Annotated in this window: 119 protein-coding genes, 3 tRNA genes and 4 pseudogenes (2 of these 126 cut by a window edge); 54 read left to right on the forward strand and 72 right to left on the reverse strand. The window is 55.3% G+C overall.

The window, feature by feature from the left end; genetic code table 11:
- On the forward strand, nt 1–439 hold the 3' portion of the coding sequence (locus PYW49_RS18240) for an anaerobic C4-dicarboxylate transporter (protein WP_134350712.1). Its footprint begins 905 nt before the window's first position; 439 of the gene's 1,344 nt are visible here — the last part of the coding sequence; the start codon falls outside the window, past its left edge; the stop codon is at nt 437–439.
- 42 nt (nt 440–481) lie between these two features.
- On the opposite strand, the gene PYW49_RS18245 is transcribed toward PYW49_RS18240, so the two are convergent.
- Both PYW49_RS18245 and azuC read right to left on the reverse strand, forming a co-directional pair.
- Nucleotides 482–733 (reverse strand): DUF2766 family protein, encoded by a 252-nt coding sequence (locus tag PYW49_RS18245; protein WP_320387146.1) that lies wholly within the window; start codon nt 731–733, stop codon nt 482–484.
- Between the two features lie 109 nt (nt 734–842).
- The gene (gene azuC / locus PYW49_RS18250) at nt 843–926 is read right to left on the reverse strand and encodes a stress response protein AzuC (RefSeq protein ID WP_014884364.1); all 84 of its coding nucleotides are present in this window, start codon (nt 924–926) and stop codon (nt 843–845) included.
- Nucleotides 927–1,160: 234 nt separating this feature from the next.
- Here azuC and yecR point away from each other — a divergent pair, with 234 nt between their 5' ends.
- The 3 genes from yecR (at nt 1,161) to tyrP (ending at nt 3,659) form a co-directional block, all read left to right on the forward strand.
- Entirely contained in the window at nt 1,161–1,499 is a 339-nt protein-coding gene (yecR, locus tag PYW49_RS18255) for a YecR family lipoprotein (protein WP_320387147.1), read from the forward strand.
- Nucleotides 1,500–1,700: 201 nt separating this feature from the next.
- Nucleotides 1,701–2,198 (forward strand): non-heme ferritin, encoded by a 498-nt coding sequence (gene ftnA, locus PYW49_RS18260; RefSeq protein ID WP_320387148.1) that lies wholly within the window; start codon nt 1,701–1,703, stop codon nt 2,196–2,198.
- 249 nt (nt 2,199–2,447) lie between these two features.
- Entirely contained in the window at nt 2,448–3,659 is a 1,212-nt protein-coding gene (gene tyrP, locus PYW49_RS18265; RefSeq protein WP_208527924.1) for a tyrosine transporter TyrP, read from the forward strand.
- 34 nt (nt 3,660–3,693) lie between these two features.
- On the opposite strand, the gene PYW49_RS18270 is transcribed toward tyrP, so the two are convergent.
- Nucleotides 3,694–4,362, reverse strand: coding sequence for a YecA/YgfB family protein (locus PYW49_RS18270; protein WP_320387149.1), 669 nt, complete (start codon nt 4,360–4,362; stop codon nt 3,694–3,696).
- Nucleotides 4,363–4,787: 425 nt separating this feature from the next.
- On the opposite strand from PYW49_RS18270, the gene PYW49_RS18275 reads away from it, so the two are divergent.
- The 8 genes and pseudogenes from PYW49_RS18275 to PYW49_RS18310 form a co-directional block, all read left to right on the forward strand.
- Nucleotides 4,788–5,909 carry a branched-chain amino acid ABC transporter substrate-binding protein gene (locus PYW49_RS18275; protein ID WP_320387150.1) on the forward strand — a complete coding sequence of 374 codons (1,122 nt, stop codon included), beginning with the start codon at nt 4,788–4,790 and terminating at the stop codon, nt 5,907–5,909.
- A gap of 99 nt (nt 5,910–6,008) precedes the next feature.
- The gene (locus PYW49_RS18280; protein ID WP_047345968.1) at nt 6,009–6,923 is read left to right on the forward strand and encodes an ABC transporter permease subunit; all 915 of its coding nucleotides are present in this window, start codon (nt 6,009–6,011) and stop codon (nt 6,921–6,923) included.
- Between the two features lie 11 nt (nt 6,924–6,934).
- Nucleotides 6,935–8,209: a high-affinity branched-chain amino acid ABC transporter permease LivM gene (gene livM, locus PYW49_RS18285; RefSeq protein WP_320387151.1), complete on the forward strand. Its 1,275-nt coding sequence runs from the start codon at nt 6,935–6,937 to the stop codon at nt 8,207–8,209.
- Nucleotides 8,206–9,081 (forward strand): ATP-binding cassette domain-containing protein, encoded by an 876-nt coding sequence (locus PYW49_RS18290; RefSeq protein ID WP_320387152.1) that lies wholly within the window; start codon nt 8,206–8,208, stop codon nt 9,079–9,081. The genes livM and PYW49_RS18290 overlap by 4 nt, the downstream gene beginning before the upstream one ends.
- Entirely contained in the window at nt 9,078–9,794 is a 717-nt protein-coding gene (locus PYW49_RS18295; protein ID WP_063431873.1) for an ABC transporter ATP-binding protein, read from the forward strand. The genes PYW49_RS18290 and PYW49_RS18295 overlap by 4 nt, the downstream gene beginning before the upstream one ends.
- Nucleotides 9,795–9,949: 155 nt before the next feature.
- Nucleotides 9,950–10,432 (forward strand): Hcp family type VI secretion system effector, encoded by a 483-nt coding sequence (locus PYW49_RS18300; RefSeq protein WP_063957584.1) that lies wholly within the window; start codon nt 9,950–9,952, stop codon nt 10,430–10,432.
- Nucleotides 10,429–10,908, forward strand: coding sequence for a DUF2778 domain-containing protein (locus PYW49_RS18305; protein WP_074170349.1), 480 nt, complete (start codon nt 10,429–10,431; stop codon nt 10,906–10,908). Before PYW49_RS18300 ends, PYW49_RS18305 begins: the two co-directional genes overlap by 4 nt.
- A 345-nt stretch (nt 10,909–11,253) precedes the next feature.
- Nucleotides 11,254–11,740: pseudogene (locus tag PYW49_RS18310) on the forward strand (phage portal protein); the annotation flags it as partial.
- A 120-nt stretch (nt 11,741–11,860) separates the two neighbouring features.
- Here the strand turns inward: PYW49_RS18310 and PYW49_RS18315 are convergent.
- The 7 genes and pseudogenes from PYW49_RS18315 to uvrY form a co-directional block, all read right to left on the reverse strand.
- A pseudogene (locus tag PYW49_RS18315) lies at nt 11,861–12,934 on the reverse strand (replication endonuclease); the annotation flags it as partial.
- Between the two features lie 649 nt (nt 12,935–13,583).
- Nucleotides 13,584–13,670, reverse strand: a tRNA-Leu gene (locus PYW49_RS18320).
- A gap of 11 nt (nt 13,671–13,681) precedes the next feature.
- A tRNA-Cys gene (locus PYW49_RS18325) sits at nt 13,682–13,755 on the reverse strand.
- Between the two features lie 46 nt (nt 13,756–13,801).
- Nucleotides 13,802–13,877 (reverse strand) — tRNA-Gly (locus PYW49_RS18330).
- A 152-nt stretch (nt 13,878–14,029) separates the two neighbouring features.
- Nucleotides 14,030–14,578 (reverse strand): CDP-diacylglycerol--glycerol-3-phosphate 3-phosphatidyltransferase, encoded by a 549-nt coding sequence (gene pgsA / locus PYW49_RS18335; RefSeq protein ID WP_041909393.1) that lies wholly within the window; start codon nt 14,576–14,578, stop codon nt 14,030–14,032.
- A 56-nt stretch (nt 14,579–14,634) separates the two neighbouring features.
- Nucleotides 14,635–16,467, reverse strand: a complete 1,833-nt coding sequence (uvrC, locus tag PYW49_RS18340; protein WP_320387153.1) for an excinuclease ABC subunit UvrC — start codon at nt 16,465–16,467, stop codon at nt 14,635–14,637.
- The gene (gene uvrY / locus PYW49_RS18345; RefSeq protein WP_013096026.1) at nt 16,464–17,120 is read right to left on the reverse strand and encodes a UvrY/SirA/GacA family response regulator transcription factor; all 657 of its coding nucleotides are present in this window, start codon (nt 17,118–17,120) and stop codon (nt 16,464–16,466) included. Before uvrY ends, uvrC begins: the two co-directional genes overlap by 4 nt.
- Before the next feature lie 372 nt (nt 17,121–17,492).
- On the opposite strand from uvrY, the pseudogene PYW49_RS23435 reads away from it, so the two are divergent.
- Nucleotides 17,493–17,561, forward strand: a pseudogene (locus PYW49_RS23435) (hypothetical protein); the annotation flags it as partial.
- Nucleotides 17,562–17,586: 25 nt separating this feature from the next.
- Entirely contained in the window at nt 17,587–17,811 is a 225-nt protein-coding gene (locus PYW49_RS18350) for a DUF2594 family protein (RefSeq protein ID WP_008500345.1), read from the forward strand.
- Between the two features lie 66 nt (nt 17,812–17,877).
- On the opposite strand, the gene sdiA is transcribed toward PYW49_RS18350, so the two are convergent.
- The 9 genes from sdiA to PYW49_RS18395 all read right to left on the reverse strand — a co-directional run bounded on the left by sdiA (nt 17,878) and on the right by PYW49_RS18395 (nt 25,794).
- A complete protein-coding gene (gene sdiA / locus PYW49_RS18355; protein WP_134350724.1) occupies nt 17,878–18,600 on the reverse strand; it encodes a transcriptional regulator SdiA in 723 nt (240 codons plus the stop codon).
- 221 nt (nt 18,601–18,821) lie between these two features.
- Nucleotides 18,822–19,574, reverse strand: coding sequence for an L-cystine ABC transporter ATP-binding protein TcyN (gene tcyN, locus PYW49_RS18360; protein WP_134350726.1), 753 nt, complete (start codon nt 19,572–19,574; stop codon nt 18,822–18,824).
- Entirely contained in the window at nt 19,571–20,239 is a 669-nt protein-coding gene (gene tcyL, locus PYW49_RS18365; RefSeq protein WP_028013677.1) for a cystine ABC transporter permease, read from the reverse strand. The genes tcyN and tcyL overlap by 4 nt, the downstream gene beginning before the upstream one ends.
- Before the next feature lie 21 nt (nt 20,240–20,260).
- Nucleotides 20,261–21,247: a D-cysteine desulfhydrase gene (gene dcyD, locus PYW49_RS18370; RefSeq protein ID WP_134350728.1), complete on the reverse strand. Its 987-nt coding sequence runs from the start codon at nt 21,245–21,247 to the stop codon at nt 20,261–20,263.
- Nucleotides 21,248–21,353: 106 nt separating this feature from the next.
- Nucleotides 21,354–22,154 (reverse strand): cystine ABC transporter substrate-binding protein, encoded by an 801-nt coding sequence (gene tcyJ, locus PYW49_RS18375; protein ID WP_047652374.1) that lies wholly within the window; start codon nt 22,152–22,154, stop codon nt 21,354–21,356.
- 86 nt (nt 22,155–22,240) lie between these two features.
- A complete protein-coding gene (gene fliZ / locus PYW49_RS18380) occupies nt 22,241–22,792 on the reverse strand; it encodes a flagella biosynthesis regulatory protein FliZ (protein WP_320387154.1) in 552 nt (183 codons plus the stop codon).
- Nucleotides 22,793–22,846: 54 nt separating this feature from the next.
- On the reverse strand, nt 22,847–23,566 hold the full coding sequence (locus PYW49_RS18385; protein WP_059310219.1) for an RNA polymerase sigma factor FliA: 720 nt from the start codon (nt 23,564–23,566) through the stop codon (nt 22,847–22,849).
- Nucleotides 23,567–23,695: 129 nt separating this feature from the next.
- Entirely contained in the window at nt 23,696–24,901 is a 1,206-nt protein-coding gene (fliB, locus tag PYW49_RS18390; RefSeq protein WP_320387155.1) for a flagellin lysine-N-methylase, read from the reverse strand.
- Nucleotides 24,902–24,963: 62 nt separating this feature from the next.
- Nucleotides 24,964–25,794, reverse strand: a complete 831-nt coding sequence (locus PYW49_RS18395; protein WP_320387156.1) for a flagellin N-terminal helical domain-containing protein — start codon at nt 25,792–25,794, stop codon at nt 24,964–24,966.
- A 401-nt stretch (nt 25,795–26,195) separates the two neighbouring features.
- Between PYW49_RS18395 and fliD (PYW49_RS18400) the strand changes: the two genes are divergently transcribed.
- The 4 genes from fliD (PYW49_RS18400) to amyA are packed head-to-tail and all read left to right on the forward strand — an operon-like array spanning nt 26,196 to nt 29,966.
- Entirely contained in the window at nt 26,196–27,620 is a 1,425-nt protein-coding gene (gene fliD / locus PYW49_RS18400) for a flagellar filament capping protein FliD (RefSeq protein ID WP_320387157.1), read from the forward strand.
- A 21-nt stretch (nt 27,621–27,641) separates the two neighbouring features.
- Entirely contained in the window at nt 27,642–28,046 is a 405-nt protein-coding gene (gene fliS / locus PYW49_RS18405; protein WP_023312296.1) for a flagellar export chaperone FliS, read from the forward strand.
- Nucleotides 28,047–28,051: 5 nt separating this feature from the next.
- Nucleotides 28,052–28,426, forward strand: coding sequence for a flagella biosynthesis regulatory protein FliT (gene fliT / locus PYW49_RS18410; protein ID WP_134350738.1), 375 nt, complete (start codon nt 28,052–28,054; stop codon nt 28,424–28,426).
- A 52-nt stretch (nt 28,427–28,478) separates the two neighbouring features.
- A complete protein-coding gene (gene amyA, locus PYW49_RS18415) occupies nt 28,479–29,966 on the forward strand; it encodes an alpha-amylase (RefSeq protein ID WP_320387229.1) in 1,488 nt (495 codons plus the stop codon).
- Between the two features lie 150 nt (nt 29,967–30,116).
- On the opposite strand, the gene yedD is transcribed toward amyA, so the two are convergent.
- Both yedD and fliE (PYW49_RS18425) read right to left on the reverse strand, forming a co-directional pair.
- On the reverse strand, nt 30,117–30,530 hold the full coding sequence (yedD, locus tag PYW49_RS18420; RefSeq protein WP_134348069.1) for a lipoprotein YedD: 414 nt from the start codon (nt 30,528–30,530) through the stop codon (nt 30,117–30,119).
- 74 nt (nt 30,531–30,604) lie between these two features.
- Nucleotides 30,605–30,919, reverse strand: a complete 315-nt coding sequence (gene fliE / locus PYW49_RS18425; RefSeq protein ID WP_008500329.1) for a flagellar hook-basal body complex protein FliE — start codon at nt 30,917–30,919, stop codon at nt 30,605–30,607.
- Nucleotides 30,920–31,147: 228 nt separating this feature from the next.
- Between fliE (PYW49_RS18425) and fliF (PYW49_RS18430) the strand changes: the two genes are divergently transcribed.
- The 14 genes and pseudogenes from fliF (PYW49_RS18430) to rcsA all read left to right on the forward strand — a co-directional run bounded on the left by fliF (PYW49_RS18430) (nt 31,148) and on the right by rcsA (nt 42,685).
- Complete coding sequence (gene fliF, locus PYW49_RS18430) at nt 31,148–32,824, forward strand: flagellar basal-body MS-ring/collar protein FliF (RefSeq protein WP_134348068.1); 1,677 nt, start codon at nt 31,148–31,150, stop codon at nt 32,822–32,824.
- Nucleotides 32,817–33,815, forward strand: coding sequence for a flagellar motor switch protein FliG (gene fliG / locus PYW49_RS18435; RefSeq protein WP_320387158.1), 999 nt, complete (start codon nt 32,817–32,819; stop codon nt 33,813–33,815). The genes fliF (PYW49_RS18430) and fliG (PYW49_RS18435) overlap by 8 nt, the downstream gene beginning before the upstream one ends.
- Nucleotides 33,808–34,515, forward strand: a complete 708-nt coding sequence (gene fliH / locus PYW49_RS18440; RefSeq protein ID WP_320387159.1) for a flagellar assembly protein FliH — start codon at nt 33,808–33,810, stop codon at nt 34,513–34,515. The genes fliG (PYW49_RS18435) and fliH overlap by 8 nt, the downstream gene beginning before the upstream one ends.
- On the forward strand, nt 34,515–35,885 hold the full coding sequence (gene fliI / locus PYW49_RS18445; RefSeq protein ID WP_134348065.1) for a flagellar protein export ATPase FliI: 1,371 nt from the start codon (nt 34,515–34,517) through the stop codon (nt 35,883–35,885). The genes fliH and fliI (PYW49_RS18445) overlap by 1 nt, the downstream gene beginning before the upstream one ends.
- Nucleotides 35,886–35,906: 21 nt before the next feature.
- Nucleotides 35,907–36,350, forward strand: coding sequence for a flagellar export protein FliJ (gene fliJ / locus PYW49_RS18450; protein WP_023312304.1), 444 nt, complete (start codon nt 35,907–35,909; stop codon nt 36,348–36,350).
- Nucleotides 36,347–37,585, forward strand: coding sequence for a flagellar hook length control protein FliK (gene fliK, locus PYW49_RS18455; RefSeq protein ID WP_320387160.1), 1,239 nt, complete (start codon nt 36,347–36,349; stop codon nt 37,583–37,585). Before fliJ (PYW49_RS18450) ends, fliK begins: the two co-directional genes overlap by 4 nt.
- Before the next feature lie 106 nt (nt 37,586–37,691).
- Nucleotides 37,692–38,162, forward strand: coding sequence for a flagellar basal body-associated protein FliL (fliL, locus tag PYW49_RS18460; RefSeq protein WP_134348063.1), 471 nt, complete (start codon nt 37,692–37,694; stop codon nt 38,160–38,162).
- A gap of 4 nt (nt 38,163–38,166) precedes the next feature.
- A complete protein-coding gene (gene fliM / locus PYW49_RS18465; RefSeq protein WP_134348062.1) occupies nt 38,167–39,171 on the forward strand; it encodes a flagellar motor switch protein FliM in 1,005 nt (334 codons plus the stop codon).
- Nucleotides 39,168–39,581 carry a flagellar motor switch protein FliN gene (gene fliN / locus PYW49_RS18470; protein WP_014170738.1) on the forward strand — a complete coding sequence of 138 codons (414 nt, stop codon included), beginning with the start codon at nt 39,168–39,170 and terminating at the stop codon, nt 39,579–39,581. Before fliM (PYW49_RS18465) ends, fliN (PYW49_RS18470) begins: the two co-directional genes overlap by 4 nt.
- Nucleotides 39,582–39,583: 2 nt before the next feature.
- On the forward strand, nt 39,584–39,958 hold the full coding sequence (gene fliO, locus PYW49_RS18475; RefSeq protein ID WP_134348061.1) for a flagellar biosynthetic protein FliO: 375 nt from the start codon (nt 39,584–39,586) through the stop codon (nt 39,956–39,958).
- Nucleotides 39,958–40,695 carry a flagellar type III secretion system pore protein FliP gene (fliP, locus tag PYW49_RS18480; protein WP_134348060.1) on the forward strand — a complete coding sequence of 246 codons (738 nt, stop codon included), beginning with the start codon at nt 39,958–39,960 and terminating at the stop codon, nt 40,693–40,695. The genes fliO (PYW49_RS18475) and fliP (PYW49_RS18480) overlap by 1 nt, the downstream gene beginning before the upstream one ends.
- 9 nt (nt 40,696–40,704) lie before the next feature.
- Nucleotides 40,705–40,974, forward strand: a complete 270-nt coding sequence (gene fliQ / locus PYW49_RS18485; protein WP_008500315.1) for a flagellar biosynthesis protein FliQ — start codon at nt 40,705–40,707, stop codon at nt 40,972–40,974.
- Nucleotides 40,975–40,981: 7 nt separating this feature from the next.
- Nucleotides 40,982–41,774 (forward strand): annotated as a pseudogene (gene fliR, locus PYW49_RS18490) (flagellar biosynthetic protein FliR); the annotation flags it as partial.
- Nucleotides 41,775–42,061: 287 nt separating this feature from the next.
- A complete protein-coding gene (gene rcsA / locus PYW49_RS18495; protein WP_008500313.1) occupies nt 42,062–42,685 on the forward strand; it encodes a transcriptional regulator RcsA in 624 nt (207 codons plus the stop codon).
- A gap of 107 nt (nt 42,686–42,792) precedes the next feature.
- Here the strand turns inward: rcsA and dsrB are convergent, their stop codons facing one another.
- Nucleotides 42,793–42,981, reverse strand: coding sequence for a protein DsrB (dsrB, locus tag PYW49_RS18500; RefSeq protein WP_208527899.1), 189 nt, complete (start codon nt 42,979–42,981; stop codon nt 42,793–42,795).
- A gap of 124 nt (nt 42,982–43,105) precedes the next feature.
- Here dsrB and yodD point away from each other — a divergent pair, with 124 nt between their 5' ends.
- Entirely contained in the window at nt 43,106–43,333 is a 228-nt protein-coding gene (yodD, locus tag PYW49_RS18505; RefSeq protein ID WP_013097742.1) for a YodD family peroxide/acid resistance protein, read from the forward strand.
- 302 nt (nt 43,334–43,635) lie between these two features.
- Nucleotides 43,636–44,436, forward strand: a complete 801-nt coding sequence (locus PYW49_RS18510) for a mannosyl-3-phosphoglycerate phosphatase-related protein (protein ID WP_320387161.1) — start codon at nt 43,636–43,638, stop codon at nt 44,434–44,436.
- Here PYW49_RS18510 and dgcQ read toward each other — a convergent pair.
- The 3 genes from dgcQ to PYW49_RS18525 all read right to left on the reverse strand — a co-directional run bounded on the left by dgcQ (nt 44,421) and on the right by PYW49_RS18525 (nt 47,376).
- Nucleotides 44,421–46,121 (reverse strand): cellulose biosynthesis regulator diguanylate cyclase DgcQ, encoded by a 1,701-nt coding sequence (dgcQ, locus tag PYW49_RS18515; RefSeq protein ID WP_320387162.1) that lies wholly within the window; start codon nt 46,119–46,121, stop codon nt 44,421–44,423. The genes PYW49_RS18510 and dgcQ overlap by 16 nt on opposite strands.
- A gap of 73 nt (nt 46,122–46,194) precedes the next feature.
- A complete protein-coding gene (locus tag PYW49_RS18520) occupies nt 46,195–46,377 on the reverse strand; it encodes a YodC family protein (RefSeq protein WP_008500307.1) in 183 nt (60 codons plus the stop codon).
- 78 nt (nt 46,378–46,455) lie between these two features.
- Nucleotides 46,456–47,376, reverse strand: coding sequence for a DUF808 domain-containing protein (locus PYW49_RS18525; protein WP_353620355.1), 921 nt, complete (start codon nt 47,374–47,376; stop codon nt 46,456–46,458).
- A gap of 169 nt (nt 47,377–47,545) precedes the next feature.
- Between PYW49_RS18525 and yedA the strand changes: the two genes are divergently transcribed.
- Nucleotides 47,546–48,460, forward strand: a complete 915-nt coding sequence (yedA, locus tag PYW49_RS18530; RefSeq protein WP_320387163.1) for a drug/metabolite exporter YedA — start codon at nt 47,546–47,548, stop codon at nt 48,458–48,460.
- Here the strand turns inward: yedA and PYW49_RS18535 are convergent.
- The 3 genes from PYW49_RS18535 to PYW49_RS18545 form a co-directional block, all read right to left on the reverse strand.
- A complete protein-coding gene (locus PYW49_RS18535; protein WP_320387164.1) occupies nt 48,432–48,923 on the reverse strand; it encodes a very short patch repair endonuclease in 492 nt (163 codons plus the stop codon). The two genes, yedA and PYW49_RS18535, sit on opposite strands and share 29 nt — an antisense overlap.
- Nucleotides 48,904–50,319, reverse strand: coding sequence for a DNA cytosine methyltransferase (locus tag PYW49_RS18540; RefSeq protein WP_320387165.1), 1,416 nt, complete (start codon nt 50,317–50,319; stop codon nt 48,904–48,906). Before PYW49_RS18540 ends, PYW49_RS18535 begins: the two co-directional genes overlap by 20 nt.
- Nucleotides 50,320–50,380: 61 nt before the next feature.
- Complete coding sequence (locus PYW49_RS18545) at nt 50,381–51,082, reverse strand: phosphohydrolase (RefSeq protein WP_134348051.1); 702 nt, start codon at nt 51,080–51,082, stop codon at nt 50,381–50,383.
- A gap of 284 nt (nt 51,083–51,366) precedes the next feature.
- On the opposite strand from PYW49_RS18545, the gene ompC reads away from it, so the two are divergent.
- Entirely contained in the window at nt 51,367–52,530 is a 1,164-nt protein-coding gene (ompC, locus tag PYW49_RS18550; RefSeq protein WP_320387166.1) for a porin OmpC, read from the forward strand.
- Between the two features lie 51 nt (nt 52,531–52,581).
- Here the strand turns inward: ompC and PYW49_RS18555 are convergent, their stop codons facing one another.
- Nucleotides 52,582–53,445, reverse strand: a complete 864-nt coding sequence (locus PYW49_RS18555; protein ID WP_320387167.1) for an N-acetylmuramic acid 6-phosphate etherase — start codon at nt 53,443–53,445, stop codon at nt 52,582–52,584.
- A 164-nt stretch (nt 53,446–53,609) separates the two neighbouring features.
- Here PYW49_RS18555 and PYW49_RS18560 point away from each other — a divergent pair, with 164 nt between their 5' ends.
- Entirely contained in the window at nt 53,610–55,226 is a 1,617-nt protein-coding gene (locus PYW49_RS18560; RefSeq protein ID WP_320387168.1) for a sensor histidine kinase, read from the forward strand.
- Complete coding sequence (gene dcuR / locus PYW49_RS18565; protein ID WP_320387169.1) at nt 55,223–55,942, forward strand: two-component system response regulator DcuR; 720 nt, start codon at nt 55,223–55,225, stop codon at nt 55,940–55,942. Before PYW49_RS18560 ends, dcuR begins: the two co-directional genes overlap by 4 nt.
- Here the strand turns inward: dcuR and PYW49_RS18570 are convergent.
- Entirely contained in the window at nt 55,923–56,885 is a 963-nt protein-coding gene (locus tag PYW49_RS18570) for an FAD:protein FMN transferase (RefSeq protein WP_320387170.1), read from the reverse strand. The two genes, dcuR and PYW49_RS18570, sit on opposite strands and share 20 nt — an antisense overlap.
- A gap of 94 nt (nt 56,886–56,979) precedes the next feature.
- On the reverse strand, nt 56,980–59,760 hold the full coding sequence (locus PYW49_RS18575) for a flavocytochrome c (RefSeq protein ID WP_320387171.1): 2,781 nt from the start codon (nt 59,758–59,760) through the stop codon (nt 56,980–56,982).
- A gap of 609 nt (nt 59,761–60,369) precedes the next feature.
- Here PYW49_RS18575 and PYW49_RS18580 point away from each other — a divergent pair.
- From PYW49_RS18580 to PYW49_RS18595, 4 genes are all read left to right on the forward strand, one after another.
- Entirely contained in the window at nt 60,370–61,878 is a 1,509-nt protein-coding gene (locus tag PYW49_RS18580; protein ID WP_134348045.1) for an anion permease, read from the forward strand.
- Between the two features lie 55 nt (nt 61,879–61,933).
- Nucleotides 61,934–63,583, forward strand: coding sequence for a class I fumarate hydratase FumA (gene fumA, locus PYW49_RS18585; protein ID WP_320387172.1), 1,650 nt, complete (start codon nt 61,934–61,936; stop codon nt 63,581–63,583).
- A gap of 273 nt (nt 63,584–63,856) precedes the next feature.
- Complete coding sequence (gene tcuC, locus PYW49_RS18590; RefSeq protein ID WP_134348043.1) at nt 63,857–65,155, forward strand: MFS transporter; 1,299 nt, start codon at nt 63,857–63,859, stop codon at nt 65,153–65,155.
- 1 nt (nt 65,156) lies between these two features.
- Nucleotides 65,157–65,948 (forward strand): substrate-binding domain-containing protein, encoded by a 792-nt coding sequence (locus tag PYW49_RS18595; RefSeq protein ID WP_407057618.1) that lies wholly within the window; start codon nt 65,157–65,159, stop codon nt 65,946–65,948.
- On the opposite strand, the gene PYW49_RS18600 is transcribed toward PYW49_RS18595, so the two are convergent.
- From PYW49_RS18600 to flgB, 20 genes are all read right to left on the reverse strand, one after another.
- Nucleotides 65,923–66,822, reverse strand: a complete 900-nt coding sequence (locus PYW49_RS18600; protein ID WP_134348041.1) for a LysR family transcriptional regulator — start codon at nt 66,820–66,822, stop codon at nt 65,923–65,925. The genes PYW49_RS18595 and PYW49_RS18600 overlap by 26 nt on opposite strands.
- Before the next feature lie 101 nt (nt 66,823–66,923).
- The gene (locus tag PYW49_RS18605) at nt 66,924–67,445 is read right to left on the reverse strand and encodes a chemotaxis protein CheW (protein WP_134348040.1); all 522 of its coding nucleotides are present in this window, start codon (nt 67,443–67,445) and stop codon (nt 66,924–66,926) included.
- Nucleotides 67,442–69,388: a chemotaxis protein CheA gene (gene cheA / locus PYW49_RS18610; protein ID WP_320387173.1), complete on the reverse strand. Its 1,947-nt coding sequence runs from the start codon at nt 69,386–69,388 to the stop codon at nt 67,442–67,444. Before cheA ends, PYW49_RS18605 begins: the two co-directional genes overlap by 4 nt.
- The gene (gene motB, locus PYW49_RS18615; protein ID WP_320387174.1) at nt 69,375–70,280 is read right to left on the reverse strand and encodes a flagellar motor protein MotB; all 906 of its coding nucleotides are present in this window, start codon (nt 70,278–70,280) and stop codon (nt 69,375–69,377) included. The genes cheA and motB overlap by 14 nt, the downstream gene beginning before the upstream one ends.
- Nucleotides 70,277–71,173 carry a flagellar motor stator protein MotA gene (gene motA, locus PYW49_RS18620; protein WP_320387175.1) on the reverse strand — a complete coding sequence of 299 codons (897 nt, stop codon included), beginning with the start codon at nt 71,171–71,173 and terminating at the stop codon, nt 70,277–70,279. Before motA ends, motB begins: the two co-directional genes overlap by 4 nt.
- A gap of 83 nt (nt 71,174–71,256) precedes the next feature.
- Nucleotides 71,257–71,832, reverse strand: coding sequence for a flagellar transcriptional regulator FlhC (gene flhC / locus PYW49_RS18625; protein ID WP_320387176.1), 576 nt, complete (start codon nt 71,830–71,832; stop codon nt 71,257–71,259).
- A 2-nt stretch (nt 71,833–71,834) separates the two neighbouring features.
- Entirely contained in the window at nt 71,835–72,185 is a 351-nt protein-coding gene (gene flhD, locus PYW49_RS18630; RefSeq protein ID WP_134348035.1) for a flagellar transcriptional regulator FlhD, read from the reverse strand.
- A gap of 363 nt (nt 72,186–72,548) precedes the next feature.
- A complete protein-coding gene (fliA, locus tag PYW49_RS18635; RefSeq protein WP_320387231.1) occupies nt 72,549–73,271 on the reverse strand; it encodes an RNA polymerase sigma factor FliA in 723 nt (240 codons plus the stop codon).
- Between the two features lie 158 nt (nt 73,272–73,429).
- Nucleotides 73,430–75,055 carry a methyl-accepting chemotaxis protein gene (locus PYW49_RS18640; RefSeq protein ID WP_320387177.1) on the reverse strand — a complete coding sequence of 542 codons (1,626 nt, stop codon included), beginning with the start codon at nt 75,053–75,055 and terminating at the stop codon, nt 73,430–73,432.
- A gap of 76 nt (nt 75,056–75,131) precedes the next feature.
- The gene (gene flgL / locus PYW49_RS18645; RefSeq protein ID WP_320387232.1) at nt 75,132–76,025 is read right to left on the reverse strand and encodes a flagellar hook-associated protein FlgL; all 894 of its coding nucleotides are present in this window, start codon (nt 76,023–76,025) and stop codon (nt 75,132–75,134) included.
- Nucleotides 76,026–76,035: 10 nt separating this feature from the next.
- On the reverse strand, nt 76,036–77,676 hold the full coding sequence (flgK, locus tag PYW49_RS18650; protein ID WP_320387178.1) for a flagellar hook-associated protein FlgK: 1,641 nt from the start codon (nt 77,674–77,676) through the stop codon (nt 76,036–76,038).
- A 108-nt stretch (nt 77,677–77,784) separates the two neighbouring features.
- The gene (gene flgJ, locus PYW49_RS18655) at nt 77,785–78,711 is read right to left on the reverse strand and encodes a flagellar assembly peptidoglycan hydrolase FlgJ (protein ID WP_320387179.1); all 927 of its coding nucleotides are present in this window, start codon (nt 78,709–78,711) and stop codon (nt 77,785–77,787) included.
- Nucleotides 78,711–79,838 (reverse strand): flagellar basal body P-ring protein FlgI, encoded by a 1,128-nt coding sequence (locus PYW49_RS18660; protein WP_320387180.1) that lies wholly within the window; start codon nt 79,836–79,838, stop codon nt 78,711–78,713. The genes flgJ and PYW49_RS18660 overlap by 1 nt, the downstream gene beginning before the upstream one ends.
- Before the next feature lies 1 nt (nt 79,839).
- Entirely contained in the window at nt 79,840–80,526 is a 687-nt protein-coding gene (locus tag PYW49_RS18665) for a flagellar basal body L-ring protein FlgH (protein WP_320387233.1), read from the reverse strand.
- 60 nt (nt 80,527–80,586) lie between these two features.
- Entirely contained in the window at nt 80,587–81,369 is a 783-nt protein-coding gene (gene flgG / locus PYW49_RS18670; RefSeq protein ID WP_222168798.1) for a flagellar basal-body rod protein FlgG, read from the reverse strand.
- A gap of 19 nt (nt 81,370–81,388) precedes the next feature.
- Nucleotides 81,389–82,126 carry a flagellar basal body rod protein FlgF gene (locus PYW49_RS18675; RefSeq protein WP_320387181.1) on the reverse strand — a complete coding sequence of 246 codons (738 nt, stop codon included), beginning with the start codon at nt 82,124–82,126 and terminating at the stop codon, nt 81,389–81,391.
- A 9-nt stretch (nt 82,127–82,135) separates the two neighbouring features.
- On the reverse strand, nt 82,136–83,338 hold the full coding sequence (gene flgE / locus PYW49_RS18680; protein WP_320387182.1) for a flagellar hook protein FlgE: 1,203 nt from the start codon (nt 83,336–83,338) through the stop codon (nt 82,136–82,138).
- Between the two features lie 26 nt (nt 83,339–83,364).
- Nucleotides 83,365–84,075 carry a flagellar hook assembly protein FlgD gene (locus tag PYW49_RS18685; RefSeq protein ID WP_320387183.1) on the reverse strand — a complete coding sequence of 237 codons (711 nt, stop codon included), beginning with the start codon at nt 84,073–84,075 and terminating at the stop codon, nt 83,365–83,367.
- Nucleotides 84,076–84,083: 8 nt separating this feature from the next.
- Entirely contained in the window at nt 84,084–84,488 is a 405-nt protein-coding gene (gene flgC, locus PYW49_RS18690) for a flagellar basal body rod protein FlgC (protein ID WP_252002138.1), read from the reverse strand.
- A gap of 6 nt (nt 84,489–84,494) precedes the next feature.
- A complete protein-coding gene (flgB, locus tag PYW49_RS18695) occupies nt 84,495–84,905 on the reverse strand; it encodes a flagellar basal body rod protein FlgB (protein WP_134348025.1) in 411 nt (136 codons plus the stop codon).
- 236 nt (nt 84,906–85,141) lie between these two features.
- Between flgB and flgA the strand changes: the two genes are divergently transcribed.
- The 3 genes from flgA (at nt 85,142) to PYW49_RS18710 (ending at nt 86,664) form a co-directional block, all read left to right on the forward strand.
- Nucleotides 85,142–85,840, forward strand: a complete 699-nt coding sequence (gene flgA / locus PYW49_RS18700; protein WP_320387184.1) for a flagellar basal body P-ring formation chaperone FlgA — start codon at nt 85,142–85,144, stop codon at nt 85,838–85,840.
- Nucleotides 85,841–85,909: 69 nt separating this feature from the next.
- Nucleotides 85,910–86,203 (forward strand): flagellar biosynthesis anti-sigma factor FlgM, encoded by a 294-nt coding sequence (gene flgM / locus PYW49_RS18705; RefSeq protein WP_320387185.1) that lies wholly within the window; start codon nt 85,910–85,912, stop codon nt 86,201–86,203.
- 17 nt (nt 86,204–86,220) lie between these two features.
- The gene (locus tag PYW49_RS18710) at nt 86,221–86,664 is read left to right on the forward strand and encodes a flagella synthesis protein FlgN (RefSeq protein WP_134348022.1); all 444 of its coding nucleotides are present in this window, start codon (nt 86,221–86,223) and stop codon (nt 86,662–86,664) included.
- Between the two features lie 142 nt (nt 86,665–86,806).
- Here the strand turns inward: PYW49_RS18710 and fliT (PYW49_RS18715) are convergent, their stop codons facing one another.
- From fliT (PYW49_RS18715) to fliD (PYW49_RS18725), 3 genes are all read right to left on the reverse strand, one after another.
- Entirely contained in the window at nt 86,807–87,127 is a 321-nt protein-coding gene (gene fliT, locus PYW49_RS18715) for a flagellar protein FliT (RefSeq protein WP_320387186.1), read from the reverse strand.
- Nucleotides 87,120–87,527 carry a flagellar export chaperone FliS gene (gene fliS / locus PYW49_RS18720; RefSeq protein ID WP_320387187.1) on the reverse strand — a complete coding sequence of 136 codons (408 nt, stop codon included), beginning with the start codon at nt 87,525–87,527 and terminating at the stop codon, nt 87,120–87,122. Before fliS (PYW49_RS18720) ends, fliT (PYW49_RS18715) begins: the two co-directional genes overlap by 8 nt.
- A gap of 66 nt (nt 87,528–87,593) precedes the next feature.
- The gene (gene fliD, locus PYW49_RS18725; protein ID WP_320387188.1) at nt 87,594–89,069 is read right to left on the reverse strand and encodes a flagellar filament capping protein FliD; all 1,476 of its coding nucleotides are present in this window, start codon (nt 89,067–89,069) and stop codon (nt 87,594–87,596) included.
- A gap of 300 nt (nt 89,070–89,369) precedes the next feature.
- On the opposite strand from fliD (PYW49_RS18725), the gene PYW49_RS18730 reads away from it, so the two are divergent.
- On the forward strand, nt 89,370–90,878 hold the full coding sequence (locus PYW49_RS18730) for a flagellin N-terminal helical domain-containing protein (protein ID WP_134348018.1): 1,509 nt from the start codon (nt 89,370–89,372) through the stop codon (nt 90,876–90,878).
- Between the two features lie 157 nt (nt 90,879–91,035).
- Here PYW49_RS18730 and PYW49_RS18735 read toward each other — a convergent pair whose 3' ends face one another.
- The 5 genes from PYW49_RS18735 to PYW49_RS18755 form a co-directional block, all read right to left on the reverse strand.
- Nucleotides 91,036–91,485: a hypothetical protein gene (locus PYW49_RS18735; RefSeq protein WP_320387189.1), complete on the reverse strand. Its 450-nt coding sequence runs from the start codon at nt 91,483–91,485 to the stop codon at nt 91,036–91,038.
- A gap of 487 nt (nt 91,486–91,972) precedes the next feature.
- Nucleotides 91,973–93,868, reverse strand: a complete 1,896-nt coding sequence (locus PYW49_RS18740) for a methyl-accepting chemotaxis protein (protein WP_320387190.1) — start codon at nt 93,866–93,868, stop codon at nt 91,973–91,975.
- Nucleotides 93,869–93,988: 120 nt separating this feature from the next.
- Nucleotides 93,989–94,405 (reverse strand): hypothetical protein, encoded by a 417-nt coding sequence (locus PYW49_RS18745; RefSeq protein ID WP_320387191.1) that lies wholly within the window; start codon nt 94,403–94,405, stop codon nt 93,989–93,991.
- A 96-nt stretch (nt 94,406–94,501) separates the two neighbouring features.
- Nucleotides 94,502–95,665, reverse strand: a complete 1,164-nt coding sequence (locus PYW49_RS18750; protein ID WP_320387192.1) for a PDC sensor domain-containing protein — start codon at nt 95,663–95,665, stop codon at nt 94,502–94,504.
- Nucleotides 95,666–95,778: 113 nt separating this feature from the next.
- Entirely contained in the window at nt 95,779–96,270 is a 492-nt protein-coding gene (locus PYW49_RS18755) for a DoxX family protein (RefSeq protein ID WP_134348013.1), read from the reverse strand.
- Between the two features lie 456 nt (nt 96,271–96,726).
- Between PYW49_RS18755 and PYW49_RS18760 the strand changes: the two genes are divergently transcribed.
- Both PYW49_RS18760 and PYW49_RS18765 read left to right on the forward strand, forming a co-directional pair.
- Nucleotides 96,727–97,533, forward strand: a complete 807-nt coding sequence (locus PYW49_RS18760; protein ID WP_320387193.1) for a winged helix-turn-helix domain-containing protein — start codon at nt 96,727–96,729, stop codon at nt 97,531–97,533.
- Complete coding sequence (locus PYW49_RS18765) at nt 97,499–98,023, forward strand: hypothetical protein (RefSeq protein ID WP_134348011.1); 525 nt, start codon at nt 97,499–97,501, stop codon at nt 98,021–98,023. Before PYW49_RS18760 ends, PYW49_RS18765 begins: the two co-directional genes overlap by 35 nt.
- A gap of 3 nt (nt 98,024–98,026) precedes the next feature.
- Here PYW49_RS18765 and fliR (PYW49_RS18770) read toward each other — a convergent pair whose 3' ends face one another.
- The 13 genes from fliR (PYW49_RS18770) to fliF (PYW49_RS18830) all read right to left on the reverse strand — a co-directional run bounded on the left by fliR (PYW49_RS18770) (nt 98,027) and on the right by fliF (PYW49_RS18830) (nt 108,455).
- Nucleotides 98,027–98,806, reverse strand: a complete 780-nt coding sequence (gene fliR, locus PYW49_RS18770) for a flagellar biosynthetic protein FliR (protein ID WP_320387194.1) — start codon at nt 98,804–98,806, stop codon at nt 98,027–98,029.
- Entirely contained in the window at nt 98,806–99,075 is a 270-nt protein-coding gene (gene fliQ / locus PYW49_RS18775; protein WP_134348009.1) for a flagellar biosynthesis protein FliQ, read from the reverse strand. The genes fliR (PYW49_RS18770) and fliQ (PYW49_RS18775) overlap by 1 nt, the downstream gene beginning before the upstream one ends.
- Before the next feature lie 9 nt (nt 99,076–99,084).
- Nucleotides 99,085–99,783, reverse strand: a complete 699-nt coding sequence (gene fliP, locus PYW49_RS18780; protein WP_320387234.1) for a flagellar type III secretion system pore protein FliP — start codon at nt 99,781–99,783, stop codon at nt 99,085–99,087.
- A gap of 29 nt (nt 99,784–99,812) precedes the next feature.
- Nucleotides 99,813–100,184 carry a flagellar biosynthetic protein FliO gene (gene fliO / locus PYW49_RS18785; protein ID WP_320387195.1) on the reverse strand — a complete coding sequence of 124 codons (372 nt, stop codon included), beginning with the start codon at nt 100,182–100,184 and terminating at the stop codon, nt 99,813–99,815.
- Entirely contained in the window at nt 100,184–100,567 is a 384-nt protein-coding gene (gene fliN / locus PYW49_RS18790) for a flagellar motor switch protein FliN (RefSeq protein ID WP_046888408.1), read from the reverse strand. Before fliN (PYW49_RS18790) ends, fliO (PYW49_RS18785) begins: the two co-directional genes overlap by 1 nt.
- A 7-nt stretch (nt 100,568–100,574) precedes the next feature.
- Entirely contained in the window at nt 100,575–101,567 is a 993-nt protein-coding gene (gene fliM, locus PYW49_RS18795; RefSeq protein ID WP_134348007.1) for a flagellar motor switch protein FliM, read from the reverse strand.
- 5 nt (nt 101,568–101,572) lie between these two features.
- Nucleotides 101,573–102,079: a flagellar basal body-associated FliL family protein gene (locus PYW49_RS18800; RefSeq protein WP_320387196.1), complete on the reverse strand. Its 507-nt coding sequence runs from the start codon at nt 102,077–102,079 to the stop codon at nt 101,573–101,575.
- A gap of 129 nt (nt 102,080–102,208) precedes the next feature.
- Complete coding sequence (locus PYW49_RS18805) at nt 102,209–103,279, reverse strand: flagellar hook-length control protein FliK (protein ID WP_320387197.1); 1,071 nt, start codon at nt 103,277–103,279, stop codon at nt 102,209–102,211.
- Nucleotides 103,276–103,725: a flagellar export protein FliJ gene (gene fliJ / locus PYW49_RS18810; protein WP_320387198.1), complete on the reverse strand. Its 450-nt coding sequence runs from the start codon at nt 103,723–103,725 to the stop codon at nt 103,276–103,278. The genes PYW49_RS18805 and fliJ (PYW49_RS18810) overlap by 4 nt, the downstream gene beginning before the upstream one ends.
- Before the next feature lie 12 nt (nt 103,726–103,737).
- A complete protein-coding gene (gene fliI, locus PYW49_RS18815) occupies nt 103,738–105,102 on the reverse strand; it encodes a flagellar protein export ATPase FliI (protein ID WP_320387199.1) in 1,365 nt (454 codons plus the stop codon).
- Complete coding sequence (locus PYW49_RS18820; RefSeq protein ID WP_320387200.1) at nt 105,099–105,803, reverse strand: flagellar assembly protein FliH; 705 nt, start codon at nt 105,801–105,803, stop codon at nt 105,099–105,101. The genes fliI (PYW49_RS18815) and PYW49_RS18820 overlap by 4 nt, the downstream gene beginning before the upstream one ends.
- Nucleotides 105,790–106,776 (reverse strand): flagellar motor switch protein FliG, encoded by a 987-nt coding sequence (gene fliG, locus PYW49_RS18825; protein ID WP_134348001.1) that lies wholly within the window; start codon nt 106,774–106,776, stop codon nt 105,790–105,792. The genes PYW49_RS18820 and fliG (PYW49_RS18825) overlap by 14 nt, the downstream gene beginning before the upstream one ends.
- Entirely contained in the window at nt 106,776–108,455 is a 1,680-nt protein-coding gene (gene fliF / locus PYW49_RS18830; protein ID WP_320387201.1) for a flagellar basal-body MS-ring/collar protein FliF, read from the reverse strand. Before fliF (PYW49_RS18830) ends, fliG (PYW49_RS18825) begins: the two co-directional genes overlap by 1 nt.
- Nucleotides 108,456–108,719: 264 nt before the next feature.
- Here fliF (PYW49_RS18830) and fliE (PYW49_RS18835) point away from each other — a divergent pair, with 264 nt between their 5' ends.
- The 6 genes in view from fliE (PYW49_RS18835) to flhB are tightly spaced (at most 18 nt apart) and all read left to right on the forward strand, a layout consistent with a single transcriptional unit that may run on beyond the window.
- Nucleotides 108,720–109,043 (forward strand): flagellar hook-basal body complex protein FliE, encoded by a 324-nt coding sequence (gene fliE / locus PYW49_RS18835; RefSeq protein ID WP_320387202.1) that lies wholly within the window; start codon nt 108,720–108,722, stop codon nt 109,041–109,043.
- A 15-nt stretch (nt 109,044–109,058) separates the two neighbouring features.
- Entirely contained in the window at nt 109,059–109,913 is an 855-nt protein-coding gene (locus tag PYW49_RS18840) for a CheR family methyltransferase (RefSeq protein WP_134347998.1), read from the forward strand.
- Nucleotides 109,910–110,989: a protein-glutamate methylesterase/protein-glutamine glutaminase gene (locus PYW49_RS18845; RefSeq protein WP_134347997.1), complete on the forward strand. Its 1,080-nt coding sequence runs from the start codon at nt 109,910–109,912 to the stop codon at nt 110,987–110,989. Before PYW49_RS18840 ends, PYW49_RS18845 begins: the two co-directional genes overlap by 4 nt.
- Complete coding sequence (gene cheY / locus PYW49_RS18850; protein ID WP_032679442.1) at nt 110,979–111,365, forward strand: chemotaxis response regulator CheY; 387 nt, start codon at nt 110,979–110,981, stop codon at nt 111,363–111,365. The genes PYW49_RS18845 and cheY overlap by 11 nt, the downstream gene beginning before the upstream one ends.
- Before the next feature lie 5 nt (nt 111,366–111,370).
- Entirely contained in the window at nt 111,371–112,009 is a 639-nt protein-coding gene (gene cheZ, locus PYW49_RS18855) for a protein phosphatase CheZ (protein WP_134347996.1), read from the forward strand.
- An 18-nt stretch (nt 112,010–112,027) separates the two neighbouring features.
- On the forward strand, nt 112,028–112,930 hold the 5' portion of the coding sequence (gene flhB, locus PYW49_RS18860; protein ID WP_320387203.1) for a flagellar biosynthesis protein FlhB. The gene runs 243 nt beyond the window's last position; the window shows 903 of its 1,146 coding nt (coding positions 1–903); the start codon lies at nt 112,028–112,030; its stop codon lies off the right edge, out of view.

Genomic DNA, 112,930 nt, shown 5'->3' on the forward strand with positions numbered 1-112,930 from the left:
GGTGTTCAAGGCAGGTATGGTCGCGATCTTCTCGGTGTTCGGCGTGGCGTGGATGAGCGATACCTTCTTCCAGGCGCATCTCGACGAGCTAAAACTGGCGCTGGAAGGCGTGGTGAAAAGCCACCCGTGGACCTATGCGATTGTGCTGTTTCTGGTGTCAAAACTGGTGAACAGCCAGGCGGCTGCGCTGACGGCCGTTGCGCCTATGGGCCTTATGTTAGGTATCGATCCGAAAATGCTGATCGCCTTTTTCCCGGCCTCATATGGCTATTTTGTCCTGCCAACCTACCCAAGCGATTTGGCCTGCATCGGCTTCGACCGTTCAGGCACCACCCGCATCGGCAAATTTATCATCAACCACAGCTTTATTCTGCCAGGGCTGATTGGGGTAAGCTGCGCGTGCGCGGCGAGCTACCTGCTGGTCCAGACATTCTTTTAGCGGCATCAACGGGCGACAGATACCGTCGCCCATTTCCCCGCTTTAGTGGGACTCACCCTGCGGCGTGAATCGCAGTTCAATCAGCGCAATGGCTTTCTGGATCGCACGAAGCGTAACCGGGTCAGCGGCAGCAGGATGGCTGGCGAAATCGATGTTTTTCAGCTGCGCAGACATCTTCTCGCGCACTTCAACCGGCGCAATCACGTCCAGAACATCAAGGATTTGTTTGATAACCAGCTGGCATGCGACAACGTCAGACACCAGCTCCTGATCGGCGCTCAGGTTTTGTGACATGGGGGCTTTCTCCTTATTTAAAGGCCGCCATAGTAGCAAAATGCAGCCCCTTTCATCTCTCCTTCGTCGTCTGCAGAGACAAAAAAACCTGCCGAAGCAGGTTTTTTTGTCAGAACATGGCGCCCGGCGGCACGTCTTTGAACGTGCGGCAGTAATTGGCCCACATGCTTTTCAGGATTTTGCGCAGTTTCACGATGAGGCTCCATTAACTTGTTATACAACTTTATTGTCAACGTGCCTATAATATGACCATCATCACAAAAATCAATATTTTTGTGATGCACATCACAATTTTCTCAGGGTGTGGCCTGATAGCGTTCATCTCTGACCCGTTGCAAAGAGTGAGGGCAGATTGCCCGGCTATTCCTGGCATTGCAGTGGGCATCTGCGGGTACGATAACGTATTTCCATCCACTCAGAGCGAACCATGAAAAGAGTCATTGTAGCCGGCACGCTCCTGCTGCTCGCAGGGTGTAGTATTAACCGCCAGGCTGAAGTCAGTAGCCTCGACGCGCCTAACGGCATCGTCCGCCTCGACTACGGCCAGGCAGTGCTGCAAAATGCGTATTCCGATGAGTATGTGAATAACGGCACGGCGGCAAAAGCGTGTCAGAGCATGGGGTATGCCACTGCTTCAGCGTATGGTCAGCCCATCAAAACCTGCACCCTGACCAGCGGCGCGTTATGTCTGAACGAGAGCGTAACTATCCAGTATAAATGTATGGGTTATGCCGTTACCCCTAAGTCAAATAATCCGTGGTATTGATCAAGGCTGCCAGCGTTTGCTGGCGGTTTATTTATTACGAACAAAAACAATTCTCAATAATAAATATAAACATCGCCAATGCGTTTTATTCCCATTCGTATTTTAAATAAAGAAATAAAAATTTTACGTTTTGCAAATAATTAAATAACAAATTATAGTGTCGCTCATTGTGAACCAGAAATAATAACCCGGAGCGCCACCATGCTGAAATCTGAAATGATCGACAAGCTCAACGCACAAATGAACCTTGAGCTTTTTTCGTCTCTCCTCTACCAGCAGATGAGCGCCTGGTGCAGCTACCACAGCTTCGAAGGCGCAGCCGCGTTTCTGCGTCGTCACGCTCAGGAAGAGATGACCCACATGCAACGTCTGTTTGATTATCTGACAGATACGGGCAGCCTGCCGCGCATTGAAACCGTGGCATCCCCTTTTGCTGAATATAATTCTCTCGACGAACTGTTCCGTGCCACCTACGAGCACGAGCAGCTGATCACACAGAAAATTAACGAACTGGTTCATGCCGCTATGACCAGCCAGGATTATCCAACCTTTAATTTCCTGCAGTGGTACGTTGCTGAACAGCACGAAGAAGAGAAGCTGTTTAAATCTGTTCTGGATAAATTAGCTCTGGTGGGTAAATCAGGCGAAGGTCTTTACTTTATTGATAAAGAACTTTCCACTCTTGATACGCAGAATTAATCTCAATGCGGTGCTGGTTTCCGGCACCGCGTTAATTTCCCTTTCCCTCCCCCACATCAAAACACGCATTTTATTCCCTGTTCGCCTTGTTTATGTCATACCTGAACGTCGTCCCACGTCGGATTGTCGGCAGCGCAATACGTAAACCTTTCATTACACCCCTTGTAACGGTGGTTTGACGAATTATCGCTTTTGCCTTACTCTGCGCCGCAGATTTTGCCGCGATTAAGAGCCGTTGTAGAGGAAAGCGTGAAAAACAGAACCCTGGGAAGTATTTTTATCGTCGCCGGAACGACAATTGGCGCAGGAATGCTGGCAATGCCCCTGGCCGCCGCAGGCGTGGGATTTGGCATGACCCTGCTGCTGCTGGGTACGCTTTGGGCATTGATGTGTTACACCGCCCTGCTGCTGCTTGAGGTTTACCAGCATGTGCCCGCCGACACCGGTCTGGGTTCACTTGCGTCGCGCTACCTGGGACGTTACGGCCAGTGGATAACCGGCTTTAGCATGATGTTCCTGATGTACGCCCTGACCGCCGCCTATATCAGCGGCGCCGGAGAATTGATCGCCTCCAGCGTTAATGACTGGTTCGGCTCAGACATTACCCCTGCAACGGGGGCTATCTTCTTTGCGCTCATCGGCGGCGGTGTGGTCTGCGTGGGGACGTCGCTGGTCGATCTGTTTAACCGTTTTCTGTTCAGCGCCAAAATTCTGTTCCTGATAGTCATGCTGGTCCTGCTGGCACCGCATGTTCACAAGGTCAATCTGCTGACCCTGCCGCTGGAAAAAGGTCTGGCGCTTTCCGCCATCCCGGTCATCTTCACCTCGTTTGGCTTCCACGGCAGCGTGCCGAGCATCGTTAGCTATATGAACGGCGATATTCGCAAGCTGCGCCGCGTCTTTGTCATCGGCAGCGCGATCCCGCTGATCGCCTATATTTTCTGGCAACTGGTGACCCTGGGCAGCATTGATTCCTCAACCTTTATTGGGCTGATGGCACAGCACGCTGGCCTGAACGGTTTTCTGCTGGCACTGCGCGAGGTCGTCACCTCCCCGCACGTTGAGCTGGCGGTACACCTGTTTGCCGACCTGGCGCTGGCGACCTCGTTCCTGGGTGTGGCCCTTGGCCTGTTCGATTACCTGGCCGACCTGTTCCAGCGTCGCAATACCGCCGCAGGGCGTTTACAGACCGGGGCAATCACCTTTCTGCCGCCGCTGGCATTTGCGCTGTTTTATCCACGCGGGTTTGTGATGGCGCTGGGATACGCAGGGGTGGCGCTGTCGGTCCTTGCCCTGCTCCTCCCTTCCCTGCTGGCATGGAAGAGCCGCCAGCAGCATCCGCAGCAGGGGTACCGCGTGGCAGGGGGAAAACCGCTGCTGTGTGTTGTGTTTGCCTGTGGGGTGGTGATTATTCTGGTGCAGGCGTTGATTGCAGCGGGAATGCTGCCGGAAGTGGGTTAAATAAAAAAGGGGCTATCATCAGCCCCTTTTTTTATCAGTGCAAACAGCAGCTCTTAAACTTCTTCCCGCTGCCGCAAGGACACGGATCGTTACGCCCAACTTTCGTGCCATTCACCGTCGGTTTCTTCACTTCCGGCTGTTGCGGGTTGTTAACCCAGTAGTTATACAAGCGCAGCGCCGCAGGCTGAATACGCTCAATGCTGGCTTTATAGTCTTCTTCGGTCAGCGCATCCAGCTGGTCGCTGTTCTCTTCCGTACCGTGCAGCGCAATCACATCAAGATCGGCCTTCAGCTCTTCCGGCAAGGCTGACCAGTCCGTCAGCGCCACGCCGCGCATGTAGCCGTAGCACCACTCTTCCACAACGGTATAGCTCTCACCGTCCACGTCGTTGTACCCAAACATCGGTTCAAACTGATCCGGATATTCGCTCAGGCGCTCGGCAATATCGTTCATATGCTTAAAGCAGAGATCGATAAAACGGTTCATCTCACGATCGTTTTTCCAGCGTGGAATGTATTTTTCACCACCCCACACCGCCACCAGCCAGGCATCTGGCTCAACGACAACAGGGCCGGAAAGCACTGCGGTGAACATGCCGTCCAGTTCGGACACGTCAATCACGGACGCATCATCATGACCGTAAGACATTAACGTCTCTTCAAGCCACGCCATTTCGCTTTCATTTAATGGGCCTTCAGTCATCGCTGACACTCCTGATAAAAAGGAAACGATCCTAACACATATCTCACGCCTCTCCGGGCTGAAGTTTAGGTCTTTATTGCTGCAAAAACGTGCAAATCGTGACCTTTGCACAACTTATGGGCTTTATTGTTAACGATATGTGATCTCCGCTGTAATTTCTTCTCCTCCCACAGGGCGGCATAACGCGGCGCTCTATACTCAAACAGGTCACAAGCCCGTCAATGGATTAACCATTCTGGCAACGTTTTTGCTTACTGTTCTTCGCGCGATGCTGCGCAGGGAAACCTCGCCGTAATATGCAGGATGCCGTCTGTATCTTGTTCGTTTAGTGCATTTTGTTCTTGTTCGTGTTTTGGATTGGCTGCGCCGTCGGGCGTTTGGGTTTACGCCGTGGTGCAAAAACCTCTTTGCTAAGGAACATAATAATGTCGCTGAAATTTATCAGAACTCCTCTTTCTCTCGTGTTGGCCGGCTGCCTGGTGACGGCGTTTTCCGCCAGGGCAGATATTGTGATTGGTGTGGCCGGGCCGTTCACGGGTCCTAATGCCACCTATGGCGATCAGTACTGGCACGGCGCAACTCAGGCCGCTGAAGACATTAACGCCGCGGGCGGCATTAACGGTGAGAAGATCAAACTGGTTCAGGGAGATGACGCCTGCGAACCTAAGCAGGCCGTAGCCGTCGCCAACCGTTTAGTTGACCAGGATAAAGTCAACGCCGTGGTCGGCCATTTCTGCTCCTCTTCCACAATGCCCGCCTCCGAGGTTTACAGCGATGCGGGGATCATCGCTATTACCCCCGGCTCGACCAACCCGCTGATTACCGAACGCGGCATGAGCGACATCTTCCGCATGTGCGGCCGCGATGACCAGCAGGGCCAGGTTGCCAGCGACTTCATCATCGACAAACTGAAAGCCAAACGCGTGGCGATCATTCACGATAAAGACACCTATGGTCAGGGTCTGGCTGACGCCACCAAAGCGGCGCTGGCAAAACGCGGGGTTCAGGATGTGATGTACGAGGGGCTATCGCGCGGTGAAAAAGACTTTAACGCGCTGGTCACCAAGATAGGCGCACAAAAACCGGACGTGGTGTTCTTCGGCGGGTGTCATCCGGAAGCTGGCCCGCTGGTTCGCCAGATGCGTGAACAGGGCGTACAGGCGAAATTCTTCTCCGGTGACTGTATCGTCAACGAAGAGATGGTAACCGCGGCGGGCGGCCCGCAGTACACCAATGGTATTTACATGACCTTCGGTAAAGATCCGCGCCTGATCCCGGACGGTAAAGCGGTTATCGAGAAATTCCGCGCCGGTAAATTCGAGCCGGAAGGTTACACCCTTTATTCTTATGCTTCCGTACAGGCGATTGCAGCGGCCTTCAAGGCCACCGGCGGCAAGGACTCAGCCAAAGCCAGCGAGTGGCTGAAAGCTAACTCCGTCGACACGGTGATGGGCAAAAAAGCCTGGGACAGCAAAGGCGACCTGAAAGTCTCTGACTATGTGGTTTACCAGTGGGACGACAAAGGAAAATATAAGGAAGTACAGTAACGGGACGGAGTCACGCTCAACGTCGGCGGGCCTGCCTGCCGGCGCGTAATAAACATCAGGCTGCGCGGCTCGCGCAGCCTATAAAACGAGCGCGCTAAAATGAGTACATTCTTCCTGCAACAGTTAATCAATGGCTTAACGCTGGGCTCCGTCTACGGCTTAATCGCCATCGGCTACACCATGGTGTACGGCATTATCGGCATGATTAATTTCGCCCACGGCGAAGTGTATATGATTTCCGCCTATCTCTGCGCCATTGGCCTGGCGCTGCTGTCATTCTTCGGCCTGCAGTCGTTCCCGCTGTTGATCCTTGGGACGCTGGTTTTCACCATTGTGGTGACTGGCGTATACGGCTGGACTATCGAGCGTATTGCCTACAAGCCGCTACGAAACTCCACGCGCCTCGCTCCACTTATCTCCGCCATCGGGATGTCGCTTATCCTGCAAAACTACGCGCAGCTGAGCCAGGGCCCCCGCCAGCAAGGGGTGCCAACCATGCTGGACGGCGTTATTCGTCTGCATCTGGGCGATGGGTTCGTTCAGATAACCTACACCAAAGTGTTTATTCTGCTCGCCTCGTTTGCCGGCATGCTGGTGCTCACCTGGATAATCAACCATACCCGTCTTGGGCGGATGTGCCGTGCGGTGCAGCAGGATCGAAAAATGGCCTCCATTCTGGGCATTAATACCGACCGGATCATTTCGCTGGTCTTTGTCATCGGCGCAGCGATGGCCGGCCTGGCGGGCGTGCTGATCACCATGAATTACGGCACCTTTGATTTCTACGTCGGGTTTGTGATCGGCATTAAAGCCTTTACGGCGGCGGTACTGGGCGGCATCGGTTCTCTGCCCGGCGCGATGCTCGGCGGCCTTATTTTGGGCGTGGCGGAAGCGCAGTTCTCGGGCATGGTGAACTCGGACTATAAAGATGTCTTCTCGTTTGGGCTGCTGGTCATGATCCTGATTTTCCGGCCCCAGGGGCTGCTTGGGCGCCCGATTGTGGCCAAAGTGTGAGGGAGAACGACATGGTATCGCACGCTTTTTCGCTTAAACGCTGCATTCTGGACGCGATTTTTTCGGGGCTGATTGCGCTAATTATCTTCGGCCCCATTGCGGGCGTGGTGCTGGACGGGTACAGCTTTAACTTCGCCGGACAGCGACTGGCCTGGATGGTCGGCATTGTGATGCTGGGGCGTTTTCTGCTGAGCGCGTTCTTAGGTACCCCTGCCGGTGCCCGTTTCCAGGCGCGCTTCGAAGCCGATAGCGCAGGCGTGTATGTCCGGCCACCGGAATACAAAAGCCGCATGCGCTGGATTATTCCCCTGGTGATTACCCTCGCGATTTGCTTCCCGTTTGTCGCCACCAAATATGTGCTGACCGTCGCCATCCTCGGGCTGATCTACGTGCTTCTTGGCCTGGGGCTGAACATCGTCGTGGGCCTGGCCGGTCTGCTGGACCTGGGATATGTCGCTTTCTACGCGATTGGCGCTTACGGTCTGGCGCTGGGGTATCAGTATCTCGGGTTAGGCTTCTGGAGCATGCTGCCGCTGGCGGCAATCATGGCGGCCGCCGCAGGTGCTCTGCTCGGTTTCCCGGTACTGCGCATGCACGGTGACTATCTGGCCATCGTCACCCTCGGCTTCGGGGAGATCATTCGCCTGATACTGAACAACTGGCTGACATTTACCGGCGGACCGAATGGCGTGTCGGCCCCTCCCCCCACCTTATTCGGTCTGGAATTTGGTCGGCGTGCGAAAGAAGGAGGCGTGCCATTCCACGAGTTCTTCCACCTGACCTACAACCCGAATATGAAATTTATTTTTATCTACGCGGTGCTGTTTCTGGTGGTGATGCTGGTGCTCTATATCAAGCACCGCCTGACGCGAATGCCGATTGGTCGGGCGTGGGAAGCCCTGCGTGAAGACGAAATTGCCTGTCGCTCAATGGGACTGAATCATGTTCTGGTCAAGCTGTCGGCCTTTACGCTGGGCGCGTCGACCGCGGGCATTGCCGGGGTTTTCTTCGCGACCTACCAGGGGTTCGTGAACCCGACCTCATTTACGTTCTTTGAATCCGCGCTGATCCTCGCCATCGTCGTGCTGGGCGGTATGGGCTCGACGCTGGGCGTGGTGCTGGCCGCCTTTGTGCTCACGGTCACGCCAGAACTGCTGCGCAGTTTTGCAGAGTACCGCGTCCTGCTGTTTGGCATGCTCATGGTAGTGATGATGATCTGGCGTCCACGCGGTTTGATCCGCATTAATCGCAGCGGGTTTGCCGTGCGTAAGGGCGTCGCACCATGAACGAAACGATATTAGGCGTTGAACACCTGATGATGCACTTCGGTGGAATTAAAGCGTTGAACGACGTCAACCTGGACGTTCAGCGCGGGTCAATCACTGCCCTTATTGGACCCAACGGGGCGGGGAAAACCACCGTGTTTAACTGCCTGACGGGCTTCTACAGAGCCTCCGGCGGCAACATTTTATTTAATACCCGCAATAAAACGACCAACGTCATTCAGGTACTCGGACAAAAATTCCAGCCAGGCGACTGGATCCATCCCGCGCAGCTCGGGCAGCGTCTTTTCTACAAAATGTTTGGCGGAACGCACCTGGTCAACCGCGCAGGACTGGCGCGCACGTTTCAAAATATCCGCCTTTTTCGCGAGATGTCAGTCGTGGAAAATCTGCTGGTCGCACAACATATGCGTGTAAACCGCAATCTGCTCGCCGGGATCTTAAATACGCCGGCATACCGTCGGGCGGAAAGCGACGCCCTGGACCGGGCCTTCTACTGGCTGGAAGTGGTGGATCTGGTGGAGTGCGCCAATCGCCTGGCGGGAGAGATGTCGTACGGCCAGCAGAGACGTCTGGAAATTGCGCGAGCAATGTGTACCGGGCCGGAAATGATCTGTCTGGATGAACCCGCCGCCGGGCTGAATCCGGTTGAAACGCATAAGTTGAGCAGCATTATTCGTTTTCTGCGGGATCGCCATGACATCACGGTATTACTGATTGAGCACGATATGGGGATGGTGATGGAGATTTCAGACGACATTATCGTGCTCGACCACGGCGATGTCATTGCCAGGGGAAAACCCGAGCAGATCCAGCATGATGAAAAGGTCATTGCCGCCTACCTGGGCACTGATGAAAGCGAGGTCACCCTATGAGCGAACCGCTGCTGGCATTTCGCGAAGTGGATGTGTTCTACGGCGTCATTCAGGCGCTGAAACAGGTTTCGCTGGAGGTCAATAAAGGTGAAACCGTGGCGCTGATTGGCGCAAACGGCGCCGGGAAATCGACTCTGCTGATGTCCATCTTTGGCCAGCCCCGTATCCGCAACGGGCAGATCCTTTTCAGTGGTGAAGATATCAGCCATAAATCCACCCACTACGTCGCTTCCGGCGGCATTGCGCAGGCACCCGAGGGGCGACGTATCTTTCCCGATATGACCGTTGAAGAGAACCTGCTGATGGGCACCATCCCCATCGGCAGCCAGTTTGCCGCTGACGATATGCAAACCATGTTTGACCTCTTCCCCCGTCTTAAAGAGCGGCGTAAACAGCGCGCAATGACCATGTCCGGCGGGGAACAGCAGATGCTGGCTATCGCACGGGCATTGATGAGCCGTCCGAAGCTGCTGCTGCTGGATGAACCGAGCCTCGGGCTGGCGCCGATAGTCGTGAAACAAATCTTCCAGACGCTGCGCGAGCTGGCCCGTAACGGGATGACCATTTTTCTGGTGGAGCAGAATGCGCATCACGCGTTGAAGCTGTCTGACCGCGGGTACGTGATGGTTAACGGACAGATCCGGCTGAGCGGCAGCGGTGAGGAACTGCTGGGCAACCAGGAGGTGAGGAAGGCTTATTTGGGTGGGGTGTGATTTGATACGAAAGGAACCATTAAAAATATTTTCATATAAATAACAATGAGATATTCACTAAAGGTATAGCACGCAATGCCTTGAGAAGGTCTGAGTTTGTTGATTTATTAGTCTCTGACAATCACGTCAAACTCACTGAAAAAGGAGCGTTCAGAATGGCTATACCCGCATACCTTTGGCTTAAAGATGACGGTGGCGCAAACATCAAAGGGTCTGTCGATGTTCAATACCGTGAAGGTAGTATTGAAGTTCTTGGATTTGGGCATGGTTTACATCTTCCGACTGATAGCGCAACCGGCAAAATTACAGGTACACGAGTTCACTCCGCATTACATTTTGAAAAAGAATTCGATTCATCAAGCCCCTATCTTTATAAAGCAGTGGCGCACGGACAAACGTTACAATCAGCGGAATTTAAGTGGTACAGGATTAACGACGCTGGGCAGGAAGTTGAATACTTCAATATGTATCTTGAAGGGGTAAAGGTGGTTTCTGTATGCCCCGTCATGCACGATGTGAAAGATCCTACGACTGAAAAGCACAACCATATTGAAAGCATATCTTTGCGTTATGAACGCATAACCTGGAAGCACTGCGACGGAAATATCATATTTACTGATTCGTGGGCAGACAGATGATTCGTTGCTATTTTCATATCAATAACGGGCAACTTTCTTCATTAAGTTGTCCTGGGGTGGGTTTCTTTGCTGCCTACTCAGGCAATAAAGGGAAGCACAGGAACAACCCAGACTCGATCGCAATATCCAAAAGGGGCCCCCTTCCTCCGGGAAAGTACTACATCGTCGCCCGTTCGCGCGGCGGATGGAAAACCAGACTGAATGATTTCTATAAATCCCTGGAAAGTGGTTCAGATCGCAAGTTGTGGTTTGCCCTGTTTCGTGAAGATGATCGGATTGATGATACTTCCTTTATTGGAGATGTTGAGCGCGGAGCATTTCGCCTACATCCCGCAGGCCATAATGGAAACAGCGATGGATGTATTTCAATTGTTTCGTTGTCAGACTACATGATCCTCTGGAGGGCGCTAGTTAAATCCCCACCAGTTATGATCACCGCCCAACTGAAGGCTTTCGGGACGATACAGGTATATTGATGAAACCTCTTTCACGGGTGCTTGTCTGGTTCGCAGAACTCGCAACCCTTTTCATATCTTATTCCGTGCTTTGTTTCTTTTTGCCGGACCTGGAAATATACGATTGGTATGTAAAAAGATATGGCTATGTTTTGGAGGAAGATTTTCTTGATTACTACACGCTGATTCTATTTACCGTTTCGATTATGTTAACGACCATATTGATATGGATAGCAGCGATAGTGCATCAAAACGTTCGGAAAAAACACGTTTAACACCAGACTCAAAAACCATGTTATAGCGATTGTGAGAGAAAAAGGTAAAAGGTCTTCTGGGCTTGCTCAGAAGACTTTTGTGTCAAAGAGAATACTGTCGGCTGATTTGGCCCATTCTGCGAAAGCTCTACTAAGACAACGGCTCACATGCTGGCTGCATCGTCTACGTTAACAGCGTGATGACCAACCAGGAGAGCCTTGATGAGCTCAAAAAGTCGCTGGCTGATACCCGGCGCGACGATGCGTTTAAGAACATTCTTCTGCACGCACCTAACGGCGGCAAAGACTCCGTGAAAATCCTATCATTCAGCCAGATATCGGCTAAGGATTAATTTGTAGGATGGGAGTCTTCCTCTTCCTCTCGCAATGACATGCTTGCAGCACACCGGGTGCCACCGAAATTGATGGGCGCCATTCCGGAAGGAAACGGTTCATTCAGTTATATTGAGAAAGTGACTCGCGTGTTCGCCGTCAATGAGCTGACACCCTGCATGGAAGCCATGAAGCATGTTAACGACTGGCTGGGTGAGGAGGTGATTCGCTTCAACCCTTACGCATTGCTTGAATCCACGAAGTGATCTCCTGGCCGCATCGTCATTTCTGGCGGTGTGGTACCACCCGCAGCACCATCATTTCCGGCCATATCGGCCACTCACGAAACACAAATAAATCCCCCCCTACCAGACGCAGCCAACGGGCAACTTCTTACGCCAGCGCTGCTCCGTCTCTTCAGGGGTCAGATTCATATCTGTCGCGGCGACTACTGTTGGCCCCCACGCCAACGCACTTTCATCCTCAACAGATGCGCGCATGGCTCGCACGGTACGTTCGAAGGTTTGATCTGAGCTTTCACGACCGTAATTTTTAAGTCGGCTAGTGATTTCTTGTCGTTGTTGACGTGAATATCGTCGCAACTCTTCGATATTCAGCGGAAGTTCTGTCACCGGACTTACTTGGGTAGAATTACTGGCATTCATCGCTGATTTTAACGTTGTAGCACCAGCTGGCACAGATACTTTTGACGGTTGTTTTTCGACCGCGCCTGAACGATTCGTACAGTTATTGACAGAACACCAAGGGGCCGCTGCGCGGCCTTCTAAGGTCAAAATCTCGACCGGCGACGGCTTACGCTTCGGCACAATCTTGTAATCGGTGGTGCGGGTGAAAATGACTGATTCGCTGCCCGTATAAGGGCAATAAACGCCAGTAATTTTGGCGACCGTATCACCATAATCATTGCCGTTTTCGGTGAATTCATAGTTTAGGCGAACGCGCAGGCAATCGCGCGCGACAAACGGTCCGCCCTGAGCGTTGGTATATCCCGGCCCGTCTGGTGCATCGGCTGCGGCGCTTGCCGCTTCCAGCTCCGGATGCAATACCAGCTCACGGTCACCTAACCGGCGCAGCTCCCGCCAGGTGGTCTCCGGCGCACCGCCAATCTGCTGAAACTGGCGGATATTCCAGCGTGAAGCCCAGGCACGCACGCGCTTTGCCATATCCCCGGCAGGCTGGTCTGACTCAAGATCAAGTTCACCATCCATGCCGTAGCCGTCGATATTTTTGGAAATGTATTTGGCGATGTAGCCCGTCGCCGAGCCAAATTTTTCGTCGATTGGCTTAACGGTAAAGCGGTGCTCCTGTGCCCCTGGCTCCTGCCCGTCTTCTCTCATGGCATGCTTACGGAAAATGGCTGTTGCATACTCCACTTCCTCATGACGGAGGAAAAGCAACAGGTGCCAGTGAGGGGTTCCATCGTGATGAGGCTCGGCAACGCTCAAAGCTTCGTCAGCGGCCAATTCTACATCGTAATAGCACCCCCCGGGAGCATAATATTGCGAATAGCTGCTTTGCTCGCTATAGCCCCGTATTTATAGAGCGATAAAACTTCAAACCTGATGTCTGTATCAAACTCATGCATAAACTCATTTTTCATAAGGTTAGCAAGCTTATACGCCAGTCTTTTCAGGCGTTTTTTTCCGTCCACGGCAACATGGGAAAGTAGTTACGCAGCTAGAGAAGGTGCTGGGGCGCATATCTTTGGGGAAGGCATTACACGCTAATCCATTCGACTCGAAGTAAAATGTTCGTGCTGCTGGCTATCTCAGTCAGCGATAATGAGAATTGAGTGGGTGCCATTGTGAACATACTTAACGCCTAAAAGTAAATGTCACTAAGGGCGAGGAAACAGGTGATTGTCGATCGCGTCTCCAGTAATTGTAACTGGCCGGGGAAATCAGCAGTAAGAAGAAAAAGGTCCTGATAAACAGATTTTGATTCAGCAAAGCAAAACTATAGAAAGCCAGATTACAGCATGGGCAGCATGCCAATCAAATTGTATGAAGGCAAACAATAGGCACAAAAAAACCACCTTTCGGTGGTTTCACGACACTGCTTATTGCTTTGATTATTCTTTGTTTCCCATGGTAGCCGGAGTGGGACTTGAACCCACACAGCGCGAACGCCGAGGGATTTTAAATCCCTTGTGTCTACCGATTCCACCATCCGGCCAGGGAAGAAAGTGGAGGCGCGTTCCGGAGTCGAACCGGACTAGACGGATTTGCAATCCGCTACATAACCGCTTTGCTAACGCGCCGCTAAATCTTTAAAACTGACACCCGCCATTGCGCATGTCTTTAATCTGGAGCGGGAAACGAGACTCGAACTCGCGACCCCGACCTTGGCAAGGTCGTGCTCTACCAACTGAGCTATTCCCGCATCTCATCAAGTTAACTTCTAACCACTTGATTTCATTATCGTCCGGCTTGCTGTGCCGCCGTTCGATGCGTTGCATTCTACTGATATGACGTTATGAGTCAACGTTATTTTTTACATCCCCGGATCGTTTGCTGAAAATTACGGCGAAACGATCACTGATCAAGCAAATCCCCGCGCGCGGCGTTCAGATATTGCAGCATTGACCATAACGTCAGCACTGCCGCCACCCACAGCAGACCAATTCCCGCCCATTCAACCCAGGCGTTTGGACGCCAGAGCATCCAGACCAGCGACGCCATCTGCGCGGTCGTTTTCACTTTACCAATCCAGGAGACTGCCACGCTGCTGCGCTTACCCAGTTCAGCCATCCACTCACGCAGCGCGGAGATGATGATCTCGCGGCCAATCATGGTTGCAGCCGGCAGCGTTACCCACCAGGTATGATAGTGCTCGGCCACCAGCACCATCGCGATAGCAACCATTACTTTATCTGCCACCGGATCGAGGAAGGCACCGAAACGGGTGCTTTGATTCCAGCGGCGAGCCAGATAGCCATCAAACCAGTCGGTGACCGCCGCGATCAGAAAGATCAATGCGCAGGCAAAAGGTGCCCAGACGACCGGCAGATAAAACGCCAGTACAAAGAACGGGATGAGTACAACACGAAAAAGAGTGAGCAACGTAGGGATATTATATTGCATAGTGACGGTAACTATTTGTTGTCAGTAAAATTTAGCTCTATGTTGCTACAGAGCCCTCAATGTTTCAACGAGTAGTAGATCTTTTCTGCCAGCCCTTGCGAAATACCCGGCACTTTTGCAATTTCCTCCATGCTGGCGTTGAGTAATCCTTGCAATCCGCCCATATATTTCAGCAGCATCTGGCGACGTTTTGGCCCCACGCCTTCAATCGTTTCCAGGGTACTGGTATTTTTCACCTTCGCCCGTTTTTTACGGTGACCGCTGATGGCATGGTCGTGTGACTCATCGCGAATATGCTGGATGACATGCAGCGCCGGGGAATCCGGCGGCAGGCTGAAGCCCTCACCTTCTGGCTCGAAGAACAATGTCTCCAGACCGGCTTTACGATCGGCACCTTTTGCGACACCCAGCAGCAGCGGATGGTTTTTATCCCAGCTGACGTCAAGCGATTCAAATACCGCTTTCGCCTGGCCGAGCTGCCCTTTCCCACCGTCAATCAGGATCACATCCGGGATCTTGCTCTCTTCAATGGCTTTACCATAGCGACGACGCAGCACCTGATTCATCGCCGCATAGTCATCGCCCGGCGTGATGCCGGTGATGTTATAGCGACGGTACTCGGCGCGCAGTGGACCATTGGCATCAAACACCACGCAGGAAGCCACCGTCTGTTCACCCATCGTATGGCTGATGTCGAAACACTCCATACGCTTCACTTCCGGCAGCTTCAGCAGCGTCGCAAGGGCCGTTAAGCGCTGGTGCACCGTCGAGTGCTGAGACAGTTTCGTCGTGAGCGCCGTCGCCGCGTTGGTCCGCGCCAGCTTCAGGTAACGCGCCCTGTCGCCGCGCGGTTTGGTTTGTACATTGACCCGACGACCGGCAAGTTCCGAAAGCGAATCAGCCAGCAGAGTTTTATCGTCGAGACTGAAATCAAGCAGGATCTCAGAAGGCAGCGTGCGCATCTGGCTCCCCTGCAGATAGAACTGGCCGACAAACGTTTCCACCACTTCACCCAGTTCAGTGCCGCCAGGCACTTTCGGGAAATAACTGCGGCTGCCGAGCACTTTGCCCTGGCGAATAAAGAGAACGTGCACGCAGGCCATCCCGGCGTCAAAGGCCACGCCGATGACGTCGAGATCGTCACCGGTATTTGAGACAAACTGTTTCTCAGTGACTCTGCGCACCGCCTGGATTTGGTCGCGGATGCGCGCGGCCTCCTCGAACTCAAGGGCGGCGCTGGCTTTTTCCATCCGTTCGATCAGTTGGGTTAACACCTGATCGTCTTTTCCGGCTAAAAACAGGCGCACATACTCAACCTGCTGCGCATACTCTTCTTCACTCACCAGCCCGGCAACGCAAGGCCCCAGGCAACGCCCAATCTGGTACTGCAGGCACGGGCGCGAGCGGTTACGGTAGACACTGTTTTCACACTGGCGGATCGGGAAGATTTTTTGCAGCAGCGCCAGCGTTTCGCGCACGGCATAGCCGTTAGGAAACGGCCCAAAATATTCACCCTTCGCGTGTTTTGCTCCGCGGTGCATGGCGAGGCGCGGATGGGTGTCGCCGCTCAGAAAGATAAACGGGTAGGATTTATCATCGCGCAACAGCACGTTATAGCGCGGCTGGTAGAGCTTAATATAGTTATGCTCAAGCAGCAGCGCTTCTGTCTCGGTGTGCGTGACGGTAACATCAATATTCTGAATAAGTGAGACCAGCGCTTCGGTCTTACGGGAGGCAAGGTTGCTGCGAAAATAGCTGGAGAGGCGTTTTTTAAGATCTTTTGCCTTCCCCACATAGATAACCGTACCGCCAGCGTCATACATGCGATAGACGCCAGGCTGGCTGGTTACGGTTTTCAGAAATGCTTTTGAATCGAACACATCACTCACTGACTTAACAACGTCTCCGCATTACACAAACCATGTCGGATGGCCAGATGCGTCAGTTCGACATCACCATGAATGTTCAGTTTACTGAACATGCGATAACGATAGCTGTTCACCGTTTTCGGGCTGAGATTCAGCTGTTCCGAGATCTCATTCACCTTCTGACCTTTGGTGATCATCAGCATAATCTGCAATTCACGCTCGGACAAACTGGCAAACGGTGATTCGGTTTTCTCGGGCTCGATCTGGCTCAGCGCCATCTGCTGAGCAATGTCGGAAGCGATATAGCGCTGTCCGGCAAACACGGAACGGATAGCATTGACGACTTCCTGCGGCGCAGCGCCTTTACTCAGGTAACCCGCGGCGCCCGCCTGCATCACTTTCGCAGGCAGTGGGTTTTCGGTATGCACCGTCAGCATGATGACTTTCGTATCAACAAAGGTACGCGCGATTTTGCGCGTTGCTTCAAGACCGCCGATACCGGGCATGTTCATATCCATCAGTACCACGTCGGCCGAGTTTGTGCGGCACCATTTTACGGCATCTTCGCCACAGCACGCCTCACCGGCAACTTTAATACCTTTAATATCTTCAAGAATGCGTCGTATCCCTGCGCGCACCAGTTCGTGGTCATCAACAAGAAGGACGTTGATCAAAGGAAATGTCTCCAGAATAGGGATAACGCTACTGAGTGATAATTTGGTTTATATTAACGGTTTTCCTCACAAGATTAAAACGTTAAAAAACCGGCTATTCGATTTCGCTCTCGTTTTTGGAAATTAGGCTGTACAGTCCCTGGAAAGAGAGCCCGTGCATTCAGTGCTATTGCGGCTTTTTTTAAGCATCTGTATTCAAAAAGTTACAAAAAGCCTGCAAGCTTTACCTGCAAAAAAACAGCTCTCAAATTTTTGTAACAATAATTAACGGCAAGCGAACCGGACTTAAACAATTAATAGCCATTAACAGCGGTGCAGTTTACCGGTTCGTTCTGTTTACGCAATTAAACATCCGCGTAAAAGTACGAAAAACAACCGCTGCATTTTTTGCAACAGCTTGTGGTATACTCCGCCGCCTTGACTTTCGTCGTCGCGTTTTAGCGCCGTTAAATAATGAGGAAAATAAATGAGCACACCTGAATTTGCCACTGCGGAGAATAACCAGGAACTGGCACAGGAAGTAAACTGCCTGAAAGCGCTGCTAACGTTGATGCTGCAGGCGATGGGCCAGGCTGACGCCGGTCGTGTGATCATTAAAATGGAAAAACAAATCGCGGAGATGGAAGACCAGGCTGAATCAGCGGTATTTGCGAACACCGTTAAGCAAATCAAACAAGCCTACCGCCAGTAACAAAAAACGGCTGAATGCAGGGCATTCAGCCGTTCGCTCGTCTGTCACGCAGAACGTATTATCTACTCAGATCAGCCCCGTAGCCGCCGCGTAGCACGCGATCTGCGTCTTGTTTGGCGCGTTGAATTTCTTCTGCATATTTTTCTGATGGAAGTTAACGGTATTCTCTGAGATGGAGAGAATGATCGCTATTTCCGCTGACGTCTTCCCTTCCGCAGTCCATTTCAGAATTTCACGCTCGCGTTTGCTGAATTTCATTTCTGGCGGCATGACCATCTCATCTTCAAAACGCATCAGAGAGGTTAAGGCCATTTGCACCAGCATTTGCAACCGCAATTCTATTTCTTCACTGGCAAACGGTCCTTCCACTACACTAGTACGAGAAACCGACAGGAAGCCAAGCGCATGATTAGGCAGCATCAGACACTGGGTAATTCCCGTGCGTAAACCATGCTCCTGTGCGCTGTGCCATAATTCCTGTGCATCAGCGAATAATGCATCCGTCCAGGGTAAATGACCCTGAATGAAATTCTCCGGTTTTAGAACCGGATCAATAGCAAAATAGTTCGCGGATTGATATTGCGCCATCCACTGCTTTGGGTAAGTGGTGTGCACAGAGATCTTAGGCCGCGTAAATGGCACGGGATGCCGCACGCAGAGTGCGTAATAATCAAATTCAAGCGCCTGCGTTTGTCTCTGTAGTTCCTGATATACCTCGTCGGCACAGGTCAATTCCTGAAACCGGAGGGAGCAATCCCGTCGCCAGGTGAAAAAGTCTGAATCCTTCATACTTACTAAATGAAGCCTCTGAAAAGATAATCATTATTATGGTGAATATAACCTAACACATAAAACTTATTTCTAACTACAAAATATCGGCAATAGCACAATTAACTTTACTATTGATAAGGTTTATCCAAGCCGGGTGGAATAAAAAAACATAGGACAGCGCGAAGAGGGAGAATAATTTGCTCCAGGGTAAATTTCTGGAGCAAATTAGTGCAAAAATGCTACTGCATGAGGAATTTTTCAAGGAACTGACGGGTTCGCGGCTGTTGAGGGTCAGCGAATAAGCGTTTCGCCGGCCCCTGCTCCACGATCCGTCCCTGGTCCATAAAGATGGCCCTGTCAGCTACATCGCGTGCAAAGCTCATTTCATGGGTCACGATCACCATCGTCCGCTTTTCCTGTGCCAGCTGGCGAATAGTGTTCAGCACCTCACCCACCAGTTCCGGATCGAGCGCAGAGGTGGGTTCATCAAAGAGGATCACATCCGGGCGCATCGCCAGCGCGCGCGCTATCGCCACGCGCTGCTGTTGGCCCCCCGACAGGCGGCGCGGATAGCTGGTCTCTTTACCCGCCAGCCCAACTTTAGCGAGCAGTTCGCGCGCGCGCGCCGTCGCGTCCTCTTTCGATTCACCTTTTACGATGACCGGCCCTTCAATAATATTCTCCAGCACCGTACGGTGTGGGAAAAGATTGAAGTTCTGAAAAACGAAGCCAACATGCTGGCGCAGGCGACGGATCAATCCTTTCTGCTGGCTGATGGATTTCGCGGTATCAATCGTTATCTCCCCGACCCGAATGGTGCCGCCCTCCGGCTGTTCAAGCAGGTTAATGCTGCGCAGAAGCGTTGTCTTTCCCGACCCGCTCGGTCCGATAATCGCTACCACTTCGCCCTGCTCAACTTCAAGATCGATCCCGTGGAGCACCGTTTGACCGTGGAATTTTTTCACCAGGTTTTTGACATCGATAGCACTCATTTTGGATCACGCTCCTGGCGGTTAAGCTGGTTTTCGAAATAGTTTTGCAGGGCAGACAACACCGTCGCCATCACCCAGTAAATCAGCGAGGCGGCCAGATACATGGTGAAGACTTCAAGCGTGCGGGAGGTAATCAGCTGCGCCTGACGGAATAGCTCCGGTACCTGAATCGTTGCCGCCAGGGAGGTATCTTTCACCAGGCTAATGAAGCTGTTGCTGAGCGGCGGAAGCGCTACTCGGGCCGCCTGCGGCAGGATAGCGCGGCGCAGCGTCTGCCAGGGGGTCATACCGATACTGGCCGCAGCTTCCCACTGCCCTTTATCGATAGACGAAATCGCCGCACGCAGAGTTTCTGACGTGTACGCCGCAGTATTGAGCGACAGACCAATCATCGCTGCAGGGATCGGATCCAGCTCGATACCAAACTGTGGCAGGCCGTAGTAGATCATAAAGAGCTGGGCGATGAGCGGCGTACCGCGAAACACGGAGATATAAAAACGCGCCAGCCAGCGTACCGGCAGAATGGGTGACATGCGCATTAAGGCCAGCACAAAGCCCAGCACCAGCCCGAAGAACATCCCGCCAATACTGAGCTGTAATGTAAATACCGCACCTTTCAGCAGAAACGGCAGCGAATCAATAACCAGTTGAATACTTTCTTGCATTATTATTTTTCGACCTGATTTTTAGACATGAGGATGGTAGGCAAACAGCGCAGGCGCCCCGCCGGTATGGACAAATAAAATCGGCCCTTCATCCTTAAAGCGTTTCTGCGCAATGCCATCAATCAGTCCGGCCATCGCTTTACCCGTATAGACCGGGTCGAGCAATATGCCCTCGAGGCGCGCCAGCAGCTTAACCGCTTCCATTCCCTCTTCGTTAGGCGTGCCGTAACCCGGCGCAAAATAGTCATCCCAGAGCAGAATATCGGCCTTTGCCTTCAGCTCCAGCTGCTCTGCTACCGCCTGCTGTAAGGTCACCACTTTTGGCTTCTGGTCCGCGATACTGCGGGACACCGTCACGCCAATCAGCTCGACATCCGGCAGCAGTTGCTCCAGCCCTACAGCCAGCCCGGCATGCGTACCTGCACTGCCAGACGCGACCACCACGGAGGAGAGGCTTACCGCACCTTCGCACTGCTGTGCGATTTCCAGCGCGCTTTCCACATACCCCAGCGCGCCCAGCGCATTCGAACCGCCAACGGGGATAACGTAGGGACGAAAACCCTGCGCTTCCAGACGCGTCGCCAGCTCATCGAGCTGGGCGGTCGGGTCGGTCAACGCGTCGACCATCTCAACCTGCACGTTAAACAGGTCCAGCAGCAGGCGGTTCCCGTTGGTCAGATAGTTTTCTGCCCGCGTGCCGATCGGGTTTTCCAGCAACGCTACGCAATGGAGCCCAAGTTTTGCCGCCACTGCCGCCGTCTGACGAACGTGGTTGGACTGAATGGCCCCGGCAGTAATGAGCGTATCCGCGCCTTCGCGCAGGGCATCCGCCGCCAGAAACTCCAGCTTGCGCAGCTTGTTGCCCCCCATCGCCATCGGCGTCACGTCATCACGCTTAATAAAAATGTCGCGGCCTAAATAATCAGAAAATCGCGGCAGGTACTCCAGCGGCGTTGGCGCGCCGATAAACTCCAGGCGAGGAAAGCGCGTTAAATTCTGTAGTGACATGGGTTCTCCGGTAACTCACTCTTATTTGATATTTTCATTATGCACGCAGACGCGCCAGAAATAAAAAAGGCGCTTTTAAAAGCGCCTTTTTTTATCAGTCAGAGACTTATTTGGTCACGTCTGCCCCGAACCACTTCTCGGAGAGCGCTTTCAGGCTACCGTCTTTTTGCATGTCAGCAATGGCAGAATCAATTGCTTTTACCAGGTCTTCGTTGCCTTTACGAACGGCCACGCCGGATTCCTGACGAGAGAACGCATCACCCGCTACCGCCAGGGTGTTGTTGGTTTTCTTCACCAGATCCAGTGCTGCCAGGCGGTCAACCAGAATGGCGTCGATACGGCCCACGCGCAGATCCTGGTATTTCGTCGGGTCATCATCATAGGTACGGATATCCACGCCCTGAACGTTCTGGCGCAGCCACTCTTCGTAGTTGGTTCCCAGACCCACACCGACTTTCTTACCTTTCAGGTCCGCAGCCGTTTTGATGGAGCCTTCGTTGCCTTTTTTCACCAGCGCCTGAATACCGGATACGGTGTACGGGGTGGAGAAATCATATTTCTTCTTACGTTCGTCAGAGATGGTCACCTGGTTAATGACCACATCAATACGTTTGGAATCCAGCGACGCCAGCATACCGTCCCATTTGGTCGGTTTCAGGGACGCTTTAACGCCGAGGTGCTTCGCCAGCTCTTCAGCAAATTCCACTTCAAAACCGGTCAGCTTACCGTCATCACCCTGGAAGCTGAACGGAGGATAAGTCCCTTCCAGCCCAACCAGCAGCGTACCGCGCTCTTTTACTTTATTCAGCAGGTTTTCTGCAGCGAACGTTTTCACGCTCATACCCGCAACCAGCGCAACGGCCATAACACCCATCAGCGCCTGACGACCCAGAAGTGCAAATTTCATAAATACCCCGATATAGTGGAATTTTTACGTAGTGTAGAGAAATCGCCTGCAACGTCAAAGGCGACTGCGCTACATCTTATTCTTTTTTAATATATATCAGAAGTTGTTCCGGCGTGGGCTTTCTGCTTCACGGCACCCGGCATTTGTACCTTGTATTGCGCATACTTACGCAGGGCAATACGGTAGTTGTTGGTGCTGGTCACAGGCAGCCACGGCTCCAGATTCTCATCCAGATAACCGCTCTTGAGCAGATCGCGGGAAATATTGTTCACGGTCAGATGTTGTCCGAGGCGACGCAGGCGAACCACATATTCGCGAACGGTTCCGTGGCTCATCTCCGTTTGTTCAAACAGGAATTGTTTGAAGCCAATAATATCGAAGAAGTCGCTTTGCTCTTTGCAGTGGAGATCGCCACAGAAACGGCAAAGCGCCACCCACTCTTTTTGTTCTTCGAGCCATGCTGCTTCGTCCATCAATGTGTCGAGGCGCGAAATCGCAATTTTATTGACGATTTCGCCACGGCGAACCAGCGTGATACGATCGAGTAACTTGTTACAGTGGGCGCAATGCGTCTGGCTGTGTTTAAAGTCTTTCAGGTAGCGGCTTAAAGGCCGTCTTTTAGATTGCTGCACCGTCATGATAACTCCTGGTTGTCAATACGTTGTGCGGCATTTTTCAGGTGAATCAATCACCTATAACTTACCCAGCTTGGTTCGTAAGCGTTTAATGGCCTGGCTGTGCAGCTGGCTCACCCGCGACTCTCCCACCTCCAGAACAGCGCCAATCTCTTTGAGGTTAAGCTCTTCCTGGTAATAAAGGGTCAACACCAGCTGTTCGCGTTCAGGCAGAGCTTCAATAGCCTCCATAACGCGATGGCGTAAATTCCCTTCCATTAAATGGTGTAACGGGTTTTCCTGCTGGTGCTCATCCGTCACCAGCTCGATGCTATCGCCATGCTCTTCGCGCCACTCGTCATAAGAGAAGAGTTGGCTATTATTGGTATCGAGCAACATCTGACGATACTCTTCAACAGCAATGCCAAGACGTTCCGCCACTTCGGTTTCCGTTGCGTTACGTCCCAGTTCCTGTTCCAGCTGCCCCATCGCATGCGCCACTTCGCGCGCGTTGCGGCGAACACTGCGCGGCACCCAGTCGCGGCTGCGCAGCTCGTCCAGCATCGCACCACGAATACGCTGAACTGCGTAAGTCGTAAATGCCGTTCCTTGCAGAGCGTCGTATCGGTCAACTGCATTCAATAACCCGATACCGCCCGCCTGTAGCAGATCGTCGAGTTCCACGCTCGCCGGCAAGCGCACCTGGAGGCGCAATGCTTCGTGACGCACCAGCGGGACATAACGCTGCCACAGCGAGTGTTTATCCATTACACCTTCAGCGGTATAGAGTGAATTCACGATAAACAGCCCTGCGTTAGTTGAGTTATCGGCATGATTATCCGATTCTGCAGGGCGTTCAATTGGATGAAAAAGGGGGATAAAGTGAGGTTATTCTGAGGTTGCCCACAACAGGGGCAACTTTTCTGCCTAAATTAACAGTTGTAACAATGAAAGATCGTCGCCGAGTTTGACGCTATCTATATGTTGATGAAAGAGCTTTCCCGCTTCCTGATTATGCTGGCTCAGGGAGTGGAAGCTGTAAATAACATCAATGATATTATCTTGCTCAATTTTTCCCGCCACGAGTGCCTGACCGGCAAGTAACGTTTTCAGGAAATAGAACTCCGCAACGATTAAATAAAGATTATTCAACATGCTGCGGCCATTGTTCTGCGGGAAGCCCTGCTCCCACAATTTGTATTTAAAAAAGTTCTTGAATAAATGGTCATTGGTCGCCAGGTAACTGCCCGCCACATCGCGCCAGACGGACTCGATGTTCTCCATGACCTTCTCTGCCGGCACGGTGTCCCTGACAGATTCAAACTGTTGATAAAGCTGGGTAAAATAACGATTCAACACGGCACCGCCGCGGGCTGTCACTTTCTTTGTAAAGTAACTCTGGATGAGGGAAATTAACGCGAATTTCAGGCTGTAGTTCTGATTAAAGCCGCCTAACTCCATCTTGATTTTACCGCTCACCAGCTCGTTCACCAGCGAGAAATAAACCGTTTCGAGCGTGCCGATATTCTCTTCGAGATTATCGAGCTTTTCAGCCACCATGAGGAATTTCACCACGGCGTAAACCTGTTCTTCAACGCAGACCGCCTCAACGCTGAAAATATTCTGGCAGAAGAGATTGATGACCTTGGCCTTCAAATCAATCATCGGCGCATTATTGACGTCCTGCTGGACGCTGATGGATTCCATCATCGACATCGACTCCCGATCGTTCAACAGAAGTCGGGTAACTTCCGGACACGAGAGGTTCAGCGATTTTTCGATTTCATTTTTATAGACCCGGTTTGTCCGTGGAAAGGACGAACAGGTTGGGCTTAAGGCCTGGGCGCCCATGGCGCTATGAATAGAACAGAGTTTTTCTGTATCCATAAACGGGCAGTTTTTACTTTCCGTATGGAAAATCACTTCGCCCCAGTTGCCATACTGTTTTTTAGTGACTTTTATCGCCGTTTTCGCCGTATGACGAATGGCGGCATTTTTACTGTTCAGATAGCGATTAACAGAGGATTTATCAAACGCGATGGTCCAGCCCTGACAACAATGTTCACGGCATTCCCCACCGACACATGAAAAATCTGCGACCAGCTTTGGTTGAGTGACACTGATTTGTTTCACAGGCGGATTCTCAAATAGCAGAGATAAAAAAACCCCGCCGAAGCGGGGTTTCACGCGTAAAATTAACGCAGCAGAGACAGAACAGTCTGTGGAACCTGGTTTGCCTGAGACAGAACAGAAGTACCAGCCTGCTGCAGGATCTGCGCGCGGGACATGTTGGAAACTTCAGTTGCGTAGTCAGCGTCCTGGATACGGGACTGAGCAGCAGACAGGTTGTTAGAGGTGTTGTTCAGGTTGTTGATTGCAGAAGTGAAACGGTTCTGCACAGCACCCAGGCCTGAACGAGCGGTATCAACTTTAGCGATAGCTTTGTCGATGGTGTCCAGATCGGTAGCGCCCATGTTTTTCAGGTCGATAGCGTTCACGCCCAGAGTAGTGGTGTCAGCTTTAGCACCGCTCAGGTCCAGAGTGATGGTGTCGCCGTCGTTTACGCCAACCTGAATGGCAACTTTACCGTCGGCAGCTTTACCCGCGGTACCTGTCAGCAGTTTGATGCCGTTGAAGTCAGTTTTGCCCGCAACACGGTCGATTTCAGCCAGACGTGCGGTAACTTCATCCTGCAGAGATGCCAGGTCAGACGTGCTGTTGGTGCCGGTGCTTGCCTGAACAGCCAGTTCACGAACGCGCTGCAAGTTGCTGTTGATTTCGTTCAGAGAGCCTTCAGCGGTCTGCGCCATGGAGATACCGTCGTTGGCGTTGCGTGCAGCCTGAGTCATACCTTTGATCTGGGAGGTCATGCGGTTTGCAATCGCCTGGCCAGCAGCATCGTCTTTCGCGCTGTTAATACGCAGACCTGAAGACAGACGCTCAATAGCAGTGCCCAGAGAAGACTGAGATTTGTTCAGGTTGTTCTGAGTAGTCAGGGACATCAGGTTAGTATTGATAACTGCCATAATTTTCTTTCCTTCAAAAATTGGGTTTTAGGTCCGGTGCCTAACACTCACAGCGTCTCTCACCGTCAACAAGGTTATCGACGGGTCCCCAAAAGACTTTAGAATCAATTTTGAAAAAATTATAACTTAATGATTATTAATGTTTTTATTTTTAAAAAATCAATTAAGGTTCACGAGAGGTTTATTATTTACGCTTTTTTAACGCACAAAGAGATGTCAAAAAAGGCACACACTTTCTCCTGTTTTTAATGCGCCGATAATGATCCTAAAGTGCAATCCTTTCATTTACCCCGCCAGGACGTGTCTATTCTTTGGATTATTTTTTTCTCTCCATCGTAAACTTTTACGTTAAGAGGCCGATAAGAGTCCTGAACTACTTTCGTATTTTAAGGAAAATATGCATGGCTACTATCAGTAACCTCGGGATAGGTTCTGCAGGACTCGGGGATTTATATAATCAGTTGGAAGCAGCAGAGAAAACCAAGCTGACGACGATTACTTCCCAGCAATCAACGTATAACGCACAGTTAAGTGCTTACGGCAAGCTGCAGAGCGCCATGACATCGCTGCAGACTGCGACCGCTGCACTTGGCAAAGCAACCACCTGGAACTCAACGTCCGTTAGCAGCACCAACACGGCCTTTACTGCCACAACTACGGCTGACGCCTCCGTGGGTTCCTTTGTTGTCAACGTCAACCAGGTTGCAAAGGCACAGGCGCTCACCACCGGCTCCTATGCAAACAACACGGATCTGCTGGGCGATACGACAGGTACGACGCGTAAAATCACCATCACCCAGCCGGGTACGAAGACACCTTTAGAGGTGAACCTGGCAGATGGCGATACGTCCCTGGCAGGGATTGCAAGCGCTATTAATAAAGCCAACGGCAACGTCACCGCCAGCGTGATTAAAGCGAAAGACGGTGATTACCGCCTGATGCTGTCATCGAAAACCACCGGTACGGATGGTGCGATGACGGTAAGCGTCACCGGCGACGCCAAACTGCAAAGCGCCATTGGCTATGATTCAACCACCAAAACGGGCGCGCTGACGGTGAACACCGACGCGCAGAACGCCATTGTGGTAGTGAACAACATCTCGATCGAGCGCCAGTCGAATACGATTACCGATGCGCTGCCTGGGGTTACCTTCTCGGTGAAGGCCGAAAGCAAAGCCGATGAAACCCTTGAGGTTTCGCGCGCAACGGATGCGAACCAGAAGGCGATCACGGACTGGGTCACGGCGTACAACTCGCTGCAGTCCACCATTAACAGCCTGACGAAGTATGTTCCTGTTGACGCGGGTGCGGGCAGCCAGTCCACCAGCAACGGCGCGCTGGTCGGTGATGCTAACGTTCGCGGGATTCAGTCTCAGCTGCGCGGTCTGTTGACCGAAGCTCAGACCGGTGCCGTTCAGATCATGGCGCAGCTGGGTGTTACTCAGGATCCGGTGAAAGCGTCCGACGGTACCATCGGTAACCTGAAAGTCGATACCGATAAGCTGAAAAAAGCGCTGACCGACAATCCGAACGCCGTACAGCAGTATTTTGTCGGTGACGGAAAGAAAACCGGTATGGCGACCCAGATGAACAACACGCTGACCAATATGCTCAGCACCAGTACCGGCAGCGCCGGTGTGATCCAGAACGCGAAAGACGGGATCAACAAAACGCTGAAAACGCTGGGTGAACGTTACGATGCCATGGATGCCCAAATTGAAGCCACCATGGCGCGTTACAAAACGCAGTTCACCAGCCTGGACGTATTAGTCACCAAAATGACCAGTACGGCCAACTACCTGACCCAACAGTTCTCACAAAAGTAGTCGTAGCCTTCAGGAGTGGATATGTATAAGACCTCTGGTGTTCAATCTTATCAGCAGATAGGAGTTGAAAGCGCAGTCATGAATGCCAGTCCACACCAGCTGATTGTCATGTTGTTCGACGGGGCGCATAGCGCCCTTGTTCGCGCGCGTTTGTTCATGGAAGCCGGACAAATTCGTGAGAAAGGCGAAGCGTTATCCAAAGCCATTAACATCATCGACAACGGTTTAAAAGCAGGACTGAACATGGAGGTTGAGAGCGAGTTGTCCGGTAATCTTGCCTCCTTGTACGAATATATGGTTCGACGTTTGTTGCTGGCGAATGTCAGTAACGACGTAGACGCAATTGTTGAAGTCGAGGGTTTATTAAACAACATTGCGGATGCGTGGAAGCAAATTGGCCCCAATGCGTCCTCTATTTCAGGATAATTTTGATGAACAATCCCAGCGCAGCGCTTAGCCACTGGCAGGCGTTACATGCTCAGAGCATTGCTATGCTAAATCTCGCACATTCTGGTCAATGGGATGCGCTTATCGAGCAGGAAATGCATTACGTACAACTGGTGGAAAGGATTTCTCAAACGCCCATCATGTCATGCCCTCCGGCTCAGGTTGAGCAAGCGCGTGCGCTGCTGGAAATGATCCTCGACAATGAGAATGCGCTAAAGGCACTGCTGAAGGTCCGCATGGACGAGCTGCGTAATCTGATTGATCAAACCGGCAAACAGCAATCCATCACGTCTACCTATGGAAAGCTGTCAGGGAATATTCTTTATCCAGAAAGTTTGACCCGCGACACACAATTATGATTTCTTCATCCATACTCCAGAAGTCAGCCACACGGCTTCTGGAGCAAGGATGATGAAAAACCCCACCCTGTTACAATGTTTTCACTGGTATTACCCTGCTGGCGGTGAATTGTGGCGTGAGGTCACGGCGTTAGCCCCCAATCTTAACGAAATCGGCATCAATATGATCTGGCTCCCCCCCGCCTATAAAGGTGCGTCCGGGGGTTATTCGGTTGGATATGATTCTTACGACCTGTTCGATCTCGGCGAGTTTGATCAGAAAGGCAGTATCGCCACCAAATACGGCGACAAAGCGCAGCTGCTGGAAGCTATCGACGCGCTCAAAAGCAACGACATTGCCGTGCTGCTGGATGTGGTGGTGAATCACAAAATGGGGGCAGACGAGAAAGAGTCTGTTCGCGTTCAGCGCGTCAACGAGCAGGATCGCACGCAAATCGATGATGATGTCATTGAGTGTGAAGCCTGGACCCGCTACACCTTCCCTGTCCGTGCCGGGCAATACTCGCAGTTTATCTGGGATTACAAATGCTTCAGCGGCGTCGACCATATTGAAAACCCCGATGAAGACGGCATCTTTAAAATCGTCAACGACTACACCGGCGAAGGCTGGAACGATCAGGTTGATGATGAGATGGGTAACTTCGATTATCTGATGGGCGAGAATATCGATTTTCGCAATCACGCCGTGACCGAAGAGATCAAATACTGGGCCCGCTGGGTGATGGAACAGACGCGCTGCGACGGTTTTCGTCTGGACGCTGTTAAGCATATTCCCGCCTGGTTTTACAAAGAGTGGATAGAACACGTTCAGGAAGTCGCTGATCAACCGCTGTTTATCGTGGCGGAATACTGGTCCCACGAGGTGGATAAACTTCAGGCCTATATTGATCAGGTTGAGAGCAAAACCATGCTGTTTGATGCCCCCCTGCAGATGAAATTCCACGAGGCGTCACGTCAGGGACGGGATTACGACATGAGCCAGATCTTCACCGGTACGCTGGTGGAAGCCGATCCGTTTCATGCGGTCACCCTCGTCGCGAACCACGACACTCAACCTCTGCAGGCGCTGGAAGCACCGGTCGAAGCCTGGTTTAAACCGCTCGCCTACGCGCTGATCCTGCTGCGGGAAAATGGCGTACCCAGCGTCTTTTATCCCGACCTCTTTGGCGCCAGCTATGACGACACGGGAGGCGACGGTGAAACGTACCATATTGATATGCCGGTGATTGAGCAGCTTCACGAGCTGATCCTCGCCCGGCAGCGTTTTGCCCACGGCGTACAGACGCTGTTTTTTGACCATCCTAACTGCATCGCCTTCAGCCGCAGCGGCACCGATGACGATCCCGGCTGCGTGGTGGTGATGTCGAACGGAGACGACGGCGAGAAGGTGATTTGTCTTGGGGAAAACTACGGCAACAAAACGTGGCGTGATTTTCTCGGCAATCGCGAAGAAACCATCACTACGGCGGCGGATGGCGAAGGGACTTTTACCTGCAAAGGCGGAAGCGTGAGCGTGTGGGTCATTGAGGATGCGCTGTAGTACGGGAAAAGTGCGGCCTGATGCCCTCACCCCGTTCCTCTCCCACAGGGAGAGGGCGCAAACACCAAAAACGGCAACAAGGTTGCCGTTTTGCGTTTTCCCTCAGTCCCGTAGGCCGGGTAAGCGTCAGCGCCACCCGGCAACAAACGGCTACGGCAACTTACTCTCAAGCGGATTCTTGCTCAGGTAATCAGCGCACTCAACCGTTGGGCGGTCAACTTTCTGCAGCTCCAGCCCGTCGTACTCAAGCGTCAAGCCATCGCGCTCCAGCGGATAGATATCCAGCTTGCGGGTCACGTTGTAATAACTGTCTGAACGCAGCATGATTTTACCCGGCACGGCAATCACGCGCTGCCACTGACGGCAGTCCAGAGTATCGCCCTCCTCCGTCACCACCAGCGTGGCAATCGCCTCCGGGCTGACCATTTTGCTCTGCGGCCCTTTCGACTGCCAGTATCCCGCCAGATGCGCCGGGACGGGATGCTTAATCACATCCTTGTAGTTATCCACCTGAACGCATCCGGTCAGTGCCAGCAGCGCGCCAGCAATTGCTATTTTTTTCATCATCTTTCCTGCATTCGAAGAAAAAAATATTGTGGCATTAAAGCGCTAAGGCTGCCAGCGAAGATCGACAGGTCTTAAACCTGCATCCCCATCACTTCCTGATAAGCCGACACCAGCTTGTTACGCACCTGGATCCCCATCTGCAGGGAAACGGACGCTTTTTGCAAATCGGTCATGACGTCATTCAGCGCCACGCCCGGCTCACCGAGGGTGAACTTCTCTGCCTGGGTGCGCGCTGCGGTCTGGGTATCACTGATACGGTCAAGCGCGGCATGCAGTTGCCCTGCAAAACTGATGCTCGGCTGTTGATCTGCCACATTCTGATTACGGGCCGTCATTGCCGTCGCCTGCAGCTGACTGATTACCCCTTCAATACCCTGAATAGCCATGACTCTCCCCTGGATGGTTTTTTACGCGGTCAAGACTAACAGCTTGTCAATAAGATAATGGCGGTAAATAGCGTGAAAAAACCAGGTTATTTGACGCATAGAAAATCACGAATCATCAAATAATGGCAGGGCCATCAATATGGAACTTTTGTCGTGTTTGCCGACCCGGGAGTCAGTTTTGTTTCTCTACACGAATAACGTAAACCACCAGGATTTAAGAGGTGCGCAATGAGTGCAACAGCATCGACAGCGCCGCAAAATAAATCACTCGAGTGGATGAACCGCCTTCGCGCGAATCCTAAAATCCCGTTGATCGTGGCAGGCGCTGCCGCAATTGCGATCCTTGTAGCGATGGTCCTGTGGGCGAAAAGCCCTGATTACCGGACGCTCTACAGTAACCTTTCCGATCAGGATGGCGGTGCCATCGTCACCCAGCTTACCCAGATGAACATCCCTTATCGCTTTGCCGATAACGGGGGTGCACTTGAGGTTCCTGCGGATAAGGTGCACGAACTCCGTCTGCGTCTGGCTCAGCAGGGGCTGCCAAAAGGCGGCGCGGTGGGCTTTGAACTGCTGGATCAGGAAAAATTCGGTATCAGCCAGTTCAGCGAGCAGGTGAACTACCAGCGTGCGCTGGAAGGTGAGCTGGCCCGCACCATTGAAACCTTAGGTCCGGTGAAGAGTGCCCGCGTGCACCTGGCAATGCCTAAACCTTCCTTATTTGTCCGCGAACAGAAATCGCCTTCGGCTTCCGTAACCGTGAACCTCGAGCCTGGCCGCGCGCTGGACGAAGGGCAAATCAGCGCGGTGACGCACCTCGTCTCCAGCGCCGTCGCCGGTCTGCCGCCGGGTAACGTAACGCTGGTCGACCAGAGTGGCCACCTGCTGACACAATCCAATACCGCCGGTCGCGACCTGAATGACGCGCAGCTGAAATATGCCGCCGATGTCGAAAGCCGTCTCCAGCGTCGTATCGAAGCCATCCTCGGCCCGGTAGTAGGCAACAGCAACGTGCATGCGCAGGTTACCGCGCAGATTGACTTCGCCAATAAAGAACAAACCGAAGAGCAGTACAGCCCGAACGGCGATGCGTCTCAGGCGGTCATGCGTTCGCGCCAGATAAACTCAAATGAGCAGGTCGGTGGAGCATACCCAGGCGGCGTGCCGGGTGCGCTGTCTAACCAGCCTGCCCCGGCTAACGCGGCACCGATCTCTACGCCGCCGGCCAATCAGCAGAACGGTCAGCAAAATCAGCAAACCACCTCGACGGCCAATAACGCCGGTCCGCGTACCAGCAGCCGTAACGAGACCACGAACTACGAAGTGGACCGGACAATTCGCCACACCAAACTGAACGTGGGTGATGTTCAGCGTCTGTCCGTCGCCGTGGTTGTGAACTACAAAACGCTGCCGAATGGCAAACCGCTGCCGCTGACTGCCGAGCAGATGAAGCAGATCGAAGATCTGACCCGTGAAGCGATGGGCTACTCCGAGAAGCGTGGCGATAGCCTCAACGTAGTGAACTCACCGTTCAACTCGGTTGAAGAGACAGGCGGTGAACTGCCGTTCTGGCAACAGCAGGCGTTTATCGATCAGCTGCTGTCCGCAGGACGCTGGCTGCTGGTGCTGATTGTCGCGTGGCTGCTGTGGCGTAAGGCTGTTCGTCCACAGCTCCAGCGTCGTGCTGAAGCCGAAAAAGCGGCTCGCGAGCAGATGAACACGCGTCAGGAAACGGAAGAAGCGGTTGAAGTTCGCCTCAGCAAAGATGAACAGATGCAGCAGCGTCGTGCTAACCAGCGCATGGGCGCTGAGGTCATGAGCCAGCGCATTCGCGAAATGTCAGATAACGATCCGCGCGTCGTGGCGCTGGTCATCCGCCAGTGGATGGGTAACGAACATGAGTAATACGCTTACGGGCACCGATAAAAGCGTCATCCTGTTGATGACCATTGGCGAAGATCGCGCGGCAGAGGTGTTTAAACACCTCTCCCAGCGGGAAGTGCAAATTCTGAGTGCGGCTATGGCTAACGTGCGTCAGATCTCCAACAAACAGCTGACCGAAGTGCTGTCGGAGTTTGAACAGGAAGCCGAACAGTTTGCCGCGCTCAACGTCAACGCCAACGACTATCTGCGTTCCGTGCTGGTCAAAGCATTGGGCGAAGAGCGTGCCGCCAGCCTGCTGGAAGACATTCTGGAAACGCGCGATACCGCCAGCGGGATCGAAACGCTTAACTTTATGGAACCGCAGAGTGCCGCCGACCTTATTCGCGACGAGCACCCGCAGATTATTGCCACCATCCTTGTCCACCTCAAACGTGGCCAGGCAGCCGATATTCTGGCGCTGTTCGAAGAGCGTCTGCGTCACGATGTAATGCTGCGTATCGCAACCTTCGGCGGCGTCCAGCCAGCCGCGCTGGCAGAGCTGACCGAAGTGCTGAACAGCCTGCTCGACGGCCAGAACCTCAAGCGCAGCAAAATGGGCGGCGTGAGAACGGCGGCGGAAATCATCAACCTGATGAAAACGCAGCAGGAAGAGGCAGTTATTACGGCGGTTCGCGAATTCGACGGCGAACTGGCACAGAAAATTATCGACGAGATGTTCCTGTTCGAAAACCTGGTCGAAGTGGACGACCGCAGCATCCAGCGCCTGCTCCAGGAAGTGGATTCCGAGTCTCTGCTTATCGCCCTCAAAGGTGCCGAGCAGCCGCTGCGCGAGAAGTTCCTGCGCAACATGTCGCAGCGTGCGGCGGATATCCTGCGCGACGACCTTGCCAACCGCGGCCCGGTTCGTCTGTCTCAGGTGGAAAACGAACAGAAAGCCATCCTGCTTATTGTTCGTCGTCTGGCAGAAACCGGCGAGATGGTGATTGGCAGCGGAGACGACACCTATGTCTAATGAGCTGCCGTGGAAGCGCTGGACACCGGACGATCTGGCTCCTCCCCTCTCTGAGTTCATGCCAGCCGTGATAGCGCCCGAGGCACTCGACCCTGACGTCGAGCAGCCCGAGCTTAGCGAGGAAGAGCAGCAGGCACAGATGCTGGCTCAGCTGCAAATGCAGGCGCACGAGCAGGGCTATAATGCCGGTCTGAACGAAGGCCGGCAGAAAGGCCACGAGCAGGGGTATCATGAAGGCCTGGCGAAAGGGTTAGAGCACGGTATCGATCAGGCGCGCCAGCAGCAGGCGCCGATCCATGCCCGCATGCAGCAGCTGGTCAGCGAGTTTCAGCATACGCTGGACGCGCTGGACAGCGTGATTGCCTCGCGACTGATGCAGATGGCGCTGGAAGCCGCGCGTCAGGTGATCGGCCAGACGCCCGTGGTGGATAACACGGCGCTTATTAAACAAATTCAGGGCCTGCTGCAGCAGGAGCCGCTGTTCAGCGGCAAGCCGCAGCTGCGCGTCCATCCGGACGACCTGCAGCGCGTCGAAGAGAGTCTGGGGGCAACGCTTAACCTGCACGGCTGGCGTCTGCGCGGTGACCCGTCGTTACATCACGGCGGCTGCAAAGTCTCTGCCGATGAAGGTGACCTGGATGCCAGCGTCGCAACCCGCTGGCAGGAACTGTGTCGCCTGGCGGCACCGGGAGTCGTCTGATGACCGCACGCCTCACCCGCTGGCTCACCACGCTCGACAACTTTGAGACGAAGATGGCGCAACTGCCTTCTGTTCGTCGTTATGGCCGGCTGACGCGCGCCACCGGTCTGGTTCTTGAAGCCACCGGCCTGCAGCTTCCGCTAGGTGCGACCTGCGTGATTGAACGTCAGGACGGTCTGGAAACGCGTGAAGTTGAAAGCGAAGTGGTCGGGTTTAACGGCCAGCGTTTGTTCCTGATGCCGCTTGAAGAGGTGGAAGGCATTCTGCCCGGCGCCCGCGTGTATGCCAAAAACATTTCTGGCGACGGGCTGCAAAGCGGGAAACAGTTACCCCTTGGTCCTGCCCTGCTGGGTCGCGTGCTGGACGGCAGCGGGAAACCGCTCGACGGGCTGCCCTCCCCGGACACCACCGAAACCGGTGCGCTGATCACCCAACCGTTCAACCCCCTGCAGCGTACCGCTATTGAGCATGTGCTGGACACCGGCGTGCGCCCGATTAACGCCCTGCTGACCGTGGGACGTGGACAACGTATGGGCCTGTTCGCCGGGTCAGGCGTGGGGAAATCCGTCCTGCTCGGCATGATGGCGCGCTACACGCAGGCCGATGTGATCGTCGTGGGGCTGATCGGCGAGCGTGGTCGTGAAGTCAAAGACTTTATTGAAAACATTCTGGGTGCAGAAGGCCGCGCCCGCTCGGTGGTTATCGCCGCGCCGGCGGATGTGTCGCCGCTGCTGCGTATGCAGGGTGCCGCGTATGCCACCCGTATCGCCGAAGATTTCCGTGACCGCGGCAAGCACGTACTGCTGATCATGGATTCCCTGACCCGTTACGCGATGGCGCAGCGTGAAATCGCGCTGGCCATCGGTGAACCGCCTGCGACCAAAGGCTACCCGCCTTCGGTCTTTGCCAAACTCCCTGCCCTGGTTGAACGTGCGGGGAACGGCATCAGCGGCGGCGGCTCCATCACCGCGTTCTACACGGTACTGACGGAAGGCGATGACCAGCAGGACCCGATTGCCGACTCCGCGCGCGCGATCCTTGACGGTCACATTGTGCTGTCGCGTCGTCTGGCTGAAGCCGGGCACTATCCGGCCATTGATATTGAAGCATCCATCAGCCGCGCAATGACGGCGCTGATAACCGAGAAGCACTACGCCCGCGTGCGTAACTTCAAACAACTCCTCTCCAGCTTCCAGCGCAACCGCGATCTGGTCAGCGTCGGGGCGTATGCCAAAGGCAGCGACCCGATGCTCGACAAAGCGATTACCCTGTGGCCGCAGCTGGAGGCATTTTTGCAACAAGGCATTTTTGAACGCGCCGACTGGGAAGATTCAATTCAGGCACTGGAGCTGATTTTCCCGCAGGTGTAACACAGGTGGAGGGCGAAGGTCATGGCGCAAAACAGCGCGTTATCAACGCTGAAAGATCTGGCTGAAAAAGAAGTTGATGATGCCGCATTGCAGCTTGGCGCAATGCGACGCGGGTGCCAGCAGGCTGAAGAACAGTTGAAGATGTTAATCGACTATCAGCATGAATATCGCACCAACCTCAATACCGATATGACACAGGGCATTGGCAGCCAGCGCTGGATTAACTATCAGCAGTTTATCCAGACGCTGGAAAAGGCGATAGATCAGCATCGCCAGCAGCTTAACCAGTGGACCCAAAAAGTCGATACCGCGCTGAATTTCTGGCGTGAGAAGAAGCAGCGACTGCAGGCCTGGCAGACCTTACAGGACCGACAGATCGCGGCTACGACCCTGGCGGAAAACCGTCTGGATCAGAAAAAAATGGATGAGTTTGCCCAGCGCGCATCAATGAGGAAACCGGAATGATCACACTGCAACAACTGCTGATGAGCGACAGCGACCTGTCAGGCGGCACGCAGACGGGGAAAGGCACCGACGGTGCACAAGACTTTCTCTCTCTGCTGGCGGGCGCCCTGTCGGATGCAACGGGCAAGGGCAAAGATGCGCCGCTGACCCTGGCCGATCTGAAAGCCGCCGGCAGTAAGCTGTCAAAAGTCGCGCAGGACGCCAAAGGCGATACCACCCTGCAGGCCAAAATTGCCGACCTGCTCTCGCGTCAAACTGCGCTGAATGGCGATGAAACGTTGCCCGTCACGTCGCTTGATACGCTGGTTTCCGGGCTGGTGCCGCTGTCAAAGGGCGATGCCCAGAAAACGCTCAATGCGGTCAACAGTAAAGATGACAGCAAAAGCGAACTGAGCGAAGAAGAGCTGGCCGGATTAAGCGCGCTGATGGCCATGCTGCCGCACCAGCAGACCAGCACCTCTCACGTAGCAGCCAGCAATGGTATTGCCGAACGGTCTGCGATCGGTTCCGCAACGCTTGCACAAACGGGCGCGGGCCAACCGTCCATGAACGCTTTGCCGGGAAGCCATGATAAAGGGCAGACTGCTGCGACTTATCAGAGCCACAGCCTGGCGAAAAACAGCGACCCGGCCCTGTCGGACAACGCGCCTGCAACGCCGGTCGTGGCCGCCGCAGCAGAGAAGCAGGAACTCGCCAGCGCGTCCTCCTCAACGTCGCCGACAGCCACCCTGGCACCGATTATGTCCAGCCATGCGACCAGCCAGCCAGCCGCCACCGTTGCCACCGCGCCGGTGCTAAGCCAGCCTCTGGGCACCCATGAATGGCAGCAATCCCTGAGCCAGCACATCACGCTGTTCACTAAGCAGGGCCAGCAGACAGCGGAGCTGCGTCTGCACCCGGAAGATCTGGGTCAGGTGCAAATTTCGCTTAAGCTGGATGATAACCAGGCGCAACTGCAGATGGTCTCTGCGCACAGCCATGTCCGTGCGGCTCTGGAAGCGGCGCTGCCGGTCCTGCGAACGTCGCTTGCGGAGAACGGCATTCAGCTTACGCAAAGTAGCGTCAGCAGCGAGAGCTTTGCCGGGCAGCAGCAGTCCTCCTCCCAGCAGCAGCACCAGGCTTCGCGTTCCGGCAATACCGGCGGTTTTAATGAAGAGAGCGATGAGTTACTGCCTGTTCCTGCCGCCCTGCAATCCGCGGCGCGCGGTAACAGTGCCGTAGACATCTTCGCCTAAACGCCAGAGGTAGCGTGATTATCCCCGTCTTTTCCACGCTTTGACGACAGCAGGACACGGGATAATCACCATATTAAGCTGTACCGAAACAGGAAGCTCGTATCAGATGACTGACTCCGCTATCACCAAAAAAAGTAAGCGTTCCATCTGGATCCCGCTGCTGGTGTTGATCACGCTCGCCGCCTGCGCTACTGCGGGCTATAGTTACTGGCGTATGCAGCAGGAACCTTCGACCGCTGCAGCCAAAGCCGAACCTGCACCACCGCCGGCGCCGGTATTTTTCCCTCTGGACACCTTCACCGTGAATCTCGGTGATGCGGATCGTGTGCTGTATGTCGGTATTACGCTGCGTCTGAAGGATGAAGCCACGCGCTCGCGTCTGAATGATTATCTCCCGGAGGTGCGTAGCCGCCTTCTGCTGCTGTTCTCCCGTCAGGACGCTTCGGCGCTGGCCACCGATGTCGGTAAGCAAAAGCTGGTCGACGCCATTAAACAAACGCTGGCGACACCGCTGGTAAACGGCCAACCAAAGCAGGAAGTCACTGACGTTCTGTATACAGCCTTCATTCTGCGGTAACGACATGGGCGACAGTATTCTTTCTCAGGCAGAAATCGATGCGCTGCTTAACGGCGACAGCGATAAAAATGATGATCCTAAACCGGGCGTTGGCGGCGATAACGATATTCGTCCCTATGACCCGAATACCCAGCGTCGCGTGGTCCGTGAACGTCTGCAGGCGCTGGAGATCATTAACGAACGTTTTGCACGTCAGTTCCGTATGGGGCTGTTTAACCTGCTGCGTCGTAGCCCGGATATTACGGTCGGTGCGATCCGCATTCAGCCGTACCACGAATTTGCCCGCAACCTGCCGGTGCCAACTAACCTTAACCTGATTCATCTGAAGCCGCTGCGCGGCACCGGTCTGGTGGTGTTTTCGCCAAGCCTGGTGTTCATTGCGGTGGATAACCTGTTCGGCGGCGACGGGCGCTTCCCGACCAAAGTAGAAGGTCGTGAATTCACCCACACCGAACAACGCGTCATTAACCGCATGCTGAAGCTGGCGCTGGAGTCTTACAGCGACGCGTGGAAAGCGATTAACCCGCTGGAAGTGGAGTACGTTCGTTCTGAGATGCAGGTGAAATTTACCAATATCACCACCTCCCCGAACGATATCGTCGTTAACACGCCGTTCCATGTGGAGATCGGTAACCTGACCGGCGAGTTCAACATCTGCCTGCCGTTCAGCATGATCGAACCGCTGCGCGAGCTGCTGGTGAACCCGCCGCTGGAGAACTCCCGCAACGAAGACCAGAACTGGCGTGAAAACCTGGTCCGCCAGGTCCAACATTCACAGCTTGAACTGGTGGCGAGCTTCGCCGATATCCCGCTGCGGTTATCCCAGATCCTGAAATTACAACCCGGTGATGTTTTGCCGATAGAAAAACCCGACCGCATTATTGCCCATGTGGATGGTGTCCCCGTGCTGACAAGCCAGTACGGCACGATTAACGGTCAGTATGCGTTACGCGTTGAGCACTTGATCAACCCGATTTTGAATTCGCTGAATGAGGAACAGCCCAAATGAGTGACATGAACAATCCGTCCGATGAAAACAGCGGAGCACTGGACGATCTGTGGGCTGACGCGTTAAACGAGCAAAAAACGACCCCAGCCAAAAGCGCAGCGGATGCCGTATTCCAGCAGCTCGGCGGCGGTGACGTCAGCGGCACGCTGCAGGACATCGACCTGATTATGGACATCCCGGTTAAGCTGACCGTGGAACTGGGGCGCACCCGCATGACCATTAAAGAGCTGCTGCGCCTGACGCAGGGTTCCGTGGTGGCGCTTGACGGTCTGGCCGGTGAGCCACTGGACATTTTGATCAACGGTTATCTGATTGCTCAGGGTGAGGTGGTGGTGGTTGCCGATAAATACGGCGTGCGTATCACCGACATCATTACTCCGTCTGAACGTATGCGTCGTCTGAGCCGTTAAGCATGAAAACCCAGGCAACAATATCACAACCTTCTGCCGTCCCCGGCTCACCTCTGCTCCAGGTGAGCGGGGCGTTGCTCGGTATTATTGCCTTTATTCTTATCGCCGCATGGCTGGCGAAGCGCTTTGGCCTGGCGGGTAAAACCGCCGGTACCCGCGGCCTGAAAGTTAGCGCCAGCACCACGCTGGGGCCACGCGAACGCGTGGTCATCGTCGAGGTGGACGACGCGCGTCTGGTCCTGGGCGTAACAGCTTCAAACATCAACGTATTACATAAACTGCCGCCCGCCCCTGTTGTGGTGGACGAGCGCGCAGACGCCCCTGCGGATTTTCAGTCCGTCATGAAGAGTTTGCTAAAGCGTTCCGGGAGATCCTGATGCGCCGTTTGTTATCCCTGACGCTTGCGGGCGTTGGCCTGTTTGCTCCCGCAGTCTATGCGCAACTGCCCGGTCTGGTTTCAACCCCTCTCGCGGGCGGCGGACAAAGCTGGTCGCTTCCGGTTCAGACGCTGGTGTTCATCACCTCGCTGACGTTTATTCCGGCCATTCTGCTGATGATGACCAGCTTCACCCGCATCATCATCGTTTTTGGTCTGCTGCGAAACGCGCTGGGAACCCCTTCCGCCCCGCCAAATCAGGTTCTGCTGGGGCTGTCACTGTTTTTGACCTTTTTCATTATGTCGCCGGTTATCGATAAGATTTATACCGACGCCTACCAGCCGTTTAGCGAAGATAAAATTTCCATGCAGGAGGCGCTGGATAAAGGCGCGCAGCCGCTGCGGGAATTTATGCTGCGCCAGACGCGCGAAGCGGACCTTGCGCTCTTTGCCCGCCTGTCCAACACCGGCGAACTGCAGGGGCCGGAAGCGGTGCCCATGCGTATTCTTCTGCCAGCCTACGTCACCAGCGAGCTGAAAACCGCGTTCCAGATTGGCTTCACCATTTTTATTCCGTTCCTGATTATCGACCTGGTGATCGCCAGCGTCCTGATGGCGCTCGGGATGATGATGGTTCCACCCGCCACCATTGCCCTGCCCTTTAAGATCATGCTCTTTGTGCTGGTCGACGGTTGGCAGCTGCTGGTCAGTTCGCTGGCGCAGAGTTTTTACAGTTAAGGAACGGCAATGACACCCGAATCGGTCATGATGATGGGCACGGAAGCGATGAAAATCGCCATTGCCGTTGCCGCTCCACTGCTGCTTGTCGCGCTGGTTACTGGTCTTATCATCAGTATTCTGCAGGCCGCCACGCAGATTAACGAAATGACCCTGTCATTTATCCCGAAAATCATTGCCGTGTTCGTGGCGATTATCGTGGCCGGGCCGTGGATGCTGAACCTGTTGCTGGACTATATGCGCAACCTGTTTACCAATCTGCCGTATATCATCGGCTGACCTGACGATGCTGCACTTCACCAGCGACCAGTGGGTTCAGTGGCTCGGCGTCTATTTCTGGCCGATGCTGCGGATCATGGCGCTGATATCCACCGCCCCGATTCTCAGTGAGAAATCGATCCCCAAGCGTGTCAAAGTGGGGCTGGGCATCATCATCTCCATTATCGTCGCCCCGTCCCTGCCCCCTGTGGATATTCCGATCTTCTCGGCGAATGCGGTGTGGGTGGCGCTACAGCAGGTCATGATTGGCGTCGCCGTCGGCTTTACCATGCAGCTCGCCTTTGCCGCGGTGCGTACCGCAGGGGAACTGATTGGCCTGCAGATGGGGTTATCGTTCGCCACGTTTGTTGATCCCGGCAGTCATCTCAACATGCCCGTGCTGGCCCGAATTATCGATCTGCTCGCCATGCTGCTGTTCCTGTCGTTCAACGGCCATCTCTGGCTTATCTCCATGCTGGTGGATACGTTCCATACGCTGCCGATTGGTGAAAATCCGGTGAACAGCAATGCCTTCCTGGCGCTCACCCGCGCGGCGGGGCTGATATTCCTGAACGGGCTGATGCTGGCGCTGCCGATCATCACCCTGCTGCTGACCGTCAACCTGGCATTAGGTTTACTTAACCGAATGGCACCGCAGCTTTCGGTGTTTGTCATTGGTTTTCCGCTGACGCTGACGGTCGGAATTTTATTAATGTCACTACTGATGCCACTTATCGCTCCCTTCTGTGAACATTTATTCGGCGAGATATTCAACCTGTTAGCGGATATTGTCAGCGAGCTGCCTCGTAAATAATAGCCCGCACTGTTGCCATTGTCTTTCTGAGGATATTCCTAAAATAAAACACGAAAAACATCTTCCAGGATATATCTGACGCGGTTTAATTGTTTCTAACCATCTCACAATACTTAATATTTACTTTACTTTAAGAAGATTCCTGGCAAATTATACGTAACTTTACGGGATAGTGAGTCCGCCTGAAAGTCTTTGTCATGCTCACAGGTTTATTATTTTTTTCCATCCCGTATGGCTGTTTTGAGCTCTCAGGCAGATGGTGAATTATCGTTACGCATTGAGTGAGGGTATGCCATGTCAACGATCATTATGGATTTATGCAGCTACACCCGGCTAGGGTTAACCGGGTACCTGGCAAGCAGAGGGGTAAGAAAGAGAGACATCAACGATGCACACACCGTTGACGAACTCGCGGCCGCTTGTGACGAACTAAAACCAGGCGTGGTGTTTATTAATGAGGACTGTTTCATTCACGATCCAGCCAACAGTCAGCACATTAAGCAAATCATTAATCAGCATCCAAAAACCCTGTTTATAGTTTTTATGGCGATCGCAAATATCCATTTCGATGAGTATTTGTTGGTCCGTAAAAATTTATTGATCAGTTCTAAATCGATTAAACCAGAGTCGCTGGATGACATTCTGGGTGATTATTTGAATAAAGAAGTTAAAAATGTAGGAGCGGTTAACTTACCCACCCTATCATTAAGCAGGACTGAATCAAGTATGCTGAGAATGTGGATGGCGGGCCAAGGAACTATTCAGATCTCAGACCAGATGAATATTAAAGCTAAAACCGTTTCGTCACACAAAGGAAATATTAAAAGGAAAATTAAAACGCATAATAAGCAAGTGATCTACCACGTGGTACGCCTGACCGATAATGTGACGAACGGGATTTTCGTCAACATGCGTTAGTCGCTTAAGAAAAGACCCTGTGCACCCTACCTTTGATCTCTGGCCTGGCCAGAGATTTTTGCTTTTGCGGACGTTGTCGGGCACGCGAAGCGCTACCCGACGCCGTGCTAGTCTGCTTTCTCGACAAAAATGCCGTCAGGATGCCCCAGTTCGTTAAAAAACCAAATGCCGAGCGGGTAGTCTTCCAGTGATACGAGGTACATTATACCTTCACTAAACTCTTCAATTGCCAGCACCACACCCGGGCGGCGCGGCCCACCGTCCGTTTTAACCGTTACCCGATCGTTGACCTTCATACATTCCTCCTCTTTTTGAGCCAGTGTAGAACAAAACGCAAAAACGCACATCGCCGCCCGGCGTGAATGGCGTTTTTATGCACAAGCTATACTTAGCCTTGTAGGTTGAAAGAGGAGTCCCGGAATGAAGACCGATAAAGAGTACAGCGACACCATCAAGCGCGAAGTCGAGGTGGATGTCGATGCCCTGCTTGCCGCCATCAATGAGATCAGTGAGTCAGAAGTCCGCCGGACGGACGACAATTCAGACCGCGTCATTGTCAACGGCAGGGATTACCACACCTATCGTGAACTGGCGGAGGCCTTCGAGCTTGATATTCACGACTTTAGCGTGTCGGAAGCCAATCGGTAGGGCGAAAAAAATCCCGGTCATGGGGATGACCGGGATCAAAACTTGCTTATGCAAGAAGCACTTGAAAATTCGTTACACCAGGAAATCTGATGTACGCACCACACTATCCCCAACGAATTTGTCTGACAAGCATATATTCTTATGATGAATATACTATTTTTAACATAATGCTTTTTGTTATCCGCAATAACATACGCCGAATGCGGGTTTGCCAGGGACCGTTCTCTTTTCCCCGGTTTCCACCTCGGTTATTTTTTTAGGAATTTTCTTAGAAACCGACACAGCCGTTACCAGGAGCGACTATGCCTTCACTGCGGGATTCATTGCTGATTTTTTCTGACCTGGACGGCTCGTTGCTGGATATTCATACCTATGAGTGGCAGCCCGCAATGCCCTGGCTGGACAGGCTGCTGGATAACCAGGTGCCGGTCATTCTTTGCAGCAGCAAGACCGCGGCTGAGATGCTGGATATCCAGCAGGACCTGGGCCTGGAAGGCTTGCCTTTTATTGCCGAGAACGGCGCGGTTATTCAGCCTGACGTGCGTTGGGAAAAGGTTCAGCGCCAGATAAGAGGGATGACGCACCGGGATATTCGCCCGCGGATCGAGCACATCCGTCTGCAGATGGGCTTTAAATTCACCACCTTTGACGACGTAGATGAGCACGTCATCAGCGAGTGGACGGGACTGACGCGTTATCGTTCGGCGCTTGCCCGCAGGCATGAAGCCTCCGTTACGCTCATCTGGCGTGACACCGACGAGAACCTGGTCCAGTTTGAAGAGGAACTGGCGCGCAGCGGCCTGCAATGCCTGCAGGGAGCGCGCTTCTGGCATATTCTGGACGTCCGCTGCGGTAAGGACGTGGCGGTTAACTGGCTGATTGAGCAATACCGTGAGCAGGAAGAGATCGACCCCACCACCCTGGGGCTCGGCGATGGTCCTAATGATGCGCCGCTGCTGGACAGCGTTGACTACGCGGTGGTGATTAAGGGCATTAACCGCCAGGGTATCACGCTACGGGACGATAACCCCAGGCGGGTTTATCACACCCAACAGCCCGGGCCAGCGGGCTGGCACGAGGGGCTGGATCACTTCCTGTCCTGATCCCGCCAGACGACCCGGTTACGCCCGGTCTGTTTAGCCTGATATAACCGGGCGTCCGCAATGGACTGCAGCTGTTCAAAATCGTAGTTCCCCGCTTCATCCGCACTGCTGACACCCAGTGACGCGCTGATGCGCAGCGTCGTGCTCTTCTTCACCAGGATCTCCTTACTGTTGATTCGGCAGCGAATACGGTCCGCGACGCCTCTCGCCTCTCCCAGACCAATCCCCGGCAGGACGACACAAAACTCTTCCCCGCCGACGCGCCCGGCCACATCATTCTTGCGTAACGCGCTGGCAATCAGTCCCGCCGTGTGGGATAGCACTTTATCCCCGGCCTGATGGCCAAAACGGTCGTTGATGTTTTTAAAGTGGTCGAGATCGATCTGAATCACTGAAAATGGCAGAGATTTCTGGCGACAGGTTTCCGCCAGTATTTTTGCCCGGTCGAACAGCGCGCCGCGATTGTTCAGCCGGGTAAGCGGGTCATGCCAGGCCTGCCACTGGAGCGAATGCTGAAGCGTATACATGTTACTCGCCATCCGGCGAATAACCAGCCACGAGATCAATAGCATGGCGGTAAAGAGCGCCCACAGCAGCGCCAGCACAATACTGATGCTGCCGAAGTCGTCTTGCACCCCTTCATGCAGAGTGTGGATCCGCAAGACAACGCCGTCGAAGTGATCGAGCCGCTCCCAGCTAACAAAACGGCTCCCGAGGCGGATGCCGCCGCCGGTATCGTTCTCAATCGCGTGGGCAATCTGCGCCGTTTCGCGTTCGTCGAAGTGGTTAACCGGGTTTCCCGCGTGGGCAGAAGTGGCAATCATATTGAGCCGGGTGTCGTACAGCTGATACTCCCCTTCCGTCCGGTCTTCCGTCGCGTCAGCCAGCAGACGCTGCATCGTGTTCAGCGCAAAATCCATCGCCACGACGCCATACCAGTAATGATCAAAATAGATGGGGACGCTGGCGGTAATCGTTCGTTCATCATTCGTCCAGGATGAAGGCGTGGAGATAAACCAGCGCACCGCGCGAGCGCGATTGTTACGTTCCGACTGCTGGGTAAACCAGGATTGCGTGACCAGATGGTAATAGCGGGAGGTGATATCGCCCGCCTGCTCCGGCGTGTCTGTGGAAATAAAAAATCCGGCGCGGGACACATAGATTACCCGCGCTTCCGTTCGCGCTCTCGACGATGCCAGCCTGAGCAGATACCCCACTTCGAGCGCGGCAGAAATTTCATGACTGATGCGCTCAGCGTCACGATTCAGAATCGTGGTTTTTTCGACGAAGGCATCCGACACGCCGTTAATGGGAAGGGTGCGTTGTTTGTCAACGGCAAGCTGCCAGGTGGGGAGCATGCGGACCGCGTTAAAGCGTGACACCGCATTCTCCAGGACATCAAATGCCAGCGGCGTCTGGATCGCATCACGCATGCCCTGACGGAACAGCAGCATCCTGTCCACGCTGTTCTGTAACTGCCGGTCCAGCGAACTGGCCACCGTATCCAGATGGTTACGCTGGCTGGAGATATACGCTTCTTCCAGCACCACCACCTCACGCCAGGTCAGGAGTGTGGAAAACACCAGAACGGTCAAAAAACAGAGATTAACAATCAACCCCGGATTGCTACGCTTATGCAGCCATTGTAGAAAAGATTGTTTTACAACAAAGGTATCGCGCTGCACACACACTCCCTGATTACTGCCTTACACTCGGTACTTGAAATAAAAACGCCCGGCAAAGCCGGGCGTTATGTGATTAAGCCTTGTCCCGCTTGTGCTGCCCGTCACCCGGCTGAAGCTCATCTTCACGAAATGCTTCCCGCTTGATGCTATAGCCATCGTGCCACCGACATTCCACCATTCCGCTGGAATACCCGGTGACAATCATACGTGGGCCGCCCTTCTTAGGCTTAACTTCATCACTGACCAAAAAGACCATACCTGCCTCCTGTATCAGGGTGAAACTGTTTCAATTTAGACGAGGAATGGTCTTTTTGCATCCCACAGCGGGTAACAATTAGTGCGACGTGCCGCGTATTTTCTCAACCAGTTTCACCGCCGCGACGACGATAGCGCCAACGATAAAGCCCAGCACCAGATTCAGCAGAGTAGGCAGAATCGCCGCGACAACAGCACCCTGCGCCGAGGAGAAATGTTCAATAGCATGATGCAGCGGCGCAATGCCGTGAACCACAATACCGCCGCCCACGAGGAACATCGCCAGCGTGCCCACCACGGACAAACTCTTCATCAGCCAGGGGGCCAGTACCAGCAGGCTCTTGCCGATGCCTTTTGCCACCGCGCTTGATTTCGTCTCCAGCCAGTAGCCAATATCATCCAGCTTAACGATCAATCCGACCAGGCCGTACACGCCTACCGTGACCAGAATGGCAATGCCGGAAAGGATCAGAACCTGATTCAGGAGCGGCGCGTCAGACACAATGCCAAGCGTAATGGCAACAATTTCCGCGGACAGAATAAAGTCGGTCCGAATGGCACCTTTGACTTTATCGCGCTCGAAGGTTTTCGGATCCTGAGCGGCCAGCGCTTCAAGACGCTGCTGGCGCATCTCCGGCGTATCGCTCTCCTTGCGCGCGCTAAAGGAGTGCAGGACTTTCTCCACCCCCTCGAAGCAGAGAAATGCCCCGCCAATCATCAGCAGCGGCGTGATAGCCCAGGGAATAAAGGCGCTGATCAACAGCGCCAGCGGTACCAGAATCACCTTATTCAGGAAGGAGCCTTTCGCCACGCCCCACACCACCGGCAATTCACGGTTAGCCCTCACGCCACTCACCTGTTGGGCGTTAAGCGATAAATCATCTCCCAGCACACCTGCGGTTTTCTTCGCCGCCAGTTTACCCATCACCGAAATATCATCCAGTAAGGTGGCAATATCATCCAGCAATGTTAATAAGCTACTTCCTGCCAAAATCTTCATCCTTCATTTTTTGGTAATTAAGTGAATAGTATGGAGCAAAAGCGCAAACCCGGAAACAGGCACCTCGCGTCAACAAAAAATTAACATCGACTGCACAATTAAAGGACTCGCCAGCACGATAGTTTTCGCGTTTACTATCAGCGACCTTTTTATTACGTCGTGAGGGATTATGCGTTTCCGGCAATTGCTACCGCTCATTGGGGCACTCTTTTCGCTGTACATCATCTGGGGTTCAACCTACTTTGTCATTCGCATCGGCGTGGAAAGCTGGCCGCCACTGATGATGGCGGGCATCCGCTTCCTCTCGGCTGGCGTCTTGCTGCTCGCGTTCCTGCTGCTGCGCGGACATAAACTTCCCCCTCTGCGCCCGATGCTGAATGCCGCCCTGATCGGCCTGCTGCTGCTGGCGGTGGGAAATGGGTTTGTGACGATTGCCGAGCACCAGAACGTACCGTCCGGGATCGCCGCCGTGGTCGTTGCTACCGTACCGCTCTTCACCCTCTGCTTCAGCCGCCTGTTTGGCATCCGCACCCGCAAGCTGGAATGGCTGGGAATTGGCATAGGACTGACCGGCATTATTCTGCTCAATAGCGGCGGTAACCTGAGCGGGAATCCGTGGGGCGCAGTGATTATCCTGATAGGCTCGATCAGCTGGGCGTTTGGTTCCGTATACGGTTCACGTATCGAGCTCCCCACCGGCATGATGGCCGGCGCGATTGAGATGCTCGCTGCTGGGATTGTACTGCTTCTCGCCTCCACGCTGACGGGAGAAAAGCTGACTACCATGCCGGACCTGTCGGGCTTTCTCGCGGTAGGGTATCTGGCGCTGTTTGGCTCTGTCATCGCCATTAATGCCTATATGTTCCTGATCCGCAACGTTTCCCCGGCGGTCGCCACCAGCTATGCCTACGTCAACCCGGTCGTGGCCGTGCTGCTCGGTACGGAATTAGGCGGAGAAACGCTCTCTTCCATTGAATGGGTTGCTTTAGGGGTGATTGTTTTTGCCGTCGTGCTGGTCACCTTAGGCAAATATTTGCTGCCTGCAAAACCGGTGGTCACCCCTTGCGAGGTGGAGAAACCGTAAGCAGGTGAATACCCTGCGTGTCGATCTGCGCGGTCTGGCCGCCGCCGCAGATCCACTCTTCCAGCCGTTCCGACAGTTCAACATCATTCAGTTTTAATCTGCCCCTCAGCGCACACTCCCAGACGATCAGCACCCGCCAGCCCTGCGCAATCAGCGCGGTGAGATCCCGCTTGTCGCGTTCGACATTCTTGCCAATCTTATCCAGCCAGAATTCGGTGCGCGTCGCGGGGACTTTAAAAAGGTAGCAGTCGTGGTGGTGCCAGAAACAGCCGTGGGTAAAGATGATGCATTGCCATGCGTCGATGACGAAATCGGGGCGACCCGCCAGAGCGGCATCCTGCGCGCGGAAATCAAATCCCGCCTGCGTCAGCAGCGCGGCCAGGCGCTTTTCAATGGCGGTGTCACGCGTGCCGATGGCACGCATGTTTTTACTGCGCGTCGCCTTATCGTGAACATCCGTCATTGACGGCCTCACCCTGACGGAGCGCTACCGCCTGTCTGATGCGCGAGGCCAGCAGTTTTGCCACGGCCGCGAACGCGGGAACCACTACCGAGTTACCAAACTGACGGTACGCCTGGGTGTCCGAAACCGGAATGCGGAAGCGGTAGCCCTGCGGGGATTCAAAGCCCATCAGCCGGGCGCATTCCCGCGGCGTTAAGCGTCGCGGACGGTGACGCTGGTTGTGCGGATCGTCGAAATCTTTTTCACCCAGCGCCTTGTCCCAGCCTCTGTCGATAAGGATTTCCGCTCCGTCTTTGTAGTAGCGAGCGGACAACGTGCGGGTCACGCTGTGCGGATCGTTCGGGTTGACCATCCCAAAACCGAAGCCGTTGCCTTTCGCCTGATGTTTCTTGGCATAGCGGTAGAGATATTTCCACAGCACCGGGGTGAGGATAAATTTCGCGTCAACGACAGGTTCCAGGAGGTCGGCCACGCTGGGACGGCGTTCGGGGTACAAAGACGGGATATCCCGCAGGGTGAAGTCACCCTTCAGATTGAGATCGCGGCGGAAACCCACCAGCACGATACGTTCGCGATGCTGGGGCAGAAAATGTTTCCCATCAATGATTTTTGGGTCATCCGCGCCCATGTCCTGGGAATCGGCCACGTCATAACCCAGCTCATCCAGGGTTTGCATGATAATGCGGAAAGTTTTCCCGCCGTCGTGGCTTTTTAAATTTTTAACGTTTTCCAGCACAAAAATGGCCGGACGACGGGCGTCAATGATACGGGCCACGTCAAAAAACAGCGTTCCCTGCGTATCGCAGGCAAAACCGTGGGCGCGTCCGAGGGCATTCTTTTTTGAAACGCCGGCCAGCGAGAAAGGCTGGCACGGGAAACCTGCCAGCAGCACGTCATGGGCCGGGATCGTCTGGCGAATGTGTTCGGCAGCTTGTTCATCGCTCACCCCGCTTTTATGGCTCAGGGTGACATCGCGGATATCCGCGTTGAAATGATGCTCGTGGGGATCGCAGTACCAGTTAGCCTTGTAGGTACGCACGGCGTGTTTGTTCCACTCGCTGGTAAACACGCACTGGCCACCGATAGCTTCAAAACCGTGTCGGATACCGCCGATACCGGCAAACAGATCGATAAAGCGGAAGGCATAGTTCGGGTGCGCGGCAGAAGGACGCGGAAGCAAGTTTTGCAGATAACGAAACTCGCCTTCACTCAGGCGACGCCCAGCTCGCTCGCTGGTCAGCAGACGTTTAAGAATGGCCGGGCTCCAGTGGCTCTCACCCTGTGCCACCAGCAGATTTGCCAGCGTTTTAGCATCATAGATATCCAACAGCTGGCCCAGTAACGCCTGCACCGTTGCCGTTGTTTTCTCAGCCTGCTCAGGCGCGGGCTCTGTCACTGATCGTTTTTCCTGCATTCTTTTAACCGGAGAATAAAGACTGGGAACAGATTACCACAGTTCATTCGCGCAAACTGCGACGGAAACGGCTCAGCACCTGGCTATCCATCCCGATGCAGTCGCCGTGTAATTCAGCACTGAGTTTCGCCATAAACTGGATCAGGAAATCGGCGTTGTGACGTGCCAGCTCGCGGCCCATTTCGGTTTGCATTGTATCAGGCAAGCGCAGCAGCTTGGTCTGAAAATGGTCGAGGGCAAACGCACGATCGTCCAGCGGACGCGCATCGGCAAACGGATCGTCTGCGTCAAAAAGCGGTACGCCCAGCGCACCCGAGACGGCAAAAACGCGCGCCAGACCAATAGCCCCTAACGCTTCCAGCCGGTCAGCGTCCTGCACAATTTTGGCTTCCATGCTCTGCGGCACAATCCCGGCGCTGAAGCTGTGCGCCTCAACAGCATGTTCCACGGCGGCATAGCATTCAGACGGGAAGTCCGGGAAGTCGCGGCGCAGAATGGCACTCGTCTTGCGGGCTGCCAGCTGGGATGACCGGCTGCGTTCAGGGTGGTTTTTCGGCAGGCTGACGATATCGTGGAAATAGCATGCGGTCAGGACCACCAGCGGATCGGCCGCCTGATGAGCCATGATTTTTTGCGCCGTCATCCAGACACGACGAAAGTGCGAAATATCATGTGCGGTATCGTCGGTCGTGTGGTTTTCCTCTAGCCATCGCTCAAAGCTATGCTGCCACCGGGCAAGTTCCATCGTTACATCCTGTTGTAAAAAAGGGAATGAATTATAACATAGCCGAATTAAATCAATTTAAAAATAGAACTACGAAATACTTAATAATAATTACACCATATAAATTCAATGAATTAATTCACAAGAAAAATAAAGAGATTAATAGAAATATTTTGCAATATTTGAACGAATTTAATTACATTTATTTTTGAAACTAAACAACAACTCCTGGAATAGTATCGACCCTGTAATTATGGAGAGTGATTACATATATTCATATAAATTATCTTTCAAGGGAATATATAATGAAAAGAAAAGTTCTGGCGATTCTTGTACCCGCGTTATTAATGGCTGGCGCAGCAAATGCGGCTGAGATGTACAACAAAAATGGCAACAAAGTTGACCTGTACGGTAAGGTTGATGCGCGTCATACCTTCTCTGACAACCCTGGCGACGATGGCGATGAAACCTATGTCCAGATTGGTTTCAAAGGCGAAACCCAGATCACCAACGATCTGATCGGTTACGGCCAGTGGGAATATAAAACCTACGCGAATAATACCGAGTCAGCCAGCGATAAATCCTTTAATCGTCTGGCGTATGCAGGCCTGAAATATGGCGAATACGGTTCATTTGATTACGGTCGTAATTACGGCGTCGTGTACGACGTTGAAGCCTGGACCGATATGCTGCCTGTATTTGGTGGCGATTCTTACACCTGGACCGATAACTTCATGAACGGCCGTGCTAACGGTCTGGCAACCTACCGTAATACGGATTTCTTCGGTCTGGTTGAAGGTCTGAATTTTGCGCTGCAATATCAGGGTGCAAATGAAGGTCAATATGCTCAAGAAGACCAGGAAGGCACCAAAAACGGTCATCCTGATGTTCGTTTCCAGAATGGTGACGGCTTCGGTATGTCTACCTCCTATGACTTCTCTGGCGATCTGTCTGGCCTGAGTCTGGGTGCAGCGTACTCTTCTTCTGATCGTACAAACAAACAAGAAGGTTTAGGCTATAACAGTGCCCTTATTGCTGGGGGCGAAAAAGCAGATGTATGGACTGTTGGCGCTAAATACGATGCAAACAGCATTTATCTGGCAATGATGTATGCACAAACTCGCAACATGACACCATATGGCGATAACGGCATTGCTGATGAAACGCAAAACTTTGAAGCCGTAGCTCAATATCAGTTCGATTTTGGCCTTCGTCCTTCCCTGGCATGGGTTTACTCTAAAGGTAAAGACATGACTTATCCAGGTAACCGCAGCAATCCTCAGGGTCAACACGGCGACATGGATCTCGTGAACTATATCGACCTTGGCATGACCTACACCTTCAATAAAAACTTCTCTACCTACGTTGATTACAAAATCAACCTGCTGGATGAAGATAAGTATTTCTATGAAGCAAACGGCATCGCAACGGACGATATCGTTGGCGTAGGCATGACCTACCAGTTCTAATTCCCAACATACTAAAGGCCGCAAATGCGGCCTTTTTTTACGCTTTAGAACCTACGGCGCTTCCTGCAGCGCCACGCGGATAAACCCGTTATTCTGCGCCAGCAGCTCATGGGCTTTCCACGCATCCAGCCCTGTCAGCACCATCAGTATCGCCGTTTTACAGTTATGGTTACTGCTCTCCAGCGCGGCTTTTGCCTCCGCCCGGGTGCATCCCCCCGCTTCCATCACAATGGCGATTTGCCGCTCAGCCCATTTGGTATTGCTTGCTTCAAGATCCACGCGCAGGTTGCTGTAAACGCGTCCGGTTCGGACGGCTAGCCCGGTTGCGATCATCGAGAGGATCATTTTTTGCGCAATCCCCGCTTTGGTGTTGAGGTAGCCAGCAACAACATCAGCACCCAATTCCGGAGCGATGACCATGCTCGCCAGCTGCGCGGCTTCGCTTTGCGCATCACCGGTGATGATGGCGACCGGCGAACCCAGCGACCACGCATGGCGCATTGCCCCCCAGACCCACGGCGTTTTTCCGCTGACGCTTACTGCCAGCATCATATCGTGTTCACCAAATTTGATGGCCTGCAGGTCGGCAACGCCGCGCTCGTAGCTCCCTTCCCCTTCTTGTGCCGTAACGGCCATCACAGGGGTTTTGCCCGGCGCATATTCATCGGCAACCTGTTGTGCGACGCAGCCTGACGGCCCCGCGCCGACAATGACCAGACGCCCCCCGTGGCTGAGGGTCGCGGCGGCGATATCCACCACGCGGGCGATAGTATGTAAACAAGGGGTGATAGCCGCAGAAATGAGTGCATCATCCTGGTGAATGACTTTCAGCATGTCCAGCGTGGACAATCGATCAATATTCATCGTGCTGGCGTGCCGTCTTTCCTTGACCGAACCGGTAAGCATAATGCTCATAAACAGCCTCCTTATTATGAGTACACACACACTATAAAGTGTTTTATATAGATGACCTGCGAGGGGGGTCACGAAAAGAGGACCAAATCCACGCCTTTACATGGCTTTAAGAAAAGCGCGTCATCAGCGATAATTACCCCTTTCTTAATCATCGCGGAGTGTTGATGAGCGATTTGCAGCCTTTCCTTCCGACGCGCAAGCGCCCCATGAAGCTGAACACGCTGGTCACGCTGATGGTGTGCGCGATTATTGCCTCTGTGCTACTGGTGGTCTTTGCGCTCTATTCCGTACAAATCACCCGGGCGACCCGCGATGATGTAAAAGATACGGCTCTGGGTATCGCCAGAACGCTGGCTAACAGCCCGGATATCCAGCGCGGCCTGATGCAGGCACCGCAGGAGAATATTATTCAGCCCATCGCCCAGGCGGTGACGAAACGAAACGATCTACTGTTCACCGTGGTGACCGATATGCGCGGGATCCGCTATTCTCACCCGAACGAGGCGCTGCTGGGGCTGCATTTTATCGGCGACGATTTAACTCCCGCGCTGGAAGGTAAAGAAAACGTATCGGTTAACCGGGGCGCGCTCGCCGAAGCGCTTCGCGTTTTCACCCCCGTTTACGACAGCCAGCACGATCAGATCGGCGTGGTGGTGGTCGGTATCTCCCTCAAAAAAGTCGAAGAACAGATTGCCCGCGGGCGGCTCAACGCCGTCTGGACCATTTTGTTCAGTATTTTTATGAGCTCTATGGGGATTTGGGGCCTGGTACGGGTACTGAAACGCATCCTGTTCGGGCTCGAACCCTACGAAATTTCCGCCTTGTTTGAACAGCGTCAGGCGATGCTGCAGTCGCTGCGAGAAGGAGTTCTGGCCGTCGATATTCACGGGCGCGTGACGATGATTAATCAGACCGCCAGAGAAATACTGCTTCTCCCCTCAGGCAAGCAGACCGAAAACGCCAGCGCTCCCCTGCTGGCCAGCCTGCGGGAAGTCTCAAAGACGGGCGTTGCGCGCCAGGATCAGGAGATCAGCTGCAACGGCCGGCTGCTGCTGTGCAACATGGTGCCCGTTAAAAGTCAGGATCGGGTGATCGGCGCCATCACCACCTTCCGCGATAAAACGGAAATCAGCCAGCTGATGCAGCGTATCGATGGCATGGTCAATTACGTCGACGCCCTGCGTGCCCATACGCACGAGTTTATGAACAAGCTGCACGTGATCCTGGGCCTGCTGCACATTAAGCGCTACGACAAGCTGGAAGAGTACATTATCCAGACGGCCCATCATTATCAGACGGATATCGGTACGATACAGAGCAAGGTAAAATCTCCGGTGATTGCCGGATTCCTGCTGGGTAAAATCAACCGGGCGAAAGAAGCGGGCGTCACCCTGACGCTTGCGGATGAATGCCAGATCCCGGATACCGCCAGCGAAGAGCAGGTCGCGGTGCTGATCACCGCGCTGGGTAATCTTATTGAAAACGCGCTCGACGCGATGCAAGGCCAGCCGGAAGGCGAAATCAGCCTGCTGCTGCATTACCAGAACGGCTGGCTCAGCTGTGAAGTCAGCGACGATGGCCCCGGCATTGATCCCACTCAGCTGGAGGCTATTTTTACAAAGGGCTTCTCAACAAAAGGTGAAAACCGTGGCGTTGGGCTGTTCCTTGCTCGCCAGCAAATCCAGAACCTCGGCGGCGATATCACCGTCGAGTCTGAGCCAGGCGTATTTACCCAATTTTTTGTTCACATCCCCTGGGATAGCGAGAGGAATATCGCGTGATAAATGTATTAATTGTCGATGATGACGCCATGGTAGCCGACCTCAACCGTCTGTATGTCAACCGTGTTGAAGGCTTTAGCTGCTGCGGCGTCGCCTCCACGCTAAATCAGGCTGAGGCCATCATTAATAACCCCAGCCAGCCTGTCGATCTGGTGCTGCTGGATGTCTACATGCAGCAGGATAACGGACTGGATCTGCTGCCCGTTATTCGCGCGTCCGGCCGCCCAATCGATGTGATTATGATCTCCTCGGCCGCCGACGCCGCCACGATCCAGACCTCCATCCATTACGGCGTGGTGGATTATCTGATAAAGCCGTTCCAGTTCCCGCGCTTTGAAGAGGCGCTGAACGGCTGGAAGGCAAAGCACAACCTGATGGGATCGCACCAGTATTATGAGCAGGCGGACGTCGACCGGCTGATCCACGGCGGGGCGCCGGAGCTGGCGGACAGTAAAAAGCTGCCGAAAGGGTTAACGCCGCAAACGCTGCGCACGATTTGCCAGTGGATCGACGCACACCCGGAGATGGAGTTTTCCACCGATGACCTGGCAAGCGCGGTCAATATCTCCCGCGTGTCCTGCCGCAAGTACCTGATCTGGCTGGCGCAAATCAATATTCTCTTCACCAGCATTCACTACGGTGCCACCGGGCGTCCGGTGTATCGCTACCGTCTCCAGCCGGAGCAGACGGGCCTGCTCAAGCAATACTGTCAGTAACGCGATAGCCGTTATCCAGCAGCGTGAAGCGGAAGTGGTGCATCGAGGAGATCACCACTTCTTTTGTTTTGGTTACAAAAATCGCTTCAATATCAGGACGAGCGCGCAGCGCAGCGCAGCCCTTTTCAACGCCCATGCCGTACATCAGCGTGGTCCAGATATCACCGTCGATGGAATTTTTAGAAATAATGGTCACGCTATCCAGTTCGTTATCCAGCGGATACCCGGTGCGCGGATCGAGAATGTGGTGGTAACGCTTGCCGTCTTGTTCAAAATAGCGCTCGTACGTTCCCGATGTAACGACGGACAGGTTCTCAACGGTCATGGTGCCGATCAGCGCCTCTCCGGCGAACGGTTTTTTAAGCCCCACGCTCCAGCCCCCTTCCGGCGAGCCCAGCGTCTGGATATTCCCCCCGAGGTTAATCAGCCCCAGCTTCGCGCCCTCTTTATGAAGGTAATCACGCACCCTGTCGGCAATATACCCTTTGGCGATGGCTCCCAGATCGATCTCCATCCCCGCTCTGGTCAGAAACACGCTGCTGCTGGCCTCATCAAGAATGACATCCTCAGGACGGGTAATTGCAAGCAGCGATGCAATTTCATCAGCAGGCGGAACGCGGTCTCCCTGAAAGCCAATTTTCCAGCGCTTCACCAGCGGACCAATGGTCAGGTTAAAGGCGCTGTCCTTGAGCAGGCTTGCCGCTTTTGCACAGCGGATCAGCTCAAACACCGGCCGACTGACGGCGACCGGATGCTGACCGGCCGCATGGTTGATGTCCATGACCTGCGAGTGCGCGCGGTTGACGGTGAGCAGATCTTCATACTGTTTGATCAGGCGAAACACGCGGGACGCGAGGGCTTCGTCATGGGAGAAGAGTTTCAGGAGGATGGGCGACCCCATCAGAACGGCGGAGTAACTGTAGACGCGGTTGTCATCAGACATGGCATGTTTCCTCAGATGTAGCCCCGGCAAGCACCGCGCCGCCGGGGAAATTGCCGGATAGCGCTGCGCGTATCCGGCCTACATAGCAGGTGCCTTACGTTCTTTTTGAGCGCATCGCCGCCTGATGTCCGGCAAGCGTACCAAAAATAATGATATCTGCCACTGCGTTACCGCCGATACGGTTACCGCCGTGGATCCCGCCGACCACTTCACCGGCAGCAAACGCGCCTGGCAGCACGTTGTGGTTGCTGTCCAGCACGCAGGTTTCGGTATTGATGGTCACGCCACCCATAGTGTGGTGCACGCCCGGCGCAATCTGAATGGCGTAGAACGGCCCTTCGTTGATCGGCGCACGCAGCGCGGTGGTACGACCAAAATCGTCATCGTGCTGTTTTTCAACGAAACCGTTGTAGCGTTCCAGAGTCGCCAGGAAAGCGTGGTAATCCATTCCCAGTTCCTCTGCCAGGGCTTTTGGCGAGCTGGCGCTGGTCACAAAGCCTTTGGCGATGTACTCATCCGCGGCTTTGTTTTTGGCACGTACGTGCTCGTCAAAGACGATGTAGGCGTATTTCTCAGGCAGGGCGATAATTGATGCCGAGACTTTATCGCGGGTCGACATTTCGTTAAAGAAGCGGTTCCCCTGCTGGTTGACAAGAATCGCCCCGCCGCCGCGGATGGATTCAGAAATCAGGTACGAGGTTTTCTGCTCCACGGTTGGGTGAATTTGGATTTCGCCCATATCCACGGTACCGGCTCCGATGCGCTCCAGCAGCGCGATGCCGCCGCCGGTCGCCCCTTTGTGGTTAGTGGTCACAAAACCTTCCAGGTCAGGGCGGTATTTCACCACCATCTGGCTGTTGGCGCTGAAGCCGCCCGTCGCCACAATCACGCTTTTGGTTGCCACGGTGAGGGTTTCGTTTTCTTCGGTCATCAGACGTACGCCGGTCACTTCGCCGTTTTCGAAGACGATGTCGCTGACGGAGGTATCCAGCATCACCTCAATGTTGCGTTTGTTGACGTTTCGCACCAGGCCACTGATCAGATAACCGCCTACCGCAGAACCGTCTTTTGGACGGTGAGTACGGTCGATGCTCATCCCGCCGGTGGTGGTGATGTCGTTAAGCATGATGCCGCGCGTTGCCAGCCACTCAATCGCCTGCGGCGCGTTCTCAACAAAGCGGCGCAGCAGTTCCGGGTTGTTCTTATTACCGCCGCCTTTCAGGCTTTCCTGGTAGAACAGCTCTTTGCTGTCCTGAATGCCTTTCACCCGCTGGAAGCGCGTCTCGGCGGCGTTCATCCCGGCAGAGGCTTTAATGGTATTACCGCCGATGGTTGGCATCTTCTCAACAATCAGCACGCTCGCACCTTCGTCGTGGGCCTGAATGGCCGCGGCCAGACCGGCACCGCCGCTGCCGACCACCACAACGTCTACGCTGCGGGTTTCGTTCGGGTCAACGCCCTCTTCCGCGGCCAGCGCTTTGCTGGATTTCAGCATCGCTTTAGAGACCGCTTTTTTCACCGCTTCGCTCTGGCTGGTTGCCCCCGTGATGGCATCCACGTGCGGGGTATTGGCGTCCAGAATGCGGGTGCGGATCTCTTCAAAGCTGGTCACAAACTCTACGTCTTCACTCGGACCAGAGGCCAGCTCGATGTCCGCTATGCGATCGGTCTCCAGGCTGACGTTAATCACCAGTTCGTTCGCGTCATCCTGCACTTTTTCCGCAAAGGTGCCCGGTTTGAATTTGGATTCGCCCATGCTCATGTCGCGGATCATCGCTTCCACCAGCGAGAAGCGCCACAGCGGTTCAGGAATGCTCAGCTCTTCGCGTTTGGTGCTGTCCATAAACAGCTCAAGACTTTCGCCAGCCGCGATGCGGTCGGTCCAGTCCGGGTAAGCGATAGTGGCGCGCCCCACGGCAATCAGGTCGTAACCGTGTTCCAGCGCTTCATTGGCATCCGCGGCATTCACCACGCCGCCCACGCCCATGACCGGAACTTGTGCCAGCGTATCAGAACGCATGGCGCAGTATTTTTCGATAAGCGGCGTCGGGTCCTGGGTATCGACAATGGAAGGACGCAGGGTAGCGCCGACGGAGAAGTGCAGATAATCCACGCCGCGCGCCGCCAGTTTTTCCAGCAGGTACATGGTGTCGTCAAAGCGGATGCCCGGGACTTCCATCTCTTCAGGGGAGAAGCGATAGCCAACGATGAACGCATCGTCCGCGTACTGGCGCACCATCTTATGGGTAATGTCCAGCACCGCCAGCGGGAATTTCGCGCGGTTATCGCGGCTGCCGCCCCACTCGTCATCGCGCTGGTTTGAGTTCGGCGAATAGAACTGCTGAATCAGATAGGTGTTTGCGCCGTGGATCTCGACACCGTCGAAGCCGGCCTGAATAGCGCGACGCACGGCTTCACCAAACTTGCCGATCATGCCTTCGACTTCTTCGCCAGTCAGGGCAGCCGGCGTCGCGGCGCCCTCGCGCGGCGCGGCAACAGCACTCGGACCAACCGGGGTACGGCCACCAATCAGTTTTGGGTCGACCATGCGGCCGCCGTGGTAGATCTGCAGCAGCGCCTTAGAGCCTTTGGATTTAATCGCCTCCGCGATTTTCGCCAGCCCGGCGATTTTCTCGTCATTATCAATACCGATCGCACCCGGGAAGGCGAGACCGAGATCGTCGACGAAGCAACACTCAACAATGATGGTGCCAATGCTGCCGGAACGGGCCCGATAGTACTCCACCAGCTCGCTGGTGACGGTACCGTCATAATAGCCGGTACAGGTTGTCATAGGGGCCATTAACAAACGGTTTTTCAGTTCAGTACCATTCGGTAATGTGAAGGGGCTAAGAATACGTTCGTTAGTGCTCATATTAGAAACTCCAAACTTTTAAAAATTAAGAATTCGTTATCGGATTGGTTTTTTATTTCGTCGTTATTTGCCGATGTCATGATATTAATATAATGATTTTTTTAGTTTCTAAAGTTATTACGTTAGTTAAAAAACTATTTAATCCCTGCGATAACATAAATAACACATTGGTGTTAGCGATTGTAATTCAGCCATTCACAATAATTTAAAACTCGTTAAATGATTAATGGTAAAACCATTTCACCACAAACCATAAAATACATTATAAATCAATGATATGAAAATTCACAAAAAGTTGAATTGTTACAAAAATGATAAAACATATTCGTAAAATACGTAATACCCACATACGCCAGAGTGGTTATTAATAAAAGCATAAAAATAACGCTGCAATTCTGTTTTTTTGATCGCGATCAATAGTTATGGCATCCAAAAGCGCAATATAAAAACATCATCATTTTTTAATTTAGCGCAAACCAAAAAGCGTTAAATCGCTATTACTGAAAATACAAAACAGCATCTTTAATAACTAAAAAAAGCAAAGAAACTTAAGAAAGCGATTTTGTTTTTCAGTGCGACCGAATTCTTGACAACTTAAGACGTGAAACTATGAACACAAAAACTGCTGTAACGCCCCCTGTGGCGAACCAGGCATCAAATGGAAACGCAAAACGATTGCTGATGATGGCGTTACCCATCATCGTCGCCGTACTGCTGCTGTTTGTTCCCGTTCCTGAAGGCTTGCCGCCTTACGCATGGCACTACTTCGCCATCTTTGTCGGCGTGATCGTCGGCTTGATCTTCGAACCGCTGCCGGGTGCGGTGATTGGCTTGACCGGCGTGGTCGCCATTGCCCTGTGCAGTCAGTGGGTGCTGTTCAGCCCTGACCAGCTGGCTGACCCGAAATTCAAGCTGGCGGGCGCCTCCTTTAAATGGGCGGTGAGCGGTTTTGGTAACTCTACCGTCTGGCTGATTTTCGGTGCCTTTATGTTCGCCGCAGGCTATGACAAAACCCGCTTCGGCCGCCGTCTGGCGCTGATTCTGGTGAAGTATCTCGGCCGTCGCAGCCTGACGCTCGGTTACGCCATTACCTTCGCAGACCTGCTGCTGGCGCCGTTTACGCCGTCCAACACCGCGCGCAGCGGCGGGACCATCTACCCGATCATCGCTAACCTGCCGCCGCTGTATGGTTCAAAACCGAACGACCCAAGCGCGCGTAAAATTGGTTCGTATCTGATGTGGGTGGCTATCACCGCGGCCTGTATCACCAGTTCAATGTTCCTCTCCGCCCTCGCGCCGAACCTGCTGGCGCTGGCGCTGGTGAAAAGTACGGTTGGGATTGATATCTCCTGGGGGACCTGGTTCCTCGCCTTCCTGCCGCTCGGCGTGCTGTTGATTCTGGTTATGCCGCTGCTGGCCTACTGGTTCTACCCACCCGAAGTGAAAGTGAATAACGAAGTACCGCTGTGGGCGACCCGTGAGCTGGAAAAACTGGGCAAACTGTCCCGCAATGAAATTCTGCTGCTGGTGTTCGTGTGCTGTGCGCTGTTGATGTGGATCTTCGCTGCCGCGTGGATTGAGCCTGCCATGGCGGCCCTGCTCATCGTGGGTCTGATGCTGTGGACCGGCGTGCTGGAGTGGAACGATATCACCGGTAACAAAGCCGCGTGGAACACCTTCGTCTGGTTCGCCACCCTGGTGGCGCTGGCAGATGGCCTCTCCTCTACCGGCTTTATCAGCTGGTTAGGTAAAGAAGGCGGTCTGTTGATGAGCGGTATCTCTCCGGGCGTGGCGACCATCGTTCTGCTGCTGGCGTTCTACCTGCTGCACTACCTGTTTGCCAGCACCACCGCGCACACCACCGCGCTGCTGCCAGCGATGCTGACCATCGCCTCCACCATTCCGGGCATGAATATGGAAGTATTCGTCCTGCTGATGGTGACCTCGCTGGGCGTAATGGGGATCATCACCCCGTACGGCACTGGTCCAAGCCCGATTTACTACGGTAGCGGCTACCTGCCAACCAAAGACTACTGGCGCCTCGGCACCATCTTCGGTGCCATCTTCCTGGCGGCCCTGCTGCTGATTGGTTATCCGTGGATGTCCATGATGTTCTGATTCCTGACCGCCGGACTTCTCCTCCGGCGGTTTTATTTTTGTGGAGCAATACGCTATGTCAAACAAACCGTTTATCTACCAGAACCCCTTCCCTCTTTCCCATGACGACACCGAATACTATCTGCTGACCAAAGAGCACGTCTCCGTTGCCGAATTCGACGGTCAGGAAGTCCTGAAAGTCGAGCCAGAGGCGCTGACGCTGCTGGCGCAGCAGGCTTTCCACGATGCCGCGTTTATGCTGCGTCCTTCCCACCAGAAGCAGGTTGCCGCCATTCTCAACGACCCGGAAGCCAGCCAGAACGACAAATACGTTGCCCTGCAGTTCCTGCGTAACTCTGAAATCGCCGCCAAGGGCGTGCTGCCAACCTGTCAGGATACCGGCACGGCGATCGTCATGGGTAAAAAAGGCCAGCGCGTCTGGACCGGCGGCGGCGATGAAGCCGCGCTAAGCCAGGGCGTGTACAACACCTACATTGAAGACAACCTGCGCTACTCCCAGAATGCGGCGTTGGATATGTATAAAGAGGTGAACACCGGCACCAACCTGCCTGCGCAGATTGACCTCTACAGCGTCGACGGCGACGAGTACAAATTCCTGTGCATGGCGAAGGGCGGCGGTTCAGCCAACAAAACCTATCTCTATCAGGAAACCAAAGCGCTGATCACCCCGGCGAAGCTGAAAAACTACCTGGTTGAGAAGATGCGCACCCTGGGCACCGCGGCCTGCCCGCCGTACCATATCGCATTTGTGATTGGCGGTACCTCAGCGGAAGCGACGCTGAAAACCGTGAAGCTGGCTTCCACCCGCTACTATGACGCGCTGCCAACTGAAGGTAACGAACACGGCCAGGCGTTCCGCGATGTTCAACTCGAACAGGAACTGCTCCAGGAAGCGCAGAACCTCGGCCTCGGCGCGCAGTTTGGCGGTAAATACTTTGCCCACGATATCCGCGTGATCCGCCTGCCGCGCCACGGCGCCTCCTGCCCAATCGGCATGGGCGTCTCCTGCTCCGCAGACCGCAATATCAAAGCGAAAATCAACCGCGATGGGATTTGGATTGAAAAACTGGAACACAACCCGGGCCAGTATATTCCTGAATCACTGCGCCAGCAGGGCGAAGGCGACGTGGTGAGCATCAATCTCGACAAGCCGATGAATGAGATCCTGGCGCAGCTTTCCGCGCATCCGGTCTCCACCCGCCTGTCCTTGAACGGGACCATCATCGTGGCGCGCGATATCGCCCACGCGAAGCTGAAAGAGCTGCTCGACAACGGGGAAGAACTGCCGCAGTACGTTAAAGATCACCCGATTTACTACGCAGGCCCGGCGAAAACGCCAGAAGGCTACGCGTCTGGCTCACTCGGCCCGACCACGGCAGGACGTATGGACTCGTATGTGGATTTACTGCAGTCCCACGGCGCGAGCATGATCATGCTGGCGAAAGGCAACCGCAGCCAGCAGGTGACCGATGCCTGCCATAAACACGGTGGCTTCTACCTGGGCAGCATTGGCGGCCCGGCGGCGGTGCTGGCGCAAAACAGCATCAAGAGCCTGGAATGCGTCGCGTATCCGGAGCTGGGAATGGAAGCCATCTGGAAAATTGAAGTGGAGAACTTCCCGGCGTTTATCCTGGTGGATGACAAAGGCAACGATTTCTTCCAGCAGATCCAGAACAAACAGTGCGCGGGTTGTTCGCAGCGCTAAGTGCCATCAGCCCGGCAGGCTCAACGCCGCCGGGCTTTTTCGCTGGCTGCGTCTGTTCACAAAATAGCAAACACGATACGCTAGCGTCGTCAGGTGAATAAATCATCAACACAATGTTAACTCATTGTTAAACAAATAACTCTCAACGCCCCCATCCCGATTGATGCAGCACACGCATCAGATGATGTGTTTATTGCGCTTATAAAATCCTCCTCACTGATCCAGTTTTCAGAAACAGACGGACAACACGTCAATAATAAACTGGAGACGACCATGATTTCCTCAACCCCACCTGCAACCGTTCGCGCACGAGCGGGCGCGATACTTCGCGTCACCTCGGGCAATTTCCTTGAGCAATTCGACTTCTTCCTGTTCGGGTTTTACGCCACCTACATCGCGCATACCTTCTTCCCGGCGAGCAGTGAATTTGCGTCACTGATGATGACCTTCGCCGTCTTCGGCGCAGGCTTCTTAATGCGCCCCATCGGCGCGATTGTCCTTGGGGCTTACATCGACAAGGTCGGTCGTCGCAAAGGGCTGATCGTCACCCTGTCGATTATGGCGGCCGGCACCTTCCTGATTGTGCTGATCCCCTCTTATGAAAGTATCGGCCTGTGGGCGCCGCTGCTGGTGCTGGCTGGACGCCTGCTGCAAGGCTTTTCCGCCGGGGCGGAGCTTGGCGGCGTCTCCGTCTATCTGGCGGAAATTGCCACGCCGGGCCGCAAAGGCTTTTACACCAGCTGGCAGTCTGGTAGCCAGCAGGTGGCGATTATGGTGGCCGCCGCAATGGGCTTTGCGCTGAACGCGATGCTGGAAGAGAGCGCCATTCGTGAATGGGGCTGGCGGATCCCGTTCCTGTTCGGCTGCCTGATTGTGCCGTTTATCTTCTTCCTGCGCCGCAAGCTGGAAGAGACCGAAGAGTTCCGCGCGCGCCGTCACACGCTGGCGATGCGTCAGGTCTTTACCACCCTGCTGGCGAACTGGCCGGTTGTGGTCGCGGGTATGCTGATGGTGGCCATGACCACAACGGCCTTTTATCTGATCACCGTTTACGCGCCCACCTTTGGCAAAAAAGTGTTAATGCTGAGCGCCTCCGACAGCCTGCTGGTGACGCTGCTGGTGGCGATCTCTAACTTTATCTGGCTGCCGGTGGGCGGTGCCCTGTCGGACCGCTTCGGCCGTAAACCGGTGCTGATTGCCATGACCCTGCTGGCGCTGGCGACCAGCTATCCGGCCCTGACGCTGCTGGCTAACGCGCCCAGCTTCTCCATGATGCTGAGCGTGCTGCTGTGGCTCTCATTCCTCTATGGCCTCTACAACGGCGCGATGATCCCGGCCCTGACGGAGATCATGCCGGTTGAAGTGCGTGTGGCCGGTTTCTCACTGGCGTACAGCCTCGCTACCGCCGTCTTCGGCGGGTTTACGCCGGTCATTTCAACGGCCCTGATTGAGTACACCGGTGACAAAGCCTCCCCGGGCTACTGGATGAGCTTCGCGGCGATTTGCGCACTGCTGGCAACGCTTTATCTCTATCGCCGCAGCGCGATGAGTCTGCAAGTACAGAGAGGATAATATGCACACATTTTTACGTTCAGGACTGACCGGGCTGGTGTTGATGGCAACCAGCGCAGGCGCGCTGGCTCAGGAGGTGACGGTCATGATTTCAGGCGGCTTCAAGGCTGCGCTGGAGAAGCTCGCCCCTCAGTATGAAGCCCAGACGGGCGATCGCATCGTGCTGATCCCGGGGCCGTCGATGGGAAAGACGCCGCAGGCGATCCCCAACCGGCTGGCTCGCGGTGAAAAAGCGGACGTGGTGATTATGGTCGGTGATGCGCTGACGCATCTGGCGAAGGACCAGATGGTCAAAGCGGGCTCGCGCGTTGAACTGGCGGATTCCCCCATCGGCGTGGTGGTGAAAGCCGGCTCGCCGGTACCGGATATCGCCACCGATAGCGCGCTAAAACAGACCCTGCTTCAGGCCAGCGCCATCGCCTACTCCGACAGCGCCAGCGGCCGGTATGTGCAAACAGAGCTGTTCAAAAAGCTGGGAATTGAAGCACAGGTAGAGGGAAAAGCGCACAAGGTGGAGCGGATCCCAGTCGCCTCTGAGGTGGCGAAAGGGAAATACGCCGTGGGTTTCCAGCAGGTTAGCGAGCTGTTACCCGTGCCCGGCGTGACCTTTGTCGGCAAACTGCCGGATAATCTGCAATACATCACCCGTTTTGCCGGGGCGGTCACCGCCCACGCGGAGCACCCTTCCGAGGGGAAAGCCCTGCTGGATTACCTCGCTTCAGCGAAAGCACAGGAAACCATCACCGCCACCGGGATGATCCCCGTCGCTACGCCGCGCGATAACGCGCAGTAATGAGGGTTTCCAGCTCGGCGGCAATCCACGACTGAATACGCCCGCTGCGCCGGATCAGCCCGACAGTGCGTTTCACTTCGGGCTCGGTCAGCGGGATATGCGTCAGAATGGAATGCTCAGCGTGCGGCATTGACATGGCGGGGACGGCAGCAATGCCTATCCCCGCTTCTACCATTCCCAGCATCGTGGTGACGTGGCGCGTCTCGCAAATCCCCGGACGCTCCGGCTTAATGTGGCCGAGCATCTGATCGAGCAGATTCCGGTTCCCCGACGTAATATCCAGGCTAATGTAATCCTGCTGATAAAACGCCTCCCAGGTCAGACTCTTGCGCCCCGCCAGCGGACTATCGCGACGACACGCGGCGACATACACATCCTCCACCAGCGGAATAAAGGTGATATCCGGCTGAAGGGTTCTCGCAAAACAGATGCCAAAATCCGCCTGCCCGCTGGCCACCGCCTCAATCACGTTGCCCGCGCTGCTGTCGATAAGCTTGATGCGCACGCGCGGATAGCGGCTGTGGAACTGGCGGATCACCTCCGGCATAAAATGACAGGCCGCCGAAGGCACGGTGGCGACGGTGATAAGCCCGGTGCGCTCCTCGCTTACCTTGTCGATATCCGCCAGCATCGACTCCACGTTTTCCAGAAGCTGCCCGCAGCGGTCGGCAAAAGTTTGCCCGAAAAGCGTCAGCGTCACGCGCCGGGTGGTTCTGTCGAACAGTTTCGCGCCGACTGCCGTCTCCAGCTTTTCAATGCGGCGGCTTAAGGCGGACTGGGAGATACAGATAGATTCCGCGGCGATACGGAAGTTACCGTACTCCACCAGGGCTCTGAAGGCGTAAAGATCGTTGAGGTCGAAATTGACGGGCATATTTTCTGGCAATCCTTAGCGCTTTCTGGAAACTCGGACATTCATAATAGCGACTTATGAATCAGCGGCAACCTCTGCCGCTGATGTGTGTCCGGAAAGCGCTACACTGCGCCCTGGGCATCGCTATGAGAGGCAGCCACCGCATCCACCAGCGCCAGCTCCTCGCGGCTCAGCAGCATTTCAATATTCACCAGAATAATCATTCGGCTGTCGAGCACCCCCAGCCCAAGCAGATAACGGCCAGAGAGTACCGAGGCCACGTCCGGGGTCGGCTTGATGTTATCCACATCAATCGACAGCACGTCCGCCACGCCGTCAACCACGATACCCACCACGCGGTCATTCAGATTGAGCACAATCACCACCGTTTTGTCGTCCTGCGACGGGTCGGGCAGTTCAAAGCGCACGCGCAGATCGACAATCGGCACAATCACGCCGCGCAGGTTGGTCACGCCGGTAATAAAATTCGGCGCGTTCGGAATACGCGTCAGGCGATCGCAGCCGCGGATCTCCTGCACTTTGAGAATATCAATGCCGTACTCTTCGTCGCCCAGGCGGAATACCAGGTACTCCTGCGCGATGGCGTCGGTTGCGGCGGGTTTACTGGCAGTTGCTACAGTCATGCGTTTACCCCCTCCCTCTGGGGTTGTGGTGCGTTGAGCGTTGAGAGCTCAACCACGTCAAGGATCAGCGCCACGCTGCCATCACCGAGGATGGTTGCAGCGGAGACGCCAGGAACTTTGCGGTAGTTATGTTCAAGGTTCTTCACCACCACCTGCTGCTGGCCGATAAGCTGATCGACCCACAGCGCATAGCGGCAGCCCGCGCTTTGCACGATAACCACGATGCCGTCATCGGCAGGGGCTTCACCCGCCACCGAGAGACGCTGGCGCAGCAGCACCAGCGGCAGATATTCGCCGCGCACCTGCAGCAGACGCTCTTCACCGACAAAGCGGCACAGCATTTCGTCGGTCGGCCGCAGCGACTCCATCACCGCGCCCAGCGGCAGGACGTAAATCTCCTCCCCCACCTTCACCAGCATGCCGTCGAGGATCGCCAGCGTCAGAGGCAGAATAATGCGGATGGTCGTCCCTGCCCCTGGCGTCGAGAGCACGTCCACGTGGCCGCCCATCGCCAGAATGTTACGTCGCACCACGTCCATCCCAACGCCACGTCCGGAGACGTCCGTTACGCTTTCGGCGGTGGAGAAACCGGCGGCGAAGATCAGCATCCACACATCGTCGTCACTCATGGTGTCGCTGATGGTCATGCCCTGAGAACGTGCTTTGGCGAGGATCTTCTCCCGGTTCAGCCCCGCCCCATCGTCACTGACCTCAATCACGATATTGCCGCCGTGGTGTTCGGCCGAGAGCGTCAGGTTCCCGGTCACCGGTTTGCCTTTGGCGACGCGCACCTCTTTCTCTTCAATGCCGTGGTCAAGGCTGTTACGCACCAGGTGGGTCAGCGGGTCAATAATGCGCTCGATCAGGCTCTTATCCAGCTCCGCAGAGCCGCCTTTAAGGGTCAGTTCGACCACTTTATTCAGGCGAGAGCCCAGGTCATGCACCAGCCGCGGGAAGCGGCTAAAGACGTAATCCATCGGCATCATACGAATGGACATCACCGACTCCTGCAGCTCGCGGGTGTTGCGCTCCATCTGCGCCACGCAGCCGGAGAGCAGATCGTAACTGGCAGGATCGAGGGTACGCGACAGCTGGGAGAGCATCGCCTGGGTGATGATAAGCTCACCGACCTGGTTGATGATCTGGTCGACTTTACTCACCGCCACGCGAATGCTGCCCGACTCCTGATTTGCCGCACGCGGCGCGGGCGGCGCTTTTTTGACAACGGTCTCAGGCGCAGCAGCAGGCGTTTGTACCGGCGCGGGCGGCGGTGTGGCTTGTGCAGAGCAGACCTCGATCTGCTTACTGTCGAGCACAAAGCAGAGCACGGCGGTGATATCGTCCGCCGTGACGGTCGTGCGCAGCGTGACGGTCATGCTGTCTGACGTCGCCTCAACGTCTGTTATCTCGCCCATGTTGGTCAGCTCGTCGCGCAGCATCGTCTGCTCGCGCGCCTCGACGTTCCGCAGGGTCACCACCAGCGTGGTTTCCGTTGCCTTCGCCGTGCTGGCCGGCGTTGGCGCGGGGGCCGGTGTCTCCGCTGACGTCGTGGGCTGCTGACCTTCAAGAGCAATCTCCCTCAGGGCTTCACAGATATAGCGAAAACTTGCTTCATCAGGCTCCTGCGAAGACTGATAGGCTTCCAGCTGCGCTTGCATAATGTCCTTACATTCCAGAAAAAGGTTGATGATTGAGCGACTGAGCGTTCTCTCCCCTGCCCGCGCCTGGTCGAGGAGGTTCTCCAGCAGGTGGGTCGTCTCCTGTAATGCGGTAAATCCAAAGGTGGCCGCGCCGCCTTTCAGCGAGTGTGCGGCGCGAAAGATGGCGTTTAGCTGTTCCTGGTCCGGCGCCACCACGTCAAGCTGCAGCAGTTCCTGCTCCATTTCGGCCAGCAGTTCTTCCGCCTCGGTAAAAAAGATCTGCGAAAAATCATTCATGTCCATCGGTATAACCCTGCACGTTTTGCAGATTGATATCGCTCAGCACGCTGTCTGCACGTTGAGCCTGCGTATCTTCCAGACGGATCTCCTGCTCTTTCGAACGACTGAGTACCAGAATGCTGATGCGGCGGTTTACCGCGCTTTCCGGCGGCGTGTTCTCCAGCGGCATCCGGCTGGCGGTGCCGATCACGCGCAAGAAGCGCTCATCGTTAAGCCCGCCACGGACTAGCACCCGGCGGGCGGCATTCGCGCGTCCGGCAGAGAGTTCCCAGTTGCTATAGCCGCCATCGCCACCGGCATACGGCAGCGAATCGGTGTGTCCCGTCAGGCTCAGCGCGTTTGGCAGTTCCTGCAGCAGCGGCACCAGCGCCTGCAGAATGCCGTTCATATAGGATTCCGGCAGTTCACTGCCCACGCGGAACATCGGTCTGTCCTGCGAGTCGGTGATCTGGATCAGCAGGCCGTCATTGGTGAGGTTCAGCAGGATGTTGGATTTAAAGTTGTTCAGCCGCGGATCGGTCTCGATCATCTTCTGCAGCTTCTCTTTTGCCTGCTTCAGGCTTTCGATGCGCTTGTGCTTATCGATTTGGCTAAGCTGCCCTTTGAACACTTCACCCTGCCGCTTGAGGATGTCATCCCCGCCGCCGGGAATGACGCTGTCGCTCAGGCTGGTTTTATCGCCGTTCGCCATCGATGGCTTCAGCGGCATGCGGAAGTAGTCGGCAATCAGCTCCCTTTCCATGTCCGTGGACTGCGCCAGCAGCCACATCACCAGAAAGAACGCCATCATCGCGGTCATAAAGTCGGCATAGGCAATCTTCCAGGTTCCGCCGTGGTGCGCGTGTTTCTTCTTTTTGCGCTTGCGTGAAATGATGACGGGCGTGACGTTCTTCATGCTGCATTGTCCGCCGATTTGGTTTTCAGCGTGGCGTTGGATTTCACATCGCGCACGTGCTCTTCCAGCTCTTCAAACGACGGACGTTCACTGGTAAAGATGGTTTTACGGCCAAACTCAACCGCAATCTGCGGCGCATAGCCGTTGAGGCTGGAGAGCAGCGTCACTTTGATGCACTGCAAAATTTTGACCTGGTCAGAACTCTTCTGGCGCAGCAACGTCGCCAGCGGTAACACGAAACCATACGCGATCAGGATCCCGAGGAAAGTGCCTACCAGCGCGTGGCCAATCAGCATCCCCAGCTCCGCCGCCGGGCGATCCGCCGACCCCAGGGCATTCACGACGCCCATCACCGCGGCCACAATACCGAACGCCGGAAACGCGTCGCCCACCGTGTTCAGGCTGTGAGCAGGCACTTCCAGCTCCTCTTCGCAGGTTTCGATCTCTTCGTCCATCAGGGCTTCGATTTCATGGGAATTCATGCTGCCGCCGATCATCAGGCGGAAGTAATCGAGGATAAAGTTGGCGAGCATCGGGTCGCTCATCAGGCGGGGATAGGCGCTGAAAATATCGCTGTTCTGCGGGTCTTCAATGTCCTTTTCCAGCGACATCAGCCCGTGCACGCGGCTCTGGGAGAGCAGCAGGAACATCAGGGCCATCAAATCCATATACACCGCTTTGTTGTAGCGCTTACCGATAAAAACTTTGACCAACGCCTTCCCCGTGGCTTTCAGGGATTTGACGTTGTTGCCGACGATAAACGCCCCGACGCCAGCACCGCCAATAATCAGCAGCTCCAGCGGCTGAAACAGCGCCATCAGGTTACCGCCGGACAGAATAAAACCACCAAAAACGGTCAGTATGACAACAAGATAGCCAACAATAACTAACACAATTTCTCCTTTTACATACGTCGACCGATGCCGGGAGACCCGGCATCAGGTAAATGCCATCTTGCGCACAGCTGTCGCAGGGATCAGGCCGTCAGGATTTCCGGCGCGGCGAACGAGCCCAGAAGCCCGGTATTGCTCACCTGGGATTTTTTAAGCGCACGCGACGGTGGACTGCACAAGCTGCAGGTAAATGGGTTTTTAATGAATTCCGTGGTGACGATAAAACCGCCGCCGCAGACGCTGCAGGCTTTACGCGAAATAATGCCGCAGTCGATAAAACGTAATAATGTCCAGGCACGCGTCAGCCCAAGAACCGGCTTATCATCCGCACAAGAACTGCACTGCTCCAGATAAAGGCGATAGGTCTTCATCAGCATTTCAATGGAACGCCCCTGCTCGGTCTTTTTCAAATACAGGAAAATGTTGTAGAACATGGAAGAGTGAATATTCTGCTCCCACGACATAAACCAGTCTTCTGAAAACGGCAGCATGCCTTTTGGCGGCGGACAGCCGCGTAATTCTTTATATAACCGAAGCAGACGACGGCGGCTTAGCGACGTTTCCGATTCCAGTACCTGCATTCGCGCGCCCAGAGTAATTAATCCCATGGCGATATTCACTTCATCAATTTCCTGCAGCAAACTTTTTTCACCACACATTATTATGCCTCCTCTGCGGTCATGGCTTCTTCTTCGCTTAAGGCGTTAAGAAGATTGGTCGACAAAATAATGCCGGTGTGGATCTGCTGCAGCGCTTCAATGCGCGAATCTTTAGTCAGATTTTCAATTACCACTTCATCATCAACACGCAGGCGACAAATAAGCTGATTGGTGGTGGACAACTTCATTAATTGTGGTAACGAAAGTTCTTTAAGATTGTCAATTGTTCCTTCAGACAATCCAAGGCGAAAACCCGCCGCAAATTTATCCTGACGGATCAGCTGCTGTGCCAGCAGAAGATAGGACAGGTTAATATCGTGAATATTTTGCAGGTACTCGTCGAAATTGGACACAGGCGAAAACTCCCAATGTTATTCAGCCAACAACTGGCTTGTCAGTTTAGATAGATAACGTTTCCGAACTGATGCAGAGAGTCTTTTGGTATTGATATTCACTAAGGTAAGTCAATCTTCCTCAGTAAATGCCAAATTATCATATCAATGCCAAAGGAGGCTGCATCACAAAACTGGCAAAATCATAAACACTAAGCATTTTCCGAACAAGCGACAGAAATTTCCCTAAATCATCAAATTGATGTTAACTCGTTGATTTAAAAAGTTAATAAAGCATTGTTAAACGTTATTAAACCTTGATTTTAATGATTAATCCTGCTCTACCACCCGTATTACTCTTTAAATGTTAATACGCTGTAATTATTAATATGACGACTCCATACGACTTCTTAACCTCTTAACCGCCAGGCTGTGTAACTGACTCACGCGCGTTTCCGTAATCCCCAATATCAGCCCAATCTCTTTCATATTCAAATCCTGAAGGTAATAGAGCTGTAACAGCACCTGCTCTCGTTCGGGTATGAACTGAATATGCTCGGCGATCCGTTCCATCAAATTCTTCCTGATGGAATCATTCAGCGGATTAAGCTGTTCATTCTCGTCATCACTCATTTCCCAGCTGTCGGCATAATTTTCCTGCAGCTCATCAACCGAGTACATCTGGCTGGAGTTATTATCCGTCAGCATCTGCTGAAATTCCTGCAGCGAGACGCCCATGCGCTCCGCAACTTCAGCTTCGGTGGCTTCCCCGCCTTTTTCCTGCTCAATTTGCTGAATAAGTGCGACAATTTCCCGCGTATGGGTTCGTACCCGACGCGGAACCCAGTCACTTTCTCTCAGCTCATCTAATAACGCCCATTTCACCCGCTGGGTGATCCACGCGGTGAGCGTCACCCCTTTTTTCGGGTCAAAACTTTCGACTGCGCTTAAAAAACCTATTGAGCCTGCCTGAATTAAATCATCCAGCTCTACGCTGGCAGGAAGTCGCTTATGTAAACGCAATGCTTCCTGCCGCACCAGATAATGATACTTAGACCAGACTACCGATTTATCTTCCAGCCCTTCGGCCGTATAAATACCATCCACGATTGCATTCCACCCGCTATTCTCTTCGAGAATTATCCGGTGAAATGGCGCATTCAAATAGTGCGATAAGCCTTTATAAAAATGCGCATTCTGTTACTTCGCTTTAATTAATTCGCTAAGTTGCAAAACAGCGTGCTTAATGACGGCAATTAATATGATTAAAAGGTTTCCCACTGGGCCAGGTCTGGTTCTTTTTGACGCTGCGGCTTATTCGACTCCACGGCCACATTCGTCACGCGGCTCTCGTGACTCAGCCTGAATTGCGCCACCAGTTTTTCCAGCGCATCGGACTGGGCTTCCAGATCCCCCGCTGCCATGGCCGCCTCTTCCACCATCGCCGCATTCTGCTGGGTCACCAGATCCATTTCATTTACTGCCTGCGAAATCTGGTTGATGCCCGCGCTCTGCTCGTCCGATGCCGAGGTGATTTCGCCCATGATCTGCGTCACCTGCGAAACCGAGGTCACAATCTCCTGCATTACGGTGCTGGCCTGTCCGACCTGACGCGAACCGATGTCAATATTGCTCACGCTGGTATTGATCAGCTGGTTGATCTCTTTGGCTGCATCAGCGCTGCGTTTTGCCAGGTTCCGCACTTCTTCGGCAACGACCGCAAAGCCACGTCCCTGCTCACCCGCACGTGCCGCTTCCACCGCCGCGTTCAGGGCCAGGATGTTGGTCTGATTGGCAATGCTGTCGATCACGCCGTTGATGTCGGCAATCTGGCGCGAGCTGGTGGTGATCTGGGCCATAATCTGCTCCAGGCTCTGCATCACTTCCCCGCCGTTATGGGCATTGGTGCTGGCGCTTTCCGCCAGTTCACGCGCCGCATGGGCGTTGTCAGCATTCTGACGCACGGTGGTTTTAATCTGCTCCATGCTGGCCGCCGTCTCCTGCAACGCCGCCGCCTGCTCTTCGGTACGGGAAGAGAGATCGTTATTGCCGTGAGCAATTTCCTGCGCGTTGGTGTGAATGCGCTGCACGCTGTCGCGGATCCCCAGAATGGTGCCGGTCAGGGAGGTACGCATGGTCTCCAGTTCGGTCAGCATATGGCCGATTTCATTCTGGCTACCGCTCTCAATTGCCTGGCTGAGATCGCCCGCCGCCACGCGACGCAGGGTTTCTACCGTCGTTTCCATACGGCGTACCAGGGTATTACGCAGCCAGAAGCGAATAACAAACAGCATCACAATCGCCAGCAACACCACGAATACGCCAACGCCCATCATCATCTTGTAGTCACGTTCGGACTCGCTGATATAGGTTTCACTGAGACGGGTACTGGCGTCGCTGTACTGCTCCACTTTATTACGCAGCGTGGTGCGCAGTTCCATATCCTGTTCCAGTGAACCGGAATAGCCTGCAGGGTTGTGCAAATAGCCCAGCTTCACTTCGGCCACTTTATAGACCGCGTTAAATGCCGCGTTCACTTCAGCAGCCAGACGACGTTCTTCCGGCGTGTTAAACGGCGACGCCATAAACGCATCCATATTACGACGGGCAATACGCACGACGTTCTGCGTATGTTTGGCCACATTCTCCGACACCGGGTTACCCAGCGCCGACTGCAGCATCAAACCGTTGGTATTGGCCATCACCGCACTGATGTTATAAGCCGCATCGCGCATCTGATCGTTATTTTCAGAGGCGACAACAATACGTTTAAAATTACTGTTATTACCCATGGCGTTATAGACGGAATACGCCGTAACGCCGAATACCATAATGGCAAACAGGCCAATAATAAGGCTGACTGCACTGTAAATTTTGAGTTTCGTTAACATAGTTTCTCACCTGCCGCGCACGGCTTAACCGTACGCGGTAGCGCCTGAAGAAAGGTTAATTAAGCGGTTTATCGCTTCACATATTAAACAGAGTCATTTTCTGCATGTTTTTGTAGACGTACATCGAGGCGTTAAACGCCAGCTCTGACATCTGCGATTCCGACACCAGCGTCACCAGCATGCTGGTATCTGCGCCAATAGCATCCTGCACTTTGACAATGGTGTCGTTAATCATCACATCACCGGTGAGATCCAGGGCATCAAGCTGCTGCATGTTGGTCCCCAGTTCGGCCTGGGTTTCACCCAGCCGGTTGATCCCGGCATCGATCCCCTGGCTGGCCGCGCTGAGCGCGGCTTTCAAAGCGTCTTCATCAATGGGGTCACGGCTTAATTCCGTAACGGCATTATCGAGAAGCACAAAAATATCACCAAAAACAGCATCACCGAGGTGGCTGGTTTGCATCTCAGTGCCGTCGGCCACGGTTTGTTTACGCGCGTCCCCTCTCCCCTGATACCTCCCGTCTTCATCAAACGCAGGCGTATCGGTATTAAACCCGCTGAAGATATAGCGACCGGATGCGTCACGGCTGTTAGCTAAATCCAGCATGTTCTCGCGAATACCTTCTATCTCTTTCCCCAGTGCCTTACGGTCTTCATCGGAGTAAGCGCCAGACCCTGCGGCAACGATTTTTTCCTTCAGAGTGGTCGTCATCAGGTTACCGACGCCGTTCAGAATGTGGTCCTGAAACTCCAGCGAGCTGCGAGCCCGGGAGCGTACGCTGCTGTACATCTCCAGCTTCGCCAGCGCGTCCTGGTGTTTGACCGCGTCGGTCGCGGCGGTTGGGTCATCAGAGGCTTTGAGTAGCGTTTTGCCCGCTGACATCCGCAGATAAGCGTCGTTACTTTGACTCATGCGCTTTGTCATCGACTCCGAGCTTTGCTTGTACATATAAAGCGTACTTAATCGCATCATCTTTTCCTTATCGGATGGCCAGCAGGGCATCAAACATCGCGGTCGCGGTTTTCAACAGCTGCGCGTTGCCGTTGTAATACTGTCGGAACATATCGAGGTTGATATATTCCTCGTCCATATTCACCCCGGAGAGCGCCTGCTTGGTGTCATATTTGGTGCGCAAATCATTTTCAGCGCTGGTGGCGTAGGATCTGACCTCGCGGGCGCTTTCACCAATTTTCCCCGCCAGGCTGGCATAGGCCGCGCTGAGCGTATCGTTGCCAATCAGCGCCTCATCCTGAATTTTCAGCATCTCTTCGAGGTTTTTGTTATTTCCCGGGCCGTCCGCAGCGTTGTCAGATGCGGCAAAGTCCTGCGCACTGGCCATCTTGCACTTAATACCTTCGGCTGCGCCCGCCATTGGGTTCAGGGTGAAAGTGTCCCCCGGCTTGACGGCTCCAGCTAAGGGAACTTTTATTTCTATGCCATCAAACTTCAGCGTATCTCGCGGACCAGGCTCAAGCGGTATCGTCCGTCCGTCGGCCCCTTTGACGGCCCAGTCTGGGTCATTAAACGTTATCTCGTAATTCTCAGATTTTACTTTTTCGAAATTGGTAACCCTGACCTGATCCAGTTTGCCTGTACCCTGGTTTTTCGCATTCGCAATGGCTTTGATATCCGGTAAAGAGAAGAGATCGTCACCCGGCGTCCCGTCCGGCGTAAAACCTGCGCGGTTCTGCTCGTTCATCCGGTGCGCCATCATAAAGGCAATCTGATCCAGATCCTGACGGGCGACGATGAGGTCTTCGTTGCGGAATTTGAACAGCCCGCCCAGACGTCCCTTGGTGATGGCGTTTTCATCCAGCGGTGACGCTTTGCCGTTCGCATCCACGTAGGAGACAATCACCTTGCCCGGGTCGGCATCCGACGGCGAGGTTTGCAGCTTGTACGCCGTGCCTTCAGAGACCAGCGGGCGTCCATCTGACAGCGTAACGCTCACGCGACCTGACGTATGGTCTTCGGTCACGGTAATCCCCAGATGCTCGCTCAGCCTTTCCAGCAATTCATCACGCTGGTCGAGCAGATCGGCAGGCGGCGCGCCATTTCCCTGCAGACGCTCCAGCTGCTTATTCACCTGCGCCAGCTGTTCGGTGAAGCTGTTGATCTCTTTGGTACTGCGCTCAATCTGACTGTTGGTGCTCTTTTCGAGCCCGGACAAGCGTTTAGCGCTGGCGTTATAACGGCCTGCCAGCACGTCAAGAGAAGTAAATACCGCCGCACGCGCCGGGCCATCGGCCGGGTCGCCGCTCAGCGTCGCCATATCCTTAAACAGTTTGCCCAGCGAAACGGAGACGTTGTCCGCCTCGTCAGCCAGCATGTTATCGATATCCGCCAGCTGTTCCATTCGACCGGTGAAGGAGGCGTAGCTGGACAGTGAATCGCGCAGCTGGGTGTTGGCAAACGCATCGTAGGCACGTTCCACGCCCCCGGCGCGCGCACCGTAGCCAAAAAAGCCCTGCCCGGTCGACATACCGCCGAGCTCACCGATAATCAGGCTACGACGGCTGTAGTTGGCGGACATCCCATTCGTCAGGTTATCACCCGTCACCCGGATCGCGGCCTGCGCCACGCTGAGGCCGTTTCTGGCCAAATTAAAAAGGTTATTCATACGTTCTGGATATTCCCTGATTGCGGGCCCGGCGTTCGCCTCCGGGCCTGAAAGTTCATGGCTCTGTTTATTTCATCGGTGATTTAAAAATTCTCTAAAACTTCTTTGTCAGAAAAGTTTGTCGATATCGTTTTTATAGGCGTTCACACCCTGCTGAATATCGCCTTTCACCTTCTGAATAATGGTGATGAGCTTTTTGGCGTAGGCCGGGTCGGTCGCGTAGCCGCCCGCCTGCAGCGCCTTCGCCCCCTGCTCTGGCGAATCAGATTGCACGACCCCGCGATAGCGCGGATTTTTGGTCAGCAGCTTCGCGTAATCCGCGAGCGCGTGTTCATACGAGTCGTAAACGCGGAAGGCGGCTTTCACCTTCTGCTTCACGCCGTTGATGTATTCCGTGGTGGTGATCTCGGTAGTTTTGCCGCGCCAGTCGCCCGTCGCTTTGATGCCGAACAGGTTGTGGCTCGGGCTGCCGTCCGCCGCCGGGATTTCGCGCTTGCCCCAGCCGGACTCCAGCGCCGCCTGCGCCAGAATTAAATGCGGATGCAGCCCGCTCTGCTGCGCGGCCGCCTGGGCCGGGCGCAGCAGTCGGGAAATAAACGGATGCGCCCCTTCCGTCGGTTTAGCGAACGACACCGGCGCGGGCAGACGCAGCGGGCCGGTGGCGGGAGCCGAAGAGAGATCCGGTCGCATAAAGTCGCGTCCCGGCGCGCTCACGGTTGCGGCAGACTGCTCACTCTCACCGCCCAGCTGGCGGACGATAAGATCGGCAAAGCCGAGCTGACCACTCCCGGCAATATTTTGTGCGACCTGCTGATCGTGCATCGCTGTGTACATCTCAGACGACTGGCTGTTCATCAGATCGTCTTTAAAGGTGGCATCGCGCATGCTCTTCATCATCATCTGCACGAAGATGCCCTCCATCTGCTTCGCCGCCGCTTTCAGTGCGCCGGGCGTTTGCCGCCCGGCCTCCCGTTTCAGCGTGTCCAGCGAACGGACGTCAAAGGCGGGCCGATCGAGCTTGTCGAAGGCGTTCATCAGTTCACCTCCAGCTTCGCCCGCAGACAGCCGGCGTTTTTCATCGCCTGCAGGACCGACATCAGCTCGTTTGGCGTAGCGCCCAGGCTGTTGAGGGCGCGGATCACCGCGTTCAGATCGGTACTGCTGCGCACGTGCTGCAGCGAGCCGCCGCTGTCGCGCACCGAAATATCGGTCTGCGGCACCACCACCGTCTCCCCGCCGCCAAACGGCGTATCGGGCTGGCTGATGATGTTGTTCTGCATCACCTCCACCGTCAGCGAGCCGTGCGCCACGGCGCAGGAATCGAGCGAGACGTGGCGGTTCATCACCACCGAGCCGGTACGCGAGTTCACAATCACCTTCGCGTCCTGGACGTTAACCTTCAACGGGATATCCTGAATGTTGGCGAGGAAGCGTACGCGGGACGGACCGTCAGGCGGCGCGAACAGGCGCACGGTGCGGGCATCTTCCGGCATCGCCGCCCCGCCGCTGTAGCGCTGGTTAATGGCGTCGCTGACCTGCTGCGCCAGCGAGAAATCGCTCTCGTTCAATTGCAGGCGCACGATGTTCTGGGTGGCGAAATCGTTCGGCACTTCCCGCTCGACGGTCGCACCATTGCTGATGCGCCCGCCGTTAAGCTGGTTGACCTGTACGCGGCTACCGCCCGCCTGCGCCCCTGCGCCGGAAATCAAAATGTTGCCCTGGGCGATGGCGTAGATCTGGTTATCCGCCCCCTTGAGAGGGGTCATCAGCAGCGTGCCGCCGCGCAGGCTTTTGGCGTTGCCCACCGAGGAGACCACGATGTCCAGCTTGTCGCCCGGACGGGCAAACGGCGGCAGCTCGGCGGTGACCATCACCGCCGCGATGTTTTTCAGCTGCATATTGGTGCCCGCCGGAACGGTGATCCCCAGCTGCGAGAGCATGTTGTTCAGGCTCTGACCGGTGAACGGCGCCTGCATGGTCTGGTCGCCGGTACCGTCAAGACCGACAATCAGGCCATAGCCCATCAGGGAGTTGGAACGCACGCCCTGAACCGTCGCCAGATCGCGGATACGTTCCGCGTGTACCACTTTAGGTACCGCCAGCGTCATGCCGTAGAGCAGGATGCTGAGAAAAAACAGGATAGATTCTTTTTTCATGGTCATATCAGAAAGGAGAGAGGTTCAGGAACAGGCGTTGCAGCCAGCCCATGTTCTGCGCTTCGTTGATGTAGCCGTTGCCGACGTACTCAATGCGCGCATCCGCCACCTGGGTGGACGGCACGGTATTGCTGCCGCTGATGGTGCGCGGGTTCACCACCCCGGAGAAGCGGATGAATTCGGTGCCCTGGTTGATGGCAATTTGCTTCTCACCCACCACGCCGAGGTTGCCGTTGGGCAGCAGTTCTTTCACGGTCACGGTGATGGTGCCGGTAAAGGTATTACGCGCCGCCGCGCCGCCCTTGCCTGCGAAATCGTTTTTGCCTTCGGCTTCGAAATCCGCTTTGCCATCGCCCAGCCAGCTGTTGAGTTTGGTCGGTACTGCAATCAGCCCCATACCGGCCGATCCATTACGGTTGGCACTGGCGGAGGAACTTTTGCTGGCGCTCACGTTCTCCTGCAGCAGGATCGTCAGCGTGTCGCCCACGTTACGCGGGCGGCGGTCTTCAAACATCGGCTGATAGCCGTAGTTCATCCCCTGCCCTGCCTGAAACAGTGAGCCGCCGGTCGCTGCCGGTGCCATCGGTAATGGTGTTGCCGTTGTCGGACCTTCAACAAGAGGCTTTTGCATAATGTGCGCGCAGCCACTAAGCAGCAGCGTGCTTGCCAGCAGCGCGGCCGCCGGAATGTGCATAGAAAGTATTTTCATGTCAGTGTCGATAAAATGTCTGGCCGCACGCGCGGCCAGAGAGGATTACAGCTGGGAAAGACGCTGCAGCATCTGGTCAGATGCCGAAACCGCCTTACTGTTGATTTCGTAGGCGCGCTGCACCTGAATCATAGTCACCAGCTCTTCCGCCACGTTGACGTTGGAGATTTCCACGTAGCTCTGCTTCAGCGTGCCCGCACTCTCCATGCCCGGGTTCAGCTCGTTCGGCGCGCCGGAGGACTGCGTCTCTTTGTAGAGGTTGCCGCCGATGCTTTCGAGACCCGCGTTGTTGACGAAGGTGGTCAGCGTCAGCTGGCCAATCTGCTGCTCTTCCGCCTGACCCGGCACCTTCACGCTCACAATGCCGTCGCTGCCGATGTTCAGTTTGGTGGCATCCTGCGGAATAACGATCCCCGGCTGGATCGGGTAACCTTCGGCATTCACCAGTTGCCCGTCCGGGCTTTTCGAGAAGTGACCGTCGCGGGTGTAGGCGGTGCTGCCGTCCGGCATCTGCACCTGGAAGAAACCTTCCCCTTCGATAGCCACGTCGTATTCATCACCGGTCGGGTTCATTCCGCCCTGGGTGTGAACGCGCTGCGTTGCCACCGGACGTACGCCGGTACCCAGCTGCAGGCCGCTCGGCAGGGTATTCTGCTCGGTCGACTGCGCGCCAGGCTGGCGCATGTTCTGATAGAGCAGATCCTGAAACACGGCGCGCTGACGCTTAAAGCCGTTGGTGTTGACGTTCGCCAGGTTGTTGGAGATGACGTCCATATTGAGCTGCTGTGCTTCCAGCCCGGTTTTTGCGATCCATAAAGAACGAATCATAGTGACTCCTTGCGCGGCCTTAGCTCACGCTCAATAGCTGGTTGGCCTTCTGGGCATTTTCGTCGGCGGTGCGGATCACCTTCATGTTCATGTCGAAGCCGCGGGAGTTGGCGATCATCTGCGTCATCGCCTGCACCGGGCTGACGTTACTGCCCTCGATGGCCTCCGGCGTCAGGCGCAGGGTTTCGTCCTGCGCCAGTATCTCGCCGCCCGCGGTGCGAAACAGACCGTCGTCGCCGTGAACCATGCCGTTCATCTCTGCGTTGACCAGCTTCAGGCGGCCAACCGGCACCAGCGCCGTCGGGTCATCGCCCATGCCGAGCGCTGAGACGGTGCCGTCGCTGCCGATGGTGACGTGCGACTGCGGCGGCACTTCCAGCGGTCCGCCGTCGCCCATCAGCGGACGGCCGTTGACGCTTAGCGCCCCCTCCTGATCCACTTCAATGGCGCCGTTGCGGGTGTAGCCTTCGCTGCCGTCGTCTATCGCTACCGCCAGCCAGCCGTTCTGCGGCAATGCCACATCCAGGCTGCGGCCGGTATGGGTAATCGGCCCCATGGTGGTGTCGTGAAACGGAGTAGTCTCCGCCACCAGCGCACGGGTGCGCAGGCTTTCCCCTTCAATGGGTACCGAGCGGAACGCCGCCAGCTGGGCGCGAAAGCCCGCGGTGGAGCTGTTCGCCAGATTGTTTGAGGTGACCGCCTGGCGATTGAGCGCCGCGTTGGCGGCACTCATGGCGGTATAGATTGCGCGATCCATCACTCAGCCTTAACGCAGGTTAACCAGCGTCTGCAGCACTTCAGACTGGGTTTTGATGGTTTGTGAGTTGGACTGGTAGTTGCGCTGATAGACGATCATATTGACCATCTCGTCGCCCAGGTTCACGTTGGAAGATTCCAGCATGCCGCCTTCGATGTTGCCGAAGCTGCCCATGCCGGAAGTGCCGAGGAATGGCTGACCTGACTGCACGGTCTCTGCCCACAGGTTGTTACCCTGCTGCTCCAGACCGCCCGCGTTGGCAAAGTCTGCCAGCACTACCTGCGCCACGGTCTGACGCTTGCCGTTGCTGTAGATGGCGATCACTTCGCCGGTATCGCTCACCTGATAGTTGTTAAATTTACCCGGTGCCTGACCGTCGATCTCGCCCAGCATCACCTGGGTATCGCTGGCGTTTTGGGTAATATTCAGATCCAGATTTAGATTCAGTGCTGCTGAACCGTTATAGGGTGAACCTACAATAGCGAGCGACTTCGGGTCTTTGAGCTTACCGTCAGGGCCGAACTCAAGATCGGTTCTGACAAAACCGTCATTAACAGCTCCTGGTGAGGTCGAATCCTGCGCATGCACCGTCCATTTCCCTTCCCCGGTATGCACATAATAAACCTTGATCGCGTGCTTATTCCCCAGGCTGTCGGTGGCGGTGACTTCACTGACGTAGTTGTAGGTGTCTGCATCTTCAGGATCAAAGACCGGTGTCGCCGGGATAATTTTGTCATCCGACTTCAGGTTACCGGTCACCGACCCCTTAGTTGACGCCGCTGGCGGCATATCATCTTTCGGAATACGAATCGGCCCCACCTGGGCGCCAGGGTTAATCACCCCATCCGTCGCCTGATAACCGGTTAAAAACATGCCGTTTGTTTTGTTGACGATAAAGCCGTTTTCGTTCTGCTCAAACTGGCCGTTACGACCATAGAACACGCTACCCGCCTCGTCGACCATACGGAAAAAGCCATTGCCTGAGATCATCATATCCAGGGCTGAACCGCCCGTCGCTGGGCCACCCTGGCCAAAATTCTGGCTAACGCCAGCAACCTGCACCCCCATCCCCATTGAACCGGCAAAGATATCGGCAAACGAAACGGAGCCGGCTTTAAACCCGACCGTCTGGGAGTTGGCGATGTTGTTACCCACCACGTCCAGCGCTTTTGCTGCGGCACTGAGGCCGCTAAGACCTTGTGAAAAACCCATAATTATGTTCCAGAAGTAAGTAGTGACTATTTTTGAATGACAAACACTTTGTTCATGCCGATCGGATCGTTATTGAGCAGATGCAGAATCGGCCCGCTCGGATCCATCGTGACGCCCTGCACCTGATCCTGAACCAGGCCAATCACTTCCGGGTTTTCCCCCTCAGGATTGCTGGCCTCAAAGGAGAGCGTGTACTCGCGATCGCGAGATGGCCCCGGCTCTGGCTTGAAGTTTTCCAGGTCGTCGAGGTTGTATTTGTTCATACCCGACTTCACGTTTTTCAGCTCGGCGGTGTACGCATTGCCGTCAGAATCCGTTAACGTTACGGTGACAGTTGCGGCATCCCCCACCAGCACGAACTGGAAGTCATCCGAGGCAACCGGTTCAGGTTCCACACCTTCCTGATGAATACCCATGCCAGGCCTACCGAAGGAGACTTTTGCCTCCCCTTCAATCAGCACGCTGCGTCCCACCCAGGAGGAGGCGCTCATGCTGCCTAGCTGAATCATCATTGCCTGAACGCCCGCCACGGAGCTGTTGAGCTTCTCAACGCCCGCCGCCATGTTGAACTGCGCCAGCTGGGAGGTGAGCTGGTTGTTGTCCATTGGGTTGGTGGGATCCTGATTTTTCATCTGCGCCACCAGCAGCGTCATAAACTGGTTCGACAGATCCGCCGCGCTGCTGCCGGTGCCCGTGCCGCCCGTTCCGCTGTTGTTGTTAATCGAAGAGACCGCCATATGCGTCCTTACTGACCAAGAGTTAATGTTTTCAGCATCAGACTTTTGGCGGAGTTCATCACTTCCACGTTGGCCTGGTAGCTGCGCGAGGCTGAAATGGTGTTCACCATCTCGTTCATCACGTTGACGTTGGGCATGCGCACATAGCCCTGTTCATCGGCCATGGGGTTACCCGGCTCATAGACCAGGCGATCCGGCGCGCTGCTCTCCACCACGTCGCTGACCTGCACGCCGCCAATCTCCTGACCTGCAGACGCATCAACGGAAAACACCACCTGACGGGCGCGGTACGGCTGGCCGTCCGGCCCCGCCACGCTATCGGCGTTGGCCATATTGCTGGCGCTGACGTTAAGGCGGCGGGACTGGGCCGCCATCGCCGAGCCCGAAATATCAAATACGCTAAAGAGCGACATCGCTTATTACCCCTGACTGAGCACTGTCATCATTTTCTTAATATCCGCGCCCAGGAACGTCAGTCCTGACTGATATTTCACGGCGTTGTCCGCAAAATTGACGCGCTCACGATCCATATCCACGGTATTGCCATCAGCACTTGGTTGATCCGGTATGCGATAGAGCAACTGACTGTCGTCAAACGGCATCGCTTTACCTTCAATATGCTTATTTGACGTTAATGACAGTGATACGGGCGATTTCGCCATGCTGTTATTTTCCATGGCATTTTTTAACTGCTGAGTAAAATCTATATCTCGCGCCTGGTAGCCAGGTGTGTCGGCATTCGCAATATTCGACGCCAGAATATCCTGACGGCGCGACAGCAAACCTAGCGCTTGCTGTTGAAAGCGAAAGGCGTCATCGAGTTTATTCATGACAACAGGACTCCTGTCTCGCATTATTTAAACTGCGATAGTGTAGTCAGCGCTGGTGAAATATCACACTGCGAAGACCCGACAGAAATAAGCCTATTTAGGGAAATAGAAATAATGAGGGGAGCGTTAAAAAAATGAAGAATTTAAATGGCGTCACAAGTGTCATTATTTAAGGCAATAAAACACCTGTCTCTGCGTATATAATTTAGCCACGTTTTATATATTAAGGCAATAAGATGAAGCTCCGATTATTCAGCACGGCGGTGGCCGTCTTGCTCTGCTCTGCCTCCGCCGCAGCCAGCGTACCGTCTGCCCAGACGGCGAAGCAGCGCCTGATGCTCAAGCTGGACGCCCTGATTAAACAGCCGCAGGACGGCAGCGAAGTTGTGCGCACCGCAACCCTGCTTGCCACGCCTGCACAGCTGGCCGCCGTGTGCGATAACCCGGAGCTGAGCCTGGTAGGGCGCGACAGCCGTCTGACCGGCAAACGCACCGTGCTGGCGCAGTGCGGCGCGCGTCGTCATTTCCTGCCGGTACGCATCAGCGCCGAAGGCACCTGGTGGGTTGCCAGCCAGAGCCTGCCCGGCGGCGCCATTGTCCAGCGCAGCGACATCGAGCCGGTGACCGGTAACCTCGACCACCAGCCTGGCGGCTTAATTTTTAACGCCGACGAGATTATCGGCCAGCGTCTGACGCGCGCCGTCGACGCCGGTAAACCGCTTCTGGAAAATCAGCTGCGCCAGCAGTGGCGGCTGCGTGCCGGGCAGACGGTTGACCTCGTCACCGCCGGTTCCGGCTTTCGTATTCGCAGCCAGGGCAAGGCGCTGAACAACGCGGCAGTGGACGACGTGCTGAAGGTGAAAACCGCGGGCGGGCGCACCGTGAGCGGAAAAGTGGGGGCGGACGGACAGGTGATGATTATTTCCCAACAATAAATTTTAGGTTTTTTGTGAATCACCGATGAAAGAAGTATTGAGTACATAAATTGATTTGCGAGGACACCCATGAGCATCAACAGCAGCCAGAATACCGCGCCGATTGCGAAAATCGCCCCGACTCAGGATCTGCGTGCCCGCACGCAGCCTCAGGAACAGGACGCTACGGCAAAACGTTCACCAAAGAGCGACAAAACCAACGTCACCCTGAGCGAGCTGACGAAAAAGATCCAGACCGACGACAGCCGCGACGTGGACCACGCGCGCGTCGCCGAACTTCGCGCCGCGCTGTCGGCCGGTACCCTGCGCATCGAGCCTGAGAAAATCGCTCAGGCCATGGTGCAGGACATGTTTCAGTTTTAACCAAGAGCAGGACCGTTATGGACAAGCTTTACCCGATACTCGCGCAGATGAAAACGTCGCTGGATGAGCTGGAGGCGATCATGATTGAAGAGGTCAACCAGCTCAACCGCACGCAAATCAACCCGGTGTCGCTGCAGGTGCTGGCGGATAACAAAAACCAGCTGCTGTCGACCCTTCAGTATTACGACGACATGCGCCGCCAGCAGGAGCAGACCTCCGGCACCGAAGCTCCCTACCCGGGGCTCGGTAAGCTGTTCGCCAGCTGGCAGCAGGTGCATGAGAAAGTGCGCAGCACCAAAGCGCTGAACCAAAAAGTGGAATCGCTGCTGCAAAGCCATATGAAGAAAAATCAGCACATCCAGAAGGCGATTGACCACGTTGGCCACGCCAACGCGCTGTACGGCCCGGCCGGGGAATCCAGCCAGCTGCCCTCGGGGCGCAAATACAACATCAGCATCTGACTTTTCCTGTCTGCGTTGTCCTCTTTGCTCGCTTCGGCGGGCTTTTTTTTTGCCCGACGGCGCTGCGCTTGCACGGGCCTACGGGTTTCGTCGTTTCGTAGGCCGGGTAAGCGCAGCGCCACCCGGCAATCAGGGAGGGGAATTAAACCGCCGTATAGGCTTTTGCCACGCTGCTGGTTTTGCGCATGGCGGAGAGTTCAGTGCTGATGGTGGTCAAACGCCCCTGAATGGCGCGGGTCAGAATGGCATCGTGCTTCAGCAGCTGCGCCAGCTGGTCGCTTACCTGCGTTTTGTTGTGCTGCGCCAGCTGGGTTAAATCGATGTCGCACAGCGTTCTCATCCCCATGGTATAGGCCACGGACTCGTCAAGAAACACATCCCATTCGCCGTCATCGGCCTGCTGGCGCAGTTTAGCGTTGCTGATCAGCAGTTCTTCAATCAGCGCCATCACCTCGTTATCCATGTTTCACCTGCTTGTTCTGCGGGGCAATCGCCTGCCAGGTTTCCGACATCTCGGTCATCAGCGCGATCAGATGCGGCAGCTTTTCGCCGGATTTGGTCACATTCGCTTCCAGCAGCGTGCGAGAAATATACTCGTACAGGCTTTCCAGCTCTTCCGCGATCTGCCCGCCCTTCTCGTGATCCAGCCCGGCGCGCAGGCCGTTATCGATAATATTGATGGCACGAGAAATCATCTCGCCGCGACGGGGAATATTGCCCGACTGGAAGTAGATCTCCGCGCGCTTCATGGCGTTAATAGCCCCGTCATACAGCAGCACAATCAGCTGGTGCGGCGTGGCGCCGTTTATCTGGCTGTCCAGAGAGACAGCGGTGTAGGCACTGTTGCCCGTTTTGGTGTACATCGTTAAATCCTGCCGGGCGGTTTGCCGCCCGGGTGTCTGTGAGTTTTAAAAATGAAGTGATACGGGTTACATGCTTTTTGACAGTTCCAGCAGCGATTGCTGCAGTCGGTTACTGATGCTGCTCATATCGCTCATCGCCTTGTCCACGCGCTGATACTCTTTTTCCCTGCGCAGCATGGCCTCTTCAATGCGTTTTTCCATCGCGGTGATCTGCTTCGCGACGCGTTTTTCCTGGTCACGCAGGGACTCCAGCGTGTTTTCAATGGTTCCCTCTTTGTTATCGATCGAGTCTTTATCGCCGAGATAGGTGTTAAAGATCCCTTCCATGCGGTCTTTAATTCCCTCCTTGCCCCCTTTCCCAAGGAACAGCGCCTCAACCTCTTTTACGTTGTCCTTCAGGGCGGCATCGAGCTTTTTATTGTCGATGGTGAGCGTTCCCAGCGTACCGGTACGATCGTCTCCGGTCTTGCCGTCAAACGTTACGGTGATACCGAGGCTGCCGAGAGACTGCAGCACCTCGTTCACCTCCGGGTAGCTGCCGGTGACGGTGGCTTTAAGCTGGCTGGTCAGACGGCGCAGCGAGCCGTCGGTAAACAGTGCGCCGTTAGACGAGTCTGGCTGAGGCAACTTGTCCGAATTGCTGTCGCGATCGGGAGGGGTATATTTAGTCGCCCCGGCCACGGTGGTGAGGTAGCTGTTGTAGTTCTTCACGAACTCTTCAATCAGCGTTTTCACCTTTGAGGTATCTTCGGTGATGGTGAGGGATTCTTCTTTGTATACAGGCCCCCCCGGGTCAGCGCTGTCGCTTTCGGAGACTTCCCGCAGCTCCAGCGTCACGCCGGTGATTAAATCGCTGATGGTGTTAGAGCTACGAGTTACCGATTTCCCGTTGAGCAGAATTTCTGCATTTTGAGACTCCGTTTCAACATCCGCTTTTTCGAGTTTGACCTGTAAATCCGTATTGCCTGTGACTTTGATAGTCATTTCCCCGGCATCACCGGTTTTTTTGGAGGTTAGCACCAGCTTGTGCTTATCCTCCCCTACGGTCATTACTTCCGCGACCACATCACCTTTCTGCGCGTTGATCTTCTTGGCAATCTGCTCAAGCGAGGTTTCATCTTTTGCTAAGTCCACCTCCAGCGGTTTTTCACCCTCTTTCAGGGTGATGGTCACTTTCGCAGCGCTGTTACCAATGGGCTTATCGCGCGTGCCGTTCTCAATCGCAAGCTGATGCGCTTTCGCCAGCTGTGTGACCGCAATAGAGTAGCTGTTCGGGATCGCGCCTTTCCCCGCCGTCGCCTTGAACGTTTTGTTATCGCTGACGCTAACGCCGTTAAACCCTTCGTCTTCCAGCTTGCCAAGATTGTCTTTCAGGGTGCTCAGCGCACTTGAAATAGACCCCCACGCGGAGATTTGTCCGTTATAGCTCGACTGCTTTTGCAGATACGGATTCAGCTTTTGGGTAATGCCCTTGCGTTCGTCCGCCAGCCATTGGTCAAACGGCAGCCCGGAGCCAACGCCTAAAAAGTTTGTTGCAGCCATAGTAATGTTCCTCCAGAAATGAAATAGCTCACACTCTTTCCATCGGGTAATAGAGAAGGAAGTTTAATTTTTCACAATCGGCGCAACAATGTGACCAGACGATAAAAACAGTTTTGCCCGCTTATTATGCCATTAGCATTATCCATTTAAATAATTAGCGCCAGGTATGAAGCCATTTCTCAGCATTAATAAAAAACCTGAAAAAATAATTCAGTCTTTTTTATTTCCCCCGATGAAAGAAGTATGCGCAACAACGAACGCATATTTCATATTATCGTTATTACTTAGAAGGAAATAACAATGGCACAGGTCATTAATACCAACGCGCTGAGCCTGATGGCGCAGAACAACCTGAACAAATCTCAGACTCAGCTGGGCACCGCTATTCAGCGTCTCTCTTCCGGTATGCGTATTAACAGCGCCAAGGACGATGCGGCAGGTCTGGCAATTTCCAACCGCTTCACCTCCTCTATCCGCGGTATGACGCAGGCGGCGCGTAACGCCAACGACGGTATCTCCCTGGCGCAGACCACCGAAGGCGCGCTGGAAGAAGTGACCGAAAACATGCAGCGTATCCGCGAGCTGACCGTTCAGGCGAAAAACGGCACCAACTCCGATAGCGACCTGTCGTCCATCAAAAAAGAAATCGCTACCCGTCTGCAGGAGATTGAGCGCGTCGCGGAAGTCACTAACTTCAACGGCGTGAAAGTATTCGACGGTTCTAAAGATAAAATCACCATTCAGATTGGCGATAAAGACGGTGATACCATTGATATCAACCTGAACAAGCTGGACATGAAAACCCTGGGGCTGGATGAGTTCCTGGATGACTTTGCGGGTATTGGCATCACGGTTAATGGTGCGGGTATTACGGCTGGTAGCCAGTTTGAAGGGAAAGGGGTTGAAGCAAAAAATAATGATGAGATTGATGCAGTAAAACTGGGGCTAGGTGCTACAGATCCAAAATTTAAGTTCACGACCACTAATATTAAAACAGTTACTGATGCAGCGAATAAGATCACTGGCCCTGATACTGAGAAGAAGTTAATTACTTACGAGGACAACGGTTCACTTCGTTTCTTCGTAAGCAATAAAGCAGGGGATGTACAGGAAGTTAACGTTCAATTCGAAGTAACAGGTACTCCAGTTGAAACTAAAATTCAAGGCACCCCAACACCTGAAGCAGACCTTCTCAGCAAGGCAGATGCAGATATGCTATTGAACGGTCCTAATACACTGAGCGATACCAAACGCTTGAAAGAGGGAGATAGCGTGAATGCAGCTGGTACTCCGATGCCACTTACTGCAGAAATGTTGGATAACATTTCCACGGATCTATACGGTGTAAATGCCGCTGATTCTAAAATGCGCGTATTCTCCGTTAAAGACGGGGCTACAGAAAAGCTCTATGCAATTAATAACGACGGCGAAGTTAAGACCTTCACTCTGGACGCTGCAGGTGGTGTGGCAACGCAGGCAGACGCTCGTGCTATGGAAGCTGAGTTCATTGCTAAAGAATCCGGCCGCCTTGCCGCTGAAGACCTGATCGATCGACTGGATAAATCTCTCACCAAAGTCGCCGATTTCCGTGCCGACCTCGGTGCCGTTCAGAACCGCTTCAGCTCCATCATTGCGAACCTGAACACCAACATCATCAACACCACCGAAGCGCGCTCCCGTATTCAGGACGCTGACTTCTCCGTGGAAGTGTCTGCCATGAGCCGCGCGAACATCCTGCAGCAGGCAGGTGTCTCCGTACTGGCCCAGGCCAACCAGGTTCCGCAGAACGTGCTGTCCCTGCTGCGTTAATCTGGACAAAACCACCTTACATTGTGATTACGCGCGTGTGTCACGCGCGGTTGCCCTCCTCCCCGGAGGGCTTTTTTGTTTTGTGCACAATAAACATTGCCCGGCAGCGCAGCGAAACGTAGGCCGGGTCAGGCGCAGCCGCCACCCGGCAAGGGTTTTAAGACGGCAGGTAAGGCTCCTTCACAAACTCCCCCAGCAGAAACACCATATCGTGCAGCAACCCCGCCAGCGCGCGGTTCACGCTCTGCGGCAGGGTATTTCCCAGAATTGCCTGCGCCAGAGCTTGCGCATAGGTAATCGGCGTAATCGTCTCCTGCCAGCAGTCCGGCATGCACGACGGCGCGGCGTCACCGGCGATGAGTTGCTCAATAAGATGCGCGGGCAGATCGTCTTCACAGCGGCGTTCCAGTTCACCCAGGGCATGCAGCAAGCGCCCGCAGAATGCGTTACGCTCGCTCACCTCATCGGTTTCCACCAGCGTGCTGGCAAATGCGCCACAGAGTTCGGCCACGTCAAAAAGATCGGCAGAGGCCGGAAGGGGTAAGGCAATAAGCTGTTCGGTAAAACTCGCGTGGGATGCGTCAGAGAGAGTGGACAGAATAGTCATATGAAAGTCTCCTTGTATATTCATACAACCACCACCAGAGTTCTCACGCTCATAGGTGGTGGCGCTGACGGAGGTGAGAATCGACATACAAGGGAGCCGACCAACCAATGGTTGCTCCGCCAGCGCCGCCATGATTGTAGCGACGTGTGCGCATATACGACACAAAAATGTATCGCCTTGTATTTTCAGGTTCTCACGCCCGGTTGCGGATATTGCCGCAACGCGGGCACTTTACGGTGGGATAAAAACAAACAACAGGGTACACCCTGAATTACATCGGGTTACTTGTGTGATTGCGAGGCGTCTTCCAGATTTGCGCCGGGATGGTGGAGCCGCTCTGCCACGCTCACGGCCGTCTGTTCCCCCTCACCCCAGCCCTCTCCCTCAAGGGAGAGGGAGAACACCCAGCCCGTAGGCCCGGTAAGCGAAGCGCCACCGGGCAATTAGGCTGCACGGCGGCCTGATGCCCTCACCCCAGGTGACATGCTCACACTTTAAACCGGCTCACGACACTTTCCAGCTCTTGCGCCTGCTCTTCCATCGCTTTGGCCGCCGACGACACTTCCGCCACCAGCGACGCATTTTGCTGGGTTGCCCCTTCAAGCTGGCACACCGCCACGTTCACCTGCGTGATACCGACGCTCTGTTCCCGGCTGGCGGTTTTAACCTGCTCCATCAGGCCAGAGACTTTACTGACGGAATCCACCAGCGTGTTCATGGTCTTCCCGGCATCCTGCACCAGACGGCTGCCGTCCTGCACGCCGACCACCGCGTCGTTGATCAGCCCACGGATCTCTTTCGCCGAGCTGGACGCCCGCAGCGCCAGGTTGCGCACTTCCGTCGCCACCACGGCAAACCCGCGCCCCTGCTCACCCGCTCGCGCCGCTTCCACCGCCGCGTTCAGCGCCAGAATGTTGGTCTGGTAGGCAATCCCGTCGATCACCCCGACGATCTCAGCAACGCGCAGGGAGGAGGACTCGATATGGCGCATTTTATCCACCGCTGAATTCATTAGCCCTGCCCCGCGCTGCGCCACCGCCGCGGCTTCGGTCGCCAGACGGTCGGCGTTTTCCGCGTTGTCCGCGTTGTTCGCCACAATGCCCGCAATCTCTTCCATTGATGCCGCGGTCTGGGTCAGCGAGGCGGATTGCTCTTCAGTGCGTGACGAAAGCGACACGTTGCCCTCGGCAATCTGATGAGAGGCCGACGCAATGGTGCGGGTGCTCGCCCCAACCTGCTGCAACAGCCCCTGCAGATAGCTCATAAAGGCGTTCACATTTCGGGCGATGGCGTTCAGCTCCTGACTGCTGTTCTCAGGCAGGCGACGGGTCAAATCGGCTCCGCCCGCAGAGAGCGTAGCAAGACGTTGGCTGACGATATCGAGATTGCGCATTACGGCGCGGATGGTCAGAACAAGCACCACCCCCAGAAGCAGCAACAGCGGGATCTGAACCAGACCCAGACGGGTGAGGATATCGCGGGTCTGTTTGCTCAGCAGGCTGCTTTTGGTATCGGTTGCCACAAACCACGGGCTGCCTTTAATGGGATAGAGGAAGATGGTGTGTTCACCGTCTTCTGCACGATAGGTCCGCTCAAGTGGCGTATCTTTCGCCTCGGTCAGCATCTCCTGCAGCAACGCGATTTCGTGTCCGGGTAGCGCACTGATGTTTTTAAGCGGGGGAGTCTCTTCTGAGGCACGGCTGTAGCCGATGATTTTACCGTTGGCCTCAACAATCAGTACCCCGCCCTCAATGGGTTTCGCCATTTTGCGGGCCAGCTGATTAAAGAAGCCCAGGGTTACATCAAGCGTCGCCACGCCCCATAGCTGGCCGTTGCGGTAAATCGGCATGGCACAGTTGGTCCTCGGCTGCGCACTGGCGGCATCGATATAGGCTTCAGCCCAGACGCATTGCCCTTTTTGCGCGCGCAGCCCGGCCTTGAACCATGATTCCTGCCAGTACGCTGGCGCATCCGGGGCATTCCAGGTAGTGTTCGGGCGCAGCATGCCCTTGCGGTCCCGGGCATAAAAGGTGCTGTGTTTATCCACCCCAGGCTCACGCATGCCCGGCAATGGCCATACGCCGCCGCCAAACAGGTTTAGATCGCCGTTCTGGTTGATGAACGCCGGAAGCAGGCTGTCAATGTCGGGGCTGTTAAGCAGAGGCACGGTTTCCGTCAGGCTGCGCTGCTGAGCCTGTACCCGCGACATTTGCTGCGTAATGGCTGCCGCCTCCTCGCCAATCTGATAATGCACGCGCTGATACTCTGCTTTTAGCAACTGCGGTGCAACGAAACGCGTGACCACCCAAAGGGTGGTTAAAATAAGCAATAAAAAGAAAGCAGAAACCAGCAATACTACTCTACTTTGTGTGGATTTAAACATAAGGGTACACTCTGAAATTAAACGTTGTCAGAGTATTCATCGGTGATTTGAGTTGAAAATGAAATTTAATACAGGTTCGAAAAGGGGACGCTTTTGTCCCCTGTTCAGGGTAACCGACGCTTAATAAGGCGTTGACTTATCGTGCAGCACCGCTTTTAACGCCTCTTCCGTAATATCGCATTTCTCCCTGCTCACTTCCGTGCTGTCGAGATAACGCAGCAGCGTAACGCCTTCAGGTGCGGCCGTCAGCGCCGCGATGTTGTAAGGCTTCGCCTCTACTGAAGGCGTATCCGAGCCGTATAAATAGGTGTGAAAGGGCATATATTCATTGCGTGGAATTTCCCGGCGCTCTTCACTGACAAACTGTTTGTCATTCACCCAGATTTGGGCCTGCCGGTTGGGGGCGCTGGCTGGCAGCAGGGTAACGGTGTAATCATTGCACTGCGTAAGCGTAACGCGATCCGTTTTCTGCGGGGTGGACGGTGACTGGCAGGCGGCGAGTGTCGATACAGCTAAAAGCATTAACCCATATTTCATATCAGAGTCCTTTTTGTAACGTCCTGATCCAGTTAAGCAAACAATGCCTGTCGTCGCTATCAGACTTTCCTTAGGTCTCCAGGCATCGTCACCCGGTTACCCCTTCACCCGCTGAAGTAACGTATTCGCCACCGTATACACCTCTTCAATCAGCACGCTGTTATTCTGCGTCACCGACGGTGCGCCGCTTTGCGCCTGCATCATTGCGTCGTCAATCAGCGCGCGAAGCTCTTTTGAGGAGCGAGCACAGCGGCTCGCCAGATTGCGCGACTCCACGGCAAAAATCCCCTCTTCGTTATGCAGCGAATAGCTGTAGGCGCGGCTGGCCAGCTGCACCAGCGTGCCGCTGCTGTCGGCAATCTGCAGCGCGGCATCGTGCAGGGCGTTCATCGCCTGAACCACGCCCGTGGTGCTTTCGCTCAGCATGGCGAGGAGATTACCGTTCGCTTCTGGTACCCGCAGCAGACGCTCATTTTCCTCAGCAATGGTGCTGGCAGCCCACGCGATCACGCTCACCTGCTCGCCAATCTCCTGCATCAGCGGCGGCAAAGGTGCGCCCAACTCGGTTTTCAGCTGCGACGGCAGCTCTTCATTGAGGCGTGAAAGGTGCAGGTTCAGGCTGCGCAGCAGCGTCAGGGTGGAGACCAGCAGCAAGGCCGCCAGCGGCCACGGCTTATGCAGGAGGATGCCGGGGCGTTCGCCCATCCGGCGGGTGGGCACATCAATGGCCAGCAGCCACGGCGTCTCAGCGATCGGCGTCACCACCAGCGAGTGCTCGCCGCTGGCGCTGCGAAAGCGGGTATGGCGCATCCCTTCCCCGGACTCTGCCAGCAGCGCGCGCAGCGGTACCGCCATCGGCAGGCTGGCGTCGTTGAGAGATTGCACCGTCGGCGCACCGGCGGCATCGCCGATGATGCGCCCGGTGTCATCCACCATCCAGGCGCGCCCGCCAAGGCGCTCGCCGATCTCTTTGACCAGTGAATTGAAAAATTGACGGCTGGTGCCCGTCTCTTCGGCGATATCGGTATCACCGGGGGCACTTTTATCCAGCGCAAAGCTTTTCAGGGTGACCACACTTTCGGTCATTGAGCGCTGCTGCGCTTCAACCCTGTCGAGCTGCTCACGTAATTGGGTTGCCAGGGCATCAACCTGCGTGCGCAGACGCTGCCCCTCGGTGCGAATAAACCACGGCATGACGCCAGCCTGCACAAGAATAACCAGAGTAATAAAAATAACGACCAGTATGACAATAAAAACCATGACATCAGCGCCTGTTCTTTTAACGGCAGCACGACGCTGCCTCTACAGGGCTATTTTATTATGCAGGCGTCAGGAAATATGCTCTTCAAACCGTTGATAACCGCGCACTTCTGTTAACGCTCAATAAAAACAATCTTGCGCACGTTGTCCCAGCGCTTAACCAGCCAGCCGTCAAGGCTGCACAGCGTGCCGCCCCAGGTGACAGGAAACAGGCACAGCACCATATAGAGCGTCTCGGGCAGATAAAAGAGCCAGCTCAGCCATGCGATCAGATTCAGCCCGCGCGGAATGGTGTAAATACCAATGGTGACCAGCGCCACGGTGCTGATAATCATCAGTATCAGCGCGCTAAAGCGGCTGAATAACCCCAGGGTCAACAGCAGACCCATGCTGCATTCCAGGAATGCGACCACCACCGCCATCACGGCCGGGAACGGGATCCCCGCGTCGTGCATGGTATCCACCATCAGCAGCTGGTTTTCGGGAACGAATAATTTATTAAACCCCGCGGTAAAGAAAAATACCCCCACCACCAGACGGCAGATCAATACGGGAAACATGGCGGGCAGATCGGACGTTTGCATAAAACGCTTCAGAGAAAACATCAGTCATCCTTGTAAAGAAAATTAACACTGCGTAATAAATTCAATAACCTGTCTTTACTCAGTATAAATTCGCTGACCTCGTTATCAACCGCTCCCGCCCCCACCCCATGCATAATTAATAAAAATAAACAGATTAAAAATAGTTAATTCAAAATAATAACAGCGTCTCATTATCAATGCTGCAGATGGCCCGTTTGCACCGTCAAAATTGCAAGTATTTGGTTTTAATATGATTAAAGTCAAACCTCTTTAAGCACCACTTTTAATACGGTTAATAACACTCCAATTAATAACCTTAATCGTGTTAAGGCTGTTATTACGAAGTGGTTGCAAAAATATGACGTAAGACATAAAAAGCATGTCGCTCTGGCCTCCGGCTAGCAATAACATGCATTCATTACTATTAATTACAATAGCCAGAAGCGATGCCCATTACACCAGAAGAATCAAATAACTATGCTAAACCATATCGCGATTGGAACGTCACTAACGCTGGATTTGCAGACCCGAGAACTTGCCCGGACGGATACGCAAGAGACCGTTACCCTTCCCCAAAGCGCGTGCCTGTGCCTCACCGCGCTGGCAGAGGCGCAGGGAGAGGTTCTTTCCCAGGAACAGCTGATGGAGATCGGCTGGCGTAGCGCCGGGGTGGAAGTCACCGACAACAGCGTCCGGGTCATGATTACCAAGCTGCGCCGCGCGTTTGCTCAACTGGACCAGCAGGAAGCTATCACGCTTATTGCCGTGACGCGCAGCGGCTATCGTCTGCTGGTGCGGGAGACAAGCAGTGAGCCCTTGCCCGCTGTTGCACCGCCGGAGGATACGCCCCCTGTTTCGCCGCATGTAGCGGCGCCTTCCGTGGCGAGCGCCCCACCCCGACCGCGTGCCAGGCTAAAGCAGAAGCTGGTTGCCCTTTCCAGCGGTCTGCTGGTGGGGCTGGTACTGGCGCTCCTGGCACGCGGCGTGATCGATTTTAGCCCGCAGCCGGTCCACTTTGTGCGCTGGAACGGCCCCGACGTGCCGCCCGGCACCCAGGTGATGGTTCAGCAAGATAAGCAGTCACAAAATGCTCTGATTGAGTCCACGCTGCAAACCTATACCCGTCACGTGCTGGACAGACGTCCCAAAGAAACGCCCGCTGCCGTGCTTTACGTCACCACCGGCTCCGAAAAAATGAGCCAGTTTCAGGGGCTTATTGCCTGCCAACAACCCTTTAAGGATTCAGGGAATGACTGCGAATCGTTCTATTTTCGCCTTTATTAAATCCCCTCTCACCCTGCTGTTTTTGGGTGGGATGGTTGCCGGGCTGGGCGGTATGGCGCTGTATGGGTTTAAAACCTCCGCGTACGCCTCGCAGTGCATCGCGCCCACGTCCTACTACGTGATTGAGGACGACAACAACGCGACGCTGGCACGCGGTATTTATCGCTCTTACCGTGACGGCTTGTTCAAGGGGCATACCACCTATATCGGCAGCATCAGCCACTTCAAAGATGGCAAGCGCGACGGGCTGCCCAAGCCCGTCAACCGTGAAGTGCGCTACGATGTGGATGTGTCGGGCAAGCGGATCCATCTGACCGTGACCAGCCAGCACCGCAAGCTCGGCGGCCAGACCACGGATCAAGATGTGACCGACTATATCTTCCCGCAAATCAAACCGGGGGAAGTGGGTACCAGCACCGTCTACCTGCTGGACGACAAAGTGCTGGCCACCGGCACGGAAACCGTCGCCCGTATTGCCTGCATGAACTGACGGTTACACCAGCGCCTGAATCAGCCCGGCAAGCAGGTCAAACCCGGTGGCCATCAGGCGCTCAAAGAACGGGGCCAGCGTTTCGGCAATCAGGAACAGCGCCAGCATGCCAAAGGTCAGCGTCAGCGGAAAGCCAATCACGAAGATGGAGAGCTGTGGCGTCAGGCGGTTTAACAGCCCGAGGACAAAGTTGATGCACAGCAGCAAGGCAATAATCGGCAGCCCCAGCATCAGCCCCTGGCTGAAGATAATCCCCGCATGGGTGACCAGGTACATAAACCCGCCCGCATGCAGCGGCGTGGCGTCAACCGGCAGCGTCTGGAAGGTCTCCGCCAGCAGGGCCAGCAGCCAGAGATGGCCGTTAAAGGCGAGGAACAGCAGCGTCACCAGCAGGTTCAGAAAACGCGAGATCACCGGGCTGTTCCCGGCGCCGGGGTCAAAGAAGGTGGCGAACGATAGCCCCATCTGCATGCCGATGATCTCACCGGCCATGCGCACGGCGGCAAACAGCAATTGCAGCGTCAGCCCCATCGCCGCACCGATAATCACCTGTTTGGCCAGCACCCAGACCCCTTCCCAGGAATAAAGCCCCACCTGCGTTTCGGGCAGCGTGCCGCCGATCAGGATCGCCGTCAGCAGCGCCAGGCAGGCACGCAGCCGGGTGTTGACGGCCTTCTCGCCAAATACAGGGGCAACGTGCAGCAGCGCGGCAATGCGCACCATAATGAAAAAATAGTGGCTGACCAGCCCGTAGAGCTGGTCGAGAGGAATTCCGAAGGCCATCAGCCGATCACATAGGGAATGCTGGCGAACACCGCGCGGGTGTATTCAATAAATATTTTCATCATCCACGGGCCAAGCGCCACCGCGACGCCGACAATCATCAGGATTTTCGGGATGAAGGTCATGGTCATTTCGTTGACCTGGGTGGCAGCCTGCAAAATACTGATGATAAGACCGGTGACCAGCGCGACCACCAGCAGCGGGCCGGATACCATCAGCCCCACTTTAATCGCCTGCATGCCAATCACCATAACGCTTTCAGGGGTCATGGGTCTCTCCTAACTGTAAAAGCTCTGCGCCAGCGATCCCACCAGCAGCTGCCAGCCATCCACCAGCACAAACAGCATCAGCTTGAACGGCAGCGCAATGGTGGTCGGCGGAACCATCATCATCCCCAGCGCCATCAGAATGCTGGCGACCACCAGATCGATAATCAGGAACGGGATAAAGATAGTGAAGCCAATCTGGAACGCGGTTTTCAGCTCGCTGGTGATAAATGCCGGCACCAGAATGCTGAGCGGCACCGCTTCCGGCGAGGCGATATCCGGCGTCTTCGCGATACGGGCGAACATCGCCAGATCGCTTTCGCGCGTCTGGTCAAGCATGAACGCACGCAGCGGTTTCACCCCTTCGGTGAGCGCCACCTCCATGGTGATTTTGTTTTCCTGCAGCGGCTGCCAGGCTTTTTCGTAGATCTGGCTGAACACCGGAGACATGACAAAAAAGGTCAAAAACAGCGACAGCCCCACCAGCACCTGGTTTGGCGGCGCGGTAGGCGTGCCCAGCGCGTTACGCATCAGCCCCAGCACAATGATGATGCGGGTAAACCCGGTCATCATCAGCAGCACGGCGGGGATAAAGGTAAAGCCGCTCAACAGCAGCAGGGTTTGTACCGGCAGCGTCCAGCCGCCTTCTCCGGAAGGCTGGCCGAGGGTGATGTCACCGTTGGCCGCCAGCGCACCGGCGGCGGGCAGCATCAGGCCGAGCGCCAGCAGCAGACGACGGTTCACTGCTCACCTCCCGGACGGTATTTCTGACGCAGCTTTTCCAGCATCAGCGGAAAGGTCGCCGCGGGCGCGGAGGTCTGCGGGGCATTTTCCGGGCGCGCCTGCGTGGCGAGACAGGTAATCTGCGAGGCGGTGACGCCCAGCACCAGACGCTGCTCGCCCACGTCAACCAGTACCAGGCGCTCGCGCGGCCCGAGCGACTGGGTTGCGACCACGGACATGTTGCCCTGGGCGTCGTTCAGCCGACGCGCCAGCCCGCTGCGGCGGGCGGCCCAGGCCATCACCACCATCAGCAGGATAATCAGGGCCAGCGCGCCGCTGACCGTCATCAGCACCGAGCCGGTGGCCGGGAGGGAGTCAGTGGCGTTCATCAGCGGCTCAGGCGATGCATGCGCTCAGACGGGGTGATGATATCCGTAATGCGGATGCCGAATTTATCGGACACCACCACGACTTCGCCCTGCGCAATCAGGTAACCATTGATCAGGATATCCAGCGGTTCACCCGCCAGACCGTCCAGCGACACCACCGAGCCCTGGCTTAAGCGCAGCAGCTCTTTGATGGTCATTTTTGTGCGTCCCAGTTCCACGGTCATTTTTACCGGGATATCCAGGATCAGGTTCATCTCGTCAGAAAATTGTGGTGCAGCCATGGTGTCGGTAATTCCCGCCGCGTGCTGTTCGGTCATGGCATCACCCCAAAGATTATCGATGGACTGATCGTCAGAACCCGATGAGGTGTTCATATCGCTCATGGGGAAATTACTCCTTGTTTAATGAAAGTAATGAAGGCTGAATCATCTGCTCGACCTTCAGGGCATATTGATTGTTCACGGCACCGTATTTGGCCGTGAAGACCGGCACACCACCCACGCTGGCTTCGATAAACTCCTGCTTATCCAGCGCGATAATGTCGCCTTTTTTCATCTGCATGACGCTGGAGAGCCGGGTGCCGATATCCGCGAAACGTGCCGCAAGCTCCAGCTCCGTTTCCCGCATCTGGCTTGCCAGCAGGCCGCGCCACTGGGTATCTTCCTGACGGGAGTTGTCCATTGGCGGGTTACTCAGCAGCTCGCGCAGCGGTTCGATGGTGCTGAAGGGAATACAGATGTTGAACTCCCCGCGGTGCGAACCGATCTCCACCGAAAACGGCGTGGTGACCACCACATCGTTTGGCGACGAGGTGATGTTGGTGAACTTCACCTGGATTTCAGAGCGGATGTACTCCGTTTTGATTTTATAGATCGAACTCCAGGCAAATTCGTACGCCTCGCGCGCCATCGACAGCATGCGGTGGATCACGCGCTGCTCGGTGGGCGTAAACTCGCGGCCGTCGGCCTTGGTCGGGAAACGACCGTCGCCGCCAAACAGGTTATCCACGGCCATAAACACCAGCCCCGGCGAGAACGCCATCAGCGACGTACCGCGCAGCGGGTTAAGGTGCAGCAGGTTCAGGTTTGTCGGCACCGGCAGGTTGCGGGCAAACTCGTGATACGGCTGGATCTTAATGTTCCCCGCCGTAATGTCCGGGCTACGGCGCAGCAGGTTAAACAGCCCCATACGGAACTGACGGGCAAAGCGTTCGTTAATAATTTCCAGCGAATGCAGACGCTCGCGAATGACCCGGCGCTGGGTATGCGGATCGTAGGGTTTTATCCCTGCATCGGGCCGGGTGTTATGCAGATCGCTGCTGCTGTCCGCATCCGCGTTAAGCAACCGGTCGATCTCATCCTGAGATAAAAAGCTGTCAGCCATAATAATTACCGCAGAATAAATTCGTTAATAAGGACGTCAGTGACGCGAATGGACTGGTTAAACGCCAGCGGTTTATCCAGCTCACTCTGAATATTGGTAATCAGGCGGCGTTTGCCCTCATCGGTGGCTAAATCTTCATACGTCTGATGGGTGAGTAACATAAATAAGCGGCTGCGATATTCCGGCAAATATTTTTCCAGTACGGCCAGCGATTTCTGTTCTGCCAGGCGAATAGACAACCCCAGGTACAATACCCGATCCGATTCGTTCGCCGTCGGCTTCAGGCTCACGGTAAAGGTATTCATCGAGGCGTATAGCGGCTCGACTTGCACGGGCGCAGGTGCTGCGCTCGCATCGCCTTCAACCATTTCCTGTGCCGGTTTTGCGAATTTCATTTCCCAGAAGAGGTAGCCGGAAACGCCGCACGCCGCAACGGCAGTCAAAAACATGAACGTCATCAGAAGCGAGCGAGAACCTCCGCCGCTGGCGACCTTTTTATTTTTATTACTCATTGAACGTACACCTGATAAATAAGAGAGGGCAGCGTACTACCCTCGGGTCAATATGGCGGACATTGTAGTCCATATAATCATCCTGATAATCAGGCGATAAAATTTCATTCCTGAAGCTAATTCACTCCTTCAGGCAAAGGTATTAATTCCGTATATATTTCCGGGAGTGGTGGTTAATAAAGTCGGCACGATCTCCTCTTCAACCAACGGCTCTTCCCCTTCCTGTGCGCCGTGCTCATCCCCCGATGCGTTCTGGCCCTGCTCACCGGCGGCAAACTGCTGCCCTTCCGCGCTCACGTTCGCCTGGCCGAGCTGAATACCTGATTCCGCCATCGCGGCGCGCAGCTGCGGCATGGCCTGCTCCATGGCGTGACGAATGTGGGCATGTTCGCTGACGATATGGATCTGCGCCTGATCCTGCTGCATGCGCAGGGAGATCTGCAGCGACCCCAGCTCTTCCGGATGCAGGCGGATCTCGGCGCTGTGCAGCCCGTTACGGCTAAAAATAGCGATATGCTGGCTGACCGACTGCTTCCACTCCGGCGTTTCCGGCGGATGGTTGACGGTGACAACCTGCTGCGGCGCATGCGCCACGCTGGCGCGCACGGCGGCCGGCAGCGCCACGGCGCTCACCGATGAGGTCGCAGACATTTCTGTCGTGACCAACGCCTCACAACTCACCGGTGCTGCGGGCTGCGCCATCAGCGGTGCGGCATTTGCCGCAGGGGAGTTATCGGCGGCGGCCTTCAGGGGAGAAACGGTTTTTCCCTCCTGCACAGGGGTTTTGCCGCCCACTACGCCATTCGCAGGCTTAACCGGCTCTGCCCCCGTGACGCTGCGGGTCACCAGCTGCTGCAGCTGCCACTGCGGGCTCTCCTCACCCTCACCGTCGGTGAGTGCAACGCCTTTCAGGGCCTCAGCCAGCCCCGGCGTCGCCGTCAGCAGCAGACTGTCAGCCTCCGCTGCGGGTACGTCTCCGGTCAGCTGTTCAGGCAGTAAATCCGCGGGCAAGCCTGCTCCCGCCAGCGCGGCTTGCGGCAGTGCAGCCAGCGCCTGGGGGTCAAGCCCCGGGAAAAGCTGCGCCAGTTCAGCCAGCTTGTCATCCAGCGCCAGGCTGAAGCCTTCGTCTGAGAGCAACCCGGCCTTCGGTTTGCCCTGCGCTCCGCTACCCAGTAACAGGGCGGCAATATCAATGTTCATAGCCTTTCTCTCTTTTGTCCGGCGCGCTGAGCAAATTCATCCATCAGCTTTTGTTCATGTCGGCTCTGAACCAGCGCCTGCGCCGTCGTCCGGCGTTCAATCAGGGTTTCAAACGCGTTCAGGCGCTGCTTGTTCTGCACCCAGTTCTGCTTCACCTGGTCTACCGCCTTTTCGCAGGCATTAACGTGGCCTTCCTGCTGCTTCACCACCTGCTTCAGCGACAAAATAAACGACTGGTGATTGACCAGATCCGCCACTGACATGCCGCCGCCCATCATCCCCTGACGCAGGGACTGCTGGTACTCCTGCTCGTAGTGCTGCAGCTGTTCGTGCTGGGTCATCGCCTGCTGGAGCTGCTGCTGCGCCCCGCCCAGCGCGCGGGTGGTCTCGGTCAGCGTCTCTTGCGCCATATCGCGCAGCAGCGTCATGGGGTTTTTCACGTTCATCGCGCCTCCGGATTAGTCCTTGATATCCGGGAAGAGCCCGGACAGGGCGCGAACGGCGTCGTCATAGCCGCTGCGCTCGTGGATCGCCTGGTGGAGAAACGCCTCCAGCGACGGGTATTTATCAATAGCCTGATCCAGCATCGCGTCGCTGCCTTTGACGTACGCGCCCACGCTGACCAGATCGCGGTTGCGCTGATACGCGGAAAGCAGCTGTTTAAAACGTTGCACCTTGCGGTACTGGGCATGCGGGATAAGCTCGGTCATGGCGCGGCTGATCGAAGCTTCAATATCGATAGCCGGGTAGTGACCCGCCTCGGCAAGACGACGCGACAGCACGATATGGCCGTCAAGGATCGCTCGCGCGGAGTCGGCAATCGGATCCTGCTGATCGTCCCCTTCGGTGAGCACCGTGTAAAACGCGGTGATTGAACCGCCCCCTTTCACGCCGTTACCGGTACGCTCGACCAGCGCGGGCAGGCGGGCAAAGACCGACGGCGGATAGCCTTTGGTCGCGGGCGGTTCGCCAATCGCCAGGGCCACTTCACGCTGCGCCATGGCGTAACGCGTCAGGGAGTCCATGATCAGCAGCACGTTGAGGCCGCGCTCGCGAAAATCTTCCGCGATGCGCGTCGCGTAAACGGCCCCCTGCATACGCAAAATCGGCGAAACGTCAGCCGGGGCGGCCACCACCACCGCCCGCGCCAGCCCCTGCTCGCCGAGGATATTCTCGATAAAATCTTTCACTTCGCGGCCACGCTCGCCAATCAGCCCCACCACGATGACGTCAGCGGTGGTAAAACGGGCCATCATGCCGAGCAGCACGCTTTTGCCGACGCCGGAACCGGCGAACAGGCCCATACGCTGCCCGCGCCCTACCGTCAGCAGGCCGTTGATGGCGCGCACGCCAACGTCGAGCACGTTTTTGATCGGGTCGCGGTGCAGCGGATTAAGCGTTGGAGTAAACAGCCCTGCCGCCGGTTTCCCCGGCGCGGGGCGGCCATCCAGCGGACGGCCCTGCGCATCCAGCACCCGGCCCAGCAGATGCGGGCCAACGGGCAGTTGTTTTCCTGCGTGGCTGTCGCGTTGCAGGGCATAAATACGCGCCCCCGGCAGAATGCCGTCGACGTGCTCCAGCGGCATCAGGAACAGCGTCTGGCCGTTAAAGCCCACCACTTCGCTCTCAACCGGGATAATCCCCTGTTCCGTCTGGCGCTCAACGTTACACAGCGCGCCGATCGGCAGCTTCAGCCCGACGGCTTCCATCACCAGACCGGTGGCGCGCGTCAGCTTGCCGTACTGGCGAAAATCGGGCACCTGAGTGAGTTTCTCTTCCACCCGGTCGAGGGCCGAGAGCCACGTTTTTAGCTGCTGGCTCATTGAGAGAGCTCCTCGCGCGCCAGCTGGCAGAGCGCCTGCCAGCGGGTTTCCATGCTGGCGTCCACCTCCACATCCGGGGAGACCACCCGGCAGCCCCCGGCGGCCAGGCCGGTGTCGCGATGCAGCTCCCAGCCCATCGCGGCGAGCGTCTCGCCCAGCGCCGCCTGCACGATGTCAAACGCGTCCGGGCTGACATACAGCTGGATGGTGCCGTGCAGCAGGGCATCCTGCTGCATCAGGCTGCGGATCTGCGTCACCAGAGCATGGTTATCTGCGATGCGGGAGGTGCCGTAGAGCTGCTGCACCGCCGTCAGGGACAACTGCACCAGACGGGCCGGGATCAGCCCTTCGAGGTTTTCCAGCGCCAGCTTAAAGTTGCTGACCCACAGCTCGGCCTCGCGCAACAATGCCTGTTGTTCAACGCGCGCCTGCTCGAGGCCCTGGGCATAACCGGCGTCGCGACCCTCTTTCAGCCCCGCCTCATAGCCCTGTTTATGGCCCTCTTCCTGGCCCTGCTGCTGCCCCTGGGTAAACCCCTGCTGCTCCGCCTGCTTGCGCAGACGCGCCAGTTCAGCTTTCAGTTGAGTCTCTGACTGGGTGTTGTCCAGCGTGGGCAGCGGGGTGTCCAGCGGTTCACCCAGCAGGTTTTCAGGCTTCCAGCTCCGCCACTCGCGGGCGTTGTTATCATCAAACGTAGGCATCGTCGCTGCCTCCAATCAGGATCTCGCCGGCCTCGGCCAGGCGACGCACCACGTTGAGAATGTTTTTCTGCTCGGCTTCGACCTGCGACAGACGCACCGGGCCACGGGAGGCCAGATCGTCGGTCATCAGCTCCGCCTGACGACGGGACATGTTGCGGAAGAACTTCATGCGCAGCGGCTCGTCGGCCCCTTTCAGCGCGATGATCAGCGTCTCGCTCTCGATCTCCTGCAGCAGACGCTGGATGCTTCTGTCTTCCACTTCCACCAGGTTTTCGAACAGGAACATCTCGTCGATGATCTTCTGCGCCAGCTCGCCGTCGAACTCGCGTACCGCCTCGATGGCCGCCTCTTCCTGGTGCGATTTCATCAGGTTGAGGATCTCGGCTGCCGGACGGACGCCGCCCATCTTGCTGCGCTTGAGGTTCTGACCGTGCAACAGGTTGTTCAGCACTTCCGTCAGCTCCTGCAGCGCGGCAGGCTGTACGCCACCGAAGGTGGCAATACGCAGCATGATGTCGTTACGCTCGCGATCGTCGAATTTGCCCAGCACGTCCGCCGCCTGGTTACGCTTAAGGTGAACCAGGATGGTGGCGATGATCTGCGGATGCTCCTCACGGATAAGATCGAAGACCGACTGTGGCTCCATAAAGTTGAGCGTTTCGATGCCGTTGGTGCCCTGGTGAGTATCCAGCAGATCTTCCAGCAACGAGGAGGCGCGCTCTTCGCCCAGCGCCTTGACCAGCACGCTGCGCAGATAATCGTTGGTATTGAGGCTGAGCGCCGCGTATTCGCTGGAGTCTTTCTTAAACTCCTCCAGCACCATTGCCATCTGGTCGTGAGTAAAGCCCGCCATATTGACCATTGAGGCACTGATCTGCTTCACCTCGTGGGCGTTGAGGTGCTTGAACACCTCCGCGGCCAGGACATCTCCCAGCGTCAGCATGACGATGGCGCTTTTATCTGAGGCATTCATTATTTCGGCTCCTTACTCATCCACTGGCGGATCACCAGGGCGATAACGCGCGGCTCCTGCTCTGCCAGCTCACGCAGCTGTTGACCATTGAGTTCCGTATCCACTCGCTGTTGCGCACGGTCGCGGTTGTTTTTCTCCGCTGCACGTTTTTTCGCAGCAATTTGTTCTTCGCGCGCCTCTTTTTCCATCTCCAGACGACGGATAGTGGTCTCCTGATGGCGGATCCAGGCGGGCTGCACCAGCTTGCGCCACATCACCCAGGCGATAATGGCGATGACCAGATAGCGGGCGATAGCCATCAACAGCGCGTAGAAACGATCCTGCTCCCAGAATGGCGGAATCGGTTCTTCCACTACGCCGTTGAAGGCGGAGTTGAGGATGTTGACGCTGTCGCCACGGCTGGCGTTGTAGCCAATCGCCTCTTTGACCAGCGCGTTAATGCGGGTCAGCTCGGCCTCGCTAATCGGCCCCGGTTTGCCCTCTTCCCCCTGCGGCAGGTGGTTGATCACCACCGCGACCGACAGGCGCTGGATGCGTCCGGCATTGGATTTGGTGTGGGTCAGGGTGCGATCCACCTCAAAGTTGGTGGTCTCATCGCTGCGGTTGTTATACGGCTGCGCCGTCTCACGGCTAGCGCTGCTGCCGGTGGTTTTCTCTTTTTTGTCATCCGCTGGGGTATTGAGCGGCTGGGTCAGCGGCGCGGTGGCCGGTGCCGGTGGCGTGTTGCTCAACGCACCCGGCACGCCGCCCGCGCCACGGCGATTACCCTGCTCGGCCAGACTTGACTGACGGCTGCGGATCGCCATTTTTTCAGGGTCGCTGTTCGGCTGGTACTGCTCCAGGGTCTGCTCCTGCTCGGTGAAATCCATCTGCGCGGTCACCTGGGCGCGGATGTTTTCATCCCCCACCAGCGGGGCGAGAATGCGCTGGATACGCTGCTGGTAGTCGCTCTCGATTTCATTGGTGTATTTCAGGTGCGCCGTCTGCAGGCCACGCATCCCGCTCTGGGTGAGCAGGTTGCCGCGCTGATCGACAATGGTCACGCTCTCTGCTGCCAGCCCGGTCACCGCGCTGGAGATAAGATGAGTGATAGCCACCACCTGGCTGTCATCCAGGGTGCGGCCCTGCAGCAGGTTAACGGTGACGGACGCGGTCGGTTTCTTCTGTTCGCGAACAAACATCGACGGTTTCGGCGTGGCCAGATGCACGCGCGCGCTTTGGATCGGGCCGAGATTTTCGATGGTGCGCGCCAGCTCGCCTTCGAGTGCGCGCTGGTAGTTCACCTGCTCGGTGAACTGGCTGACGCCAAACTTCTCCTGGTCGAGCAGCTCAAAGCCCACCGAGCCGCCCTTCGGCAGCCCCTGCTGGGCCAACTTCATGCGCACCTCATGCACCTGCGAGCCCGGCACCATGATCGCGCCGCCCGGCGTATCGATACGGTAAGGGACGTTGAGCTGAGACAGTTGCGCCACGATGGCGCCGCCTTCTTCATCACTGATATTACTGAACAGCACCCGGTAATCCGGCTCCTTTGCCCAGAACATTAGCGCGATGATGACGGATAGCGCCGCAGCGCCGCAAATCACCAGCAAAAGCTTCGGGCTGCCGCGAAGTGAGGACAGCATCGATTTAATTCGCTCTGCCGGATTGTTGGTTAACTCATTTAGTGTGGCACTCATGCCGTATTCCTGTATGAAATAGCACGCATCCGCGATGCGCGTCAGCTCACGAAATTCGCGAGAGTGATGTCGACGATTTCAAAAATATAAGAATTTTTCAGGCGGGCATTATCGTCTGAAAGGCGTTTTTTTTAAGGATAAATAAGCTCAAAGTTCTGTCGGCTTATTGGATTTTCTGAGGTTTTTAAACACGTGTTAAGCTGTCGACGTTTAAAAGATGTGCAATAAACAGTGGCTTTTATCCCATTAATCAGGAATTGAAAAATGTCAGCGACATTAATGCGTGGCGTACTCGATCAAATACAAACCCAGGCGCAGCAGGTCAACGGCCCGTCTAACCAGCGGCACACCTCGCGCGGTGACGCCCCCTCCTTTTCTGACGTTTTATTTAACAGCATTAACGAAATAAATAAAACCCAGGTTGAGGCAAAGAGCAAAACACAGCAATGGATGTCCGGAAGTAGCGATATTGCCCTGAATGACGTGATGCTGGCGATGCAGAAATCCTCTATTTCATTCAGCTTTGGTATGCAGGCGCGAAATAAGATGATCGGCGCGTATCAGGAAATAATGAATACTCCGGTTTAAGGTCTGCCCCCTTCTATGAGTGAAATTAACAGCACGCCTGCACGCTTATCCCTGAATACGCTTTCTCTGACTGACAGCGAATTACAGCGTGTCGGGAAATTAATCTATAAGCGCGCCGGCATTGTCGTCAACGCGCAAAAGCGAGAGATGATTTTTAATCGTCTCTCCCGTCGCGTGCGCACGCTGGGACTGGCCACGTTCAGCGAGTATATCGGCCTTCTTGAGTCGCACTCAGAGCACCCGGAATGGCAGAACTTTATCAACGCGCTGACCACCAACCTGACCTCCTTTTTCCGCGAGGCGTATCACTTCCCGATCCTCGCGGAACATGCGCGCCAGCGCGCTAGCGGCTATCGCGTCTGGTGTACCGCCGCCTCAACGGGGGAAGAGCCCTGCTCTATCGCCATGACGCTGAACGAGCAGCTTGGCGCGTCGGTGGCCGGGCCGCGCCTCTGGGCGTCGGATATCGACACCGAGGTGCTGGCTAAGGCCGAAGCGGGCGTCTACCGACTGAGCGATCTGGACGCGCTGACGCTGGCGCAAAAGCGCCACTATTTTCTGCGCGGGGCGGGCGACAACAGCGAATGGGTGAAAGCCCGGCGGGAACTGCTGTCGGCCATTCACTACCAGCAGCTTAATTTACTCGATGAAAAGTGGTCCGTTCCCGGGCCGTTCGACGCCATTTTCTGCCGCAACGTGATGATTTATTTCGACGCGCCGACGCAGCAGCGTCTGTTGCAGCGCTTTGCGCGTCTGCTTAAGCCGGGCGGCCTGCTGTTTGTGGGCCATTCGGAACACTTTAACTATCCACATATTCCGCTGCGCCTGCGGGGGCAGTCGGTGTATGAACTGACGGAGGCCACACGGTGAAGGCAATTCGTGTGCTGGCGGTCGATGATTCCGCCCTGATGCGTAACATGCTCAGCGCGGTGGTCAATCAGCAGCCTGATATGGAAATGGTCGGCACGGCGCCGGACGCGTTTATCGCGCGGGAGCTGATTAAACAGCTTAACCCGGACGTGCTGACGCTGGATATCGACATGCCGCGGATGGACGGGCTGGAGTTTCTCTCCCGCCTGATGCGCCTGCGCCCGATGCCGGTGATTATGGTCTCCTCCCTGACCACCCGGGGGTCGAAAGCCACTATGACCGCGCTGGAGCACGGTGCGGTGGATTTTCTGCCCAAGCCGGAGCACCGCGGCGCGGAGAATATCGACAGCTGGAGCCAGCTGGTGGTGGAGAAGATCCGCATCGCGGCTCGAGCGAAGCTGGCACAGCATAGCGCCGACGCCAGACCGATCCTCGCCGGTATACCCGTGCGTCAACAGAGCATTATCGCCATCGGTGCGTCCACGGGTGGCACAGAGGCGCTGCGCCGGGTGTTGATGACGCTTCCTGTCAGTACGCCGGGCATCGTCATCGCCCAACATATGCCAGCCGGTTTCACCCACTCTTTCGCCCAGCGACTCGACTCGCTGTGCCAGATTGCGGTGCGCGAAGCGCAGGATGGTGAACCGGTTTTACCGGGCACCGCCCTGATTGCCCCGGGCGATCGCCACATGGAGGTCATCTGCCAGGACAACGGCTACCGGGTCAGGCTCAGCGATGCCCAGCCGGTGAATCGTCATCGTCCGTCGGTGGATGTGCTGTTTGACTCCGTGGCGCGTCAGGCCAGCAAACACGCCAGCGCCGCCCTGCTGACCGGCATGGGCGCTGACGGCGCGCGCGGCCTGCTGCACTTGCGCCAGACCGGCGCCTTTACCCTTGCACAGAGCGAAGCCACCTGCGTGGTATTCGGCATGCCGCGTGAGGCGATTGCGCTGGGCGCAGCGAAGAAGGTCGTCGACCTCGACGATATCAGCCAGTGCTTACTGGACAGTTTCCATAAACATAACCTTTCCAAGACCGACTCACGACGTTCAGGAGATACCCCCCATGTCGGATAAAAATTTGCGTTTTCTGGTGGTTGACGACTTTGCCACCATGCGACGCATCGTACGAAACCTGCTGCAGGATCTGGGCTACAAGCACATTGACGAGGCCGAAGACGGTCAGGACGCGCTCAACAAGCTGCGCGCCAGCGACTTCGATTTCGTCGTCAGCGACTGGAACATGCCCAATATCGACGGACTGGAGCTGCTGAAAACCATCCGCAGCGATGCGGCGATGTCAAAGCTACCGGTCCTGATGGTGACCGCGGAAGCGAAGAAAGAGAACATCATCGCGGCCGCTCAGGCGGGAGCCAATGGTTACATCGTTAAGCCGTTTACCGCTGCCACGCTGGAAGAAAAGCTCGGCAAAATCTTTGAAAAACTCGGGTAACCCTTATGAACTCCCCGTTAAATATGCAGGCGGATAACGCCACAGAGATTTTTGTTCGCATCGGACAGCTGACCCGTCTGCTGCGCGACAGCATGGCGAACCTCGGTCTGGAACAGGCGATTATGGAAGTCGCAGATGCCTTTCCGAACACTCGCGACCGCCTCAACTATGTGGTCGGCAAGACTTCGCAGGCCGCCGATCGCGCGCTGACCAGCGTGGAAGTGGCGCGTCCCCTGCAGGAAGGGCTGAGCGATAACGCTACCGCGCTGAGCGCCCGCTGGGACGCCTGGTTTGAAAACCCGCAGCCGCTGGATGATGCCCGCGAGCTGGTCAAAGCCACCCGCGCCTTCCTGCACGACGTGCCGGAGAAGACCCAGCAGACCAACCGTCAGCTGACCGAAATCATGATGGCGCAGGATTTCCAGGATCTCACCGGTCAGGTGCTGCAAAGCCTGATGCACGTGATTGAAACCGTTGAGAAAGAGCTTATCAGCGTGCTGGTGGAAAACATGAACGAACGCGACGCCAGCGCCGCCGCCGGTGATGCGCATCTGAAGAACGGTCCGCAGATCGATACCCGCGCCGAGGGCATTGTGGCGTCTCAGGAGCAGGTGGACGATCTGCTGGAGTCACTCGGCTTCTAATCCCGCCGGGCGAATGTCATGTCAGAACAAAACGACAGCGAAAAAACAGAAGACCCCACACCCCACCGAAAGCAAAAAGCGCGCGAAGAGGGACAGGTTCCCCGATCGCGCGAGCTGACGAGCGTACTCATGCTGCTGGCAGGCTGGGGGTTGCTGCTGGTGGCGGGCGGCTGGCTGGCAAAACAGCTGCAGCACCTGCTGCATAACGGCTTAACGTTTGACCGGCTGTTAGTCAGCGACCCGCAGCAGATGCTGCATCACGCCGGATCGCTGCTGGGGATCGCCTTTCTGGCCCTGCTGCCGTTCGTGGGCGGGCTGTTTTTGACCGCTGTCGCCACGCCGTCGCTGATTGGCGGCCTGAATATGAGCGCCAAGGCCCTCAAATTTAACGTCAAAAAGCTCAACCCGATCAGCGGCATCAAGCGTCTTTTTTCCGCGCAGATGGTGTCGGAGATGGTGAAGAGCATTCTGAAGGTGACGCTTGCAGCCATCGGCGGCGGGCTGTTTTTGTGGTTCAACAAAGGGAAATTTATCAGCCTGATGGATGAACCGCTGCGCATGGCGCTGGGCGATATCAGCGCCCTGCTAATGGGCTGCATGCTGGTCATTATTTTATCGCTGATCCCGATGGTGGTGTTCGACGTGGTTTACCAGCTCTGGAGCAACTTCAAGAAGCTGCGCATGAGCCTGAAGGAAATCAAAGACGAATTCAAAAATCAGGAAGGCGACCCGCTGATCAAAAGCAAGATTCGCCAGCTGCAGCGTCAGATGGCGCAGCAGCGAATGATGACCGATGTCCCCACCGCTGACGTGGTGGTGAATAACCCGACCCACTATTCGGTCGCCCTGAAGTATCAGGAAGGTGCCATGGGCGCGCCAATGGTGGTTGCCAGCGGTAGCGGGCTGATTGCCCTGCGCATC

The organism is Enterobacter chinensis, from assembly GCF_034008295.1.
In the GTDB taxonomy this organism is placed as follows: Bacteria; Pseudomonadota; Gammaproteobacteria; order Enterobacterales; family Enterobacteriaceae; genus Enterobacter; species Enterobacter chinensis.

Coding starts and splice junctions, on each gene's coding strand:
- flgB (WP_134348025.1), bottom strand. CDS start 84,905: ATGAATAAACTCGATGACGCCTTTCGCTTTCAACAGCAAGCGCTAGGT.
- livM (WP_320387151.1), top strand. CDS start 6,935: ATGGTATCGCACGCTTTTTCGCTTAAACGCTGCATTCTGGACGCGATT.
- PYW49_RS18510 (WP_320387161.1), top strand. CDS start 43,636: ATGCCTTCACTGCGGGATTCATTGCTGATTTTTTCTGACCTGGACGGC.
- cheY (WP_032679442.1), top strand. CDS start 110,979: ATGTCGGATAAAAATTTGCGTTTTCTGGTGGTTGACGACTTTGCCACC.
- PYW49_RS18305 (WP_074170349.1), top strand. CDS start 10,429: ATGATTCGTTGCTATTTTCATATCAATAACGGGCAACTTTCTTCATTA.
- tcyL (WP_028013677.1), bottom strand. CDS start 20,239: ATGCAAGAAAGTATTCAACTGGTTATTGATTCGCTGCCGTTTCTGCTG.
- PYW49_RS18280 (WP_047345968.1), top strand. CDS start 6,009: ATGAGTACATTCTTCCTGCAACAGTTAATCAATGGCTTAACGCTGGGC.
- PYW49_RS18290 (WP_320387152.1), top strand. CDS start 8,206: ATGAACGAAACGATATTAGGCGTTGAACACCTGATGATGCACTTCGGT.
- flgC (WP_252002138.1), bottom strand. CDS start 84,488: ATGTCGCTCTTTAGCGTATTTGATATTTCGGGCTCGGCGATGGCGGCC.
- fliZ (WP_320387154.1), bottom strand. CDS start 22,792: ATGACGGTGCAGCAATCTAAAAGACGGCCTTTAAGCCGCTACCTGAAA.
- fliS (WP_320387187.1), bottom strand. CDS start 87,527: ATGTACACCAAAACGGGCAACAGTGCCTACACCGCTGTCTCTCTGGAC.
- PYW49_RS18270 (WP_320387149.1), bottom strand. CDS start 4,362: ATGACTGAAGGCCCATTAAATGAAAGCGAAATGGCGTGGCTTGAAGAG.
- flgL (WP_320387232.1), bottom strand. CDS start 76,025: ATGCGATTAAGTACGCTTTATATGTACAAGCAAAGCTCGGAGTCGATG.
- fumA (WP_320387172.1), top strand. CDS start 61,934: ATGTCAAACAAACCGTTTATCTACCAGAACCCCTTCCCTCTTTCCCAT.
- PYW49_RS18805 (WP_320387197.1), bottom strand. CDS start 103,279: ATGAACATTGATATTGCCGCCCTGTTACTGGGTAGCGGAGCGCAGGGC.
- fliT (WP_320387186.1), bottom strand. CDS start 87,127: ATGGATAACGAGGTGATGGCGCTGATTGAAGAACTGCTGATCAGCAAC.
- yedD (WP_134348069.1), bottom strand. CDS start 30,530: ATGAAAAAAATAGCAATTGCTGGCGCGCTGCTGGCACTGACCGGATGC.
- flgA (WP_320387184.1), top strand. CDS start 85,142: ATGAAGCTCCGATTATTCAGCACGGCGGTGGCCGTCTTGCTCTGCTCT.
- fliE (WP_320387202.1), top strand. CDS start 108,720: ATGTCAGCGACATTAATGCGTGGCGTACTCGATCAAATACAAACCCAG.
- PYW49_RS18760 (WP_320387193.1), top strand. CDS start 96,727: ATGCTAAACCATATCGCGATTGGAACGTCACTAACGCTGGATTTGCAG.
- PYW49_RS18675 (WP_320387181.1), bottom strand. CDS start 82,126: ATGGATCGCGCAATCTATACCGCCATGAGTGCCGCCAACGCGGCGCTC.
- PYW49_RS18735 (WP_320387189.1), bottom strand. CDS start 91,485: ATGACTATTCTGTCCACTCTCTCTGACGCATCCCACGCGAGTTTTACC.
- ftnA (WP_320387148.1), top strand. CDS start 1,701: ATGCTGAAATCTGAAATGATCGACAAGCTCAACGCACAAATGAACCTT.
- rcsA (WP_008500313.1), top strand. CDS start 42,062: ATGTCAACGATCATTATGGATTTATGCAGCTACACCCGGCTAGGGTTA.
- PYW49_RS18745 (WP_320387191.1), bottom strand. CDS start 94,405: ATGAAATATGGGTTAATGCTTTTAGCTGTATCGACACTCGCCGCCTGC.
- yecR (WP_320387147.1), top strand. CDS start 1,161: ATGAAAAGAGTCATTGTAGCCGGCACGCTCCTGCTGCTCGCAGGGTGT.
- fliJ (WP_320387198.1), bottom strand. CDS start 103,725: ATGAACGTGAAAAACCCCATGACGCTGCTGCGCGATATGGCGCAAGAG.
- PYW49_RS18740 (WP_320387190.1), bottom strand. CDS start 93,868: ATGTTTAAATCCACACAAAGTAGAGTAGTATTGCTGGTTTCTGCTTTC.
- fliO (WP_320387195.1), bottom strand. CDS start 100,184: ATGAACGCCACTGACTCCCTCCCGGCCACCGGCTCGGTGCTGATGACG.
- PYW49_RS18555 (WP_320387167.1), bottom strand. CDS start 53,445: ATGAGCATTATGCTTACCGGTTCGGTCAAGGAAAGACGGCACGCCAGC.
- cheA (WP_320387173.1), bottom strand. CDS start 69,388: ATGGACATGAATGATTTTTCGCAGATCTTTTTTACCGAGGCGGAAGAA.
- PYW49_RS18570 (WP_320387170.1), bottom strand. CDS start 56,885: ATGTCTGATGACAACCGCGTCTACAGTTACTCCGCCGTTCTGATGGGG.
- tcyJ (WP_047652374.1), bottom strand. CDS start 22,154: ATGAAATTTGCACTTCTGGGTCGTCAGGCGCTGATGGGTGTTATGGCC.
- fliI (WP_134348065.1), top strand. CDS start 34,515: ATGACCGCACGCCTCACCCGCTGGCTCACCACGCTCGACAACTTTGAG.
- PYW49_RS18545 (WP_134348051.1), bottom strand. CDS start 51,082: ATGGAACTTGCCCGGTGGCAGCATAGCTTTGAGCGATGGCTAGAGGAA.
- fliS (WP_023312296.1), top strand. CDS start 27,642: ATGTATAAGACCTCTGGTGTTCAATCTTATCAGCAGATAGGAGTTGAA.
- PYW49_RS18520 (WP_008500307.1), bottom strand. CDS start 46,377: ATGGTCTTTTTGGTCAGTGATGAAGTTAAGCCTAAGAAGGGCGGCCCA.
- PYW49_RS18525 (WP_353620355.1), bottom strand. CDS start 47,376: ATGAAGATTTTGGCAGGAAGTAGCTTATTAACATTGCTGGATGATATT.
- fliT (WP_134350738.1), top strand. CDS start 28,052: ATGAACAATCCCAGCGCAGCGCTTAGCCACTGGCAGGCGTTACATGCT.
- flgJ (WP_320387179.1), bottom strand. CDS start 78,711: ATGAACGCCTTCGACAAGCTCGATCGGCCCGCCTTTGACGTCCGTTCG.
- PYW49_RS18685 (WP_320387183.1), bottom strand. CDS start 84,075: ATGGCGGTCTCTTCGATTAACAACAACAGCGGAACGGGCGGCACGGGC.
- fliN (WP_046888408.1), bottom strand. CDS start 100,567: ATGAGCGATATGAACACCTCATCGGGTTCTGACGATCAGTCCATCGAT.
- PYW49_RS18640 (WP_320387177.1), bottom strand. CDS start 75,055: ATGTTAACGAAACTCAAAATTTACAGTGCAGTCAGCCTTATTATTGGC.
- fliJ (WP_023312304.1), top strand. CDS start 35,907: ATGGCGCAAAACAGCGCGTTATCAACGCTGAAAGATCTGGCTGAAAAA.
- yodD (WP_013097742.1), top strand. CDS start 43,106: ATGAAGACCGATAAAGAGTACAGCGACACCATCAAGCGCGAAGTCGAG.
- PYW49_RS18750 (WP_320387192.1), bottom strand. CDS start 95,665: ATGGTTTTTATTGTCATACTGGTCGTTATTTTTATTACTCTGGTTATT.
- fliM (WP_134348062.1), top strand. CDS start 38,167: ATGGGCGACAGTATTCTTTCTCAGGCAGAAATCGATGCGCTGCTTAAC.
- fliE (WP_008500329.1), bottom strand. CDS start 30,919: ATGGCTATTCAGGGTATTGAAGGGGTAATCAGTCAGCTGCAGGCGACG.
- PYW49_RS18800 (WP_320387196.1), bottom strand. CDS start 102,079: ATGAGTAATAAAAATAAAAAGGTCGCCAGCGGCGGAGGTTCTCGCTCG.
- flgK (WP_320387178.1), bottom strand. CDS start 77,676: ATGAATAACCTTTTTAATTTGGCCAGAAACGGCCTCAGCGTGGCGCAG.
- PYW49_RS18765 (WP_134348011.1), top strand. CDS start 97,499: ATGACTGCGAATCGTTCTATTTTCGCCTTTATTAAATCCCCTCTCACC.
- fliO (WP_134348061.1), top strand. CDS start 39,584: ATGAAAACCCAGGCAACAATATCACAACCTTCTGCCGTCCCCGGCTCA.
- fliP (WP_320387234.1), bottom strand. CDS start 99,783: ATGCTGCCCGCCGCCGGTGCGCTGGCGGCCAACGGTGACATCACCCTC.
- flgE (WP_320387182.1), bottom strand. CDS start 83,338: ATGGGTTTTTCACAAGGTCTTAGCGGCCTCAGTGCCGCAGCAAAAGCG.
- fliF (WP_320387201.1), bottom strand. CDS start 108,455: ATGAGTGCCACACTAAATGAGTTAACCAACAATCCGGCAGAGCGAATT.
- sdiA (WP_134350724.1), bottom strand. CDS start 18,600: ATGAAGGATTCAGACTTTTTCACCTGGCGACGGGATTGCTCCCTCCGG.
- PYW49_RS18605 (WP_134348040.1), bottom strand. CDS start 67,445: ATGACTGTAGCAACTGCCAGTAAACCCGCCGCAACCGACGCCATCGCG.
- dsrB (WP_208527899.1), bottom strand. CDS start 42,981: ATGAAGGTCAACGATCGGGTAACGGTTAAAACGGACGGTGGGCCGCGC.
- yedA (WP_320387163.1), top strand. CDS start 47,546: ATGCGTTTCCGGCAATTGCTACCGCTCATTGGGGCACTCTTTTCGCTG.
- PYW49_RS18840 (WP_134347998.1), top strand. CDS start 109,059: ATGAGTGAAATTAACAGCACGCCTGCACGCTTATCCCTGAATACGCTT.
- ompC (WP_320387166.1), top strand. CDS start 51,367: ATGAAAAGAAAAGTTCTGGCGATTCTTGTACCCGCGTTATTAATGGCT.
- fliM (WP_134348007.1), bottom strand. CDS start 101,567: ATGGCTGACAGCTTTTTATCTCAGGATGAGATCGACCGGTTGCTTAAC.
- motB (WP_320387174.1), bottom strand. CDS start 70,280: ATGAAGAACGTCACGCCCGTCATCATTTCACGCAAGCGCAAAAAGAAG.
- fliD (WP_320387157.1), top strand. CDS start 26,196: ATGGCTACTATCAGTAACCTCGGGATAGGTTCTGCAGGACTCGGGGAT.
- fliQ (WP_134348009.1), bottom strand. CDS start 99,075: ATGACCCCTGAAAGCGTTATGGTGATTGGCATGCAGGCGATTAAAGTG.
- tcyN (WP_134350726.1), bottom strand. CDS start 19,574: ATGAGTGCTATCGATGTCAAAAACCTGGTGAAAAAATTCCACGGTCAA.
- PYW49_RS18665 (WP_320387233.1), bottom strand. CDS start 80,526: ATGCACATTCCGGCGGCCGCGCTGCTGGCAAGCACGCTGCTGCTTAGT.
- fliF (WP_134348068.1), top strand. CDS start 31,148: ATGAGTGCAACAGCATCGACAGCGCCGCAAAATAAATCACTCGAGTGG.
- PYW49_RS18600 (WP_134348041.1), bottom strand. CDS start 66,822: ATGCCCGTCAATTTCGACCTCAACGATCTTTACGCCTTCAGAGCCCTG.
- fliR (WP_320387194.1), bottom strand. CDS start 98,806: ATGGCCTTCGGAATTCCTCTCGACCAGCTCTACGGGCTGGTCAGCCAC.
- fliQ (WP_008500315.1), top strand. CDS start 40,705: ATGACACCCGAATCGGTCATGATGATGGGCACGGAAGCGATGAAAATC.
- PYW49_RS18595 (WP_407057618.1), top strand. CDS start 65,157: ATGCACACATTTTTACGTTCAGGACTGACCGGGCTGGTGTTGATGGCA.
- fliP (WP_134348060.1), top strand. CDS start 39,958: ATGCGCCGTTTGTTATCCCTGACGCTTGCGGGCGTTGGCCTGTTTGCT.
- fliG (WP_134348001.1), bottom strand. CDS start 106,776: ATGAATGCCTCAGATAAAAGCGCCATCGTCATGCTGACGCTGGGAGAT.
- PYW49_RS18730 (WP_134348018.1), top strand. CDS start 89,370: ATGGCACAGGTCATTAATACCAACGCGCTGAGCCTGATGGCGCAGAAC.
- flhC (WP_320387176.1), bottom strand. CDS start 71,832: ATGTGTGGTGAAAAAAGTTTGCTGCAGGAAATTGATGAAGTGAATATC.
- PYW49_RS18560 (WP_320387168.1), top strand. CDS start 53,610: ATGAGCGATTTGCAGCCTTTCCTTCCGACGCGCAAGCGCCCCATGAAG.
- amyA (WP_320387229.1), top strand. CDS start 28,479: ATGAAAAACCCCACCCTGTTACAATGTTTTCACTGGTATTACCCTGCT.
- PYW49_RS18275 (WP_320387150.1), top strand. CDS start 4,788: ATGTCGCTGAAATTTATCAGAACTCCTCTTTCTCTCGTGTTGGCCGGC.
- PYW49_RS18350 (WP_008500345.1), top strand. CDS start 17,587: ATGAGCACACCTGAATTTGCCACTGCGGAGAATAACCAGGAACTGGCA.
- PYW49_RS18395 (WP_320387156.1), bottom strand. CDS start 25,794: ATGGCAGTTATCAATACTAACCTGATGTCCCTGACTACTCAGAACAAC.
- PYW49_RS18295 (WP_063431873.1), top strand. CDS start 9,078: ATGAGCGAACCGCTGCTGGCATTTCGCGAAGTGGATGTGTTCTACGGC.
- fliG (WP_320387158.1), top strand. CDS start 32,817: ATGAGTAATACGCTTACGGGCACCGATAAAAGCGTCATCCTGTTGATG.
- tcuC (WP_134348043.1), top strand. CDS start 63,857: ATGATTTCCTCAACCCCACCTGCAACCGTTCGCGCACGAGCGGGCGCG.
- PYW49_RS18660 (WP_320387180.1), bottom strand. CDS start 79,838: ATGACCATGAAAAAAGAATCTATCCTGTTTTTTCTCAGCATCCTGCTC.
- fliD (WP_320387188.1), bottom strand. CDS start 89,069: ATGGCTGCAACAAACTTTTTAGGCGTTGGCTCCGGGCTGCCGTTTGAC.
- PYW49_RS18300 (WP_063957584.1), top strand. CDS start 9,950: ATGGCTATACCCGCATACCTTTGGCTTAAAGATGACGGTGGCGCAAAC.
- fliN (WP_014170738.1), top strand. CDS start 39,168: ATGAGTGACATGAACAATCCGTCCGATGAAAACAGCGGAGCACTGGAC.
- fliK (WP_320387160.1), top strand. CDS start 36,347: ATGATCACACTGCAACAACTGCTGATGAGCGACAGCGACCTGTCAGGC.
- flgG (WP_222168798.1), bottom strand. CDS start 81,369: ATGATTCGTTCTTTATGGATCGCAAAAACCGGGCTGGAAGCACAGCAG.
- fliI (WP_320387199.1), bottom strand. CDS start 105,102: ATGAGCCAGCAGCTAAAAACGTGGCTCTCGGCCCTCGACCGGGTGGAA.
- cheZ (WP_134347996.1), top strand. CDS start 111,371: ATGAACTCCCCGTTAAATATGCAGGCGGATAACGCCACAGAGATTTTT.
- dcyD (WP_134350728.1), bottom strand. CDS start 21,247: ATGTCACTACAGAATTTAACGCGCTTTCCTCGCCTGGAGTTTATCGGC.
- PYW49_RS18245 (WP_320387146.1), bottom strand. CDS start 733: ATGTCACAAAACCTGAGCGCCGATCAGGAGCTGGTGTCTGACGTTGTC.
- PYW49_RS18820 (WP_320387200.1), bottom strand. CDS start 105,803: ATGCCTACGTTTGATGATAACAACGCCCGCGAGTGGCGGAGCTGGAAG.
- PYW49_RS18580 (WP_134348045.1), top strand. CDS start 60,370: ATGAACACAAAAACTGCTGTAACGCCCCCTGTGGCGAACCAGGCATCA.
- PYW49_RS18710 (WP_134348022.1), top strand. CDS start 86,221: ATGGACAAGCTTTACCCGATACTCGCGCAGATGAAAACGTCGCTGGAT.
- PYW49_RS18755 (WP_134348013.1), bottom strand. CDS start 96,270: ATGTTTTCTCTGAAGCGTTTTATGCAAACGTCCGATCTGCCCGCCATG.
- fliH (WP_320387159.1), top strand. CDS start 33,808: ATGTCTAATGAGCTGCCGTGGAAGCGCTGGACACCGGACGATCTGGCT.
- pgsA (WP_041909393.1), bottom strand. CDS start 14,578: ATGCAATATAATATCCCTACGTTGCTCACTCTTTTTCGTGTTGTACTC.
- PYW49_RS18535 (WP_320387164.1), bottom strand. CDS start 48,923: ATGACGGATGTTCACGATAAGGCGACGCGCAGTAAAAACATGCGTGCC.
- fliL (WP_134348063.1), top strand. CDS start 37,692: ATGACTGACTCCGCTATCACCAAAAAAAGTAAGCGTTCCATCTGGATC.
- PYW49_RS18575 (WP_320387171.1), bottom strand. CDS start 59,760: ATGAGCACTAACGAACGTATTCTTAGCCCCTTCACATTACCGAATGGT.
- flgM (WP_320387185.1), top strand. CDS start 85,910: ATGAGCATCAACAGCAGCCAGAATACCGCGCCGATTGCGAAAATCGCC.